A 95,826-nucleotide genomic window follows, 5' to 3' on the forward strand; every position below is an offset into this window, starting at 1 on the left:
GCGCGCGGTCTGCTCCGCAGACACGACGCGCCGCCGCTACGCGGCGGATTCCGGCTTCGCCGGAATAACGGCGGAACTCCGTTCCGCCTACCGGATCACTCCGTGATCCGGGGGCCCGGCCTCCGGCCGAACCCGTCCCGTACCGGCCTGCTCCGCAGTCCAGTACGGGACCTGACGCACCCTCCGGGCGCGTCAGGAAAGCGGCGGCGACATGCAGGGGTGGCCTGTCTTAGTGACGCTGCGTCAGGCGTGCCGGGCGGTCGCCTCCGATAACTTCTGGTCACTTCCTGGCAGAGACAGTGCGTCACTCTTCATCTCGGCTAGGCTTTGGGATAATGACAGGGTACCTATACCTTTAGGTGGCTTCGTCAGATAGAAGTCATCATTTTGGGTACCGGATCAGTTCTGGGATAGCAGTTGAGTCCCTCCAGAAGTTCGAGAATGCGAGGCTCCGTGAGTCAGATGGAATTGCGCCCACATCAGGTCGAGGCCGTCGAAAATGTGGTCCGCATTCTCGGCACTCCGCCCGGTGGCCGTATGCCTTCCGAGGGGCTGAGGACGCAGGTAATCGCGGCCACTGGCTCCGGTAAAACTCTCATCGCCGCAGAGTCGGCGCAGCGGCTTTCGGCTCGGCGTGTTCTCGTGTTGGTGCCGACGCTGGACTTGCTGACGCAGATGGCCGGCGCGTGGCGCCGTGCGGGGCGGTCGGGCGCGATGGTGGGGGTGTGCTCGTTGCGGGCGGAGGAGAGTGGGGGTCTGCCGTGTACCACGGATCCGGATGAGCTCGTGGAGTGGATGCGCGGGCTGGAGACGGTGACTGTCTTCGCCACCTACGCCTCGGTCGGCATGGGGGTTCTTCAGCGTGCGCACGCTGCTGGGCTGGGGGTGTGGAGCCTGATGATCATTGATGAGGCGCACAGGACCAGTGGGGATGGTGCGCGGCCGTGGGCGGCCGTGCACGACCAGGTCCAACTGCCCGCGGAGCGCCGGCTGTACATGACGGCGACGCCGCGGGTGTGGGAGGCCGAGGGCGAGCGGCCGCGGTTGGTGGCGTCGATGGAGGATGGCTCCCCCGTTTTCGGGCCGGTGGCTTTTCGGCTGTCGCTGTCGGAGGCGGTCGGACGGGGCATTGTGGCGCCGTATCAGGTGCTGTGCCTCGACATCCGCGATCCCGGCCTGTACGCGGCGCTAACGAGCGAGGACACCGGTTCGGACGCGGTGCGTGGGGCGCGGTTGGCGGCTGTGCAGACGGGGCTGATGCGTGCTGCCGTCACGGAGCGCTTCCGTCGCGTGCTCAGCTTCCACAGTCGGGTGGGTGAGGCGGAGGCGATGGCGGCCTCGGTGCCGGTGACCGCGGGCCGGCTCGCTGAGGCCGATCCCGACACCTACCCACCCGCGGAGCAGGTGTGGGCGGACTGGCTGTACGGCGAACACGCCCCCGGTCACCGTCGTCAGGTGCTGGATGAATTCGCCTCCGAATTCCTGGGCGGGCCTGAATTCGAGGGTCGTGATGTGCGGGCGGAATTGCGGGTGCTTTCCTCCGTGCGTGTTCTCGGAGAAGGCGTAGATACTGCCGAATGCGACGCTGTCCTTTTCGCGGACGCACGCGGGTCAATGGTCGACATCGTGCAGATGGTGGGGCGCGCCCTGCGACTCAATCCCGATCACGGGAAACTGGCCACCTTGATCGTTCCCGTTTTTCTCGGACCGGACGAAGATCCGAATGAGCTCCTCACCTCGGATGCCTACAACAGCCTGTCGAAGGTCCTCGGAGCTCTGCGGGCGCACGATGCGCAGACGATCGAGGCGCTCGCTGATCCCCGGCTGCGCAACAGCCGCCCCGCCGCCGAAGGCGACGGTGAGATCGGCGAGTTGAGCGAGGGTGAGACGGGCCAGGACGACGACGCCGGCGAGGACGGGGGCCAGGAGGTCCAGGAGCAGGACATCGTTCCGGCAGTGGGAGCTTCGGCAGCGGGCGTGCTGCGGTTCAGCGAACAACGCGACCCCGCCGCCCTTGCGCAGTTCGTGCGACTGCGGGTCATCAACCCCGAAGGCGCGTACTGGCGGCGCGGCATCGAGGCCGCCAGGCGGTGGCTGCGCGAGACCGGTGAGAGCGAGCTGCGCGTGTCATTCACGTACGTCACGCCTGAAGACTGGGGGGCGGGCATCGGCGGACATCCGCTGGGGGTGTGGCTGGCCGATCAGCGCCGGTACTACCGCGAGGGCACGCTGGAAGCCTCGCGCGTGACCGAGCTGGAGCAGCTCGGCATGGTCTGGTCGGTACACGCGTCCGCGTGGGACGCCGGCCTCGCCGTCGCCCGCGACTACGCAGCCGTCCACGGGCACTGCCTGCCCGGCGCCACCGTCGTCTGGGGCGGCTTTCCCCTGGGCACCTGGCTCAAGAATCAGCGTGCCGCGGCCAAAAGGACGCGTGAGAACGCCGTACGCCGCGCGAACGGGGAAACGGGCATCTCCTCTGCCGGGGAGCTCTCAGAGAGCCGTATGGAGGCCCTCGCGGAGATCGATCCCGGGTGGGCGCCAGAGGGGTGGGACGTCGCCTGGCAACGCTGCTACCGGCTCGCCCGCGCCCACGTGCAAGCCGGCGGCGTGCTGCCCGATGGGGCGGGCAAGGTGATCGTGCAAGGCGAAGACCTCGGAGCCTGGGTGGCTGGGCAGCGGGCTGGGTGGGACCGGTTGGCGCCGGCGCAGCAGTATCTGCTGGAGACCCTCGGTCTTGAGCCCGCGGGCGAGGACGAGGCAGTGGTGCCGGTGCGGCGCAGCCAGGATGACCGGTGGGCGATGAACTTTGCTGCGGCCCGCCAGTACCACGCACGCGAAGGCCACCTCCAGGTCCCGCGCAAGCACATCGAAACGATCACCGTGGGAACGGACGGAGACGCCAGTGGCAGCCAGGAGGTGGCAGTCCGGCTGGGGTCATTCCTGGATAACACCCGCCGCCGGGTCGGAAAGCTGTCCGCGGAGCGACGCGCGGCACTGGCCGCCCTCGGCCTGAAATGGTCGACGTAATGCACCCGTGGCTTGCTGAGGTGCGGCGGCAGCAAGCTGCGTGAGCGTCGGATGCGTGCAGATGACAGCGAGATTCCCCCGACAATGGGCACTGGGGTATTGCGTGCGCCATACTGTCGCAATGGGGGCACTTCCTGAGCCGCAGGGCCAGCAGCGTGAAGTGGTGTATCTGACGGCGCAAGGCCATCTGGTGGTCTTGGGAACCGCAGGCAGCGGCAAGACGACTATGGCGGTACACCGTGCCCGCTATCTGTCCGAGGCACCGGGGATCGGAGGCCGAACGCTGCTGGTCACCTTCAACCGGGCGCTGGTCACGTATCTGCGGGCCATCGGCGCCTCCGGCCCGCATCTGACCGTGGAGAACTACCATCTGTTCGCCCGGGGTTACCTCAAATACGCGACCGGGCAGCACGTCTCCATCTGCGCGAGCAAGCAGTCCCTGGTCGACAAGGCACTGGCCGAGGTCCGCAACAACAGCCGTCGGGCGGTGGCCAGCCGACCGCTGGGCTTCTTCATGGACGAACTGCACTGGATGGCCGGTCACGGCGTCACCGGCGAAGACGCCTACGTCAACGGTGCACGCCGGATCGGCAGGGGGACGGCCTTGGCCCCCGCGGACAGGGCAGTGGTCTACGACGTGTACCGCCGGTATATCGAGCTACGCACCCAGGCCGGCTACGGCCAGGACTGGGATGATCTGCCCTCCGTGGTACGAGCGGCGCTCGCAGCGGATGTTACTGCTCGCCGCTACAAGCACGTCGTGGTGGACGAAGGCCAGGATTTCACCCCCGAGATGATTCGCTCGTTGGCCGCAGCGATACCTGCCGACGGATCATTGTCGTTCTTCGGGGACTACGCCCAGCAGATTTACGGCAGCCGCATGTCGTGGCGCTCCCTGGGCCTGAGGGTTACCCGGCAGGTCGAGTTCGAGCAGAACTACCGCAACAGCCGCCAAATCGCCCAGCTTGCCCAGGCTATCTCCGACATGCCGCACTTCCGTGACGAGGTCGACCTGGTCCAGCCCAAGGCTCCGACCGCTGACGGCCCCCAGCCCACGATCGTCACAGCAGCCAGCAAGGTGGAACAGATCCGCCGCGCAGCGGAGTTCGCCAACGGCTTGGCAGCAGACCAGCAGGTCGCTGTTCTCATGCGCACCCGCGGGCAGGAGAGCGAGCTGCTGCGTCACCTGGACTCGCGGCACCGCATCAGCAGACTGCACCGAGACCTGACGGTGTGGCCGTCAGGTCCAGGCGTTTACTACGGCACCTATTCGGCGGCCAAGGGCCTGGAGTTCGACTCGGTGATCTTGCCGCTGTGTGACGCGGACGAACTACCCAAAGCCTCCGAGGTCGAGTCGCACGGGTTGGAGGAGGCCAAGGCCCGCGAGGCGCGCCAGCTGTATGTGGCGGTGACCCGTGCCCGTACCGGATTGATCATTCTGCGTTCGGGCGCGTTGACGCCGCTGCTGCCCGACGAAGCGTCAGATCTCTTCCTTAGGCTCCCGTCATGAACGAGATCTGGGCCGAAGCACAGCGCCGCGGGATAACGCGGCTGTGTCACTTCACCAAGTCCGCGAATCTGGCCCACATCCTGGCCACCGGTGAGATACGCGATGCGCTGACCCTGCGGGCTGGCACTGAGGGGTTCAGGCCTACAGACCGGGCCCGTTTGGACGGCTATCCGGACCACATAAACTGCAGCATCGAGTACCCCAATACGTGGTACCTGGACCGGGCCAGAGCCGAGGATCCGCACTTCCAGGATTGGGTCGTTCTGCTCTTGGATCCTGCGCTGCTTGCGCTGCCGGGAGCGAAATTCTGCCCCTACAACGCTGCTCGAGGCCTGGGAGGCGGCATCAGCAGCGGCTTCGCCGCCTTCACTGGCCTGTTCCAGGCCGCCGTTTCCGGGAACGCCAGGCGAGTCCGCACCAACCGGCATCCCGACTGGTGGCCCACCGACGACCAGGCCGAGGTCCTGCTCCCCGGCCCGATTCCGCTTAGCCACGTGCACGGGGTCGTCGTGAAAGATGCTGCGCAGGCCGAGCTCGAACGCTACCGGCTCACTCAGCACCTCGATATGGGCACGGTGTTACCGCCGCTGATCATCGCCCCTACCCTGTTCGACAAGTATCTGCTGAGCCAGACCGTGCGGGCTGGACACCGCCCCGCGGAGCTCCCCTTCATCCCCTGACCGACTCTGGCAGAGTGACCCCGTGAACCGTGAACCGCAGCCGCATCCCTGGCTTGATCGTGCCGTCGGCATGGTGCTGGCTGCCGCCGTCGGCGATGCCCTGGGCTGGCCGTACGAGCGTCGAGACCGAACCCGCCGCCTGTTGGCGGACAGCGGCCTCAATCAGTTCGTCACCTGGGAACGCATGGCGGGCAACCGGTTTCGACCGTTTACCGAGGTGGTCAAGGCCGGTGACTACAGCGACGACACTCAGATGATCATCGCGGTCGGACGGTCCCTGCTTACGGCCGGCGACGACTGGCTCACCTGGCTACAACGCGTCGAATGGCCTCTCCTACCGTCCTACGAACGCGGCGCGGGTGCCAGCGTCAAACGCTCCTGCAAAGCCTGGGCCCAGGGACGTTCCCCATGGACCGTCGCCAGCAGCGACGTGCACAAGTACTTCGACACCGGCGCCAACGGTGCCGCGATGCGGGTAGCACCGCACGTCATCCGCCATCACGCGGACACCCGGTTCGACGACCTCGCCGTCGACGTTGTCCGCGACGCCGCCACCACGCATGGCCATCCCCGAGCACTTCTCGGTGCCATCGTCCACGCCCATGCCTTGTGGCTGAGCATGCGCCAGCCCGCCCCCTTGTCCTACGGATGGCTGGTTGAAGCCCTCCTGGACAATGCCGCGCAGTGGCAAAAGCCGGTCTTCGAAGCGCTGGAGGACGAGTGGAAGAACCGCGCTTCACACACTCTTGAGCATCCCTTCGACCGGCTGTGGCTGACCACCGGCCGCGAAGTCGAGGAACTCCTCGCACTCGCGCACAAGGAACTCAGGGGCGGCGCCGTGAGCGCGCCGAGCGCCTTCCTGAAGTCTCAGGGCCTCACCGGTAAGTCTCGCGGTTCCGGGACTCTGTGCGCCGTCGCAGCCGCCTACCTCGCCGCCCGCTCGGCCGCCAGCCCGGAGCACGCCCTCACTTCCGCCGCCCGTCTGGAGGGTGCGGACACCGACACGCTCGCCTCCATGACGGGCAGCCTGCTGGGAGCAGCACTAGGACAAGAATGGCTGGGCTCCAATGGCCGCAACATTCAAGACCGACCCTTGCTGGTAGCTCTCGCACAGGACCTCCTGACCCCATCCTCACTGCCTCGCGTACAGCCACCCTCGCGAGAACAGGCCCGCGCAGCGCTGGCCGAGTTCAATGACCAACTGGCCGACGCTGTACCGGGAAGCGTCATCCCCATGCCCTACCTGCGCACCGCCCAGGTCCAAGACCACGAAGAAACACATGCAGGGCAATGGGCAGCACGCCAGGCCCTGCTGATCACCGACGACGGGCAACGGCTACACCTCCTGCATTCCGTGCACCGTGTCTCGCCCCCGCACGCCACGCCTCCGCGCCCGCCCAGCGCACAACTGCAGGGCGCCTATCTGGCCGTGACCGACGTGCAGCGCGTGCGACAGGTCCTGAACCTGGTCTTTGGCCTGCACCCAGATCGCTACGGGCAGACCTGGGTCGCCTATGGCAATCTCGTCATCGCCGAGGACGCCTCCGCTGTTCCTCCCGCAGCCTCAGCGCCACGCGCACAGCTACGCCTGTCTTCAGAGCATCCGCAGGAGATCTGGCAACGCGCCCAGGAGCACCATTTGCCGGGCTCGGTGGACGACGGGCACACCAACTTCCTGGTGCACGTGGACCCCTGGCTTACCGTCAGCCTCAACCGGCCAGGACACCGCCCGCCTTCCGAGCGGCCCGACTGACGTACGCATGCCGCCTGCGTGTCCCAGCCAGAGGCATCGTTGCTCGCGGTGAGATGCCGTCCCTGTTTCGGTCGGTGCATCGGCGAATTCGGTCAGAACGTGAATAGGGTATCGGGGTGAGGTGAGGTATTGACGGCTGGTGTGTCGCGAACCGTGCCGCTGGCCGTGGAGCTGAACGCGTCGTTGATCAACCAGGTGGCGGCCAGCTACGGTCTCCCGACCGCCGGTGTGCCGCGGCTGTGGACGTGCCGCAACTCCCCCGCCCGGCACGACGGCACGTCGTAAACGCCCGGGCGCAGGACGGATCCTCACTCATCGACACCCAGGACTGGTCCGGCGTACGGGCCATCATTGACGCTGTCATCAATGCATTCGAATAGGAATGGGGAGTCGATTCGGGGCGGCCCGCGCTGCCCACCGACACGAGCCGCCGGCTCCGTGCCATCACTGTCCACACCGGCCTTCAGTCCGGGCAGATCCGCAACTACCCGACCACGTCCGGTTGGACGACAGCGGCACCCGGGAAGTCGGCTCGGTCGCACCGCACTGAGGTGCTGGCGGCAAGACCCGTGGTCTATGGAGCACGCGCATATGTGTGGTCCTCCCGATCTTCTGACCAGGTATCTCAGCGAAGTCGATGCAGGAGGTCGTCGACAGCGCGCCAGGCTCGGAGAGGCCAGTGACGCACCGCACGGGCACGAGTAGTACGAGCTAGTTCAGCGGCCGGATGCCGTCCCGTGACGGTGACGGGAGCATCGTCGCCGAGCGCCCGTAGCATGCCGTCGTAGGGGCAGCTCGTCTCGCAGCCGTCTTCGCGGTGGTCGAGGGTGGCGGTGGTCAGGTGGTACAGGTGGGCGCCGGTGTCGGCGATCCCGCCCGGCGCGGTCGTCATGGTGAGGAACTGGTTGAGCTGTGCGGCCGCGGCACTGGCGGAGAAGACGAAGACGTTTTCCTTGCGGCGCAGCGGATGGTCGGCGGGCAGGCCGGTGATGTAGGCGGGGTCGTCGAGGGAGCCGTCGCGTTCGGCTTGGACGTGGGCGGGGTCGTACTGGCCCAGGCATTCCAGGCAGGCGCGTCCGGGGGCGGCGATGTGGGCGCGCCATTCGGCGCCGCGCAGGCGTCCGCCGCGGGCGTCGACGGCGATGCCGCCGTCGACGACGGGGATGAGGTGGGCGTAGGCGAGGAGGTTGAGGACGGCGCGGGGCCAGGGCCGGTCGACGCAGGAGAAGATCACGTCGCAGTCGGCCACGGCGGCGAACCCGGCCGGCTCGACCACGCTCAGCTCGTACGGCGTCGTCTGGAAGTTCGTGGCGGTGGCCGCGCGGCGGGCACTACGGACAGCGAGGCGGGCCTTGGCCCGGTGCAAGTGCACGTCGCGGATCGCGGCGTGCAGGAGCCGGTCGAGGTTGACCTCCTCGACGGTGTCGAAGTCGAACAGACTCAAGTTCTGGATTCCGGTACGGGCCAGGGCTTCGACGACGAGCATGCCGACCGAGCCGCATCCGACGACACCCACGTGCAGGCGCGCCAGGTCGTCCTGGGTTGTCTGTCCCCAGGCGGAAACGGTGCGCAGCTGCCGGTTCGTGGCCGGCGGTACGGGCACGAGGCGGTTGTTGAAGGTGACCGTCAGGCGGCCACCGACCACACGGACGCTCTCCGCCTCAGTGGGTGCGTAGCGGCGGGGAGCCTGCTGCTGCCAGATGCGGGCACCGAATCCTGCATCCGTGCCCGCGAAGGTCAGACCGACCAGCGGACGGCCGGTGATCACCTGGGTCTGCGCGGCGAAGGACGCCTCAGCCTCGTGATCGATGGCGTTCAGGCGCTGCCATCCCCTGCCTTTGGGGTGGGCGTGGATGAAGCCGAGCCCGCAGCTGTTCTCGGCTGCGAGGGCGGCGGCGCGCAGGAAGTAGGCGCTGGTGAAGTCCACCGTGCCGTGCACGATCCGCTCGCCGTCCTGCGGCGGCACCACCTCGGTGAGCAGCGCGGTGGTGCGGCTGGCACCGGTGCTCGGCCGCCACAGTACGAAGGCGCAGTCCTCCTGCCCGTCCGCACGGCGCAGGTGATCCGTCAGGTGCTGAGCGACCTCGCTGGTCATGGCGACCGAGAAGCGGGTGATCACGTCGTAGGCCCGTTCTCCATCTGCGCGAAGAGGGTGCGCAGGTGCCGCAGATAGCCGCGGACCGTGCGGTCCTGCGCCCAGTCGGCGGGCGGCCGACTCCAGTGCTCCCACTCCTGCCCGAGCGGAGAGTTGTGCACCGCACCGTGCGGGTGTCCCAGGCGCGGGCTGATGTGCGGGCCGTGCGGGGCCGACAGCGGCCAGTCCGGCACCAGCTCCAGCCCGATGCGCACCGTCATCCCAGCCTGCGGGCCGACCTCGACAAGGTAGTCGAAGACCGCGAAGTTGCCGCTCTGCTCCACCGTGAAGCCAGCCCGACGCAGGCCCGCGAGCATCCCCGCGGGCCCCGCCTCCGGCATCACCGCAGTCATGCGGTCGGAGTCGGGCCGGTGGAGACCGACACGAACGTCTCCCGCTCATACACCGTGATCTCCTCCTCCCCACGGCCGGCGAACGAGTGCTGATGCCTGCCGGTGATCCGGACCAGGTAGTGCGTGCCCGCGTCGATACCGGCCAGGCCCAGGACCGCGTTCGGCGTCGTGTGCTTCGGCACCTCCACCGGCTCGCCGTCCACCGTGACGGTCACTGTCTTGCCGCCGGTCTCCTCGTGCTGCATGTCTGCCGTAGTCATGACGACCACCTCTCCTTCCTCCGGCCCGCCGCAGCGGGCTGGTATATGCGAAAGGCGGGCTCGAAGCCCGCCTACTTGCTCTTCTTCGAGCCGCGCGACGCGCGCTCGTTCACCGTCGCCGACGGGTGCCTACGTACCGTCGACTGCTTCACGAACCGGCCCGTGACCGCGCTCCGACCACGCTTCCCACCGGCCCCACTCGCCTTACTCGCCTTGCCGGGCATGACGTACCTCCTGTTTCTTCAGGGCCACATCGGCCCCGCCACACCCAGGACAGCACGTACAGCACCCCGTCGACAACTTTTTTTGAGCGACAGTTTCACTGTCGTATGTTTATACAAGAAAGCCGCCCGGGGTGACGGGCGGCCTTCTAGCGACACAGGTAGAGCTTTACGTCGCGGGACCCGCAATGATGCCGAGATTGATCAGCCGGTAGCTCATGGCCATCTCGCTCATCTCGAAGCGCCCGGCCATGAGCTGCACCAACTGCTGGGCCGTACGGAACTCGGCCTCGCGTGCTGCGCGACGCATCAGGGGCTCAGGAGCCAGCAGAGCCGCCGCGAAACGGTTGGCTTCCATCTCCTCACGATCCGTGGCCATGCTCGAGACCGTGTCACGGAAGTTGACACGGGTATCGGTGTCCAGGATCAGCGGACGGCCGCGATGCAGCCGCAGGTGCCCGAGTTCGTGAGCCACCGTAAAACGCCGCCGATTCACGGGGTGCTTCTGGTTCACACCGATGACTTGCTCGTCTCCCCGGCGCAGCAGCATGCCAGAGACGTCATCCGGCATCTCCTGCGGGACGACAAGCACACCCAGCTTTTCCGCGATCAGCATGGGATCGATGGGTGCCTCGTCGATGCCGAACTGCGTCAGCAGCGCCTTGGCCGCCGCGTCAGACCTGGCCATCGCGCACTCTCCGTTCAAACGCCTCTGACGCCACAGACGCCACCGCGTTCGCAAGATGGTCCGGAAGCCCGTTCACCTGGCCGGGCTCCTGCAGATCCGGTAGGAGGTCAGCCGGCTCGACCTCGAGCGCTGACGCAAGGAGCACCAGCCGGTACGGCGGAGGAGCTTGCGCGCCGGACTCGATGTTCGTGATCGACCCGCGCGTCAGGCCCGCCTTCCGGGCCAGCAACTCCTGCGTCAGCTTCGCCCGCACTCTCGCCACGCGCACCCGGCGCCCAATCTCGGCATTGAAATCCCGCTCAACATCGTCCACGCCACTCCCCGCGATGACAGCCACACTGTCATTCCAACTTAGTCCACCCTCACCAAGACCACCACAGCGCCTCCCCGACAACTGCGTAGGGACGTCATCACCGCGCCACGCAGGCCAGAACCAGCCTCAAGATCGCGTCTCGCGACCGGGGCTCGTTGCGTTCGGCCCGCGCCTACCACTCATGCCTTGCCGGGAGTCCGTCGCGGACGTGTACCCGGCGAGGCGGACGGCGGGGTCGCCGTAGGTGTGGTGGTCGGCGGTGTGCGCGGGGTGAGGGTGGTCGGACGCGCCCGCGCGCCCGACGTGCTGACATATTCGTCATCGCGGCCCGCTGGTTCTCCGACTGACGGGCCTGATCCCGCTGCTCACGCCAGAACTGCAGTAGTACATCCGCAGCTTCCGCCACGTTCCCCCTCCCCGGGTGCCTCCCGTGCCGCGCGGAGCGCGTCGGCAGCAAGGGAGAGATCGCCGGGCGGGGTGGAAGCACGCGGGCCCGGGCAGTGGCAGGCCGGCCGCATGATGTTCAAAAGTTAGGTTCGGTGGCCCGGGGGCTGGGGGCAGCCCTGCATGTTCTCCTCGGCGGCCCAGCGCCGGGTGTGGTGCGCTCCGCTGACGGGCCAGATCGTGGCCGTCGGCTGTTGCCCCCTGCGGGGCCTCCTCGATGGAGGCGGGGGCTGTGGCGGGCGGAGTCTGAGGCATTCGGCGAAGTCCCTCAAGGAGGGCAGGCCACGGGCATGAAGGGGGTCGGCGAACAGGGGGCTGCTGCGCTCTGCGGTGGCGAGGAGGTGGGTGAACGCCGTGGCGCGCAGGAGGGGTTGGGCCCAGAGGGGCACGGGGTGGGTGGTGCAGCCTTGGCGGACGTTGTGGCGGTCGTGGAGGGCCAGGGTGGTGCCGTCGAGGGCGAGGTCCAGGACGCGGGCGGTGTCCAGCTGGCTCGTGGAGGCGGCGGTGACGACGGCTGCTGCGAGATGAGCGGCCAGGTGGGGGTGAGGGGTGCGGGACAGGCGCTGCGCGACCTGGGTGGCGATACGGGTGGGAAGCAGCGGTGGGCGGAAGCCACGCTCGGCCGCAGTGGGTGGGGTGCACACGCAGGCGGGGCTGGATTCGTAGGAGGTCAGGGTGGTCAGGGCCGGGAGGTCGATCCACTCTCCGCTGTGCGGGGCGGCTTGCCGTGGTCGCGGCGTGTTCGGTGGGTCCTGGTCGTCCTGGCGCAGGACGGCGTCCGCGTCGGCCATGTCGTAGCCGGTGCGTGCCAGGGCCCGCTCGAGGGCGGCGGACAGTTTGGGCTGGTGGCAGACCAGGTGGAGGCGCACACCGGTATGTGCGCGCAGGGCGAGCAGGTCGTCCAGGGCGCGGGTGGACAGGAGGTGGGCGCGCAGCACGGTCAGGTGGGTGACGGGCAGTGCCAGGGTCCAGGCCGCCGCGAGGGTCCAGAGGGGGGCGGGGTCGGTGGCGCGGTAGCCGGGGACGGGTGTGGTCTTGCCGAGGGCGTCGAGGAGGTTGTGGGCGAGGGTGAGGGTGGAATCGGTGCCAGGGGTGGGATGGACTGTGGCGCGGCCGGCTGCCGGATGGTGCATGAGCAGGGCGGCGCGGGTGTGTGCGGCGTCGTCGTCAGGGTCGAAAACCACCATCGGGGGCAGCGGTTCGGGGCAGGTGAGCATCGGTTAGGCGCTCCGTCGGGTGGTGGCGGAGGTCCCGGGTGGAGGGACGGGTACGGAAAAGGGGGGCGTGGCGGTCATGCGAGGCGGCTGAAGGCCCAGCGCAGCAGGTCCCGGTCCGCCCGGGGACGGCCGGTGCGGGCGAGTGCGGTTCGGGTGTGGGCGGTCAGCTGGGCCCAGGCGCGGAAGTTGCCGTGTGCTGCGTGCTGGTCGGCGAAGGTGATGTCGTCGGGGTCGGTGTCGGCCCAGATCGGATGGAACAGGGGGATGGCTTCGAGGACCTCGCTGGGGGTGAGGCGGGTGAAGTGCTGCCAGATGAAGACGCGGGAGGAGAGCATCGGTTCGCGGCGCAGCACGGTGTGGCAGCCCTCACCGCCGACGAAGATGATCGCGAGCTGGGTAGAGGGTTCGTCCCACAGGTAGCGGAAGTACTCGAACGCCTCCCCATTGAGCCACTGGGCCTCGTCCACCAGGAAGGTGCGGGGGCGTTCGGCCAGGGCGGTCTTCAGCAGGCGGTCGAACTCGCTGGGGTGGCGCGGTGGTTCACCGGCCAGGTCGAGCGCGGTGAACAGTTCGTAGCGGACCGCGCGGGCGGTGGGACGGGCCCGGAAGGTGATCTTGCGGACGTCCTCGTGCTCGAGTTCGCGCAGACAGATGTTGACCGCGAGGGTCTTGCCGAAGCCGGCGCCGCCGTGGATGCACATCATGGCGCGGGCATCCACGGTGTCGGTGATGTTGTCCCGGGCGGTGAGCAGGGCGCGGGTGGTGACCACGGACGCATCCGGCAGGTCGACGTACTGGTAGCTGGCCGCGGTCACGAGGCGTCTCCGGTTTCAGCAGGGTCTGCGGTGGGTCCGGGCAGCCGCCCAGGGGCTGGTTCGGACGGGTGGGAAGCAGGCCGGCCGAGTGCGGTGCGGGTGGCGAGGGACGGTGGGGTGCGCCAGTCGGCCGGGGGCGCGGCGGGCGGGATGAGGTCCGGCAGGGCCAGATCCGACAGGCTGGTGCCGGCGGCCTGGGCGAGTTCGGCCTCGGCCTGCGCACCGGTCAGCGCGCCCAGCAACTGGGGTGCGGCAGGCTGGTTCACCGCGGCGTAGCGCTCGCGCTGGACGGCCTGAAGGTCCTTCTTCAGGCGGCGGGAGCGGGCCGCCCGCGCCCGGCGTACGGCGCTGATCTGTTCGTCGGTGGCCTGGTCGGCCAGGTCCGCGGGCCCCAGGTAGCGGCCGGTGGCCGCGTGGTAGACCTCGATGCGGTGGTCGTGGTGGGGCATGAAACGGACGCGGACCTGGATGCCGGCCTGGCCGGTCATCCACGCACCCACGTAGTCGCGTTTTCGGAAGCGGATGCCGCGGGTGGTCAGCGTGCGGGTGCCGGCGTCCTCCAGGGTGAACGTCCACAGATCCGCGGCCGGCACGTCCCGCAGCGGGGTGGGATCGTCCTGCCACGCCTGAAGCGGGGTCCTGCCTCGCAACGGAGCGGGCTGATGTTCGGTGTTCCACCACGACGTCCAGGCCAGCAGCCGGGCGGTGAACTCCTCGAAGCCGAGCAGTGCCTCGTCCTTGGGGCGGGAAGGGCGTTTGCCGGGGCGCGGCTGGCGGGCGTAGCCGGGCAGCGCGGCCAGGAACATGCTCTCCACCGCCCGGTTCAGGCCCTCCACGGTGCCCTTGAGGTGCGGGGTGTAGGCGGGCAGATCCTCCACCGTCACATCCAGCAGATCGAACGCGGCCGTCACCGTCCGGGACAGAAAGTCCTTGCCACGGTCCACCCTCACCTTCTCGGGCAGACCCCCGAAGGGGCCGTAGGGCTCCTCGCGCAGGACCGCGGAGCGCAGCGCGGCCAGCACCGACTCCCGCGACGGATACACCGGCGTGACCGCGACCCCGGTGATCGCGTTCGTCGCGCAGTCGGTGAACCAGGTGATCCACGGCCGGCGGGCCCTGCCCTCGACGTCGACCAACACCAGGGCTTGCATGTGGTCGGTCTCCCATACCTGGTTACGCCAGCCCCGCGGCCGGGCCAGGAACACATCATGCTTGCGCGCCGCCCGCTCCCCACCCGCAAGCCCCGCCCGCTCCCCCGGCGTCAGATCACGCCGGATCGCCCGGTGCAGCGTGGTCAGCGACGGTGCACCACCAGGCGGAGACTGCCGGGCCGCGCGCAGGACCAGCTCCCGGTGGACGGCCCGCACGTTGCCCTTCCACAGCGCCAACAAGCCACGGACCTCGGGCGTGATCGTGAACCTCGTGCTGGTCTGGGCCCGGGACCCCGGTTCGTCGGCTGCGGCTTCGTCGCGGCCGGCTGCGGCCAGCCACCGCCACACCGTGCGCTCCGACACCCCCAGCGCGTCTGCAACCACGCGGACATGACCGGCCGTCAGTCCTTTCCCCGCCCGCAGGGCGAGCAGCCGCCGCACCGCAGGACCGCGCAGCGCCGTCCTCGACGCCGCAGGCAGACCGCCCTCTGGGCGGATGACGTCGCCGTCATTCATGTCAGCTCCCCTCACGCGGGTGGGACTTCGTGTGCTTGCCGGTGGCCGGGAGCATGCAACCGCCCTCCCGTCTCTTGCCGGAGCGCACCGTTCACAGGGGCGGCGCGACCCGCTTGAACAGCCGCCGCAGCAGGGCCCGGTCGACGGATGTGTCAGCGGTGGCGAGCAGCGCGTTCTGCAGGTGCGCAGTCAAAGCGGCCCACCTGCGGAACGTGCCGTGCGCGCACGACCGGTCGATCCACGCCAGCTCCGACGCCGGTACGGTGCGCCACAGCGGATGAAAGCCAGTCACCACGGTCGCCACTTCCGCTCCGGTCAAGCGTGGAACCTCCTGCCACGCGCCGACCCGTGATGCCAGCTGCGGCAGCCGGGACAGCGCCCGCTCGCTGCCCGCCCCGACCAGCACCAGCGTGATCCGGGTACCGGGGTGGTCCCACAGGCTCTGCAGGTACTCCAGGCACGGCACGGGCAGGCGCTGCGCCTCATCGACCACCAACACCCGCGCCTCACTCAAGGCCCCCGCGACCGCGGCGTCGGCCAGCGCCGACGTGTGCGGGAAGCGGCCCGCCAGCGCCAGCGCGTCGAATACCGCACGCCTCATACCGGCCACCGACGGGCGCACCGGTACCGGCACCCACGTCACCAGCCAACCCGGGAGCACTTGATGGAGCGCCATCCGCACGGCCGCGGTCTTGCCCCGGCCCGGGTCGCCGAACACACACACCGCGCCCTGAACCGCCATCGCCTGCCCGACCGCCTCGGCCACCGCCCCCACCGACGACGTCCGCACCAGCCGCGCACCCGCCGGCAACACCACACCCGCCCACGCGCCGCTCTCCCCCACCGGCAAGCCGCTGGTTGCCTCTGGTAGGAGGCGCGGTGGCGGTGGCGCAGACGTCGTTACCGCGCCGCCCTCGCCCACCCCGGCCAGGGCGAGGTCAGCCAGGGCCTGCCGCGTCTGCTGCTCATCCCGCTCCCGCCGCGCCACCGCGCGGTCCGGCAATACCCGGCCGGCCTGCACATCCCGCCGCACCACCCGGTGCAACGAGGCCAGCGAGGGCACCTCACCGTCGGTCTCCTTCAGATGCCGGTGCAGCGCCGCCACGTTCCCGCCCGCCTGGGCCAGCACCGCCCACGCCTGGTCGGACAATTCCAGCCGGGCCCGCGGCCTGGCCTCCAGGCGGCCCTCCGTCCGCGCCGCATCCAGCCAGCGCCACACCGTGCGCGCATTCACCCCACCGACCTGGGCGCCCGCCCGCACATGCGCCGTCGTCAACGCCCCCGCCGCATCCAGCTCCAGCAACCGCGCCACCAGCACCGGCCTGGACACCCTCAACCCCGCCGTGACCTCGCCCCACGCGCCCGGCTCCCCCACCCCGCACCCTTCCGACGCGCGAACCCGACACCGGCCACCGTGCCGCCGCGCAACGCTCGGAAGGATCAGAAGTGCCGTTCCCAAGACAGTGGAGCGGAGCGGGGTGTACCGGCCCATGGCAGCCACGGCTGCCGCACACACCGCCCCACGGCAGTGACTCCGCCCTCCTCAACACCCCACCAGCGAAAACACCCAGCTCTGACGTGCCGTCACTGACACCCACCCACCGACACCAAACCGGCACATCGCATGAACGAAAACGAGCCCCTGCTGTGTAGCAGGGGCTCGCCGTTGTCGATTCGTTGCCAGACTCAGCAATAGACCTGGACGCGGTACGCCCGATACGTAGGGATACTCCTCTCGCTCCATGCCGGTATATAAATTGAACTCGTTGAGCCGGGGGGAGAGTCGAACCAAATCGTGAACGGGTTACCGTGGGCCTTGGCGTAGTTGAACCTGTCGTTGAGGCCACTTACTCCGCACGATTCGATGTTCCAGACGTTCCCGTCGGTGTGGTGGACGCAGGCCCTCCCGTAGTCGCACTTGTAGGTCCAGTACTGGACCTGGGTCTCGGCTGCGGAAGCACTGGTGGGGGCAATGAGGAATGCGGAGGCTCCAAGAGCGACCGCCATTGCCGTGCGGCTCCCAAACCTTTTGATTGACTGCATTAGACCTCGCTCCTGTACAGGTTTTCGCAAAGGTCGGCGTGAATGGTGCGGAAAGGCGCAGCGGGCAGGTTCCTGGGACTGTCCCGCACGCCACCATCGATGGACGAACAGCTCACGCCTTGCCTTCGCTGGATTGCTTGCGATTCAACGTAGTTGGAGCCGAAGGACGGCCACCCAGGTTTCGATGACCTCCGAATCGTGTTTATGGATCGTGTCGGATGACCTGTCGGGCGGCATGCACCCCTGCCGACACAGCGTGCGGCGGTTCCGGCATCCGGGGCCGTTCTCGGACCGGGATGTGGTGTGTGGAATCTTGTACGGGTCCGCGCCTGTAGCGCCTCGCCCCTCCCTCCGTTGCCCCGGGCCGGGCAGCTTGCTCTGCCCGGCCTCGCGCGCGGCCCCGCCGTCGCGCGCGAGCAACACCCGCGGCGCCCGATCCCCTCGCCCGCCCGCTGGCCCTGTCCCACCCACCCACTTTTCTTCTTCCTTCCGGCTTGGGCGTGGACTTGGGGGCGTAGAGGGGATGTCGGCCTCCCGACCACGGCCGTACCAACGTGGTGACCTGCGGATTCGCGGGCGGCGCGGGAGAGAGTGCGGAGGGTTGTCGGCCGGGTTGTCGGCGGGGATGTGGGCGTGGTCGTCGGCAGTGTTGTGGCTTCGTGACCGTGGTCGGGCCTTCCTGGTCGCCCTTCTGGTCGGGCCCGGCGGCTGACCTTGCCGGTACACGCGGCGCTGAGGCTGCGCCGTGCCGGACGGGAAGCGAGCAAATCGCGATGATCAGTGTGGACGCGGGCGGCGGGGACCATCTGGCGTTGGCGGTGCTGGTGCAGTACCGGATGGCGACCACGGAGCAGATGCACTGGGTGGTCGCGCCCGGGGTGCGGATCGAGCAGACGCGGCGGCGCCTGGCCCGGCTGCGCCAGGAGGGGCTCATCGACCGGGTCACGCTGCCGCAGGCCGGACGCAGACGGGTGTGGTTCCCCACCCGCTACGGGGTGCGGGTCGCCGGGGAGTGGCCCGAGCTGCGCGGCCGTCGGCCCTCCAGGGCGGTGTCCGATCCGACCGCCGTGCGCCTCAAGGTCGGGCACGCGCTGACGGTGACCGAGACCGGGCTGGCCTTCCTCCAGGACGCGCGCCGCCGCGGCGATGTGTGCCGGCCGCTGGACTGGCTGACCGAGGTCCACCACCCGGTCGGCAAGGGCGAGGCCGTCATCCCCGATGCCCTCCTGTACTACCGGCGCGGCCCGGTCGGCGGCGAGGGCGGGCCGATGCTGCGGGCCTTCGTCGAGGTCGACCGCGCCACCATGGGCCCTGAGCGGCTCGCCGCCAAGCTCACCTCGTACGCCCGCCTTCACTCCTATGTGCCCACGGTCCCGGGGCGCCGGCCCACCATGCAGGAGCCGGGAGTGGAGGCCTGGAAGCGGCGCTACCCGGTGTTCCCGCGGCTGCTGTTCGTCCTGGACGGCACCGGCCCTGCCGGCGTCGAGAACCGGATCGGAGCCCTGCGCGCGGCCACCCGAGAACTGGCCCTGTACGCCTTCCTGCGCGAGGTTCCCGTCCTCGTGGCCCCGTTGACCGACCTGCTTCAGGACGGCCCTTCAGCGCCCGTGTGGCGCCCCGTCCAGGCCCCAGGCGGCAGAGTCCCCTGGGACCTGAGCCGGAGCATGTGACCCGCGCGGTGGCCCGGGCCCGCGCAAGTACGGGGGGATCGGCGTTCGCAGTGTCGTGATCACGGCTGTCACAGGCAGGTGATGTCGAAGACATCGCCATTGGTGCCTCTATCTGCTTCAGGGGAGGTGACCTCTACGGTCATCCCGCCTTGGATGCGTTCGCCCGACTGAGTACCGGTCAGATGGACGCTGAACTGGTCGTGTTGTTCGTTGGTGGCGGTGAAGGTCATGGTTCCGGGACGGTCCTGCACTCCGCGTGCGATGAGCTGGTCGTCTGGATGCCAGGTGTACTCGATCGTGCCCTGGCGCTGGGCAGCGGCGCTAAACGTGAAGACGATCGGCTGAGAACAGTCGGCGCTGTCGAGGCGGGGGGAGGCATTGATGCCCCGCCCGCCCAGCACCGGGCCCGTGTTCTCCTCAGTGAAGGGATCGGTGATCGTCGGAGTGGGTTCGGTGCTCTGTGAGCTGGTGGAGTCGTCGGACAGCGACGGATCTGGATTCGGATTGCTACCGCGCGTGTCACTGGCATTGGGTGTGGGAGTGGGACCTGGTTGCGGCGTGGTGCCGCCAGCACCGCCGCCACCGCCGTCCGTTCCACCCGTAGAGGTGGCAGACAGAGTTGGTGCGGGCGGGGACGAGCCCTCGGCCGGTTGTTCCTTGCCGAGAAGAGGAACGAGATAGACATAGGCCAGTACCAACACCACAACGACCAGCAGGACACTTAGGGCGGGGCCGTAGCTCCGCAGGTTCCCGCCTGTTTCCCGGAAACCGCCGTAGCTGGGCAAGGGGGGCGGAAACGCGGCCGGGGCGGCTCCGCGGGGAGTGTGGACGTCTGGCTCAGCCTCCGGGTCCTGGGCGAATGCGCGATGCAGTGCGCGGGCGACATGCTGGAGCACATCGTCGACCTCCAGCAACACACCGGACACGGTCAGGGGCGGTTCAGGCTCCGGCGCCATCATCCGGGCCGGCAGAGGCACCCCCGCCCGAATCGCGTCGTCGACATGCGCGACAGTGTCCGCGCGCAGCACCTGCACCGGCCGCGGGAGTACTTCACCCGCGCTGTCGCCACCGGTGGCAGGGAGATCGTGCCCGGCGGCAGGAGACACGTCGAGGTCGGTGTAGCGGTGCAGTTGAAGCGCCGCCTCCTCGCGTAGACGACGGTTGACCTCATCGAGGTAGCGCTTGGGGGCGGCGACGGCCAGCGCCTCGAGGCGTAACGCCATTAGCTGCTGCCGGGCCTGGCGGGGCACGGGCTGGCCTACCACCTCGCCCACCAGGTCCAAGATGGCCTCGAGAACCTCGGGCGGCGGGATCCGCTCACCGCTCGCGATCCGGCTCAGCGTTGTGACGCTGAAACCCATTCCCGTGCCATTCAGGCGGCCGCTGATCCGTGTCAGCGGCCACCCCACCGATCGCAGACGATCGAAGATCTGCTCGCGCACCACGTCCGCGAACTCCTGCTGCTGCGACGGCATCGTCTGCGGCAGCGCCTTGCGCGGCCGCCCTGGACTACCGCCAGCCAGCGGCCCAGCTCCCGGCTCGTCCCCCGCTTGGTCCGAGGTTTCCGACATGGCATTCCCCCCTGGCAGCCTCAGGCCATCACTCCGGAATTCTTTCCTTTATTTCCGGTCTGACCTGGGGTTTTTTCCTCTAGCGGCAAAATCTGCGGCCCTGCAAGGTGGGGCTTCGACCGCCGGAGACAAGCCTCCGAGCAGCCCACCACCCGCCCGAGCAGGAGAAGACACAGCATGGCCACACCGAAACGGCCGCCGCGCCGAAACACCGTCAAATCCCCCCGCCGTGCTACGACTTGCCCGGCTGTGTGAGCCGTGGCCGATATCGTCGTGCAGTTCCTCGCCAACTTCGCCGCCGGCCTGGCGCTGGCCATCACCACTCTCATCTGGCGTCGGCTACGCGCCCGTCCCGCCAGGCGGCGCCGCCAGAACGGCACCCCACCACCGTGATCACGACATGCACCCTGGTGAGTCACAGCCCGGCCCGCCCTCCTCCTCCAGAGCGGGCGGGCGGACCGTGTACTGCGTCAGCCGCGCCGCAGGGTCCTGATTTTCTGCTTGTGCGGTGAGGATGGCCCGGGTGGCTTTGTTCACGAGTTACGACAGCAGTTGTTTACGACTTCGGGAGGCATGAGGAATCGAACGGTGCAGGGATGGATCGGGACAGCCTTCGGTGCGGGGGCTCGAAGGCTGTTCGCCTTCATTCCGTCGGGCTGTCGCTGAGGTTGAGACTCCAGGTCTGGCCTGTGAGGTCGTAACCGAATCCCCGGTGGGGCTTCTCCTCGCTGAGGATGAACCCGAAGTGCTGGTAGATCCTGCGCGCGGACGCCAGATTGTCGGTGGTCCACAGTGTCACGCGCCGGTAGCCGGCCGCGCGGGCGAAGGCGAGGGCCTCCTCGACCAGGCGGCTGCCCATGCCGAGGCCGCGGGCACTCGGACTGACGAGAAGGACGCGCAACGTGGCTGTTCCCGGCTGGTCCCCAGCCGTGAGCATGACGCAGCCCGCCCGGTCGCCGTCTACCTCGGCGATCCAGGCAGCCTGCGCCGCTGGGGACTGCTCCGTTGCGTAGTCGGCGACGATCCGGGCCACCAGGGCTTCGAACTCCGTGTTCCAGCCGAACTGCTGGTCGTACAGCTCGCCGTGAGCCATCACTATCCAGCCCAGATCACCTGGACGGTCGGCGCGGCGAACCGCAATCTCCCGTCGGGCCTCGTCCTGCATGCGCACTCTCCGTAACGATTCGCTCCGCACCAGCTACTGACACGCCTGTGTCAGTAGCTCTACGCTAGGCCCATGCCTGCGAAAACCGCAAACCCGTCCGCACGCCAGACCGAGCTCCTGGAAGCCGCCTACCAGTACACCCTTCGTCACGGTCTGGCCGATCTGTCCCTACGCCCGCTCGCAGAGGCGATCGGCTCCAGCACGCGCGTGCTGATGTTCCTGTTCGGGAACAAGGACGGGCTCGTGCGGGCGTTGCTGGAGCGAGCCCGCGCGGAAGAGCTGGCGCTCACAGCCGGACTCCGCCGGGCTGAGGGGCCCGTCGGTCTCGACACCGCGGCGCAGGAGGTGTGGGCGTGGCTCGCCGCCGACGAACACCGTCCGCTGCTGCGCCTGTGGGCCGAGGCTTACGCCCGTTCTCTCGTCGACCCCGACGGCCCGTGGGCAGGGTTCGCGCGGAGCACCGTGGAGGACTGGCTCACCGTGCTCGCCGGCTGCCAGCCGCAGGCCGAACGGGACACCGAGGAGGGCGTGGTACGCCGCACGATGACGCTGGCCGTACTGCGCGGCGCGCTGCTCGACCTGCTGGCCACCGGCGACGAGAACAGGGTGACCGGCGCCGTCCACCAGCAACTGACTCTTCTGCGTGGCGCTAAGGGCACCGGTGACTGACCGCCGACTCCGGAAGTCACCTGGGAAACCGCTCTTTCTGGCTCCGGCCACTGCTGCTCGTTTCGCTGGAGAATCGAACAAGAGATGAGGCCGTGCCTCCCGAAGTCCTGAACAACTGCTGTCGCATCTCGTGAACAGAGCCACCCGGGCGAGCTCGACGCTGGCGGCTTCCTGCTTAGAGCAGGGTGCGGTGACCCTCCTGGAGGTCGGTTCGGGAAGCGCGGTGGCCAGGTAGACGTCGACGCGTTCGACGACCTTGGTGAGCTCGGGGCGGATGGCCTCGATGTGGTCGGCGACGCCTTTGAGCATGTTGCCGATCTCGCGGATGTCGTCCAGGTGTGTGAAACCGCCCGGCGCACACCTCTCGCACCAGCCAGCGCCCCACGCGCCCCCACCGGCTCCCGCCACGAGGTCAACCACTCACGCGGGGAAGCGGCGTCCGTACGCGGCCCGCAGCGCCGCGACCGCCTGCTCATACCCATCGGTGCTGGTGTCGATCGTCAACTGCACACCGCTGCCCGCCGCCTCCCCAGAGCCGGCCCCGTCATGCGGCAGCCGCAGGGGGCCCAGTCCCAGGTGGCTGCGGCGGAAGTCGTCCGCGACAGCCCGCACCTCCCGCGCGCCCTCCCACTCCTCTCGATACTCGGCATCCGGCAGACGGCGGAAGCGCACCAGTTCCTCCGCCACGTCGGCCACCCTCTCCGGGTCCGCGGCCGGTGCGCGCAGGGCTGTGACCACGGTGTAGAGCAGCACGTCGTAGGCGTTCAGCCCGGTCAAGGCGTAGTACCAGCCCTGGCGTTCCTCCCAGTCGAGCCGGATCCCGCCGCGGCCGCTGGTGCGGGAGACGTCCCACGCCAAGGTGATGTAGCAGGTGAGGCCGCGATCGAGGCCATGGTGGCCGGCCCGGACCGTGCCCGGTGGGATGCCACGTGCGGTGAGGGCGTCGTCGACGGCCTGGACGTAGGACCAGTGCGGCATGCCCTGGGGTGCGCCGCGCGGTCCTGGCGGGTCCAGCAGCACGGCTACCTCCAGCGGGAGCAGGTCGGGGGTGGGTTAGGAGGCGCGGCGGAAGACGGCGGCAGGGCCGATGACACCGGGGCCGAACTTGTCGCGGATGCGGTCGACGGCGGTCTCTGCGGCGAGGCGGTTCTCGCGGGCGTCGTCGAGGGAGAGCTGCCAGGCGACCTGGTCCGCGTCGATGAGGTCCTCGCCCTTCAGAACCAGGGCGGTCAGGCGGCCGCGCTGCAATCCGGCGGCGTCCATCAACTGATAGGCAAGCCGGCGCAGATCGTCCTCGTGCGCGGAAGGGGCCGTCAGGCGGCGGGTCCTGTCCCAGGTGCCGCCGCCGGCGAACTGCAGGGACAGGGTCAGGGCGCGGGCGGCCTGGTCGCAGCCTCGCAGCCGGGTACCGAGCCGCACGACCAGCTCGAGCAAAGCGGCGCGGACGACGGCGCCGTCCAGGGTGTGCTCATCGAAGCGGTAGCGCACGCTCGCCGTGGCCGGCAGCGCGCGGGGAACGACGGGCCGGGGGTCGATGCCGCGGGCCCGGTCGGCAGCCAGACGGCCGGCCTTTCCGCCCAGCAGGCGCTGCACGGTCGCGGGCGGTACCGCGGCCAGCAGGCCCACGCAGTGCACGCCGTACTCGCGAAGTGCAGCAGCCTGGCGGGGGCCGATCCCGTGGAGCGCGTCGACGGGCAGGGGCCCGAGCCAGCCGGCGACCTCCTCGGGGGTGATCGCGAGAACCCCGCCGGGTTGGGGGATCTGGCCGGAGGCGGTGGCGGCGACGGTGATGGAGGGGCCGATGCCGATACGGACGTCGACGCCAAGGCGGGAGATCGTCCTGATCCGCAGTACCTCCCCCAGCCGGCCGGCGTCGACGCCGTAATACGGCAGGGCACCGCGCAGGTCCACCAGGGCAGCGGTCGGCGGCAGTGCCTGCACCACCGGTGACAGACCGGCCAGCTCCTCCAGGACCTGCCGGTAGGTCTCCTCCGGCAGCCGGTCCGGGCAGCGCAAATGCATCACCACACCCCGCCTACCTGCCGTCACCTGCGTACTCATCATGCTCACCTCCCCCACCACGTTATCGAACACAAAATCGAACACGCGAGGGGACGAGACGTGATCATGGGCATAGAATCAAAAATGTGTTCGATGACCTGCCGCCCGACCTGGACCGACTGCGCACCCTGCGGGTGTGGCACGCCCTGTGGCTGCACCGCATCGACGCGAAAATCGCCCGCCTGGAACGCCGCAATGCCGAAGAGGAACACGGGCGGAAGAACCGGCCGAAGCCGGCGGAGTGGGTTGTCGAAATCGGCATCGGCACCCGCAAGCCGCCCGTCCAGGTGCACGCCGGGCACTGCCACATGATCGGCTCACGCCGCCGCCCCATCAGCCGCGACGAAGCCCGCCGCCTCCTGGCCGACGGACTGCGCGCCTGCACCCACTGCCAGCCCGACACCCAGCTCCACATCATCGACTTAGCCGCCACCCCACGGCACCCATGACCTGCGTCTAAGCACGGCCAGCGCCCCGTCGAACGCACCTAGGGCGGTGGGCGCGGCTCGAACCTTCGTGCCAAGGCGCTGCGTACTCTGACACCTGGACGGCTCGTAGACGCCGCCCGGAACAGGAACCACCATGCCCACTCCCCCACCGATCACCGAACCCGACCCCTCCGCCCTCATCTGCCCCGGCGACAAGATCGGCCCCTGCGCCGCCTGCCAGCGCAAGACCCACAAGTACGGCAGCGGCGGCATCCCGCTGTGCCAGTGGTGCATGGAATCGGCGAAGGCCGACTGGGGGGTAACCGTGCGCTTCGTCAGCACGCGCCCGTAGGTGCGGTGGTGGCGGAAAAGTTCCTGCTCGTCGCAGGTCAGAGGGTGCCTTGTTCGCAGATTCGTTGGGCGACCTCGCGGAGTTTGATGTTCTGCTCCTGCGAGTAGCGGCGCAGGACGTCGAAGGCCTGTTCTTCGGTGAGGTGGCGGCTTCCCATGAGGATGCCCATGGCCTCACCGATGGTGTGGCGGGTGGCGACGGCCTGTTCCATCTGTGCGTGGGTGCGGGCGCTGGAGAAGGCGACGGCCGCGTGGGAGGCCAGTAGCAGTGCGGCCGTCTCGCTGGTGGCGGTGAACGCGCCCGGTTCGTGGGAGTAGAAGTTCAGCGCTCCGAGGTCCTCGTCCTCGGTGAACAGCAGGATGCCCATCATGCTGCCCACCCCGAGCTTGTGGGCCTGGGGGGCGTAGGCGGGCCAGCGCTGCTGCTCCGCGGTGAGGTCGGCGATGCGGAAGATTCGCTCACCGTGCGCGCTGTGGGCGGCGTCGAAGCACGGGCCCTCCCCCAGCCGGCCCTGAAGCTGGTCGCTGTCGATGACCATCTGGTCGGTGGGAGCGAGCGTCTCGATGTTCTTGTCGTGCACCACCAGGATGCCGGCCGCATCGCAGCCCCCGACCAGCTCGGTCGCCGAAGCGGTGATCCGCTCCAAGGTGGCCGTCAGCGAATCCTGCGCCAGCAGATCCCGCGCCATCGACGCCATCTGCTGTCCGAACCCCTCCCAGTCCATCCTGCCTCCCTCCGTCATCGCACCCACGCCACGAACCTCCTTCCCAGCCTTTCACGCAGCACACCGTCACCGACGCTGTGGTCGGGATGCAATCAAGCACTACGTGACTGGCGGGGGGCCGTCTTCTTGGTGGTCTTCTTCGCCGCCGTCTTCTTGGCGGTCTTCTTGGCCGCCTGCTGCTTCTGACATCAACACCACCATGGGCTACAACGCGATCTACCCGGCCGAAGCCATCGAGGCGCACCGCGCCTTCATCGCCCGCCGACGGGCCTCCCGCCCCAGCGAGGAGTACCGCATGCCGACTGAGGAGGAGTGGGACGCCTTCCTCTCCCACTTCGAGAAGCGGAAGGTGTCCATCGGCACCTGCGCACGTGCCTTCGGATCTCCCTGCATCCACGAGCACGCTTGTGTCAGATGCTCGCTCCTCCGGCCTGATCCAGCCCAACGGTCACGGCTGACTGACATCCGTGACAACCTGATCGCCCGGATCGTCGAGGCGGAGCGGGAAGGATGGCTGGGCGAAGTCGAGGGCCTCCAGGTCAGCCTCGCCGGCGCGCAGGGCAAGCTGGACCAGCTTGATGCCGAAGCAGCCCGCCGACCCTCCGCAGTCGATCTCGGCATGCCAGCCTTCGCCGACATCGCCAACCGCACCACCGCTACATCGACGGACCAGCACCATCGCTGAAATCCATGGTCGCCACGAAGCTGAACTGCCTACGCTCCAACCCATGCGAACCATCTTCGTTTTTCCCGCAGGTGAGCGAGCTGAGACCGTCGCCTTGCTCGATCGGCATCTGCCCGAGCAGCGCAATCCGTGGACTTTGGACGGCAACCTCTACATCGACATCGACGATGAGCAGACAGGCCACCTGTTCTCAGACTGGGATCCCGAGGATGTGGCCATCCTCGAGGCGGCCATCGGACATCACCCCACTTGGGCGGTGCAGATCGACATCTCCGGGCGGATCGACGGCACCGCAGAGGCTCACCAGATGATCGCTCTGCTGCTTGAGCATGGAGGCGTGGCGTCGGACGACTACACCCCCCACCCATGGACCCTGCCGGAAATCCTGTCCGGAGCAGTGATCGACGGCCTGCGCTTCTTCGACTTCCGCGGCTACCACGAACTCAACCGCGAACGCGGGCGTTCCTGACTCGATCACCTCACCAGCGCTAGTGCAGAGAAGTCACGAGACCGAAGCTGATCGCGCCGGACCAGATCGTTCGGGGCATGGCAAGACCTCCGCAGTACGCCCCGAGCACCCCCAGCCTAAAAGCACCACCTGCCCCAGGCACCCGAGCAGCCACCCGCCACCACACCCTCGGGGTTCATCAGTGCGCTGACCTGTCATGGTCGGCCCCATGGTCGGGGTGCCCTCCGTCGTGGTCGGGGGCGACCACGACGACGTAATCGACAGGAACAGGAGGGCCACAGGCACCCAGCTCCGGCCTCCACAGTGCGGGTTCCACGGGCAGGGTCGCGGTGGAAGGGATGGCGCGTGACCTGGATGCCGCCGGAGCCCATGCTCGCCACGCCAACCCCGTCGCCGCAGCTCAGGGCGGGCTGGGCGGCTGAGCCCAAGTGGGATGGGTTCCGGGCTCTCGTGTCCGTCGACCAGGGCCAGGTCCTCCTGCGCTCGAGGCGCGGCACGCAGATGGCCGCCGCGTTCCCGGAGGTCGTCGCCGGAGCTGGGCAGCTTCCCGACGCGACCGCACTGGACGGTGAGCTGGTGGTGTGGGAGCACGGCCGCCTCGCCTTCGAGCGGCTCCAGGACCGGCTGCACCGCCGCGGCGCCGGCGCGGCCCGGGCGGCGGACCTGTGGCCGGCGCACTTCGTCGCCTTCGACCTGCTGCGGCTGTCCGGCACCGACACCACCGGATGGCCCTACCAGCGCCGCCGGGCGGCCCTCGAGAATCTCTTCGCCGCCAGCCGGCTGTCCGCGTCGTGGACGCTGTGCCCGTCGACCACCGACCCGAACGTCGTGGCCCGGTGGCTGACGTGGGGGTCCGTCGGAATGGAGGGTGTGATGTTCAAACAGCTCACGGACTCCTACCGGCCGTCGGCGAGGGGCTGGCTGAAGTACAAAAACGCGATGAATTGCAGTTGATGCAACATCCTGCGGCTCGCCGAAATCGCCGTTTCCGCTGATCATTCCCCCAACTCCCCTGCTACGGCGGCGTCACAGCGGAGCCGCGACCAGGCTGGTAGCGATAGACGCAACATTGATGCGTTTGATACAACAGCGACCATGGTCGCTGAGGCACCCGGTTCGGCGCGTCTCCTCCTCGCTCCGAACGTCGTACACCTGGCCCCGGAATCAGCGGTGTTCACGGCGATGAAGGAGGGCTGGGCCCGGCAGCAACACGCCCGGTTCCTGAAGGCTGCGACGATCGAACCGCGGCTGCGTCTGATCAACCGGTTCGAGGTGTTCACGGGGCTGTACCCGTGGCAATGGACTCCAGCGGACGGCGAAGCATTCATCGCGCACCTGCGTGGGGGCGCCAATCCGATTCGTATGTCGACGGCGCGGACGTACGAGGTGACGATCACCTTGTTCGTGGAGTACCTGCTGGACCGCCGGTACGGATGGGTGGGCACCTGCCTGGAGCGGTTTGGGCAGGCCCCTCAGGTCGTCTTTCACGAGGCCAACTCGGTGTTGCACACGCTGGAGTACGAAGGCGACCCGCGGCGTCGGCCGCTGACCTACGACGAAGTCCAGGCCCTTTTCGACGCGGCTGATGCACGGCCTGCCCAGATCCGCGGGCATGGGCGGAAGGGGACGCTGACGGCGCTGCGTGACGCCGCGGTGCTGAAGACGATCTACGCCTATGGAACCCGGCGCACCGAGTCCTCCATGGTCGACCTGGTGGACTTACGACGGCACCGGAAGAGCCCGCAGTTCGGGCAGTTCGGCTCGCTGGCGGTGCGGTACGGGAAGTCGTCCAAGGGGGCGCCGCCGAAGCGGCGGACCGTGCTGCTGGTACCGGAGATGGACTGGGTGGTCGACGTCCTGGGCAAGTGGGTGCATGAGGTGCGTCCCCGGCTGGCGCCGGGCCGGCATCCGGCATTGTGGGTGACCGAGCGGGCCGGGCGGATGTCGCCGCGCTCGATCAACGAAGCCTTCACCACCGCTCGGGACGCGGCCGGCCTGGATGGAGCCCTCGATCTGCACTGTCTGCGCCACAGCTACATCACGCACCTGACGGAGTTCGGCTACCCCGCGCGGTTCGTGCAGGAGCAGGTCGGCCACTCCCACGGCTCGACGACAGCCATCTACATGGGTGTCTCCGACGAGTACCGCAACCACCTGCTGGAGGCTTCGCTGAAGCGCCGGCTCGGCGACGACTGGGACCTGACGTGATCAAGACAATGGGCTACGAGTGGCGGCTGCGGCAGATCATGGCCGAGCAGGAGATGTTCCACACCTCGGACCTGGTGCCGCTTCTCGCGGAGCGCGGGGTGAGCCTGTCGCGTGAGCAGGTCTACCGGCTGGTGACGCAGCCCCCGCAGCGGATGAGCATGGACACCCTGGTCGCCCTCTGTGACATCTTCGGCTGTACCCCGAACGACCTCATCAAGCCGACGGTCGTCAACGCGCAGGTGAAGAAGACCGCGGGCGGCGAGGAGGCACCGCTGCCGCTGACGGAGCGCCGGACCACGATCCGGCGCCCGGGGGCGGCGTCGTGAGGAAGTACCTGACCCCGGACCAGGTACGCCTGCGCGAAGACCTGGCCGGGGCCCGTGACCGGATCGTCGTCCTGCTGAACCTGGCCGTCGGAGAGTCCCTCGGCATGGAGCAGGCTCAGGAATTCGTGGAGAAGGCGCGGGCATGGAGCGGTGCGAACGCCTTCCGCCTGCTGCGCTACCTCGCGTCCAGACCCGACGCGCTGAGTGCCCCCACGCCGGACTGCCCGCCCTGCGGGGTACGGCTGATCGCCCTGCTGATCGCAGGCGGCCACGGTGAGAACGTGGGCCTGGTTCCCTGCGCCGACTGCGGACGGACGAACCCGTTGCCGACGTACGCCGGACCCGAAGGGCGGCTGTGCCACGGCTGCTCCAGCCGGCGCCTGGCTGTCCCGTGCGCGCGGTGCGGCAAGCTCACGAGGGCAGCGGCACGACGTCCGGACGGACGGATCTGCCAAGTGTGCAAGGAGAAGGAGCCGGGCTCGCGCAAGGAGTGCGGCAGTTGCCGCCGGATGATGATTCCCACCCGGCACCTGCCCGACGGCACCTACCTGTGCCAGACCTGCGCCCCCAAGAAGCTCCAGACGTGCTGCCGCTGTGGCCGCCGGCGGCGGGCGAACGCGCTGACCGCCGACGGGCCCGTCTGCGGGACCTGCTACGCGAGCCCTGCGCGCCGGTGCGGCATCTGCGAGCAGGTGGCGGCCATCAGGGTGCGGGCAAAAGGCGAGGCTCCCGACATCTGCTACCGCTGCTACGTGCGGCCGGAGAAGCTCTGCACCGTATGCGGGCGGATCCGTCGCGGCCAGCACATCGACCACGGCAATGGGCCGTTCCACTGCGATGGGTGCGTCCCACGCGAGGTCCGCAAGCGGCAGCTGCACACGTGCGCACTGTGCGGCCAGGATAGGAAGGTGGGCGTGTTCTGGCCGGTAGGGCCCGTCTGCCCCTTGTGCTACCAGACTGCTCTGACGCAGCCGGAATCGTGCACGATGTGCGGCCGGCAGCGCATTCTCGTGGGCCGCGCCCCGGGTGGCGACCGGATCTGTAAGGCGTGCTCCTTTCCCGACGAGCGGCCCGATTACTGCTCGTCCTGCCAGCAACCGGCTGACCTCCTGCCGGGACGCCGCTGTCCACGCTGCACCCTGCTTGCCAAGGTGACCAGCCTGCTCGCAGGCGACGGAACCACCCTCGACGCCTCCCTGCGGCCGCTCGCCGATGTACTCAGCGACGCTCCCAACCCCTACCCCGTCCTGGCCTGGCTGCGCCGAAGCCCGTCCGCGCGCCTCCTGGGCCAGCTGGTAACCGCGCCCGACGAACTCGACCACGCGGCCCTGGACGCGCTGCCCCAAGGACACGCCACCACCTACGTCCGCAGCTTGCTCACCACCGCAGGCTTACTTCCGCCACGCGATGAGAACCTTGCCCTGCTTATCAACTGGACGGGCCGCACGCTGGCCAAGCTGCCAGGACATCAGGCGACCCTGATCCGCCCGTTCGCCGAGTGGCACATCATCCGCGACGCCCGCCGGCGCTCTGCGCGCGGCCGCTACACCTACACCGCCCACAAGGGCGACTGCGGCAATATCCGCGCCGCCATCGACTTCCTCACCTGGCTGGACACCCAGCAACACACCCTCCAGAGCCTCACGCAGGAAGTCCTGGACTTCTGGGCAATCTCGAGGCCCAGCCTGCGAGCGCGCTCCATCCCTTTCATCCGCTGGGCCGGTGCCCGCCACCTCACCCGGGCCGGCCTGACCATCGAGCACCCGCCCTTCCAGCTCCCCGGCCAGTTCCAGATCGAAGAAGACCACTATGAGGAACTACGCCGGTGCCTGAACGACCCCACGCTTCCGTCGGACGTTCGCATCGCCGCAGCTTTCATCCGCCTCTACGCCCTCCCTCTGACCCGCATTGTCGAGCTCACCACCGACCACCTCCACCACGACGCGGATCACACCTACCTGACGATCATCCGCCACCCCGTCGTCCTGCCACCGAAGCTCGCCCGCCTCATCAATGACCACCTGGAAGACGCATCCCGGCACGGCAACGAAGCCATCAGGTACCTGCTGCCGGGCCGAGCCCCCGGGTGCCCCCGCAACCCTGCGGGGCTGTCCGACAAGCTCAAGCGTTACGGCCTGCCCGCCCGCGCAGCCCGGAACACGGCCATGATGCAAGCGCTCGCCGACCTGCCACCCGTTGTGCTCTCCGACTTGATCGGCATCCAGCCGAGAACCGCGGAACGCTTCGCAGCCATGGCCGGCGAGAACTGGTCCGACTACCTGGCCGGTCGCCATCATGCCCGCGCCTGAGGACCACAGAAGGGCGAAGGCACACACGGCGGGGGTGGCTTTACGCTGGCGTGTCGGACAGTTCCCGTCTCAGACGATCAAGTTCGAAGGGACCATTGCAGCGGTCGTGGCCCCGACCTGGGGGTGGTGACGCTACTCGGCCCGCCACCAGCCCTGTCCGAGATGCCAGTCCCTCACCCAGTGCAGGAAATCGCCCTCCGGCAGAGCGGAGAGGGAGTCGGCATAGGGTGCGGCGCATCCGTCTCTGAGCCACCAGACCCGACCGCGTTGCGGCCCGGTTACCACCAGCGTCCAGTATTCACCGGACCTGTCGCTGCCCAGCAGCACCGAGCCGTGCTGGTAGGTCTGGTGCAACAGGAACGAGTGGCGGCTGTGGTCGTAGTAGTCGTACTCCCACTGCCATTCCTCCTCGAGTGGGAAAGGCTGACTTGGCACGCGTGCAGCGGTGCCATCGAACGGCTCCGGGCTCATCCAGCAGTCCGCTTCCCAGGCAGCCCAGCTGTCTGGCTTCTCTCCCACGGGCAGCAGACCCCCCTCGTCTGGCGGACCGTCGTCGGTGCCGTTCGCGATCTCGGCAACGAGGGTGCGGTACGGCTCAGGCAACACCACGCCGTGCCTGCGCTCCCACGCCCAAAGAGCCTCCCAGCCCAAAGGGCTGTGCCGGACCTCTGCCGGAAAGGCCTCACGCAGGAGGGCTACCGCACCCGAATTCACATCTTCCACGCACTGTCCACAAACATGCCCTCGACGCTCGCGCACCGTCCCCAGTACTTCTCCTCGCCCTCCTCGTCCTCACGGACCAGCAGGTACTTGACCGGGAAACCCCGATCCCAGGCAACGTGATCTGCAATCCGCACAAGTCCCCCGAACACTCAACCGATCTCCCGCCCAAGATACGGCGTCAGTCAGGAGACCACCGTCGCGGGCGACCGGGCGCACAGCAGCTCGGTTGCTGTCGTTCTTTTCCGAGGGTGGTGCGGCGAGCACCGAGGAATTGCGCAGCTTCGGAACACTGCCTCTTCACCAGTAGCCGATCGAAACGAGCGAGACGATTGTCGGCGCCGTCACCGGCCCGCCCACCGCGCCCCGTTCCCTGCTTCTAGGCCGGTACGACACTGATGGGCACCTGCACTACGTCGGCCGCACCACCACACTGGCCGCGGCCGTCGGCCGCACGCTCGCCCCCCTGCTCACCCCGGTCACCGACCACGCATGGACGGGCTGGTCATTCTCCGCCGGATGGGGCAGCCGGAAGACGCTGACCGTCACGCTGGTGGAACCCGAGCTGGTGGTGGAAGTCGGCGTCGACGTCGCCCGCGACGCCTCCGGCCGGTGGCGCCACCCCGCACGCTGGCACCGCATTCGAGCCGAGATGCATCCGATGGACGTGGCGAAGTTCGGAGAACCGGACTAATCACCAGATGAAAGCGGTGCTCCGTGGGGACCCTGGCTTCGCTGAGCTGGCTATTCAGAGGAGCGACACCCCGATGCCCCGATGTTGTATCGGATGCAACAGGCACCCGGCCTTGTCCGACCAAGCCGTGTGCAGCAGGGCGCGTTCTTCGACACTGATCGCGGGTAGCGGTCAAATGACGGCCGGGACGTCCATTTCATCGAGCAGGGTCCGCACGCGTGCCTCGATCGCGTCGCGGATGGGGCGCACGGCCTCCACGCCCTGGCCGGCCGGATCGTCGAGCTGCCAGTCGAGGTACCGCTTGCCGGGGAAGACGGGGCAGGTGTCGCCGCACCCCATGGTGATCACAACATCGGATGCTTGGACGGCCTCCACCGTGAGGATCTTGGGGCGTTGGGCGGAGATGTCGATGCCGACCTCATTCATCGCCTCCACGACGGCCAGGTTGACGGTGTCTGCGGGAGCCGAGCCGGCGGAGCGGACCTCGATGTGGTCGCCAGCGAGGTGGGTGAGGAAGGCAGCGGCCATCTGCGAGCGGCCAGCGTTGTGGACGCAGACGAACAACACCGACGGACGCGGCGCGGCGGAAGAACTCATGAGCGGAGACTTTCTTGAAAGGACGGATCGGTCAGGAGACGGCCGGCTCGGGCTCGCCGTGCGGGACGACGACCTCGTCGAGGACGGGAGCGGGGCGGCCGTAGACAAGGGCGACGGCCCCCAGCCCGAGCGCGGCCCCGAGGAGCTGGGCCGCGATGAACGGGGCGACGGAGGCAGGGGAGATCCCGGCGAAGGTGTCGGTGAAGGCCCGGCCGATGGTGACCGCGGGGTTCGCGAAGGACGTGGAGGAGGTGAACCAGTACGCGGCCCCGATGTAGGCAGCTACGGCGGCCGGGGCGAGCACGGCGCGGCCGATACATCCGCGCAGGCCTCGGCATCGGCTTCCTCAGCCGCTTCCTCGTCACCGACCACACCGGACTCGACGTCCTGGACGTCGCCGACCACGACCTCCGCTGGCGATTCAGCGTCGCCACCGCCTCACGCCGCCGCCCCAGCGCGCCCACCGAAGCCCTCCTCGACCTGCTCAGAGAACGCCACCCCGTCCCCCGGGAACTGCACCCATAGCCCAAAGCACACCAGGCATCGGCGCCCCTCGTGCCAAGCCTGTCCCCCCGTGATCGACATGGCCTGCGGTGATGGCTGGGCTACGACTGTTAGCCGCAAGAGGCGTAGGAACACCTGCTGACCGTCTCCCAGCACGCCAACAACAAACTGTCAGAAATCACCCAGGCCACCACGGACGACGCGACCGGAAAGCCGACGTCGGCGCCCCTTAAGGAGCACCTGCCGGCAGCCGTTGACACCTGACAGGTCGAACGTGAAAACGGATCAACCCGGTAGCGCACCGAGCTGTGATCAGAAAGGGCCGTGACGCTGGTGACTGGTCACGATCCGCCGGGGTCGTCGACGAGTGAGATGCGGGCCGTGATGCGGTTACCGACCGGCTCGCGCTGCACCGCAAAACCCTGGGCGACGGCCATCACGATGTGCAGGCCGTGCTGGCCCACCCTGCGGTACGCCCGCTCGATCGCCTCCAGGTTCTTCCGCGAGGGGGTGCGAGTGCTGGCCGTCCAGGCGCGCAGGGTGCGGTCGGTGACGGTCAGCCCGGCCTCGCGCGCCGTCGCCCGGGCGTAGTTGATGGGATCCGCCAGCCGTCATTTCGATACAGATCGAATCCTTTGACGCTCGTTCGCAAGACTGACAGATTGCGCAGCGGCTCGAACTATCGGGCCAGCGACCGAGTCCGGCCGCCAGACGGGCTCTCTTCCACGTGGGGAATTCACCGTATGCTCCGTACATTGCGTCGCGCAGGCTTCGTGGCCGCGCTCTGCCTGATCGCCAGCACGACTGCCGGCGCCGCCTCGGCGTCCCCTCAGGCAGATCCTGTCCAAACCTTCCGCAATCTGAGTACTGGCGGGTGTCTCGACTACAACACCGTCGACGGAGTGCGGGCCTACCCCTGCAACGGCGGTCCGTGGCAGCAGTGGAGAGTCCATGTGTGGAGCGACGCCACCCGGCAACTGCAGAATGTGGCAACCGGGCATTGCCTGACGTTTAACCCGCTTGGAGGCCCGACGGTCGATGCAGCATCAGTCTGCTCCGCCAGCAAGATTCAAAGCTGGTTCATCCAGCACCCGCGTGTTGGCGGCATCGCCTTCCAAAATCAGGACCAGGGCACGTGCCTGTCCGCGGGCGGCGGCATGCACCTTTCTACCTGTGACACAAACGACCCAGCACAGAGCTGGTCCTGAGGGATATCAGCGCGGGAGCTACCCCGGCCCCGTTCGGCCACGGCATCCGACCCGCGATCACCAAGCGTGGACAGACCTACGGCGCCGCCTCGCGCACCTTCCGCTGGGTCATCGAGCGGACGATCTCCCAGCTCCACGGCTTCCGTCGCTCAGAGATCCGTGGGAATGACGCGGCGACACCGATGAGGCCTTCCTAAGCTTCGCCGTCTACCCCGGAGATCAGTTCGGCTGGTGTCCTTCCGCTCGTATGCCCAGGCCCAGCCGATCTGGCGGTACTCCTCAACGAGGATCGCTCGACGCCAATCCTTATCCGGCCCAAGCAGGTCAGCCTTTCAACAATCTCTCAGACTGTCGCGCGGACCGGCCGGTCCGCGCGGAACGCCCGGGCCAGCTCCTCCCCGATGCCCTCAGGCCGTCTGGTCGGCCGACGATGATCCGCTGTCCGCTCCCGAACTGCTGCGCCTGCCCTTAAAACTGCGAGGAAGGTTTCGCTGATCCGGTACTGGACCTTGCCGAATCCTCGTCGGGTTCGGCCCGGTACGGCGATCGCTCAATGTGTGCCACGTCGCGCTTGCATCAGGACATGGCGGACAGGGTTGCCCCAACTCGATCATAGGGTTCGGGGAATGAACTCCTCCCCCTGCGTCGGCGCGTTGCCGCGTGTGGCAAACACGAAGAGAAACCCGCTGCTCGGCCCCAATTGGTTCGCTGCAGTGATGGGCACGGGCATCGTCGCTAACGCGGCGGTCACCCTGCCATGGAGCGTCCCTGGGCTGCGGACCGCCGCCGTCGTGGTCTGGCTGGGCGCCGCTTCGCTGTTGGTCCTGTTGGCCGTCGGCTACCTCCGCCAGCGGGCGCTGCGACTGCATGCCGGTGATCCGGTGGCAGCTCAGTTCTTCGGAGCGCCGCCCATGGCGCTGCTCACGGTGGGTTCCGGGACGCTCCTGCTCGGCCGTCGGCTGATCGGGCTGGAGGCCGCGCTGAACGTCGACCGGGTGCTGTGGTCTCTCGGTACGCTGCTCGCGCTGGTCACGGCTTTCGCGGTGCCCTATCTGATGATCACCCGGCACCGCTTCGCGCCGGACGCCGCGTTCGGGGGCTGGCTGATGCCGGTGGTGCCGCCGATGGTCTCGGCCGCGACAGGTGCGCTCCTCATCCCTCATACGCCGCCGGGGCAGATGCGGCTCAACCTGCTGCTGGGCTGCTACGGGATGCTCGGGCTCGGCCTGGTTGCGGCAGTGCTGGTGCTGGCGATGATCTACGGCCGCCTCGTGCACCACGAGGCCCCCAGCGGCACGGTGGTGCCCACGGTGTGGATCGGCGCGGGGGCGCTGGGCCAGGCGGTGACGGCCCTCGGCGCGCTGGCCGCAGTCGCGCCGAGCGCCCTGCCCGCGCCCTACGCGCACGGCGCCGCAGCGTTCGCCCTGTTGGGCGGGATCGTGGTCTGGGGCTTTGCCATGCTGTGGCTGGCGCTGGCCACAGGGCTGACTGTACGAACGATCCGGGCCGGACTGCCGTTCGCGCCCACCTGGTGGTCTTTCATCTTCCCGGTCGGCGCCTGCGTGACGGCCACCAGCGCCCTTGCAGGGCGGACAGGTTCGGACCTGTTCGTCTGGTTGGCTGTCATGTTCTACGGGCTGCTCGTCATCGCCTGGGTGGTGGTGGCGGGCCACTCCCTGCGCCATGCCGCCAGGCACATGTGGCGTCGGCTCGACGGCGAGCAGGAGCACCGGCGGGTCCTCGACCCGATGGGGTGACGCCACGACCTGGCCATGCTCAAAGGCGTCGATGCTGCCGGGCATCTGCCCATGCGCATCCTGGCGCCCAGCCCTGCCATGGAATCCGTGACACGCACAGATCCCGTCCCGACGATCCTTTCAACAATGCTCAGCGATGCCTTGGGCGGCACGGTAGCTCCAGGAAGGCGGTCAGCAGGGGTTCCTGCTGCTTGGGCGTAAAAGCGCCGAATTCGAGCATGCGGCCAGCCCGGGGATGCGGGCCGGACAAGTAGTCCTGCACTCTCCGCGAATTCCAGCACGGGGCTGATCACCAGCAGCGTAAGCATGCCGGCGAGCGCTCCAACACTCAGCAGCTCCCGGCATCGCAGTGTCCGCCCCCGGAAGTCGTATCGCGCCACGGCACCTCGTTCACGTCGGGTTCGAGTAACTGCCGCTCAACTGCGCCGTGTACGCTTCGCGTTGCTTGGCATCCATGTCGGCTGCACCCGGTCCCACCAGCCGCGTGTTCCGTCCACGGTGATCCCATACCTGTCGACCACGTCTTCCGTCTTGTGTCGTCCCCTCAGACCGTCCTCACCGCCTCCAACGCCCCCGCTAGAACGGCAGGGAACATCTACACAGGTTCTGACGGACGCCGGCGTATGAGGTGACTGCGCAAGACGGCCAGCAAGCAGTGATCAAGACAGCCGAGACCCAGGTCCCGCACCCCGTTGTGGCTGGGGCTGTGCGCACTGGTGGCACCGGAACGGTCGTGCGGTCCTCACCGGTGCTGCTTGGCCGGATGCGGGGGATTTTGTATCGGCGCTTCGGGACCGGTGAAGGACGATTTTGCCCTGGCTGATGCCTCCGCTGCCCGTGGCTCGGTCGCCTCAGGTCCGCGGACTCGGGGACGCGTGCCGGCAGGCCAGCACCGCTGCTTCTCCGCGGTGTTGGCCTGCCGATGGACATACTCAGCGGGTGGACCGCTGGAAGGAGCCGGTCACTGGAAGGCCGATGCCATGAGGGCCTTCTGCTCCAAGGCGTGCCGACGGGCGGAGCCGACCGCGGGAGCGGGTGCCTCGCGCCGGCTGACACATTCGACAGGGTGTCCTGTGAGCCGATGCAGACGTGGCGCGGCGAAGGACCACGCACCTTGGTTCTGGGGCTCTTCCTGTACCCACCGCACGTCCGCGGCTGCAGGGAAGCGGGCGAGTTCCGCCGCGAGTTCCTCCTCGGGGAACGGGTAGAGGCGCTCCACGCGGACGATCGCGGTGTCCGCCGCGCCCGCGTCGTGCCGGTAGGCGTCGAGGTCGTAGAAGATCTTGCCCGAGCACAGCAGCACGCGCTTGCCCCGGGCCGGGTCCACCGTGTCGTCCGGCAGGACCGGGCGGAAGCTGCCCTGGGTGAACTCGGCCAGGGCGGAGGTGGCCGCTTTCGACCGCAGCATCGACTTCGGGGTGAAGACGACCAGCGGCTGCCCATGGCCGTCGAGTCCCTGCTGCCTGAGCAGATGGAAATAGTTGCCGGGCAGGGTGGGCAGGGCCACGTTCATGTTGTTCTGCGCACACAGCTGCAGGAACCGCTCGATCCGGGCGGACGAGTGGTCCGGTCCCTGGCCCTCCAGGCCGTGGGGCAGCAGCAGCGTCACCGGGGAGCGTCGGCCCCATTTCTGCTCGGACGAGGCGATGTACTCGTCGATCACCGTCTGCGCGCCGTTGACGAAGTCCCCGAACTGGGCCTCCCACAGCACCAGAGCCTCGGGGCGGGCCAGCGCGTAGCCGTACTCGAAGGCCAATGCCGCCAGTTCGGACAGCATCGAGTCGTACGGTGCGAAAGTCGCGGACCGCCGCGTGAGGGAGTTCAGTGGTGTGTGCTCGGCGCCGCTGCGCCGGTCGGTCAGTACGGCGTGGCGCTGGCCGAAGGTGCCGCGCCGCGAGTCCTGCCCGGCCAGCCGCACCGGGACCCCCTCCAGCAGCAGCGAACCGATCGCCAGTGTCTCCGCGGTGGCCCAGTCGACCGTGCCGGAGTCGAGCATCGCCGTACGCCGACGGAGCTGCGGCACAACGCGCGGGTGCACGGTGAAGCCCTGGGGCAGATCGGCCTGCGATGCGATGACCTGCCGGGCGGTCGCCTCGTCGATCGCGGTCGCCGCATGAGGGGCGGCCGCCCGTCCGGTGCTGGTGTCAGGAAGGTTGTCCGTGAGGTCGGTAGCGGGTAGCGCCCGGGTCTCGGCGAAGGCTCGTTCCAGGTGATCCCGGTAGTTGCGGCGGGCGCCCTCGACCTGGGGTTCGCCGATGTCGCCGCGGCGCAACAGGGCCTCGGCGTACAAGGTGCGTACCGAGGCCTTGGCGTCGATGCGGTCGTACATCATCGGCTGGGTGATGGACGGGTCGTCGACCTCGCTGTGGCCGTGGCGGCGGTAGCAGACGAGATCGATCACGACGTCCTTGTGGAACGTCTGGCGATAGTCGAACGCCAGCCGTGCGACGCGGTCGACAGCCTCCGGGTCGTCGCCGTTGACGTGGAAGATCGGGGCTTCCACCATCCGGGCCACGTCGGTGGCGTAGGTGCTCGAACGGCCGTTGGCCGGTAGGGTGGTGAAGCCGACCTGGTTGTTGACGACCACGTGGACCGTCCCGCCCGTGCGGTAGCCGGGAAGCTGCGACATGTTCAGGGTCTCGGCGACGACGCCCTGCCCGGCGAAGGCCGCGTCGCCGTGGACGGCGACGGGCAGGACGGGGAAGGGCTTGTCGTGGTCCGCGGCCAGGTCCTGCTTTGCGCGCACCACTCCCTGAGCCACCGGCCCCACTATCTCCAGGTGCGAGGGGTTCGCCACGACCGAGACGGCGATCCGGCCGCCGTGCAGGGCACGGTAGGTGCCCTCCGCGCCGAGGTGGTACTTCACATCCCCTGAGCCCTGGGCCGACCGGATGTCCACCGCATCCTCGAACTCGTCGAAGATCTGGGCGTAGGACTTGCCGATGATGTTGGCCAGGACATTGAGTCGGCCGCGGTGCGCCATCCCGATGACGGCTTCTCCGACACGGTCTTCCATGGCGCGCAGCAACAGGGCGTCGAGCAGCACGATGGCCGACTCGCCGCCTTCGAGCGAGTACCGTTTCTGGCCCACGTACTTGGTTTGCAGAAACGTCTCGAAGGCTTCCGCGGCCCCCAGCCGGAAGAGGATCCGTAGTTGCTCCGCACGGTCCGGCCGCCGCTGCGGTCCCTCTACGCGCTGCTGGATCCAGCGGCGTTCGGCGGAGTTCTGGATGTGCATGTACTCGAAACCGACGGTGCGGCAGTAGAACTCCCGCAGAGCGCCGAGCACTTCGTCGAGTGTCATCGTGGTCCGGCCGGCGAACCCGTCCACAGCGAAGTTCTCTGCCCGGTCCGTGTCGTGGAGTCCGAAGGCGGCGACTTCGAGTTGCGGATGTGCGGCGGGCTCTGCTGTGATCGGGTCCGTATCGGCCATCAGGTGGCCACGCACTCGGTACGCGTGGATGAGCGCGGCGACCCGCACGGCCTCGAGCGCTGCCTCGTCACCGCGTTCCTGTCTTGGGGCGGAGGCTGCGCGCGCCGGCCGAGCCGGCGACGGGACCACCGGGGTTGCGAAGAAGTCCCTCCACGTCTGGTCCACGGAGCCGGGGTCGTGCAGGTAACGCTGTCGCTGCTCGTCCACGACCCATTCGTTGAGCCCGAAATCCAACCTGTGTGCCACCGATCGAGCGGCGGCTGATTGCGACGCCATGGCGAAGAACGCCTTCTTCCCTGTGTGAAAGGCCTCGGATGCCGAACGCGACCGAGGCGATCGTCCGTCTGCCCTCCTGTGCAGGGCGCTTCGCATCCGCTGCAGGGCTGCGGGGACCATGCCGTTCGACCGCGTCGCACCTTCGACGCTAGGACGCTCCCAGCGTCGATCGGGACGGCCGGTCGGGCCGCAACTGCGGCACTTCAGGACATCGGCCGGTCGCGCTCCTACCTCGGCGAGACGGCTTGGGACAACCGATCCGTGCTGCCCGCGTGGGTGGTGCGAAAACGGGTCCGGTAGGCACCCGGGGTCACGCCCAGGTGCCGGACGAATGCTCTGCGCATCGACTCGGGTGAGCCGAATCCTGTACGTCGCGCAACCGCAGCCGTGGAGTCGTCGCCTGTTTCCAGCAGCGCTCGGGCGGCTTCCAAGCGGACCTCCTCCACATAGCGGGCGGGGGTGGTTTTGGCCTCTTCGCAGAACAGCCGCGTCACGTGACGGACACTCAGGCCCGCCCTGCGGGCCATGGCCGACACCGTGTGGTTGGCCCCGGGGTCCTCAGCGATCTCGTCCAGTACCCGACGGAGCGTCTCGTGGCGGGAGTTCGGGATCTGCGAGCGGACACTGAACTGGGACTGGCCGCCCGGTCGTTGCATGAAGATGACCAGGTCCTTGGCGACCGCTCGGGCAACCGCCGCGCCGTAGTGGTCCTCGACGAGAGCCAAGGACAGGTCGATGCCGGCGCTGACCCCTGCTGACGTCATTACGCGCCCGTCCCGCACGAAGATGGCGTCCGGTTCGGCCCGCAGGGACGGGAAACGCCGGGCGAGTTGCTGCGAGTGCCGCCAGTGCGTCGTGGCACGTCGTCCATCCAGGAGTCCGGCCGCCGCCAGCAGGAATGCACCCGTGCACACCGATGCCGTACAGGACGCCTTCTCATGCAGACGCCGCACGACATCCAGGAGGGCGTCGTCCTTGATCAGCGTCTCCCATTCCGGACCGCCCGGGATCAGCACGACGTCGCGCGGCTCCTGTACGTCATCGATGCCCACATCGGCGCTCAGGCGGGTCCCAGCGGAGGTGAGTACGTCCGAGCCGTCGTCGGAGGCGATCTGCACCTGATAACGGCCACCGAACTCGTTCGCCGTGGCGAACACCTCGATGGGGCCGGTCACATCGAGCAGCCGTACTCCGGGGAAGACGAACACCGTCACGGTGATCGGCCCCCTCGCGGGGCGCTTGTCGTTCATCGGATGCCTCCGGACCGTGCGCGGGGCCAGGCCGCCGTGCGTAGGGTTTCCATGTGTTCATGCTGCGGTTCGGGCCGTTGTCGCGGCCACGACCGGTTTGCTCCCTGCTGGGAGGCCCAGACTTCCAGTCAGCTCAGATGTCATCGCGAACAGTCACGGACACCCCGTGCCCCCTTGCACGGCTCCTGCCTGGTGTCCACCATCCCGCACCGCGCGGCCGGTCGCGCCCGTGGAAGTCACTGGCCACGGGTGCGCCCGGGAGCGACCCGGGCACGATGCGCGAGCGTCGAGCGCGACACCGGCGGCCAGGGTGCGGGCCAGGGTGTCTCCCTGGCGCGATCGGCCACCGTCAGCCCCGACAGTGGTTGCATGAGACCAGACATCATCCCCGGTGGCGTCTTTCCCGACTACGCGCTGCCCGATCACACCAGCACCGTCCGCACCCTCAGCGAACTGCAGGGCGACGACCCCATGATCCTCACGCTCGCCCGCGGACACTACTGCCCCAAGGAACACCAGCAGCACCGGGACCTCGCGGCGCTCCAGCCCAAGCTGGCCGTCGCTTACACCCGGATCGTCACCATCGCCACCGACGAGCACCACACGCTGCAGGAGTTCCGCGCCTCCGTCGGCGCCCAGTGGCCCTTCCTGTCCGACCCCGGCCGGCTCGTCCAGCAGGACCTGGACATCCAGGAGTACACCGACCCCGAGAACAACCCGATGATCCCGCACACCCTCGTGCTCAAGCCGGGGCTGCTCGTGTACAGCATCTACAACGGCTACTGGTTCTGGGGCCGGCCCTCGCTCCACGACCTCTGGCGCGACCTGCGCGCCGCCACCGCCGAGATCCGCCCGGACTGGGATCTGAGCGGGCCAGGGCTACGCGAAGCCTGGAACGCCGGGGACTGGTCCCTCTTCCACGGCTGGGACCGCCGCGCAGCCACGGCGTCGTAGCTGGCACAGGCTGTGAGGCCCAGGCCAGGTGATGGGTGACATCGGACCGAAAGGACATCGCGATGGATTCCCATGCGCGGACACGAGCAGCAATCCAGGAGCACTGGCGTGCGTCCGAACGCGGGGACTCCGAGGCCGAGCACGCGATTTACGCCGAGGACGCGGTCCTTGACTACCCGCAGTCGGAAGAGCGGTTCCGCGGCCGCGCAACGATCGCGTCGCAGCGGGGCGCGCATCCTGCCAGGCGGCACTTCACCGTCCTGCGCATCACCGGCCGAGAAGACCTCTGGGTGAGCGAGTGCGTCATCATCTACGACGGCGCGCCGAGTTGGTCGGTGAGCATCATGGAGTTCGCCGACGAGCGCGTCGTACACGAGACGCAGTACTTCGGTGACCCCTTCGCCGCGCCCCCGTGGCGGGCAGCGCTCGCGGAGCAGATGCCTACTCGTCGGCGAGACCCTATGTGCTGTGCGCGCGAACGAGCTCGCCTTCCGGCGACATCACCGTCCGCAACTGCCTGCGCGAGCTGATGCCGAGTTTCACGAACACCTTGCGCAGGTGCCACTCGACGGTTCGCGCACTGAGGAAGAGCTGCGCTCCAATCTCCGGGTTCGACAGGCCTTCGCGCGCGAGTCGAGCGATCTGCTGCTCCTGCGGCGTCAGGTCGTCGCGCGTCTCGAGGGTTCGCTTGCGCGCCTTGTCGCCCGTCGCCGCCAGCTCCCTGCGCGCACGCTCGGCGAACCCCTCCATACCGATGTCGGCGAACATCTCATAGGCGGCTCGCAGCTCCTCGCGCGCGTCCAGGCGGCGCCGTTCGCGCCGCAGCCATTCGCCGTACAGGAGATGGGCCCGCGCGAGCTCGGTGCGAAGGGGCGTGCGGTCCAGCCGCTCGACGGCGAGGCGGTAGAGCTCGTCGGCGCTCTCGCCGACGCTCAGCAGGGCCCGACACCGGGCCTCCAGTCCCAGAGCCCAGTCGGTGCCGGCGGCTCGGGTCATTCGCTCGAACCGTTCGAGCGCCTCCTGTCCGACGTCCTGCTTGTGGGTCTTGACGCTCGCCTCGATCAGCTCGGGCAGGGTCCATCCCGGCAGGATCACATCGAACCCCGCCCTGGTCGCCCTCTGTGCAGACACCAGCGCCTCCTCATAGCGGGCGAGGCCGTTGAAGAGCAGGGCCGTGACCCAATGGGTCCACAGCACGCTGTTGCCCTGGCCTCTGGCTGTCCCGAACGCGGTCGTCGCCTCGACCAGCGCGCGAAGCTCGGTTTCTCGGCCCCGCAGAGCCGCGAGCTGCATCGCGTTGAGAGGCGCAAACTCCGCTCCCGTGGCCTCCGCCACCACGCCGGCCTCAGCCATGGCCGAGGCAGCGGCCGCAAACTCACCTCGCCACGCGAGCGTGAGCGCCAGGCCCGTCAGATCGATCGGGAGCCGGGCGAGCGCGCCCACCTCGCGTGTACGTCTGAGCTGACGCTCGGTGATCGCCTGCCACATCCTGTCTTCCCAGAGCACGATCGAAGGCACGACCGTGAGCCAGCCCCAACGGAAACTGATCTCAACCGTGCTCTCAGTCGAAATCGCCTTCTGTGCCTTCCGCAGCGTCGCGGCCGCGGCGTCGTGTCCGCCCGTGACCAGGGCGGCAAGGCCGGCCAGCAGCAGATCCGCCGACCGAGCGTCGCCTTTCGACTGCGGGACCTGCTGCGCGGCCTGCGACACGTCGACGAGGTTCCCGCCTGCGGCCAGGTCGCCCGCATACAAGGCTGCGCCCCACGCGTCGAGATAGGTCTCGCGAGCGAGCTCCGTGGCGAGCGGCTCAAGCCGCTTCGCGGCCGTGAGCAACAGCGGCGGGGCATCTCGGCCCTGGCTCGACGCGAACGCGACATGACCGCGCACAAGATCCACACGGGCGCGTTGAAGGTCGTTCACCGAGGCTGTCTCCGCGGTGGCCGCCAATCCGAGGGCGACATCGAACGCACCGGCCTGGAGGCTCGCCTGCGCCGCCGCGAGCGCACGGTCGACACGACGGGCCCGGTCCGGCGTCAAGGACACCGCGCGGTGCAGGAACGCAGCCGCGGCGGCGAGGCCTCCGCGCGCTTGTGCGCGCCCGGCGGAGCGCTCGAGCTCGGCGGCGACATCCTCGTCGGGAGCGGCCGTCGCGTGGGCGCGATGCCAGGCCCGCCGATCAGGATCCTGCTCCGGGTCGATGGCCTCGGCCAGCGCGAGGTGCACGCATTCGCGATCTGCGGAGCTCGCCGAGTGATAGGCAGCCGTCCGCACGAGTGGATGGGCGAACTCCACCCGCCGCCCGAACCTCATCAACCCGGCGTCGATCGCGGGAGCTGCAGCGCCCATCTCAAGGCCCAACGACCCCGCCGCACGGTGCAGGAGAACAGGATCGCCTCGGGGCTCGACGGCGGCGATGAGCACCAGCAACTGCGTGTCTGGGGGCAGCTCCAGCAGCCGACGTGAATAGCTCTGCTCGATCTTCCCCGCGACCGGTTGGTCGCCGGGAAGCCCGAAACCGCCGGCGAGCTCCGCCACCTTCCAGGTGCGGGGCAACTCCAGAAGGGCCAACGGATTGCCGTGGCTCTCAGAGACGATCTGGTCACGGATCGCCGCATCGAGAGGGCCCGCCATGCTCGCGAGCAGGAGGGCACGCGCATCGCTGTCGTCGAGCCCCGAAACCGTCAACTGAGGAAGAGCGGCGAGCGCCCTGTCGCCCATGCCGGTTCGCGCGGCGCATACGATCACGATCCGCTCGACGAGAAGGCGGCGGGCGACGAAGCCCAAGATCTGCATCGACGCCGCGTCGAGCCAGTGCGCGTCGTCGACAAGGCACAGCAGCGGCTGCTCCTCGGCCGCCTCTGCCAGCAGCGTCAGCGTGGACAAAGCGACGAGAAACCGGTCCGGCGAGGGTCCGGCCCTGAGACCGAACACGGTCTGCAGTGCGACCCGCTGCGGGTCCGGCAGCCGGTCGAGATACCCCAGGAACGGCGCACAGAGTTGATGAACACCGCTGAAATCGAGCTCCATCTCCGACTCGACGCCCGCCACGGTGGTGGTACGCCACGCTCCGTCGTGCCGGGACACGTAGTTGATCAACGCGGTCTTGCCGACCCCTGCGTCGCCGCGCAGCACGACGACCCCGCTCTCGCCGCTCAGCCCCGCTCGCAGCAGGCGGTCGAGCTCCGCGCACTCCTCGGCCCGGCCGAGGAGGCCCACAGGCTCCTCGCTGAGGACACCACTCACTTCGCCCTCCTAGTCTCGCCGGCACGGATCGCCGGGACAGTGGTGGCACGCGTGGACGTCAGTCGACTCAAGCGTCCCAAATCGGGCGAACTTGCACTACCCGCCGGCTCGACGAGTACATGCGAGAAAGCGTGGGGGTAGGTCGGTGGGTCACGGGGGAGTCTTTCCCTTCACGGTCTCATCTCGCGCGACCTGGTCATACAGGTCCTTGATCGCGGCGACGTAGATCTCCGAAAACGTGGGGAACGGCTGGATCGTGTCGCGCAGTACGTCCAGGGAGATCCGGGCGCGGACGGCCAGGGTGGCCTGCTGCAGCCACTCCCCGGCTTCCGGGCCGAGCGCGCACGCTCCCGTGACGCTCCGGCCGTCGCTGAAGAGCGTGAGAAACCCGTTCGCCTCGGCATACGCGCGGGTGTAAGCCGCGGTCTTGGCCACCTCGGAGATCGGGACGGTGGCGCTGTATCGTGCCTCGGTCGCGCCGACCGCCGCTGCCTGCGGATCGGTGAAGACTATGCGGGGTACGGCCGTGTAGTCAGCCTCGCGGGGCCGGCCGAGGATGTTGTCCGCGACGACCTCGCCCTGGTACTTGCCGACGTGAGTGAGCAGCCACAGGCCGGTGGCGTCGCCGACGACCCACAGCCGCTCGGCGGCCCGCAGCGTGCGGGCGACCGGGATGCCGTGACCGTCCGCGCGCAGGCCGACGGTTTCCAGGCCGATGTCGTCGACGCGCGGGCGGCGCCCGGTGGCCACGAGCAGCTTGTCACTGCGCAGCTCCCGCCCGTCGTCGAGCGTCAGGACGTATTCCGCGCCGTCGAAGCCGGCGGCTGCGGCGTGCGGACCGAGCACGAGCTCGACGCCGTCGCGGCGCAGAACCTCACCGAGCGCCTCACCCAGCGGCGCGGGCTCGCGCGGCAGGACGTGCCGGCCGGGGGCCGTCAGGATCACCTCGCCGCCGAGGCGTCGTACGGCCTGCGCCATCTCCACTCCGACGGGGCCGGCACCGAGCACGATCAGTTTGCGCGGGACGGCCTTCATACCGGTCACCTCACGGTTGGTCCAGATGCCCGGCAGTTCGCGCAGGCCGGGGACGGGCGGCACGACCGGCGCTGCCCCGGTGGCCACCACGACATGCTCGGCGGTGTAGCGGACACCGGCCACTTCCACGGCACCCGGCCCGGCCAGCCGGCCGGTGCCGCGCAGCAGGTCGATGCCGTTCGCGGCGAGCCAGCGCTCCTGGCCGGCATCGGAGTAGTCCGAGACCATGAAGTCCCGCCAGGCAAGCGCCTGTTGGACGTCGACCTCTGCGGTCGCCGCGGCTTCCCGCGCCCCGTGCACTGCCTCGCCCGGGCGCAACAGCGTCTTGGACGGAATGCACGCCCAGTACGAGCACTCCCCGCCCACAAGCTCGCGCTCCACCAGGCCAACGCGCAGACCGCCGTCGGCAAGGGCGCTGGCGCAGTGCTCGCCGGGTGCCCCGCCGCCGATCACGATGACGTCGTAGTCGCGTTTCACCCGTCCGTCCTCCGTCCCGTTTACCATGTCTGATCACCGGCACGAACCAGCATCTCGTTGACGGCCACCCGCCGTTCCCGTGTGACGATGTAGCCGACGGCGTCCGCGATGTCCTCGCCCCGCAGCGGCTCGATCCCGCTGACCTGCCGCAGTGCCGCGTCCCGAACGGCCTCGCCGAGATGGTTCGTCAGCCCCGTCCGCACGGTGCCCGGCTCTACGAGGCCAACGCGCACCCGTTCCGCCAGCAGCTCCTGGCGCAGCGCTTCCGTGAAGCCGTTCAGACCGAACTTGGTCAGGCTGTAGACGCTGCTGCCGGGCCGGGCGACGCGTCCGGCTGTCGAGCCGACGTTCACGATGTCGGCGACCTGCCGCCGAGATGTGACCGCCGCGTCAATCAGGTACGGAACGGCGGCGTGGGTGACGTGGAGCAGCGCCGACACGTTGAGCGATACCATCCGGTCCCACTCCGTGATCGTGGTGTGCAGGGCCGTGCCCAACAGCATGATCCCGGCGCTGTTAACCAAAATGTCGAGGCGCTCGAACCGCTCGAGGCTGTTCTGCACGGCCTGGTACGCCTGCTCGTGCTCGGTGATGTCGGCCATCACGGCATGCGCCTGACCGCCCTGATTCGTGATGTCGTCGGCGAGCAGGCCCAATCGGTCACCGCGGCGGGCGACGAGTGCAACCTGTGCCCCTTCCTGCACCAACCGGCGCGCGGTCGCGGCACCGATTCCACTGCTGGCGCCCGTCACCAGCGCCACGGCTCCCGCCAGCGGTTTGTCGGACATGCCTGGCTCACTTCCTCCCGTCGCCCCGTCCGATCGGACCCCGCGAAGATCATCCGCTCGTGGGCCTTGGGGGCCGCGCCCGACCTAAGCGCCTCACCGGACCTGGCCGGTACGCTCAGGACGGCAATCCTGTTCCGGCCTGCTCACGCACCATGTACCGCGCGTACCAATCCGGCCAGTTCGGGTCCTCGGCGCCGGTGCGTGCCTCGTGCTCGCCGTGCGCGGCCGCGGCTCGACGCAGAGCGGCCGCCAGATCCCCCGCCGAGGCGAACGTCGTCGTCGTCGGCTCCAGACGTCCCGGCAGGCGCGTGGTGATCTCCTGCAGGACCCAGCAATTCCCGTCCGGATCGCTGAACGACAGGAACGAGCCGTAGCTGCTGCGCCGCGGATCCGGGCCCGGTACCCGGGCGTCGCTGCCGGCGTGGTGGAAGACGCCGCTGGCGTCGTGGAACACCTCGCTCGGCTCGGCGCCGAGCCGTTTCAGCTCGTCGTGCGCGGCGTTGATGTCGTCCACGACCAGGTGCAGGCCCTGAGCCGAGCCCGGCGTCTGCGAGATGACCGAGGCGCCGAAGATGACCGACGCGGGCGAGCCCGGCGGCGTCACCTGCACCACCCGGAAGTGCTCGTCGGTGGCGATGTCCGCGTCGAGCCTCCAGTCCAGTGAAGTGTAGAAGTCCTTGGCTCGGTCCACGTCGGACACCGGCACCACCACGACTTCGAGTTTCATGTCCATGACTTGCGCCTCCTGTGCTCTCACGAGATGCCGACGCCCCAAGGCTCGTCGGCACGCACTCCCTCGCCCGCAGGGGTAAGGGCAGATACCAGGCCGCGGGCATGCCACGCGGCAGATCGCGCGACCGGTACGAATGCCCGCAGCCGACAGCTACCGTCCAATGCGGCTCTCCGCGGCGCGCGTGCTGCTAGCTCAGCTCCTTGAGCAGCCGCTCCGCCAGGACCGCCGCCGAGTGCGGGTTCTGCCCGGTGAACAGGTTGCGGTCCTCCACCGTGTACGGCTCCCAGATCGGGCCGCGGCTGAACTCGACACCGATCTTCTCCTTCAGTTCGTCCTCCAGCAGCCACTGCGTCTTATCGGCCAGCCCGACAGCCGCCTCCTCCTCATTGGTGAAGCAGGTGACCCGGTAGCCCTTGAACGGTGACTCGCCGTGGATCCGGGTGGCCAGCAGCGCAGAGGGGGCGTGGCACACGATGACGAGCGGCTTGCCGGAGGCGAGCGCAGCCGTCAACAGCCGGCCCACGTCGGCGTCCACCCACAGGTCCTGCATCGGACCGTGGCCGCCGGGCAGGTAGACCGCGTCGTAGTCCTCGAGACGGGCGTCGGACACTTGGATCGGCCGCCGCATCGTCTCCGCGGAACGGATGATGGCCTCCAGTTCGAGGGCCCCCTCCTCACCCCCGGCCATGGAGGGGCGCAGGCTCATCATGTCGACGTTCGGTGTCACCCCGCCCGGTGTCGCGACCACGACCTCGTGACCGGTGTCCGTGAGCGCCTTGAACGGGCGCGCAAACTCCTCGGCCCAGTAACCCGTCGCGTAGCGGGTCCCGTCCTTCAACGTCAGGTACGCGGCTCCTGAAACCACGAACAGTACCTTCGCCATCCTCGATCACTCCCGCCGTCCAGGGGGCGCGGCCTGCGTCTGCGTCGCAGAACCACCGTCCGGATCAGACTCCCGCCCGAAGCGGCGAGTCCGAACCGGTCAGACTCCCTGGCCTCACTGGCCGAGGCCCCTCGGCCAGTGAGGCCAGGGAAGCCAGGCACCCCCGGCGCATATAGGACGTGCCAGGAGAGGGCGCGCGGGCCGCGCGGCACGGTAGGCATGACCAGCCCTCGGCAAGGATGCCCGTGCGGGCACAGGCCGGCGTCCTGGGCGACCTCGGGACAGCCGGCCGGGCCGAAGAGTGACTGGGCACTTGACTGCGCGGTACGCGCCTGGTGCGTCAGCAGCACGGTGGCATCGCACGGCGTACCGTCGTCAAGTGCGGCACCCCGCAGGATCCGCAACGGCGTGGTCGTTCGCGGTCCCAGGACAGCCGTGAGTTGTGATCGGACCCGATCCGCAGCCGCCAGATCCAGATCGTGACCTCTGGGATGCGTCACGCGCGCCGGACCGAGCGCACCCATCCCACAAGAGCCACCACCGTGGCGCCGAGCGCGACCCATGTCTCGACCTGCCCGAAACGGATGATCCCGGGAATGCCGGCCACCCGCCCCACGGTGAAGCTGCACGCGGCGTACATCCCAAGGGGAAAAACCGTCGCCCAACGGCGTACGTCGTAGGCGAGCCGCGGCCGGACGACCTCACCCACGATCAGCGGGACGAGCCAGGCCATGGCGACGCACCAGAGCACGAGGGTGCCGACGACCAGGACCTGATGCAGGTGCCCGAATTGACCCAACGCGACGGCGGCCTCGGTGACCAGACCGACCGACAGGGCGGAGATGGCCAGCGCCCCGCCGGCGATCCAGTGGTCACCGGCCCCGCTGATCAATTGGCGCAGGTCGAACCGTACGAGCGTGAAGACGTAGAAGAGCAGCCCGAGCAGCACAAGAAGGGCAGCAGCGGTGAGGAGCCACTGCGCGCGGTAGGCGACAGCCAGAAGCGCACTGACCAGCGCCAACCCCTCCGTGGCGACGCCGAGCACGAACGAAACCCCGACTGTAGGCGTCTTCCAATGTCGCAGCACCGGCACCATGCACGCCGCCCAGCCGATAGCCGCGACGCCGAGAAGAAGCGCCCCGACCGCGCCTTGGTCCGACACAGCAAATCGGGCGCCGAGAACCGCACTGGCAGCCACGCCCGTCAACGTGACCGGCGAGCCGGCGTCCCGCCGGAACCGCCCGCGGCAGAAGACCAGCGGCGCACCCAGCACGACCACCAGGAGCAGCCAGACCCCGACGGCGAACCACAGAAGAACAGCCGAGAGCACAGTCTGATGGACGGCGAGCAGATCGATCGACACGACACCGAGGCTCATGACGATCGTCCAAGACGCCGGGGGCACGACGCCAGTACGGTGTCGCGCGACCCGGCGCATGCCGGTTGCCGACTCGCCCACGCCCGTGGTCAGGCCGGCGGTCATGCTCCCACGCTGCCCGGGTCACTGGGATGACGGGCCGGCGGCACCGTCTCGGCGGACGGCCAGTCGGTCAACGCCAGGGACGGCAGGATCTCCCGCATCCGGTCGGTCTGCGTGGCCTGCCACAGGCCGAGACTGCGCCAGCGCCCTCGCCCGGGGAACGTCCACATCTGGACCAGGGACGCGTCGGCGGCCGGGTCACGCGTGCGGTCGGCCTCGCGGCCGGGCAACTCGTCAACGGCCTTCGAGTTCGTGCCGTCGGGCACCGTCAGGATGAATCGCGCCGAGTACTCCCCGCTGTCGGAAACGGGGAGTCCGTTAGCGGGCCTGGGAACGTCGGCATGCGCGCCGAGCGGCGTGGGCTCGTCGCTGCGCCACACGCGCAACGGCATCGAGGCGAACGCGCGTTCAAGGTCGTCGGGGCCGTCGGCGCGGGACAGGCCCACAGTGCACCACTCGCCCGGCCCGAGCGCGGCGCGCCACAGCCCCAGCACCCGCCTCTCAGCGGCCGGCTCCCGGGTACGCGCCGCCTCGCGCGCTCGAACGTCCGCCACGCGGTCCTCCGGTGCACCTTCCGGCACCCGGGTTGTCATTGTGACCAGGTATTCCATGGCTGGCCTCCTGTTCCTCGGCCCCTCCCAACCTCGGGCTGACGAGTGCCGCTTCGCACCCGTCAGCCTCCCTGGTCACCATGGGCAGGGCACCTTCAACGATTCGGCCCGACCGATCTGCATGAGCGCCACCTTCGACGTCGGCGGCGAATCGGATCGAACCTTCGGACGTCGCACCACACGGCGCGTCCCAATTGCCAAGGGCTGGGAAAAGCAGGGCGCGGGGCCGCCGCCGAGGCTGAAGACCGGCTGGTCGGACGCAACCAGGACCGTGCCGACCCGCGACAACGATTGCGACGGGAAGGACGAGATGACCGAGAAGGGGAACATGCGACCACACGCCCGCTCCGGCAACAACAGTGGCAGCCCCCATCGACGCCGTCCCCACCCATGCGTCCGTTCGCGACAATCAACACATGACTGGTGGACTCGATGAACCATCGGGCGGGCCGTCGCAGTTCGCACCGGGCGAGGGCGCACCCGAAGGCACGGTGAGCTGGTACGTGCAGGGCCAGGCCGCAGTCGTTGTGGCCCGCGGCGCGTTCGACATGGACAACATGGAGCTGCTCGATCAGGCACTGGTGAGTGCCGCACAAGAGCACTCCCCCGTCGTGCTGGACGCGGAAGGCGTCACGTTCGCGGGCTCGATGTTCCTGACCCTGCTGCTGCGGGCGAGTGCCCGGATGTCCTTGTGTGTGGCCGCGCCCTCGCAGGAGCTGCTGCAGATACTGGAACTGACCGGGGCCATCACCCTGCTCGATGTCCGGGCGACGCTCACCGACGCCGTTTCCACAAGGGGCGGCACGCAAGAGGCCACTGACGGGACTCATGCGTCTGCCGGCCGGGGTGAGGGGCAGGAGTAAGCCATGCGGCCTCCCCCACGACACAACCCCTCTGAGCAGGTCGAAGAAGGCGACGACGCGTATCGCAAGCTGCTCGATCCGGCCGCCGAACTACTCAAGGAGCGCGAACAGCTCACGCAGGCGATGCAGAGCCGACCTGTGATCGACATGGCCCGCGGCGTGCTGATGACCGGCTACGGCTGCCAGCCTCAAGAGGCGTGGGAGATCCTGCTGACCGTCTCCCAGCACAGCAACACCAAACTGCGGGAGATCGCCCAGACCATCACGGACGCCGCGACCGGCAAGCCGATGCCGGCGCCCCTCAAGGAGCACCTCGCGGCAGCCGTGCACACCTGGCAGACCGAAGGACATGGGAACGGATCATCCGGGTAGCCGCACCGAGCTGCGATCAGGAAGGGCCGTGGCGCTAGCGACTGGTCACGTTCCGCCGGGGTCGTCAAAGGAGTGCGATGCGGGCGGTGATGCGTTTGCCGACCGGCTCGCACTGCACCGCGAAACCCTGGGCGACGGCCATCACGATCTCCAGGCCGTGCTGGCCTATCCGCCCTGCGTCGGCGGCGCGGGCCACCGGCAGTACGGGATCACCGTCCCACACCGCCACCTCCACCACGTCGCCGTCGACCCGCACATCCAGCAGCACCGGGCCCGGCGCGTACTGGGGGAGTTGGTGACCAGCTCACTGACCACCAGCCGGGTCACATCCACGGCACGCTGCGAAACCGGCAGCCCGTACACAGCCTGCACGTAGGCGAGCAAGTCGGCTGCATGCCGGCGGGCGTCGGCGATCGACGTCCCGCCTCCTTCCAAGGCCACCGTGGTCTGCAGGGCCTGATCCCCCGGCAGGGGGACGTTCTCACTCACGGAAACGCCCGTCCTGTCCTTCCACGGTCCCGGCGACTACCACCTGCGCGTTCACGCCCGCGGCCGGGATACCGCCGTCGACCTGGCCCCGGACCAGATCACCGAGTGGTACCTCATCCATGCCTGGCCGGCCCCTGCCCACGAGGTACGGGTACTGCGCCAGACCGACAGCTACGGCGCGTCCGTGCGCGCACGCTGAGCGCCCCACCACCGTGCCCGCCTCGCTCATTGGGGGCGGGCACGGTACCGGTAGGAGACCTTGCCGACACCGGGCGACCAGCAAGTCATGGACTGCTCGCCACACCCGCCGCGCATAAAGCAGCTACCGCCCACATGACCTGATCTGCTGTCAGCTCTGAGGGGGTGCGCGCACCGTAGCCACCAACGATCATTCAGACACCTCAGACAACGGCAGCACGTCCCACCCCCGTCAGACAGCCCGCACACCTCTCGCACCGGCCAGCGTCTCCGGCGCCTCCACCACGCTCCGTAATGCGGCTAACTCCTCATGCAAGGGAACGGCGCCCGTACGCGGCCCGGAGTGCTGCGGCCGCCTGCTCGTACGTGTCGGTGTCGATGGTCAGATGCACACCACTTCCTGCCGTCTTCCCGGAGCCGGCACCTTCCTGCCGCCGCAAGGGTCCGAACCCCAGGCGGCTGCGGCGGAAATCGTCCGCGGCGGTCCGCACCTCCCGCGCGCCCACCCACTCCTCCCGGTACTCCGCATCAGGCAGCCGGCGGAAGCGCACCAGTTCCTCCGCTACGTCGGCCACCCGTTCCGGGCCCGCGATCGGTGTGCGCAGGGCCGTGGCCACGGTGTAGAGCAGCATGTCGTAGGCGTTCAGCCCGGTCAGGGTGTAGTACCAGCCCTGGCGTTCCTCCCAGTCCAGCCGGATCCCGCCGCGGCCGCTGGTGCGGGAGACATCCCACGCGAAGGTGATGTAGCGGATGAGGCCGCGATCGAGGCCATGGTGGCCGACCCGGACCGTACCCGGTGGGATGCCGCGTGCGGTGAGGGCGTCGTCGACGGCCTGGACGTAGGGCCAGTGCGGCATGCCCCGGGGGTGCGCCGCGCGGTCCTGGCGGGTCCAGCAGCACGGCTACCTCCAGCGGGAGCAGGCCAAAGGATCGGGGGCAAGGGGGTTGGGGTTATGAGGCGTGACGGAAGACGGCAGCAGGCCCGATGACACCGGGCCCGAACTTGCCACGGATCCGGTCGACGGCGGTCTCCGCGGCAAGGCGGTTCTCGCGGGCGTCGTCGAGGGAGAGCTGCCAGGCGACCTGGTCGGCGTCGATGAGGTCCTCGCCCTTCAAGACCAGGGCGGTCAGGCGGCCGCGCTGCAATCCTGCGGCGTCCATCAACTGGTAGGCGAGCTGGCGCAGATCGTCCTCGTGAGCGGAAGGGGCCGTCATGCGGCGGGTCTTGTCCCAACTGCCGCCGCCGGCGAACTGCAACGACAGGGTCAGGGCGCGGGCGGCCTGGTCGCGGCCGCGCAGCCGGGTACCGAGCCGGACCACCAGTTCGAGCAGGGCTGCGCGGACGACGGCGCCGTCCAGGGTGTGCTCATCGAAGCGGTAGCGCACGCTCGCCGCGGCCGGCAGCGCGCGGGGCACGACAGGACGGGGGTCGATCCCGCGGGCCCGGTCTGCGGCCAGACGGCCGGCCTTTCCACCCAGCAGGCGCTGCACGGTGGCGGGTGGCACCGCGGCGAGCAGGCCCACGCAGTGCACGCCGTAGTCCCGTAGCGCGGCAGCCTGCCGCGGGCCGATCCCGTGCAAGGCCTCGACAGGCAGCGGACCAAGCCACCTCGCAACCTCCTCGGGAGCGATCGCCAGGACTCCGCCCGGCAGAGAGACCTGGCCGGAGGCGGTAGCTGCGACGGTGATGGAGGGGCCGATGCCGAGACGGACGTCGACGCCAAGGCGGGAGATCGTCCTGATCCGCAGCACCTCCCCCAGCCGGCCGGCGTCGACGCCGTAATACGGCAGGGCACCGCGCAGGTCCACCAGGGCAGCGGTCGGCGGCAGTGCCTGCACCACCGGTGACAGACCGGCCAGCTCCTCCAGGACCTGCCGGTAGGTCTCCTCCGGCAGCCGGTCCGGGCAGCGCACATGCATCACCACGCCCCGCCTACCTGCCGTCACCTGCGTACTCATCGTGCTCACCTCCCCCACCATGTTATCGAACATAAAATCGAACACGCGAGGGGACGAGACGTGATCATGGGCATAGAATCAAAAATGTGTTCGATGACCTGCCGCTCGACCTGGACCGACTGCACACCCTGCGGGTGTGGCACGCCTTGTGGCTGCACCGCATCGACGCGAAAATCGCCCGCCTGGAACGCCGCGCGGCCGAAGAGGAACACGGGCGGAAGAACCGGCCGAAGCCGGCGGAGTGGGTTGTCGAAATCGGCATCGGCACCCGCAAGCCGCCCGTCCAGGTGCACGCCGGGCACTGCCACATGATCGGCTCACGCCGACGCCCCATCAGCCGCGACGAAGCCCGCCGCCTCCTCGCCGACGGACTGCGCGCCTGCACCCACTGCCAGCCCGACACCCAGCTCCACATCATCGACTTAGCCGTCCGCGACCTGCAGGCCGGCGCCCAGTCGAGCGCATCCCAGGACGGCGGGCGCGGCTCGAACAGTCGTCACCTCGTCGTCCTCGGCGATCGCCCGGTCGCGGGCGTCCTTGAGGGCGATGCGAAACTTCTCCAGCAGGCTCTCCGTGGCCCCCGACGTCCAGGACTCCTGGTTTTCCGGCGGCTCGCACAGGCCGTACTTTTGAGGGTAGAAGCCTCGAAAGCTTCGGCCCCGCTCAGCCACTCACCACACCGAGTAGGACCCGGACCGTCTCCGCCATCGCCTCCCGGCCCTTGGCGACGTAAGGGCGGGGGTCGGTCAGGTCGGGGCGCTGCGCCAGTGTCTCGCGGACCGCGCCGGTGAACGCGACGTTGAGAGCGGTACCGATGTTGATCTTCACGATGCCCGCCTGAACGGCTTGTCGCAGATCGTTGTCGCCGACGCCCGACGAACCGTGCAGCACCAGAGGTACGGGCACGGCCTCCCGCAGTCGTTCGATGAGCGCATGGTCCAGAGTCGCGGAGCGCTCGGTCATCGCGTGGCTGCTGCCGACGGCGACGGCCAGGGCGTCCACGCCGGTGTCCGCGACATAGCGCGCCGCCTCCTGCGGGTCGGTGCGCACCCCGGCCGCGTGGGCGCTCGCGGGGGCGTCGGGCTTGCCGCCCACATGGCCGAGTTCGGCCTCCAGCCACAGACCCGCACCGTGGGCCCACTGGACCGCGGCGCGGGTGGCGGCGACGTTCTCGGCGTACGGCTGCGCCCCGGCGTCGAACATCACGGAGGAGAACCCCGCGTCGGCCGCCGTGCGCAGCAGCCGCATGTCCGTCACATGGTCCATGTGCAGTGCGACGTCGACAGCACAGGCTTTTCCGACCTCGGCCGCTGCCCGCGCGATCGGCTCGACCCGGCCGCCGTGGAACCGTACGGCGTTCTCGCTGATCTGCAGGATCGCCCCCGGGGCGCCCGCCGCGGCTGCGCCGGCGATGATCGCCTCGGCGTGCTCCAGCGTGATCACGTTGAACGCGGCGACGGCCCTGCCTGCGGCGGCGGCCTTCGAGACGAGTTCGCGCGTGGGAACCAGGGGCATACGGGTGTCCCCTCGCTTTCATGTCGGTTCGGTGGGTACGGGCCGGTGTCGGCCCGTACCGCTACGTGGTTCGGCCGGTAGAGATGCGTGGGCGATCAGGACTTCTGCGGAGCCGGACTCACGTCCACGTCCGCAGCCCCCGGGGCCACGGAACTCTCGCCGCTCTTCTCGTCGCTGTAGACCATGAGGGTCGAGCCGGCGAGGGCCAGCACGATGCCGAGGGTGCCCCATACGTTCGGGAGCCTCTGATAGACCGCCAGGGACAGCACGATGGTCAGCACCGGCGCAAGTGCGTTGGTGACCGGGGCGACCACCGTGGCCTTGCCCCGGCTGAACGCCATGACCAGGAACAGCGCACCGACCGCGTTGAGGACCTGCGTCACCGCGGTGAGCGCGGGCGCCTGCCACGGGGCATCGGACGGGAAATCGCCCATCATCACGAGCGCCACCGGCACCAGCAGCAGTCCGCTGATGGTCATCCAGCCAAAGGTCGTCGCGTCGTTGACCCCGACCACCGCGGCCTTACGCATGCAGAACGCCTGCACACCCCAGGCGACGCAGATCACGATGGCCATCAGCAGCCACGGGCCGTGTGAGTTCGAGTCGCCCTTGCTGCTGGGAATGCTGAGCAGCACGATCGCCGCCAGCGCCGCGACGACACCTACGAGGGCGAGCCGGTTGATCCGCTCACGCAGTAGCACCATCGCCATGAGGACGGTGACCACCGGGGAGAGCGAGACCAGGGGGAAGATCAGGTACGCCGGGCCGTTGGCGAGCGCCTGGAACAGCAGCAACTGTCCGCCGGCGCCGGTCAGTCCCGCGATCAGTCCGTACCCTGCGGCTATCGGCCGACGGTCAAATGTGTTGCCGCGCATCGCGAAGTACGCGGGGATGAGCATCGTGAAGGCCCAGATGATGTAGATCATCTCGTTGGGATAGCCGTACCTGCTGTTCGGCTCGCTCGAGAAGGCGCCCCACACACCCCAGAACAGGACCAGCAGCGACGCGTACACGATCCAGCTCTTCGTACCTCTGTTCATCGGTCGTCCTCTCCTGAGGCAGGGATCCCGGGGGCCATGCGCAGCGCGTCGAGCGCTCCCGGGTCGAGCGAGGTTCCAGCGAGTTTTGCCGCGTACAGAGCAGCACCCACGACAGGCTCGTAGAGAGGGTGTCGCAGCTCATAGTCGGTGGAACGATCTTTCAGTCCGGAGGCGAACGCCTCCAGGACCATGTGGGCGCCGAAGGTGCCGCCGGAGTAGGAGACCGGTACGGTCTCGTCCGGGCCGAACTCCAGCCGTTCGCGGGTGACGTCGACGAGCAGGGCGAGTTCCCGGCCCGCGTCGGTGAGGATCTCCGTGGCGACCGCGTCGCCCAGAGCGGCCGCCTCGGCCACCGGGCGGCTGAGCGCGGCGATCCGGCTCCGGTCGCCCTGCCACTGGTTGTGGACGACGTCGATCACGTCGAGGTCGGACGCGAGGTGCAGGTGGCGCCGGAACACCTCGGCCAGGGGGCCCTCCGGGAGCCGCCCGTCGCTCATCCGTGAGAAGGCGTTGAGGCCTCGGATCGCGATCCAGTGCGCCGATCCCTCGTCACCGAACATCTCGCTCCAGCCACCGATGCGCACGCCTCGGCTCAGCCGCTCCCCGTAGGTCATCGAACCGGTGCCGCTGATGACGTTGATGCCGTCGACGGCGCCCAGGGAACCCGCCCAGCCGCAGACCATGTCGTTGTCGCAGGCGTAACGGTCGTGCCCGAGCACCGCTCGCGGGGTTGCGTTCAGGACGGGCAGATCGCGGGCCGCCTCCCCGTAACCGGGCAGCCCGAAAAAGGCGTACTCGATGTCGGCGGGGGCCAGCCCGGCCGCCGTGCAGACAGCTTCGACGCCTTCCTTCAGCACACGTTCGACAAGCTCGATGCCGTGGGAGAAGTAGTAGGAACTTGCCGCCTGCGCTCGCGCCACGACGTGTCCGGACCGGTCGAGCATGCAGAATGCGGTTTTCGTACCGCCACCGTCGACACCTAGGAACATCGTTGTACCTCCGTCCGGCGCCCTCGGTCCGCGCCGTTGATGCTTTTGATCAGGGGTGCAAGGAGTGCAGGGTCACGCCCTGCACCACGCGGTTGATCTCACCCGAGGGGAACGGGTTGTCGGGCCGCAGACCTCGAGCCAGGGAGGCACGCAGGGCGATGAGCTGGGCGTACACCACGGCGGACAGTGCCAGGGCGACATCCTCGACGCCGTCGAGGCCCGGCAGCGGCCAGGCGTCGGTGCCTGGGCCCCCCGTTCCCGCGCCGGAGTCCGCGGAGACCGTGACGACGCTGCCGGCGGGCAGATTTCCGCACAGTTCCGCATAGATGTCCTGGTCGTACTTGCGGGTGTACGGGTCGTTCGACATGTACACCACCGCGACCGAACGGTCGTTGAGCACCGCCTTGGGACCGTGCCGGAATCCCAGCGCAGACTCCGCGACAGCCATGAGCGTCCCACCGGTGAGCTCCAGCACCTTCAGCGCCGACTCCTCAGCGAGGCCCTTGAGCGGACCGCTGCCGAGGAAGACGATCCGCTCCGGCGCGCTCTCCAGGAGGGCGCCGACAGTGCGGTCGACAGCACTGCTCTCGGTGATCGACTCGGCTGCCCGGGCCAGGCGTTCGGCGACGCCGTCGTAGGCGCTGCCGCCCAGGGCGAGCAGCGCCGCGAGCGTCATGCACGTGAAGCTCGACGTCATGGCGAAGCCGCGGTCGTTGGACCCGGGCGGCATCAGCAGCACGTGTGACTTCGGCAGCTTCGCGTGTTCGCACGCCAGGCGGCCCTCCTCGTTGCAGGTGATCACGAGGTGGTGCACCTCGGAGAGGACCTGATCGGCCAGCATGGTGGCGGCCACGGACTCGGGGCTGTCGCCCGACCGCGCGAAGGAGACCAGCAGCGTGGGCACGTCCTCTGCGAGACAGCCGCGGGGGTCGGCGACGAGGTCCGTGGTGGGGATCGCGTCGACGCGCCGTCCCAGCCGCCGGGCCAGGGCGGGCTGGAGGACCTGGCCGGCAAAAGCGGAGGTACCGGCGCCGGTGAGCACCACGCGCAGGTCGCCGCGGGCGACGAGCGGACGCAGGAAGGCGTCCAGTGAGTCCCGGGAGGCCGCGACGATCTTGTCGACCTCGCGCCACAGCGCGGGCTGCTGGGCGATCTCGCGGACGGTGTGGGCAGCGCCGTCGTCCGAGGACAGCGTGCCGGAGGGCGTGGTCACACGTGCTCCTTCTGGTTCGGGTGGCAGGCGCGGTCGTAGTCGCGCAGGACATCGCGGACGTGGTCCATGGCCAGATCGCGCGGTCGGGCGGCGAGCTCGCCGTGGCGGACACGGGCGTACTGGAGCGGAAGATGTGCGCTGAGCAGCGGCAGGGGGATGTCCACGGCCGTGAGGTTGTCCAGCAGCCGGGCCTGGGCCTTTTGGATCTCAGGGTCGGGCCAGTAGTAGCGCATCCGGTCGCTGTAGCTGTAGCGGCGCGCGAGGCGCTGCTCGGCGGCGCCGCCCCGGTAGTAGCCCTCCCATCCGGCCGGCTCGGCGAGCATCCGCTGCTCGACGACCTCGGCAAGCCCTGACCGCTCGGCGGCCGGGACCAGTTCATCCTCGATCGCGGCGAGAGCGAACAGCGCCTCGCGCAGGGCGAAGGTCAGTCCGGGGCCCACCTTGAGGACTGCCCAGTGGTCCCTGACCAGCGCGGTGAGTGCCTCGGCGGTCTGGTAATCGGTCGAGTGGGCCTCGTAGACCATGGTGGGCTCGTCGTCGAGGACCTTGCGCAGCTCCTCGGTCTGCTCCCGCCGGTAGTCGACGACCTGAAGGTGGTCGAACTCCACGGCCGGCTGGACGACGAGGGCCATGACACGCGGCCAGACCTCATCGATGCCGTGTCGGGCGAACGCCTTGCGGTGCTGCCCCAGAGTGGTGCGCGCTGCCTCGGGCGTGGTCGGGACGAGAGCGCCGAGCGTCTCGTGCGCGCCGCCGGGCGTGGGCACCTCGGTACCGATCACGTACCGGATCCGCTCGGCTCGCTCGGGGCCCGCCGCCTCCTCGGCCACCCGGATCAGCCGCGCGGCGCGTTCGGCGACCACGTCGTCGGTCAGCGGTGCGGGATCACCGGCACACGCGAAGCTGCAGTCCAGGTGGATCTTGGTGAAGTCCGCCGCCACGTAGGCGGCGACCAGGGCGTCGGCCCGCTCCATCGCCTCGTCGGGCGTCAGGGACTGCCACCGGTTCGGTCCCAGGTGGTCGCCGCCGAGAATCACGCGGTCCAGTGGCAGACCACTTTCGGCGGCGATGCCGTACACGAGGTCGCGGAAGTCCGCGGGCCGCATGCCCGTGTAACCGCCGTACTGGTCGACCTGGTTCGAAGTCGCCTCCACCAGCACATGACCGCCGGTCTCCCGCGCCTGCACCACGGCTGCCTCGATGACCAGCGGATGAGCGGAACACACCGAGGTGATGCCCAGCGGCTGTCCGGCCTTCTGACGCCGGACCACCTCGTTCAATGGGCTCTGCATGGCCAACCCCTCACTCAACGCGCATCTCAAGCCAATGTGCCGGCCTGGCCTGCGGCTGATTTCGGACACTACTGGTCTTATTCAGGGCCGTCAACAGTCTTATTCTGGTATGCATCTGGTATTGAACGGCCGAGGGGTGATTCCCAGCGATCGTTCAAAATTGGTTGGTGAACGTTTACGCCTGGTTGGTGATGGAGGCCCGGAACCGGTAGCGGTCGCCCCGGTAGACCTGGACGGTCAGTTCGATCGGGCGTGATTCCTGGTTCGAGGTCAGTTGGGTCGCGACCAGCATCGGCATGGTCTCCCCGATCTCGAACAGCTCGATCTCCCGTGGCGTCGGGTGGCGGGCCTCGACCGAGTAGTCGGCGACGCGGGGGAGCTGCGGCGGGTCGGCGGCGCGCAGCGTGGCGTAGAGCGAGGCCGTGGCGAAGTCGGTTTCGGTCAGAGCCGGGCAGGCCGCCAAGGGGAGCCGGTTGTGCTCGAGTACGACCAGCAAACCATCCAGGAAACGTAGTCGGTGGAGGTCGAAGAGGTCGGCTCCCGGAGCGATCCGGAGCTGCTCGGCCTCATGCACCGTGGCCGGGCGAACGGTGGCGGAGAGCACTTTGTTGGCCGTGGTCAAGCCGTTGGCCTGGGCGTAATCGGCGAACCCCTGGACCTGCGGGGCCGCCGAGGTGGACGTCATGGTCGCCTCGGGGAGCAGACCGAGCTCGGCGACGAACCACCCGCGCGACGACGACGGCCGCACGATGCCCCGCGACTGCAATTGCGCGAGGGCCGCTCGCAGTGTCACGCGCGACACGGAGTACCGGTCGACCAGAGCACGCTCGGAGGGCAGCCGGTCCCCGGGGCGGGCGGCAGCGGCGCGCAGGTCGTCGAGCAACTGCGCGGCTGTGCGCTCGTACAACGGGAGGGCGTCGTCCCCGAACAGACCTCTGGGCATCGGCGTTCTCGCATCCGTCATACCAGAAACATACCAATCCGATCGACGCCGCTCACCCTCGCCCAAGCGACCAACCCGTTGACATGCCACTCGAATACCACTTACGTTCTCGATGCAGACCACTCGGGGATGAGGAAGTCAGCCCTGAGAGACCCCTTCCGTCTCGCCGCGCTCGGCCACCCCCGGTCATCGAGGCAACGTTGTCTCAGCTCACCGAGGGTGACTGCGCACTGCCGGTGGAAGCGACCTCGCACGAGGGTTCCGTTCGCACGACACGCCGTCCCCGACCCCATCCGACCTACCGCGAAAACCGGTAGCAGACCAGGCACCGACCAGTCCTACGGTCGGTCGCTTCGTCGCGAGCACACTGCTCGACTTGGACGATCCACCACGACGGACCAAAGGCGGCTGCCCCAAGCGGGCACGCACGACCGAAGGAGAGTTCGACATGACGGACATGAACCGGCGAAGCGTACTGAAGGTGGCGCTGGGGGGTGCCGGCCTGGCCGCCTTCCCGGCCGTGGCCATGGGCACCTCGCCCGCGGCTGCCGCACCGAACTCGAATCCTGACCTCGTCGGAGTCGGCGACACCTCCATCACCCTGGAGTTCGACGACCAACTGCGCAGCCGAGTGGCACTGCAGGGCGTCGACCTCACTCGCTTCGACGCCGGCGAAGCCCTGCTGGTGGGCGACAAGACCATCGAGACGTTCGCCTACCGTGGACACCGGACCCGCACCACCCGGCACGCCCGCCACGGCGCGGGCATCCGGGTGACCATCGAGGGCACGTCCAAGGAAGGCGTACACAAGACACTCGAGCTGACCTCCTTCGAGCGTCTGGCCGGCATGATCGTGATGAAGGTGACCTACACCAACAGGTCCTCCACGGCACTGAAGGTCACCGGGTGGCGCAACGGAGCCCACGAACTCCTGGAGACCCCCGGCGGCTTCTACACCTTCTCCGGCACCACGCACACGGACCGTCGTGACTGGGTGATGCGGGTGAAGGACGGCTACGTCCAGGAGAACTCGCTGGGGATGGACTCCTCCGACTACGGCGGCGGCACCCCGCTGGCGACCATCTGGCGCCGGGGCGCGGGCCTTTCCGTCGGACACGTCGAGCCTGTGGCGACGATCCTGCGCATGCCGGTCCGTAAAACGGCCGCCGGAGCGAGCATCGCCATCCAGAACGACACCGCCCGCACCCTGAAGCCGGGTCGTCAACTCAGCACCAGCACCACGTTCTTGACCGCCCTGCCGAGCGACCACTTCGTGCCGCTCCAGCGGTACCGCGACTACATGAGCGACATCGGCCAGCGCGCCCCCGAGGTCCCCGCCTCGGCCTTCGAGCCCATCTGGTGTGCCTGGGGCTATGAGCGCGACTTCGCCACCGAGCAGATCACCGCAGCGCTGCCGAAGGTGCACGCGGTCGGTCTGCGCTGGGCCGGGCTTGATGACGGCTGGCAGACCAATGAAGGCGACTGGGACATCAATACGGCGAAGTTCCCGCGCGGCGAAGCGGACATGCGGGCCTTCACCAAGGAGATACGGGACGCCGGCCTGCGACCGCGCCTGTGGTGGGCCCCGCTCGCGGCGGACCCCGACAGCAACCTGATCCGGGACCGCTCCGACATGCTGCTGCTGGACCGCGACGGCAACAAACAGGACGTCACCTGGTGGGACGCCTACACACTCTGCCCGGCCTACCAGCCGACTGTGGACTACTTCGTCGAGCAGGCGAAGAGGTTCATCGGCGACTGGGGCTACGAGGGGCTCAAGATCGACGGCCAGCACCTCAACAGCGTCGCGCCCTGCTACAACCCCAAGCACCGGCACGCCCGCCCCGAGGAATCCACCGAGGGTCTGGCCCGGTTCTGGAAGGCGATCCACGAAGCCGCGCACGCGGCGAACCCCGACGCCCTCGTCGAACTCTGCCCCTGCGGCACCGCCTTCGCCTTCCACAACCTGCCCTACGTCGACCAGTACCCCAGCTCGGACCCGGAGTCCTCCTACCAGGTCCGGAGCAAGGGCAAGTCGATGAAGGCGCTGATGGGCGCGGGCAGCAGCTATGCCGGCGACCACGTCGAGCTGAGCGACAACGGCGACGACTTCGCGTCCTCCTACGGGGTCGGAGCCGTCCTGTCGACCAAGTTCACCCTCCCCGGAACCGGAGCCCCGGACGAGGCGACCGACCTCACCCCGGAGAAGGAGGTCCTCTGGCGCAAGTGGGTGTCGCTGTACGAGAAGAACATGCTGCCCACCGGCGAGTACCGCGGTGAGCTGTACGACATCGGCTTCGACAAGCCCGAGGCGCATGTCGTGGCCAAGAAGCGGACCCTGCACTACGCCTTCTACGCCGACCAGTGGGACGGGACAGTCGAGCTGCGCGGTCTGGGCCACACGAGGTACCGCCTGACCGACCCGTTCACCGGCAGGTCTCTCGGAACTGCCACTGCTCAGCACAACACCGTGAAGCTGTCCTTCAAGCGGTTCCAGATCATCGTGGCCGAGCCCATCGCCTGACCCGCCGGGCGGCCAGGCACCACTCTTTGTAAGGGCTCGCAGAGAATCAACTTGCTTCGCGTGATCCGGCTCGCTGGTTTGCTATGGGTGTTTCCGTGGAGGTTCGTGGTCAACTCGTCGTGAAGTTCGGGGAGTTGTTTCCTCATCTCGACGAGCGGCAGCGGCGGTTGATGATGGGGGCGGAGGCCCGCATCATGGGTCACGGCGATATCCGGGCGGTTGCGGGCGGCCCGGGTCACTAAGAGGGCGTTTCGATCCGTCGTTTCATCCCGTTCTGCACATTTAATGCGTTTCACGCTCCTCGCCAGGTTGGTGTGGATGACGGGCAAGGCGGCGGGTCGTGAGGGCGATCATCGCGATGTAGATCATGGCGGTGGAGCGGGTGGGGAGGGCTTCGTAGTCGCGGGCCAGGCGGCGGTGGTGCATGAGCCGACCCAGGGTGCTGTGCCTGGGCCATGCGGCTCGCCGCTTTGGGTATCTCAGCGATGAGGCCCGCGCCTTGGTGGAGTCGCTGGCGGTGCCGGCCGCGGCGGATCCCTCGGATGTGGACGGGCGGGCCCGCGACGGCTATGACGACGTCCGGAGCTTCCTTCACCTGCGGTGAGGTCGCCTGCTGCTGCCGCTGCATGTCAGACTGCGTCGGCGGGTTAGTGGTGCTTCGTTAGGTTCTGGCTCTGTGTCTGACTGCGGTGAGGGGGCGGCCGCAGGTGCTGCAGGTGCCGGTCCAGCACCTCACCAGGCCTTGGAGTGCGTCGAGGGGCTGGTAGAGGCTCGGGCCGGTGCCTCGACTTTTGGGTCGAGCCTGCGGAGGGTGAGGAATGCCTGCGCGGCGGTGACGAGGGTGACGTGGTGGTGCCAGCCGCGCCAGGTGCGGCCTTCGAAGTGGTCGAGGCCCAGGCCGTGTTTGAGTTCGCGGTAGTCATGTTCGACCCGCCAGCGCATCTTCGCCCACCGCACCAGGTCAGCGACGGGTGTGGTGGCGGGCAGGTTCGATATCCAGTAGTCCGTCGGGGCGTCCTGGCCGTCCGGCCATTCGACCAGGACAGTCTGGACGGGCAGGACGCCGTCCCACCGGCTGCGGCCCCCGCCCGATTGCTGAGAGGCGGCCAGGGACTGCTTGCCCGCGGGCCGCACTGCCAGGACCGCGAACCGTGAGGTCATCGCGCCCTTGCTGCCCTGCCGCCAGGTCACTTCGGAGAATCGCTCCGCGCCCGTTTCCGCGGCCAGGGTCGAGAGGGATCGCGGCGGGAGGCGGGAGCGAGGAAGGGTGGGCGGCCCGAGCCCGCCATAAGCGGGCAGGTGCGGCTCGGCTTCCTCCGGATGAGCGACCTCCTTGCCTTGCAGGGCAAGGACATAGGAAAGCCCTCGCTCCTGGAGACCGAGCCGGAACGGCGTGCTGACGCCGTAGCCGGCGTCGGCCACGATGACCGGTGCCTGCAACTGCCACTGGGCGAGTGTGTCCAGCAAAAGCTCCCACGTATCCTGCGGGCCCCGGGCACGCACCGTCCCCACTAGTTCAACGAGACCGTCACTGCCCACCACAGGCCCCCGCTGTCGTCTCGGTTGCTTCTCTCTGCTCGGCGAGGAAGCCGGGCACCAGCCGCTTGACCGCCTCGACGGCGTGGGCGCCGCTGACCAGACCGCGCGCGGACGCCTCCGTATCGAGCGCCTTCGGGCGGCAGCGCCGCACCAGGAGCAGGATCCGCCGGGCAAGGTCGTCCGACACGTCCTTGGCCCCGGCCCGCCCGCAGCGCCAGGCGGCGCGGGCGTCTGCGTAGCGGGCGATCGCGTCGCGATCCTCACGGGTCTCGCCGGAAAGCAGCAGCGCGAGGGTCGTCTCGTTGCCCAGGTCGGGCACCGGATGGAAGATCCGGTGCCCGAGCTGCGCCCCGCCGGTCGCCTGCAGGAGCCGTTCGGACAGCGGGAGGCCCTGGCCACGGGCTGGATGCCGGGAACGATGGGCGAGGACGTCAGCCCATCGCTCCCGGAAGTCCTCGTCGAACACCTGCTGGTAGACGACCCGGTCCCGGGCCGACAGCTCCATGCCGTCCACGGTGTGGCGGGCGAAGTGGTTGGACCAGCCCCGGAAATACCCGTTGTCCCACGTCACGGAGTCCAGTGCTGGTCCGGCCGGGAGCCGGCCTCCCAGGTCGGTGCGGATAGCGGCGAGGGCGTCGAGGCGCTTGAGGTCGCCGAAGTACCGGTCGCCCTCGCGTCGTTCGTCCAGCCACCCCGCGAACTCTGCCTCCCTTTCGCGCTGGCAGACGGCGGGCGGGAGCGGCATGGCGCACCCGTGGGCGGCGGCACGTGAAGATGCCGCCGCCCACGGGTGTTCGGTCCGCCTGTCAGGGAATGCGGACCGTCACGGACTTGCCCGGCTTGAGGCTGATCTGCTTGCGGAACCGGCCGGCCCGCAGTTCGGTCGTGGTGCCTCCGACACTGCGGACCGTCACCGAGGTCGCCTTGCCGTCGCGCCAGGAGAAATCCACGGTGAAGCCGCCGCGGGCGCCCACCCCGGCCACCGAGCCCTTCTCCGCCCAGGCGCTGGGGAGCGCGGGCAGCAGCTCGATCACTCCGGGCCGGGAGTACAGCAGCATCTCCAGTGCGGCGGTGGCGCCGCCGAGGTTGGCGTCGATCTGGAAGATGGTGTAGCTGCCCTGGCTGTACATGTCGAACCAGTTGGCCGAGGTGCCGTTACTGTTGGCGACGGAGGGCCGCAGCACGTTCAGATAGAGCTGGTAGGCATTGTCCGCGTCCTTCAGGCGCGACCAGCACAGCGACCGCCAGGCGCAGCCCCAGCCGAAGGTGTCCGTGCCACGTGCCGTCAGCAACGCGCGCACGCCCTCGACCAGTTCGGCCGGGCTGCGGTCGGCGGAGATCCGGTCACCGGGGAAGAATCCGATAAGCGGGGACAGGTGCCGGTGGGTCGTCTCGCCCAGGTTGTCCGGAGACATCCACTCCTCAAGCCAGCCGGTCTTGGAACTCACTCGGGGGAGATAGAGCTTCTTCTGCATGGCCGTGAGCGCGGCGGCCAGGTCGGCGTCCCGGCCCAGTTCGTGGGCGGCGGTGGTGAATTCGTGGAACAGCTCCCAGGCGAGTTCCTGCGCGTAGGTAATGCCCTTGCTGTCCGGTCCGTGCTCAGGGGACCATGCGGTGTCGTCGATCAGCACCTCGCGGGAGGTGCCGTCGGTGTCGGTAATGTTCTTGGTGATTAGGCGGGCCTGCCAGAACTCGGCGGCGCCCTTGAGGACCGGGTAGATCAGCTCCAGGTAGGCGCGGTCCTGGCTGTACTCGTAGTGCCGCCACAGGGAGTTGCACAGCCAGGCGTTGCCCGACGGGTGCCAGGCCCAGCCGCTGCCGCCGTGGATGTTGGTGGAGAACGCCACCGCCCAGCCGGCGATCTTGCCGCTGCTGTTGCGGAACCGGTTCTTCTCGTTGTTGAACAGACGCTTGGTGACATCTGTCCACACCGGCAATTGGGAGACGCAGTACCGGGCCAGGGCGTACGAGTTCTCCCCGAGGCCGGCCGGGTCGGCCAGCCAGTAGTTCATCTGGATGTTGATGTCGGTGTGGTAATCCGCGTACCAGTCCGGGGTGTTGTTGTGGACCCATATGCCCTGGAGATTCATCGGGAGCCAGTCGCGGGACCCGGTGATGGTCAGGTAGCGGCCGTACTGGACGTAGGCAGCCTCCAGTTCCGGGTCGGGCGTGGTGCGGTCGGTGTAGCGGACCGCGATGCGCGACCAGGAGTCGAGGGAGCGCTGGAGGGTGGTGGAGCGGCCCAGGTCGATGGAGAAGCGGTTGTAGAGCTTCTGGTAGTCAGCGACGTGGGTGTCGAGCAGCCGGTTCCCAGAAACGCGGGCGGCGGTGGCCACCTTGCTCCGGGCGAGGGCCAGCGGGTCGCTTTTGGGGTCGCGGAAGTCGCGGGCTGCGTCGGGTGAGTAGTCGGTGCCCGCGCATAGCACGATCAGCAACTCCTGGCAGTCGGTGAAGGCCAGGGTGTCGCCGTCTACCTTGATCTGGCCGGTGGAGCTGGTAGCGGTCACGGCCGCCGCGTACCGCAGGCCGTTGCCGAGCTTGCCGGTGAAGGTGAGTCGGCTGCTGCCGCCGGAGGTGGTCTCGTCGTGCGTGCCTGCCAGCGAGATCTTGCCGGTGTGCGGGCCGCCGGTGAGCCGGACCACGACCACGTCGTCCGGATGGCTGGCGTACACCTCACGACGGTAGCGAACCCCTCGCAGCTTGTATGACGCGGACACCACGCCGTTGCTCAGGTCGAGTTGGCGGCGGTAGTCGGTCAACTGGGGGCCGGTGTGCCCGGGCAGGGTGATGCGCAGCTTGGCGAGTAGGCCGAAGCTGCCGAAGTCGTCGCGCCCGTAGGGAAGTTGCCCGTCATCGGTGACCGTGTCGTTGCGTCCGCCAGTCCAGAAGGAGCCGTCGGTGATGTAGACGAAGTCGTTGGCGGGATCGCATCCGACCAGGGCGCCGAGGCGGCCGTTGCCGACCGGGAGGGCCTCCTGGATGATGTGCGCCTCATCGGCGGGCGTCCGGTACCAGATGGCGGTGGCTCTGTCTTCCGGGACGAGGTCCACATCGGTCGGCCGGTCGGGCGCGGCGTGCGCCGTGAAGGCGGGCAGGCCGCCGGCGAGGGCGAGGCCGCCCCCAGCGGCACCGCTGAGGCGGAGAAAATCGCGACGAGAGGAAGCGGGCACGGGCAGTTCCCTTCCAGGGAGGCAAGAGCGAGCGAGCCCGAAACCTAGGTGGCATGTTTCAGTCATGTCAACAGAACGGATGCTTTTCATCCGACCTTTACTCGTCGACAGAGTGAGTCTGTAACGATAAGTGTCCTTTTGGGATGGTCTATTTTCCATGCACCCACCTCTGATCCTCACTTAGATCCGATGTATCGACGCGATGCGATAGGTGTCATGGGCATGCAAGGTGTTCGATGAGCATCCGTCAACAGGCGACCAGAACTCCGCTCGGGCATCGGATGGCGTGACCGCGGAGTCGGGCTGCGCCAACCGGAAGAGGACCGGTCCCTCCGGCGCCCCGGCGAGCTGGGCCGCGAGGCTGTCCAGGTCGCCGACCGATGGCACCTCTGGCCCAACCTGGGCGAAGCCGCCGAGAAATGCGTCTACCGGCCCGCGCCCCATGCCGGCGCGGCCGGAGGAACCGAAGGAAGAGGCGGAGCCGAGTGCGTCGTCGCCCTGGCCGACAGAGCACCGGTTCGCCGAACGCACCCGCGCCAAGCACGCCACCATCCACGCGCTCCTTGACGCCGGACATCGCCCCGCATTGCCACCAGCCGCGTCCGCGCCGGCTCCCCCGGCATCCGCGGTTTCGTCCACGACCTCGCCGCCCCCCAGCGCGTCAACGATCGCGTCTACGCGTTGGCCCCCTGAGCTGCGTGCACACGACAACGCCGGCTCCCCGCGGTGCGGAGGCCGGCGTCTCGCGGGGCTTGCTACGCAGTGACGCAGCCGATCGAGCCGACTGGATGGTTGTTGCCGGTGGAGGTGGCGGTGAAGCCGAAGGTCACGCTGCCGTCCGGGGCGACGGTTCGGTTGTAGTCGGCGTTTCTGACCGTGACCGTGCCGTCGGTCTCGGTGCTGAGGGTGCCGCTCCAGACACTGCTGATCCGGGTGCCAGTGCCCGGCTGCCAGCGTACGGCCCAGCCGTTCATGGGGGCCGTGTTGTGGTTCATCACCTCGACGGAGCCCTGGAAGCCGCCGTTCCAGGCGTCGGTCACCGAATAGACGGCCATGCAGCCGGTGTGTGGGTCGGTCGGGGTGGGGGTTGGCGTGGGCGTGGGAGTCGGAGTGCCACCTGAGCCGCGGATGCCGGTCACCTCGCCGTTGCCGCCGTCGAAGACGATGTCGGAGCAGGAGAAGAAGTTCTCCTGGCTGTCCGAGCGCACCCACTGGATGAACAGCACCGCGTCGCCCGAGCGGCCCCCGGGCAGGTTCAGGTTCCAGTAGTAGTGACCGGAATCGGTGCCCGGCGAGCCCGACTGGGCGGGGTTGGTGACGGTCTGGATGAGCTCCAGGTCGCCCCAGCCCAGCGGGGAGCTGGGCGAGTAGCCGGGCTTGGACAGGTACACCCGGAAGTCACCCGGGTGCGCTGCCCAGTTGCTGTACCGGACCTGCATGCTCTTCCCGGAGGTCAGATGCGTGCGGGGCCAGTCGGAGCGGGCGGCGTTGTAGCCGGTGAAGTTGTACGGAGAGCGGTCACCGGCACTGCACAGCTTGCCGTCGGGTACGTAACCGGCGCCGCGGCCGCCCGCGTTGGAGTCGAGCACGGCGAACCAGTTGTACAGCGCCGTCGATCCGCTCTCGGCCAGCGCGGCCTTGCACGCCGGGTTCGTCGGGTCCAGGGCGCCGGTGCCCGTCTTGGCGTCCTGGTAGCACAGATACGTCCGCGAGCCGGGCATCATCGCCACCCCGTGGGCTTGCGCGCTGCCCTGGCCGAGCAAGGCCAGACCGAGACCGCTCAGCAGGGTGGCGAGCACCGCCGCCCAGGAGAGGAGCCGGTTTCTGCGTCGAAGCATGGTGCCTCCTGTCGTTGCTTTGCTGTCCGCTGTGGAGCCCCCGCCCGCCCGGGGAGTCGGTCGCACCGGGCGGGCGAGGGAGTGTGGGGAGGTGGGCGGATCAGGCAGGTGGTGCGCCCCAGGCCAGGGTGGTGCCGAGGTAGCCGGGGATCGCCGGGGCGTCGGTGTAGGAGGTGGCGGTGGTGCGGCTGTAGTCGCCGACCTCGTCGAACGCGGACCAGTCGGACTTGGCCATGCGCATCTGGAGGTCACCGGTGTCCCTGCCCGCGGCCAGCGAGCCGGCGGAGAAGCTGACCTCCAGGTAGGCGTCCGCGCCGGCGACCGGGGTGTTCAGCGGGACAACCCTGAGCTTGACGTTGGAGCAGCCGACCGCGGCGTAGTCGCAATAGGCGTTCACCGTCGGCGAGCCGCTGTCCCGGGTGAAGTAGTAGCGGGCGCTCACCCCGGTCAGGTCGAGGGCGGCGCTGCCGGTGTTGGTGATCCGCAGGCTGGGGCGGATGGCGTTGTCGATGGCCGAGGAGTCGTTGTTCTTGTAGGCGACCTTGAGACCGCCCGCCGGGTCGGGACCGCCGCCGCCCGTCTCGGTGGTGACGCTCAGCGCGGCGGAGGCGGCGGAGACGTTCCCGGCCGCGTCACGGGCCCGCACGGTGTAGCTGTAGGCCGTGGCGGCGCTCAGCCCGGTGTCCGTGTACGTGGTGCCGGCGGCCGGCGAGCCGACCCGGGTGCCGTTGCGGTACACGTCGTACCCGCTCACGCCCACGTCGTCGGTGGCCGCGGTCCACGCCAGGGAGACGCTGCTCGCGGTCTTCGCGGTGGCCTGCAGTCCGGTGGGGGCGGTCGGGGCGGTGGTGTCACCCGGGTCGGTGCCACCCGTCGGCACGGCGGGGTAGGCGTTGCGCACCAGCATCTGGAACTGGTTGTGGAACCAGTGGCCGGCCAGCGGTGCGTCGGGCAGCGCCCCGGTCTTGCTGTTGCCGGCGTTGGGCGCGGTGTAGTCCGGGTCGCACATCGGGTCCGCCTTCTTGCCCTCCTCGTTGGGGATGTCCTTACTGGCCCCGTCGGACTCCCCCGGCGGCTTCACCCACAGAAAGGCGTCGAGGTGCGAGTCCGGGTATCCGGAGGGTGCGGCCTGCGGCGGCTGTCCGAGTCCGGCTCCGCTCACGTTGCACCACAGTCCGCGGTGGGCGCGCCGGTCGACCTTGGACTCCGTGACATAGGTGTCGAGGGTGGTGCTGGTGCTCTCGGCGGTGGGCCGGGCCGAGCCGCCCCAGCCGTTGCGTGAGGTGTCGATCACCATGCCGGTGGAGGCGGGCCAGCCCGCCGAGACGAGCGCGCGGTGGACGTTCTTCGTGAAGTCCGACTCGTCGAAGTTCGGGTTCCACTCGTAGAACTTGCCCGACTTGACCGGGTTGCCGCCGACGCTCTTGTCCGGGTTGGTGAGGAACGGCTCATCCAGTGGCGTGGCGTTGGCGACGTTGGTCACCAGCCCGTCGACGCTGCTCAGCCCGGCCGCGGTGCCCCTGGCCACCTCGGTGTACTGCTGCACGGTCTGGGTGAGGTTGTTGTCCCAGCCGAGCCAGCCGGAGTGCGCGTAGTCCAGGTAGGTGTACACGTTCGGGATGGCGTGCAGCTTGTCCAGGGCGTACCGGATGCCCTCGACGTAGATGCCGCTGCTCTTGGCCTGGGCGCATTCAGGGTCGGATGTGTTGGTGACCAGGTTGGGCAGGCTGTCGGGCTCGACGACCGTGGTGATACGGATGTCCTGGTACTTGGGGTTCTTGAGGACGTTCGCGATGACGTCGATGTACTCGGACTTGTAGCGAGTCAACCCGGCCTGGGTGAGCGGGAGTTCGCCGCTGGAGGCGAGGGCGGCGCAGTCCCGTCCCGGCAGGTCGTACACCACGAAGGTGGCGGTGATCGGCTGGCCGGGCTTCTTCTGGGCGAGCGCCAGGTCGAGGTGGTCGGCCAGGCTCTTGCGCCCCGCGTTGGCCGCACCGCCGTGGACGGCAGCGATCCGATCCAGCCAGACGGCGGTCGGATAGCTCTTGACCTTCTCCATCTTCGTCCTGAGCGTAGCGTCGGAGGTCTGCGCGATGGACGTGCTCACGAGCTCGGCGTAGTCGGGGTTGACGTAGAAGGTCGCCCCCGCGAAGGGGTTGTCGACATGAGCTTCCGCCGCTGCCGCGGGCTGTCCCGCGATCTGGCCGGCCGCCCCGAGCATCAGGGTCGCCAGGGCGGTGGCCAGGGCTGCCGACCGTCGTCGGCGCGTGCTCGGCAGCGAGGCGCCGTCGGCTCTGGTCGGGTTGGTCATCGTGCCCTCCTCGGTGGTACGTGCGGGTGTGCCGGTCGTACGTCAGGAGCCGGTGCACTGCGGAGCGGGCGTGCCCGCGCCGCCGTTGGCCGTGAAACCGAACGAGGTGGTGGCGCCGGGCGAGAGGGCGCCGTTGTGGGCGGCGTTGCGGACGGTCGCGCGGCCTTGGGCCACGGTCAGGGAGCCGTTCCACAGGCTGTTCACGGTGGAGCCGTTCAGGTCCCAGGCGACGGTCCAGCCGGTGAGCGGGGCGCTGCCCGAGTTCTTGACGGTCATCTCCGCCTGGTAGCCGCCGGACCAGGCCGAGACGACCTTGAACTGGGCGGTGCAGGACTTGGGTTGGGGCTCAGGGTCAGGATCCGGGTCGGGGTCGGGACCGGTGCCGTAGGTCAGGCCGTGCCCGTACGCGAAGAGCGGGCTCTTGCCGTCGCCGTCGTTGATGGGCTGCTGGGAGGCGCTGCGCATCCACGTCATGGGGAGCTTGCCGGTCGGGGCGTGGTCGCCGAAGAGCACGTCGGATACTCCGGCGCCCTCGGTGCCGGGCAGCCAGGCCGCCAGCAGGGCGCGCCAGTCCGGCAGTTGGGCGGCGATGTCGAGCGGGCGTCCGGAGACGAGGACCACCACGACGGGCACCCCGCTGGCCTTGAGCCGGCTGAGGGTCTGCAGGTCCTCCTGGTCCAGCCCCATGCCGCCGGGCCGGTCGCCGTGCATCTCGGCATACGGCGTCTCCCCGACCACCGCGACGGCGGCGGTGTAGCCGGCGTCGATGCCGTTGCCGTAGCGGTCGTAGGTGATCCGGGACGAGTCGGTCGCGGCGGCGCGGATGCCCTGGAGGACGGTGGTGCCCTCGGTGACGGGGCCGCTGCGGCCCTGCCACCCCAGGGTCCAGCCGCCGCTCTGGTTGCCGATGTCGTCGGCGGACTTGCCGGCCACGAACAGCTTGGCGTTCTTCGCCAGCGGCAGGATCGCGCCGTCGTTCTTCAGCAGCACCTGCGACTGCCGCACCGCCTGCCGGGCCAGGGCCCGGTGCTCGGCGGAGCCCACGGTCGGGGTCAACGACCGGTCGGTGAGCGGCTTTTCGAACAGGCCGAGCTGGAACTTCTTGGTGAGGATGCGCCGGTTGGCGTCGTCGACGCGGGCCAGAGGGATCCGCCCGGCGTTCACCTCGCCGCGCAGCAGGGTGAGGAACTTCTTGTAGTCGTGCGGGACCATCACCATGTCGACGCCGGCGTTGACGGCCGTGGTGATCTCGGCGCCGGTGAAGCCGCTCTGGCCGTCCATCTGGTCGAGTGCGGCCCAGTCCGAGACGACGAAGCCGGTGAAGCCCAGCTCGCCCTTGAGCACGTCGGTGACCAGGTACTTGTGCCCGTGCGCGCGCACGCCGTTCCAACTGCTGTAGGACAGCATGACCGAGCCCACGCCGCGGCGTACCGCCTCCTGGAAGGGCGGCAGGTGGATCGCGCGCAGTTCGGCCTCGGACAGCTCGGTGTTGCCCTGGTCGACGCCTCCGGTGGTGCCGCCGTCGCCGATGTAGTGCTTGGCGGTGGCCAGTACCGACGCCGGGTCGCCGCCCAGGGCCGTGCCCTGCATGCCGGTGACGAACGTGGCCATGGAGGTGGGCAGTTCGGGCTTCTCCCCGAACGATTCGTAGGTGCGGCCCCACCGGTCGTTGCGGGCCACGCACAGACACGGCGCGAAGGACCAGTCGATGCCGGTACCGGCCACCTCCTCGGCCACCGCCCGTCCGACGCGCTGCACCAGCGCCGGGTCACGGGTGGCGCCAAGGCCGATGTTGTGCGGGAAGAGGGTGGCGCCGCGCACCGCGTTGTGGCCGTGCACCGCGTCGATGCCGTAGATCATCGGGATGCCGAGCGGGGTGGTGAGGGAGGTGCGCTGGAGGGAGTCGTAGGTGTCGGCCCAGGTCTGGGCGTTGTTGGGGCTGACCGTCGAGTCGCCGCCGGAGAGCACCGAGCCGATGCGGTAGGTGGCGAGGTCGGTCTGAGGGACGAGCGCGTCCTTCTCGATCTGGGTCATCTGCCCGAGCTTGTCGTCGAGCGTCATCCGGGAGAGCAGATCCGTGACCCGCTCGGGCGCCGGGAGGGAGGGGTCCTGGTACGGCAGGGCTGCGGTGGCCGTGGGGACCTGGGCGGGCGGGGCGGCGGCAAGAGCGGTCAGGGCGAGGGTCGCGGCGCACAGCGCGGCGACGAGGGCGGGGCGGCGGGTCCGGGAACGTAAGGGCACGCCGGCGGGTGAGGACGGCGTGCGGCGTGCGGACACGGTGCGGCTCGGGCTCATGGGGTGCGGCCTTTCCGGATGCGGGCCGGAGGGGCGGGTTGTGGGGCCCGCCCCCGTCGGTGCGGGAAGGCGGGGCGGGCCCCGGAGAAGGCCGGTGCGGCGCGACCGGCTTCGGTCAGGCGCTGGTGCAGGCCGTGCCGTTCAGGGTGAAGGTGCCGGGCTTGGCGAAGGTGCCGCTGTAGGTGCCCTGGAAGCCGAAGGTCTGGCTGGCGCCGGCGGCGATCTGCGCGTTGTGCGCCACGGGAGTCGCCGTTAGCGCGCCGGAGGAGCCGGACAGGGTGGCGTTCCAGGAGCTCGTGACGCGCTGTCCGGAGGGCAGGGTGAAGCCGAGCTGCCAGGTGTTCAGGGCGGTGGTACCGGTGTTCTTGACCGTGACATCGGCGGTGTAACCGCCCTGCCAGACGTTGGACGCGTAGGTCACCTGGCAGGCCGTGGCCGGCCCGCCGGGACCGCCCGGGTCGCCGCCGCCACCGAGGTTGACGGTGGAGGAGAAGGAGTTCACCGCGAGTCCGGCGCCGTTCTGCCACGGCTCGAACCCGGCCTGGACACTCGTCAGGTACCAGTTGTTCTGCGCCAGGCCCCGGGCCACGGCCTGGTCGACGAAGTCCATGACGTCGAAGCTCCAACTGCTCATCGCCGAGGGAGCGACGAAGGAGATCACGTCGTTGGAGCCGTTGCTGCCGGTCCACACCTCGAAGGTGCGGCCGCCGACGGCGGTGGTGCCCACCGGCGAGCCGATCGGCTGGATCGAGCCCACCCGGTTGAACCAGATCATGATCTCGGTCCGGTTGACGCCGTCGGTGCGGGGCGTCGGGTCCAGCCAGATGTCGTACGAGGCGTTGTACACGGCGCCCGAGACAAAACCGTAGGAGATGCTGCTGGGCGCGCTGGAGATGTTGCTGAGCTGCGCCGGAAGGTTGGTGCCCGGCGAACAGTTCGTGTAGTGGCAGCCGTTGAACACCGACGGGTAGGACTTCGGGGCGCCGTTGGTGGGCACCGAACCATCGGCCTGGGTGAGGCGGAAGCCGGTGTCGGTGGCGGTGACGCACTGGGTGGCGCTGGTGCCCCAGCGGTTGTTCTGCACGACGTAGCGGCCCTGGATGACGGTCGAGCCGAACTGCTCGCAGATCGTGGTGTCGGCCTGAGTCGGCGGTGCGGCGACGAGGAGCGCCGCGAGCGCGGCGAAAGCGGAGAGCAGTGCGGCGAACAGGCCGCGCACGGGGCGGGGACGGTGCGGTAACGGTCGCATGCGGGTGCCTCTCTCGAACGTGGCTCGGCTGTGTCGGAACCGATACGGGAGCGCTCCCAGCTCCCCACTGATGGGAGCGCTCCCACTCCACCGGTTCGGGTCGGACTGTAGGAGTCCGTCCATGTCCCTGACAACCCTGTGCGCGCACATGCGTCGAATGGATTTCGAAGGCGCAGGTCAGGCAGACACGTCGCAACCTTTCGCTGAGCGAGGGGGGTTGGGAGCGCTCCCGAAACTTTCGGCCGGCCCCTTCCCCGCGGCCCTCAGGCCGAGCCGCGCACCACCAGCCGGGTGCGCAAGATGACATGGCGCCAGGCGACTTCAGGCTGTTCCATCTCCTCCATCAGCAGCCGCACCATGGTCCGCCCGATCTCCTCCAGCGGCTGCTGGACCGTCGTCAGCGACGGCTCGGTGTGCTGGGCGAGCGGGAAGTCATCGAAGCCGATCACCGCGACGTCCTCGGGCACCCGGCGGCCGGCCGCCTGCAGCACCTCGAGCGCCGCGGCGGCCATGGTGTCCGAGGCGGCGAAAACGGCATCCACGTCCGGGTGCCGGGCGAGGAGTTCGGCCGTCGCCCGTCGCCCGCTGTCCTCGGTGAAGTCGCCCTCGACGACCAACGAGGGAACGGCTTCCACACCGGCTGCGGCCAGCGCCTCACGGTACCCGCGCAGCCGGCACTGGGTGACGTACATGTCGAGCGGTCCGGTGACGGCGGCGATCCTCCGGCGCCCCCCGCGCAGAAGGTGCTCGACTGCGCCGCGGGCGCCACCCACGTTGTCCGCGTCGACGTAGGTGACGTGCTCGTCGCCCGAGCGGCGACCGAGCAGCACCGTGGGAAGTCCGGCCTCGGCGAGCAAGTCCGGCAGCCGGTCCTCGGCTCGAACGGACATGAGCAGCACCCCGTCCACCCGCCCACCGCGCGCAAACTCGACGAAACGCTGCCGCTCGATGTCCGTGCGAACCAGGGTGAGCAGCAACTGCACCGAGGTGTCGGCGAGGGCGTCGCCGACCGAGCGGATGATCTCCGAGAAGAAGGGTTCCCCGAACTGCCGCCAGTCCTGTTCGGTCAGCGCCAACGCCACCGCGTCGGCGCGCCGCCCGGCCAGGGAACGTGCTGCCAGGTTGGGCACGTAGCCCAGTTCGTCGATGGCCCGCTCGACGGCCCGACGCGTGGACTCCTTCACGCCCGCCGCGTTGTTGACGACCCGCGAGACGGTGCCGCGCCCGACACCGGCGAGAGCCGCGACTTCCTCCAACGTCGGCGAGCCAGGGCGCTGCTTGCCCATAACCACCCCCAGGGCACCCGATCTTAGGGGCCGCGCCCCGATGTGATCGCACGCCCCGGAGGATCAGCCGGAGTGCTGGTCCCGCAGCTCGGTTTTGCGCATCTTTCCAGACACGGCCAACTCGGGCTCTCCCCCTGCACATTCACCCGCTGCTGAGGATACCGACGTGAGCATCTCCGCCGACCGCCCGTGCACGGCGCCGCTCTCGCAGATCTGTTCCGGGCGGCGGCCGCGATGATGTGGTGGCTCCCCCTGCGGGCTGTTCGGACGTCCAGGGCCAGGCTGCTGGCACCGAACCGGTTGCGGACCGGTTCCAGCCAAGTGCGTTGCGGCGGGGTTGGGCGGCGGCAGCATGCAGTCCGTGTCCTGGTAGACGGCGGGGGCCAGCCGGTTTCCGCCGGGTCGGCGGCGTAGGGGGTGACGAAGGTCTGCGGCGTGTAGATCCCAGACGGTTGCACCGTGACGGCTCCTCGCTGTCGGCCGCCCTCTCCGCCGGTGCACCGGCTGCCGCAGTAGAGGTATTTCGGAGTTGAGTCCCTACAGTCCCTACTGGGTGCGTGCAAAACCTGCTGACCTGCACAAAAACGGCACCCTCACGCTGGCCGCCACCGACCGCTACCGGTTCACCATGCGCACCATCGCCTGGAAGACTGTGACCTCACCGCCGCGCCAACGGACACCCCCCTCGATCCACGAAGGAGACCTCGACGACCCCGCTCGCGCCGGTCCTCCTCTGAAACCAACCCAGGCGGCCACCCCAGCACATCAATGTGAGCCTGCTCCCGCCCGACCATCTGCTCAGCAATCAGGCTGGCCGCCAGCTCCGGGCCGGTCGCCTTCGAGGTCGCTTGCTCCTGTTGTTTCACCCTGGAATCTGCTGTTTGCCTCTGCGGTTCCGGGTCGCGCCAGGAGATGGTGCTCTCGCTGGTGAGGCGGTGGGCCACGAGGTCGGCCATGGCGATGCGGATCATGGCTTCGGATCGGTGTGGGTGGGTTTCGTAGTCACGGGCCACGGCCGCCTGGCCTGGTTTCGCTCCGGCGCTCTCAACGCCCTGGAGACGGTCCTGCGCTGGCGCACCCTGCCATCCGACCGCGGCGGCCCCTTCGGCACCGCCCTGCCCAGCCTTGAGGAATACGCGCAGGCGGAGGGCGCCGTCCGCCGCCTCCAGGACGCCATCTCCCGGATCACCGGTGAGCCGACGGACCTCGGCAACGTGGACCCAAGTCAGCGGAGAGACAAAGGCTGAACTGCTGTTTCAGGATCGGAGTTGCGCGTGTCCACAGGACGGTGCGCTGACCTGCGCTTGCGGTGTCCAGTCGCCGGCGCGCACCCCGACGGGTCGCCCGTTTGAGGTCTGCCGCCCAGCCGCCCTCGACCTCCTCGGCCGCACCGGCCCCACCCCCGCCCAACCGAACGCATCCCAGCGCACGCTCGCCGACGGCACGGCCGGTACCCGCCTGCACCCCTGTGTCGACCTTGAGCCCGCCGGCACCCGCTCGGCCGACCTGCGCCGGCTCGGCCACCGCAGCCAGGGAAGCGCAGGGTGACCGCGATGAACGGCCGCCGTGTTCTGTGCCTCTCCTTCGAGATGCCATCCGACGCCGACACTGACCTCCAGGAACGGCTGCGCCGCTTGCTTGAGGACTTCACGCCACGCGTGCAGCTACACGAGGCCGACGCCCTCCTCGACCACACCGGAGCGATCCGATGGTGGAAGCGCGACGCCCGCGACAACACCGAACACGTCCAGCTCAGCGGCGGGGCGCGGCCATCGACGCGAGGTAGGCGAGGGCCTGCGCGCTGCGGCTGCCCGGTTCCGCCGACCCCACCAGCAGTTCCTGGCCGGGCGCGGCCCGCACGTCGAAGCTTTCGTAGGTCAGCTCGATGCGTCCGACCTCGGGATGCACGAACACCTTGAACGCCCGGGTGAGACCACCGGCCTTCTGGTCGTCCCACAGGGCGCGGAACTCCGCCGACGCCTCAAGCAGTTCGTGGACGAGTTCCTCGATCTCCGGGACGTCGCTGAAGCGGGCCGCGTTCAGGCGGAGCGCGTACACGGTCGCGCTGGTGACCAACCGCCGGTCCGGGAAGACGTCGCGGGCCCGCGGATGGGTGAAGAGGATCCGCGGCATGCTCGTCTCCCCGTCGAAGGGCTCAAGGAGGGCGTCGGCGATCACGTTGGTGGCCAGAATGTCGAAGGCAGGTCCCAGGACGTAGGACGCGGCGTCGGGGAAGGTGTCGAGCAGGCGCAGCAGGCTGGGATGCACCTGGTCGCGCAGGCTGCCGACCTCGGCCTGGGGGCTCAGCCCTGCGAGCCGGTGCAGGTGGATACGCGCATCGGGGTTCAGTCGCAATGCCCTGCCCAGCGCGCCGACGACCTGCGGCGAGGGGTTGGTCTCCCGGCCCTGTTCCAGTCGCACGTAGTAGTCGGCGCTCATCCCGGCCAGTACAGCGACCTCTTCCCTGCGCAGGCCCTTGACCCTGCGCGTGCCACTGCCGGCGGGGAGCCCGACGTCGGACGGCTCCAGGCGGGCGCGGCACGCGCGGAGGAAGTCTCCGAGGGACTGGGCCAACGCACGGTGCATGAACCCCACGGTACTGCGCGGTTGCCGCGGCAGCCTGGGTGCGCGGCACCCAGGCTGCCGCGGCCTTGTTGAGCACGTGCTCGGCGGGTGGACTGATGCCGGTGGCCATCACCACGGGCCACCTCGTGCACACGAAGGAGATCACTCTCATGCTTGCGTCCACCCCCATGGAGAAGAAGGTCGTCCTGGTCACCGGGGCCAGCAGCGGCATCGGCGAGGCCACGGCCCGTCGCCTGGCCGCCGCGGGCCATCAGGTAATGGCCGGAGCACGTCGTACCGACCGGCTGGCGGAGCTGGCCCGCCAGGTGGGCGCGGCCAACGGTGAACTGGACCACCACGCGCTCGATGTCACACGACGCGACAGCGTCGAGTCGTTCGTCGACGCGGCACTCCACCGGTACGGCCGGATCGACGTGCTGGTGAACAACGCCGGCGTGATGCCGCTGGCACCGATGGCAGATCTCCGCCTCGACGAGTGGGACCGAATGATCGACGTCAATGTGCGCGGCACGCTGTACGGCATCGCCGCCGTACTGCCGAAAATGCGTGAACAGGGCAGCGGGCACATCGTCAACATCGCCTCGGTGGCCGGCCACCGCGTGGATCCGACCGCGGCAGTGTACTGCGCCACCAAGTACGCGGTGCGCGCCCTCTCAGAAGGGCTGCGCCAGGAAAGCCGCGACATCCGCGTCACGGTCATCAGCCCCGGATTCACCGAGAGCGAGCTGCTGGACCGGGGCGGCGCCATCCAGGCGCAGGCGGCGGCGCGCACCGCCGCGCAGCAACTCGCCATCCCCGCGTCCGCCGTCGCCGAGGCGATCAGCTACGCCCTCGATCAGCCGGCCACCGTGGACGTCAACGAAATCGTGATCCGCCCCACCGCACAGGGCTGACCCCCAGTCGACCGATGCCCCCTCCACTACCAGCAAACGTGGCCGACGTCTAAACAGCCCCAGTCGGCCCGCCCGGTCGAACAGGCCAGGCGAGACCGACTCCAACGGCACGACCGCCGCCGCCCCCACAGACGAAACGGTGTGCCTGACCGGTCGCAGCACCACACCGGATACCGGACCCCGGTCAGTTCCGGCGAGAAGTCCCACAATTCGGGTTGTGTGTGGCCTCGTCGCGTGTCTCAGCTAAGGAACGCACCGTCGTCGGGCGACCTTTGCTCTGCAGAAAGCCGCTGGGACCGTGGTGCTGACCGCCGGCCACTGACACGTCGGTGCCAGCCCGCACCTGCCGAAGGACCCCGAGTTCGCCTTGGGCACGACGAGCCGGCGCCGACTGCGGGACTGGCACGAAGGCCCGCGTCTGGCAGCGGCTCCACGAGGTCGTGCTCGCCGAACTCTACGCAGCATCACGACTGAACTGGTTCTGCTGCGTGGTCGACTCCTCTCAGGGCCCTGCAAGGGGCAGCACACCGCCCCCCTCCGACACTTGCACACCGCATGCCTGGACACATCGATCCCCTGGCCCACCAGGCAAGCGTCACGGTCCCTTCGTAACCCGTCCATCACCCAAGTAGTGAGCTGCGGGCGGCTGCGACAAACTGCGCCCCGCAAGTCGAGAGCGTCACGGCCAAGGAGCCCCCCTGGGGACTCCACCGATGTCGAGTTCATCGCCACGACGGGCCTCCACCCGCGACGGAGGATACTGCCGGGTCGGCACCGGACTGACGGAGGACAGGCTTCTGGCGCTGGGGTGCGGCCTCGCTGCGCCGGGCAAGACCGCCGCACCCTGTGCTCAGCCCAGGTAGCCTTCCACCTCGTCTGCAGGGCGCACGTGCGCCTCGTCGGGATTCTGGCCGAACTCCGACTTGGCACGCCTCTGCCGCAGCAAGTCCCAGCACTGATCGAGCTGCACTTCCACCGACTTGAGGCGGCTACGCTCCTCCTGATCAAGACCGTGTTCCGTGAGGGACCGGGAGCGCAGCTCATGCTCCTCAGCCACGAGGTCGTCGATCGCCTTGAAGATGCTCGTATCACCCTGTGAGCTCGTCATGTGTTTCCCTTCAGGTCACGCCTGCGGCCAAGTGTGGCACGGGGGACTCAGTTGCTCCGAGGCACGCGGCCGCAGGAAATTGTTGACATTTACGCCAGGAGACGGCCGGCTACGGCACGTCGCTGAGGCCGCCGGCCCCTCTCTGCCTGCACTGAGGCAGTCCCCAATGGCGATTGCCCGCGTCTGGTGACGCGGTGGTAACGGGCAGGGAAGGAGTTGGGCGGCCGCCACTTCTGGTGCTCTGATGGACTGGTTGCCCCGGACCCCGGCATCGACAACATGACCCAGGTGCTCGTCGGCCTGCTCAACGCCGGTGACTTCCCGCAGCTTCTCCGGCCACTCGAGTACGCATGGACGTCGAGCAGGCCGTGGGTCCGCTCGTTGCAGAGCCGGTGGTCAAAGAACGTGGTGAGCAACCAGACGCCCTCGCCCGAGCGACCGGCGCTTCCCGACGGCACAAGCGTGCTTGGGCCGCCTCGTGCGGAGATCAGATGCCGAGGGGACACTGGGGGCTGCGTGCGCAGAGCCGCAGTCAGGTCCTATCGGGGACTTTGGGAACCGCTCAGCTCCCGGTACGCGGCCATGTCCGCCGTGCCGTCCGCCTCCTCTATGCGGAAGGCGGGCCGACAGGCGAGCGTGTTGCGGTCGCCGAGGAGAGCCAGGATGTTCTGCGGATCGTCCACGGCCCGCACGATGACGGAGCCGTCGAGGTTCACGGCGCTCACCCGAGATGAGCGTGCCGATGCGGCCGACGGGGGTGTCGAAGCGGTCGCCGGGCGCGTAGGCGGCGACCTCGCCGGCCGGACGTCGTGAGCGAGGGAGCCACACCGGCCAGGAGTGCCGGTGCATCCCCGTTCAATATACCCGCGCTTGCAAGTATTGGGCGTCTGCAAATATTGTTGCCCTCGGCAGGCGCAAGCCGCACTTCCCGCCCGAAGGGTTGTGGCCGCGCCTCTTGCACCGTCCGAGGATCCCGCCGGCCGCGACACGCAGCCGTCCATCCCCCACCGTAGGAAAGTGACCCATGAGCACCGCCGTGACCCCACTGACCACAACCGACGCCGAGACCCTCATCGCCGCGGCACGCCGCGCCGCCGACGAGGCGGGTGTGCCCGTCAGCATCACCGTTCTCGATGCCGGAGGGCACCTGCTGGCCTTCCGCCGTGACGAGCGCGCCGTACTCATCTCCGGCGAGACCAGCACCGCCAAGGCCTACACCGCCCTTCAGCTCAACGCCCCCACCGCCGAGGTCTCCGACCTGGTCAAGCCGGAGGGCCCCTTCCACTCGCTGCCCACCGCGTTGAACAAGCCCCTGCTGTTCATCGCGGGCGGAGTGCCCGTCCGCCGCGACGGTCAGCTCGTCGGCGCCCTCGGGCTCGGCGGCGGTGCCCCCGAACAGGACCACGCCTTCGCCCAGACCGCGCTCCAGTCCCTGTGATCCGTGCCGAAGAACACCGACGGCACAACGGAAAGGCTCCTCGTGACTGCCATCCCGAACGTGACGCTCAACAACGGCGTCGTCATGCCCCAGCTCGGCTTCGGCGTCTTCCAGGTTCCTGACGAGGAGACCACCAGCGCCGTCGCCGACGCCCTGGCCGCCGGATACCGCAGCATCGACACCGCCTCGGTCTACGGCAACGAGTGGGGTGTCGGCAAGGCCCTCGCCTCCTCCGGCCTCCCCCGCGAGGACCTCTTCATCACGACCAAGCTGTGGAACGACGACCAGGGCAAGGACAAGGCGCTGGCCGCGTTCGACGCCTCCCTGGAACGGCTCGGTCTCCACCAGGTCGACCTCTACCTGATCCACTGGCCCACCCCTGCCCGTGATCTGTACGTGGAGACCTACCAGGTGCTGGAGGAGATCCTGGCGAGCGGGCGCACCCGGGCCATCGGCGTCTCGAACTTCCGCGTCCCCGACCTGCGGCGGCTCCAGGAGAAGACCGGAGTCACCCCTGCCGTCAACCAGATCGAGCTGCACCCCGCCCTCCAGCAGGACGAGCTGCGCGCCTTCCACGCCGAGCACGGCATCGCCACCGAGGCCTGGAGTCCACTGGCCCAGGGCTCAGTCCTCACCAGCGAGCCGATCGTTCGGATCGCCGGATCGCACGGCGTGTCCCCGGCACAGGTGGTGCTGCGCTGGCACCTGCAGATCGGCAACGTCGTGATCCCGAAGTCCGTCACTCCCGAACGGATCCGGCAGAACCTCGACGTCTTCGGCTTCGAGCTGAGCGACGCCGACATGGACGCCATCGCAGGACTGGACCGCGGGCTGCGCACCGGCCCCGACCCCGCCACCCTGAACTGAACCACCGCCCCCTGCGCCCGCCCCGTCCCCCGTGGCACGGGAACAGGCGCTGGGGGTACCTGCCGTCTACCGGCAGCAACGTACAGCCCCCGCACCCGCGACAAGGAGGACCCTCGTGCACATCGACCTTTCCGGCCGCACCGCCCTGGTCACCGGCTCCACACAGGGCATCGGATACGCCATCGCCGTCGGCCTCGGCCGCGCCGGCGCCCGGGTCGCCGTCAACGGCCGCAGCGCGGAGCGCGTCACAGCCGCGGTGGACCGGGTACGGGTCGACTCCGGAAGCGACGACGTGATCGCTGCCGTAGGCGACCTGACGACGGAAGAGGGCGCTGCGGCCGTACTGGAGGCCGTTCCCTCGGTCGACATCCTGGTCAACAACCTCGGCGTCTTCGGCTCCGCCGCGCCGCTGGAGATCGATGACGCCGAGTGGCGCCGCTACTTCGAGGTGAACGTCCTCTCCGCCATCCGGCTCATCCGCGCCTATCTGCCCGCCATGACGGCACAGGGCTGGGGCCGCGTCCTCAACCTCGCCAGCGACTCGGCCGTGGTCATCCCCGCCGAGATGATCCATTACGGCATGACCAAGACCTCGCTGCTCGCCGTCAGTCGCGGTTTCGCCAAGGAGGCCGCCGGCACGGGCGTGACCGTCAACTCCGTCATCGCCGGCCCGACGCACACGGGCGGCGTCGAAGACTTCGTCCGTGAGTTGGTCGGTGACGAGTCACCCTGGGACGAGGCACAGCGGGAGTTCATGATCAAGCACCGCCCGCAGTCCCTGATCCAGCGCCTCATCGAGCCGGAGGAGATCGCCCACATGGTCGTCTACCTCGCCTCGTCCTACGCGTCAGCGACCACCGGCGGTGCCCTGCGCGTCGACGGCGGCTACGTCGACTCGATCCTGCCCTGAACAAACCGGCAACCGTCGGCACCCGGCTCCAGCGCACCGCTGCGGCCCAGCGTCCGGGCCTTCGATCCACCTCATCCAGCAGTCGCAATGCGTTGGACTCGGGCGGATTCGGTACGGGCTCGTCATGGGCGTGTGATGCCTGTCAGCAGCAGTCGCAGCACACAGCAGAGCAGTGGATGGTCTGCAGCCTGATGCCCTGTTGGCCGACACCCAGGAACCACAGAGCCAGCCTGTCCGGTCGGCGGTCGCGCGCATCGTCTTGCGACCGCGGCCGACCGGACCGCCTGGAGTTGAAGGGCGGACGAGCAGGCGTGCGGGGCAGATCAGTCCACGTCCCATGACCGCCGGCCCCCTACCTCCCGTGAAGGAGCGGAACCGAACGCGTGCGAGTCCCCTGCTTGTGCTGTTCTCGGTTTTGTCGTGGGCGGAGTGGTTCTTGTGCCTCAGTTGCTCTATCCGCCCTTGAGTGCGGCGGAGTTGCGCGCTGTCGGTAGTGCACAAGCCCGTATCGAGTTTGCAACAGGCTCAGGCCCAGCCGACCAATGACGCGCGCTCGGCGATGCTTCAGAGTTGTATCGGGCTGCTGGTGGTCATCGGTGCCGCCGCGACCTGGAGGCAGGTCCAGGTGAGCCGGGAGAGCCAGATCACCGAGCGCCTCACCAGAGCGGTGGATTAGATCGGCAACCAGGACGTCCATGTCCGGATCGGCGGCATCTACGCCCTGGAGCGCATCGCCAAGAACTCTCCCGCTGCACCAGCGCGTGCTCGCCTCCTGATGAGCCCTCGTGGCTGAACACAGCCCTGTTCAGCGATTCCCCAGCTCCGCCCTTCCCCTTCACTGGAGATGACATCGCCCTTCCTGTTTTCTCGTCGCACGCCTGCGAGGACCCCACCAGTGCCGTCTTCGGCATCTGACCGTCAATCGCCGCGCACCGGGATGGGGTCAGTTCTGATGGCCTCTCCGGCCGCTGCTGCTTCCGGGCCGGCCACCTTGTTGAGAATCAGGTCACGAACGGGTGGCGGCAGCGCCCCTGGGATCTGAAGGACGTGCCACTGGCAGCCGGGCACCAGACCGTCGGGCAACACGAACATCTGGCACTGGAACAGCAGCATCAGTGCCGAGAACGCGCCCTTCGACGGCGCCCAGCGGCGATCCCGCAAAGTCTCGATGACGGAGACCCCGGACAGCAGCAGCCTGCCGTGCAGCCACTCCTGTACGGCCTCGCCGAGCTGCCCGGCGTCCAGCTCGCGCTCCACCCGCCGGCACAGATCCAGAGCCCACTCCCGCTCCTGAGCCTCGAGACGAAACCACCGAGTGGCCGTCGATACACCATTCCAGCGGACGTGACCTGACGTGCGAGCGCTACTGCCGTTCGGGAGCGCCATCATGGCGCATGGCCCCACCGAAGCCAGGGCTCACCTCCGTGACCTCACCACCAACTTGCCTGGCACTAGGCGCCGTCACCAACGTCCTGACCCGCAACAGCCAGTCATGGGGAGCTCATCCAAGCACGGCCGCATCCCGAGCTCCGATCCCGATTTCGATCCTCGTCACAATGTGAACCCCAGTTCTGCGGCCCGGACTTCGCCAGCGGTCACGTCCCTGAGGCCATGACTGACCGAAGCTGGACCGGGCGGCCCAGTTCTGGCCGCGGCCCGTGCCGTGGTCGTCGGTCGGCAGGTCGCGCGCAGGCTCGCGCAGATCCGGTTGGGACCGCGGCCGCTGTCGGGGCCCTTCCCCGGCCCATGAGTTCGACGTGCTCCTCGCCCCGCTGCTCGCTTTCCGTACCGGGGGCATTAGCGGCTCGGCGAACTCGTACAACCGCGTTCCAGGACCCGGGACGCCGAGCCGACGGGTGGGGACCCTACGGATCGGCACCACCGACTCCTCGTCGTGGAGGACGGCCAGGCCGTGCTGAGCCGCGGTGGCGGCGATGGCGAGGTCCACCGGTGGCATGTCAGGCAGGCGCGGCACCGCGCCTGCCCCCCTGCGGCAGTGTGCGCCGTCTCACGCATCGCGGGACCTCCCAAGTTGCCCAGATCACAGCGCAAACGACCCTGTGGCATTCATGCTCAAAACAGACACTGATTAATGAACCTCTTCGTACTGTTGTGGACTTGGGTGAATCATTCCCAAGTGGACCATGACGCAGCACCCGTGGCATTTGATCTCACTCCCTGTAGAAAGGCGCCAATTCATGGTCGCTTACCTGTGCCCGCCAGCCGTTATTCACGGCAAGCACACCGTACGAACCCGCCAGATCGTGGACGAAGTGCGCGGTCGGCATCCGAACGCGCCGTGGGCACCGCGGATCGACGGCATCGCGGCCAGTACGGGCATAGAAACCCGTGGCTGGATGCTGCCGTTGGAGGCAGCCGTCACGCCTGGCAGCGGAAGCGGCCTGCCGGCCGCCGCCATCGGGCCGGCCCGAGAGGCGCTGGCCGGTGACGGGTTCACCGAACAGGACGTGGATCGCGTGATCGCCGCCCTTGAGGCGATACCCGCGCCGCAGACCGTCCAGGAGCGTACTGCGCCGGCCTGGTCGGCAGTGCAGTCCTACGGTGAGCGTGCGGCGCGCGGGGCCCTGCAGATCGCCGGGCTGGACGCCGCGGACGTCGACTGTCTGATCACCAGTCACTCCACCACGCCCGCGCTGCCGGGACTCGACGTCTCCCTCGCCAACCAACTCCCGCTCCGGAGCGACGTGCTGCTTCTGTCGGCCACACAGTGGGCCTGTATAGCCGGGACCCGCTCCCTGGCCCTGGCGGCGGATCTCGTGGCCGCGGACCCCGACCGGGTGGTCCTGGTCGTGATCGCGGAGGCACTGAGCACGACCTACCAGCCCGCGGACGACACTCTGGAGTCCTTGATCGTCCGGTTGCTGTTCGCGGACACCGCGGTCGCCGCGGTGGTCACGGGCCGATCGAGGCCCGAGTCGGTGCTGCGGCTGGACGCCGCCTGGCACCACACGCTGCCCGGCACCCAGGACCTGCACCGCCTGGAGACACGGGAGGACGGCACCCACTTCGTGATGGACCGGCGCGGGCCGCGCGCCGTGCAGGAGACGGTCACCGCGATGTGGGAGTGGTTGCGCCTCCGATACCAGGACGACCCCGGTTCCTGGCACCCCGACGTTCTGCTCGCCCACCCCGGCGGGACGCGCGTGCTGGAGTACATGGAGCAGACGATGCCCGACGGATGGCCGACGGGGCTCCTGCACTACAGCCGGGACAGTTACACCAGCGGCAACCGCGGAGGCGCCGCCGTGTTCGACATCATGCGGAGAGCGTACGACGCCGGGCAGAAGGCGGGCAGCCGTGCCGTCCTGTACGCGGCTGCTCCGGGCCTCACGGCAACCGCCCTGGAGGGGGAGTGGCTGTAGCGCGGACTCGCGCGCCTCGTAACGCCGGTGCCACCGCCCGACGAACAGCTCCCGCACCGTCCGGCCAACGCCTCGTCACCCCCCGGCCGCGGCCGCCTTGCCGCCACCCGGCCGAAGCCTCGCCGCCAGCCCGCTGACGCCCCAAAACCCGCCCGGCCGACTCCCCGTCACCGCTCGACCCAAGCCCACACCACCTTCCCGGTGTCCGTCCACCGCACCCCCCACCGGGTGGTGAGCCCATGCACCACGTGCAGGCCACGGCCTGCGTCGTCGAGGAGTCCGCTCGGGCCCAGCCGCGGTCTGCCGTTGCCGGTGTCGCCCACCTCGCACAGCAGCCCGTGACCGGTCCTGATCAGCCGTACGGTGATGGGTCCGCCGCCGAAGCGGACCGCGTTGGCGACCAGTTCATCGACCACCAGCAACACGCTGTCCCTGGGGTGCTCTCCGGTGCCCCACCGTCCCAGCAGCTCGGAGACCAGTGCGCGGGCCCGGGCGGCCGCGTCGCGGCGGGCGGGCAGACGCCACGTCGTGGTGTCCTCCTTGCGGTAACCGATCATGCGGGCGATCAGCAGAGTCACGTCGTCGCGCCGACGTGTCGGCGCCACCGCCGAGACCACGCGTCGAGCGGCCTGCTCCAAGGCGTCCCAGGGGTGCACCGAGGACACGGCGTCCGTCAGCCTGTCGATGCCCTCGTCGATCGACAGGGCCGGATCCTCCACCAGGCCGTCGGTGTAGAGGGCGAGCAACGAGCCCGGGGGCGCAGGGAACGTGTGTACGTCGTACGGCTCCCGCAGCGCGAACTCGGCGCCGAGCCCAGGGTGGGGGTGTATCGCTACCGGGCCGGCGTGGCCGTCCGGGAATACCAGGATCGGGGGAAGGTGGCCGGCACTGGCCACCGCCACGTGATGGCTGACCGGGTCGTACACGGCGATGCAGCAGGTCGACCCGAGGGCGCTGTAACCAGCCGCCAGCCCGGACTCCGCGTCGTCCAGCAGCGACACGGTCTCGTCCAGGTGCTCCAGCACCTCGTCGGGCGCCAGTCCCGCTGACAGCAGCGCGCGGGCCTCCATGCTGAGCTGTCCCATGGTCGCCGCGGCGCCCAGCCCGTGCCCGACGACGTCTCCGACCACCAGCGCGGTACGGCCGTCCGGCAGCGGAAAGCTGTTCACCCAGTCGCCACCGACGCCCGCGCTGTCGGGGGTGGCGGGCTGGTAGACGCTGGCCGTCTGGATGGTGTCGCCGCCGGACCGTGGCAGCAGTCGGCGCTGCAAGGCCAGGACCTGCGTGTGCTCGCGCTGGTGCTGACGGGCCAGGTCCACGTGGTGGGAGGTCCTGGCCACCAGTTCCTGCAGGTCGAACAGCTCGCTGTCCGCGAAGGGGCGGTCCGCCCGCCGCCAGACCTCCGCGACACCCAGGACTACGGGCGGCGGGCCGTCCAGGACCAGCGGTATGCACGCCACGGCCGACGCCTGGTCGCCGGGCACCAGGGCACGCACCAGCCGAGGACTGCCAAGCACCCGCTCGATCGCTTCCCGGTCGGGTATGACGATGGCCTGCGCGGCATCGTCACGCCGTATGGCCTGCGACAGCAGTCGACTCGCATCGCCGGGAAGATCGTCGCCCGGGGGCACGTAGCCGTCGGGCCACGCCCGGTCCGGCACCAGGGCCGCCCGTCGCAGCCGGAGGCGCCCCTGCGGCTGCTCGGTGACCGCCTCGCCCGTCCACACGGCGAAGTCGAGGTCGATGGCTGTCACGTCACCCCAGGCCAGCAGGGACTCCGCCAGCGACTGCGCGGTCTCGCCGATGTCCAACGAGGTGCCGATCGCGGTCTCGGCGGCGTACAGATGCAGCCTCCTGGCCATGGCGATCAGAGAGACGGTCAGGCCCTCCTGGGGCGCTGCGGCGGCCAGGATACTCATCGAGACCACCAGCTCCGACCCGTCGCCGCGTCGCAGGCGCTGGACCCGGGCGACGTGCGGCTCTCCGGTCTCGAGGGCCTGCCGCAGGCGCCGGGTGACCGTGGGTACGTCCGAGGGAGGCAGGAGATCGACGAAGGGGCTTCCGGCCACGGCCTCCACCCCCGCGAAGACCGGGGCGTCCAGATTGCAGCGGGTGATTCTCAGATCCCGGTCCAGATTCACCGCGCCGAGGATTTGCTCCTGACCGGCGGGGGTCGAGGTGTCGGATACGTCTCGGCGGGCGGCTTTGTCCCCCTGCGGGTCGGCGGAACCGGCGGCCGCCGCCGCTCCGTCGACTGGCATGTACTGCCCCAAAGCGCTGCTGACCATGTCGAACGGTGACACAGACGAGGGGCGTGGGGTGGAGTCCATGCGACTCTCTCAACTCGCTCGCCGACCCCGGCACCACGTCGGAGCCGTACCAGAACCCGGGCGACAGAGTCCCGGGATTCTTGACCGCAAACATCATTCAATAACACCCGGGGCCGCTTCGCCTACACCAGCGGGCCGCACGATGACATGGTGGCAGCCCGCGACCAGTCGCCGGCGGTGTTCCTTCGCAGTCGTCCCATGGTCGCCGCCGCTCTGTACCGGCACGCCGTTGAGGCCGATTCGCATGGAGTCGGCGCACCCTGGGTGCGGAGCAGTGGGGCGTAGAACGACAGCGCGGCCCCTCGGCAGTGCGGGAGAAGAGCGGATCGCCTCAGGAGGGCTCCTGCGGTTGACCGCCCCGTCCCGGGCGGGGTGTGCCCGGTGGCGAACCGCGTTGACACAGATGGTCACCGGACGTTGACTGGCAACACGGCGCAGGACCGTGAACGGCAGGGTCGACCGGGCATTTGGCGGCCCTGAGCAGCCGTCGTGAAGGCGAAGGCGACCTCGGACGGTGACCCCATCGCCACGAAAGACGGTGCAGACGACGATGTACGACCAGACACGCGCCCAGCAGCCCGACGACCGGTCCTCGGGCTTCGCGGCGCGCCGCACCCAGGGCCCCGAACCGCTGATCCCGTCCGACGAGCGGGTCAAGATCGTCCGGCACCTCGGGCACGCCGTCAACCACTTCGCCGACACCCCGCGCGAAGCACTGGAAGAGGCCGAGGTCGCCTTCGACGCAGCGGCCGACGCACTGGTGAAGGCCCTCGCAGAACGGCGCCGCGACCTGCGCGAGGGCTGGCAGGACCAGGATGCCGAGACGCGTTCCACCGAACTCCGCCTCGCGCTGCGGGAGTACCGGGAGATCACCGGGCGGCTGCTCCGCGCGTAGGCGACCACGGGCCCCGCCCTCGACGCCGACGGGCGACTGCCCGGCATCGCACCCGGCGTGCTGATGGACGGCGACATCGGCAAGCGGCTCCAACAGCAGAAGCGGCCGGCCATCTGGGCACGGCTCCTGCCCGAGCAGCAGAACCGGCTGACCGTGCTGAGCATCAAGCCGCTTGAGGAGATGTCTCCCGCCCTGGCGGCCAATCGTGCGCCGAAGGGGGCCCAGTCCCCGTGGATTCCTGCAACGCCTTGGGAGCCTGCTGTGCACTGACAGCGGGCTCTCCGCCGTGCTGAGTGCGGTGTGCCGGTGCACTGGAGTGGCGTCGGGTGGCACACCCAGACCAAGTACTCGCTTCCTCCACCTGCCCGTATTGGCTGGCGACCAGAGACGACATATCGCCATTGGGCATGGGGGTGGCTATAGACGGAGGCCAGAAAGAGCAGGAGGAGCTAACGAGAAGGTCGTCAGGGGCGCGATCCGCATCCTCAACGATGCCGGCACCGACCGGCCCGCCTGGTGCGCCTTGGTATCCGCGGCAGACCCCGCCGTCGACCCCGGACAAGCCCTCCTCGACCTCGGCGACACCAGCCGCGCCCACCAGCTCATCAGCTCATCAGCAAAGGCGAGAGCCTGCCCGGGCGGGCATGCAACCGGGGTCCTCGGCCCCCCACGGCCCCCTTGGTCATCGCTCCTGGTCATGCGTGCCCGCACCCCGCAGCGCAGATCGCCGAGCCTGTACCCCAGCCGGGTCAGCACAAGGGGCACCCGCCCGGAAGCTGCGGTACTCATGGATCACGACCCAATACGCGGCCCCGGCGCCGTACTGAAGCCGTACTGAACAGCCTTTGTGAGAGTCGGAACGGAACGTCCAAGCACAACGAGACACGTGGTCCGTCGTCTCGGTCTGGGGGAGCGTTCATGCTCAAGGTGAGCATCGTGGTGCCCGTGTACAACGCGGGCCGTTACATCGACATGTGTGCGCCGTCGCTGTTGCGTCAGACGCTGGGAGAGGACGCGTACGAGATCATCTACGTCGATGACGGCTCGACCGACGGCTCCGCGCAGCGGCTCGACGAGTTGGCCGCCGAGTACGCGCATGTGCGGGTGATCCATCAGGAGAACTCCGGCTGGCCGGGCAAGCCCCGTAACGTCGGGGTGCGGGAGGCGCGCGGGGAGTACGTCCAGTTCGTGGACCAGGACGACGAGCTGACTCCGCAGGCCCTTGAGGTCCTGCACCGCATGGCCGGCCGTAATCACTCGGACATCGTGCTGGGCAAGGTGATCGGCACCATGGCGGGTCCCAGCAACGTCTTCAAACGTACCGTGGAGCGCTGCACGGTCAAGGACGCACCGCTCATGGAGAGCCTGACCCCGCACAAGATGTTCCGCCGTGACTTCCTGCTCGACCACGACCTCAGGTTCCCCGAGGGGCCGGTGCGGCTGGAGGACCAGCTCTTCATGGCCCGCGCCTACGTGCGGGCAAAGACGGTCTCGATCGTCGCCGACCAGCCCTGCTACATCTGGAACCGCCGCGGGGACGGCGGCAACACCAGCAGTCGCGGCTGCACCCCGGAGGACTACTACGGCCATCTGCGCACGGTCGTGGAGGCCATCAAGCAGGACACCCCGCCCGGACCGCTCCAGGACCACCTGCTGCGCCGCTCCTACCGTGTGGAACTCCTGCGCCCGGTGGGCGAACCCCGGGCCCTGCAACGCACCGGCAAGGACCTGGAACGCTACTTCGACGTGGTGCGCCGCATGGCGCTCGAGGCGTATCCGCCCGGGGTCCGCAACGGCCTGCCCGCCCTGACCCGGCTGCGGGCGCACCTGCTGGAGGAGGGACACCTGGACTCCCTCGTCGAACTCGCCCGCCGCACCCGGCGCATCAGGCCCGAGCTCACCGTCGACGACATCCGCTGGCGTGAC

Annotated in this window: 81 protein-coding genes and 9 pseudogenes; 36 read left to right on the plus strand and 54 right to left on the minus strand. The window is 69.0% G+C overall.

Features of this window, described 5'->3' with window-relative positions; translation table 11 throughout:
• Positions 1–462: 462 nt before the first annotated feature.
• The 5 genes from ACZ66S_RS38970 to ACZ66S_RS38990 all read left to right on the plus strand — a co-directional run bounded on the left by ACZ66S_RS38970 (position 463) and on the right by ACZ66S_RS38990 (position 7,255).
• On the plus strand, positions 463–3,027 hold the full coding sequence (locus ACZ66S_RS38970) for a helicase associated domain-containing protein (RefSeq protein WP_469906393.1): 2,565 nt from the start codon (positions 463–465) through the stop codon (positions 3,025–3,027).
• 121 nt (positions 3,028–3,148) lie between these two features.
• Positions 3,149–4,537, plus strand: coding sequence for a 3'-5' exonuclease (locus ACZ66S_RS38975; RefSeq protein WP_469906323.1), 1,389 nt, complete (start codon positions 3,149–3,151; stop codon positions 4,535–4,537).
• Positions 4,534–5,217: a DarT ssDNA thymidine ADP-ribosyltransferase family protein gene (locus ACZ66S_RS38980; RefSeq protein ID WP_469906324.1), complete on the plus strand. Its 684-nt coding sequence runs from the start codon at positions 4,534–4,536 to the stop codon at positions 5,215–5,217. Before ACZ66S_RS38975 ends, ACZ66S_RS38980 begins: the two co-directional genes overlap by 4 nt.
• Positions 5,218–5,239: 22 nt before the next feature.
• A complete protein-coding gene (locus tag ACZ66S_RS38985) occupies positions 5,240–6,970 on the plus strand; it encodes an ADP-ribosylglycohydrolase family protein (RefSeq protein WP_469906325.1) in 1,731 nt (576 codons plus the stop codon).
• 141 nt (positions 6,971–7,111) lie between these two features.
• The gene (locus ACZ66S_RS38990; protein ID WP_469906326.1) at positions 7,112–7,255 is read left to right on the plus strand and encodes a hypothetical protein; all 144 of its coding nucleotides are present in this window, start codon (positions 7,112–7,114) and stop codon (positions 7,253–7,255) included.
• 340 nt (positions 7,256–7,595) lie between these two features.
• Here ACZ66S_RS38990 and ACZ66S_RS38995 read toward each other — a convergent pair whose 3' ends face one another.
• From ACZ66S_RS38995 to ACZ66S_RS39035, 9 genes are all read right to left on the minus strand, one after another.
• Positions 7,596–9,089, minus strand: a complete 1,494-nt coding sequence (locus ACZ66S_RS38995; protein ID WP_469906327.1) for a ThiF family adenylyltransferase — start codon at positions 9,087–9,089, stop codon at positions 7,596–7,598.
• Positions 9,086–9,457 (minus strand): hypothetical protein, encoded by a 372-nt coding sequence (locus ACZ66S_RS39000; protein ID WP_469906328.1) that lies wholly within the window; start codon positions 9,455–9,457, stop codon positions 9,086–9,088. The genes ACZ66S_RS38995 and ACZ66S_RS39000 overlap by 4 nt, the downstream gene beginning before the upstream one ends.
• The gene (locus ACZ66S_RS39005) at positions 9,454–9,717 is read right to left on the minus strand and encodes a hypothetical protein (RefSeq protein WP_469906329.1); all 264 of its coding nucleotides are present in this window, start codon (positions 9,715–9,717) and stop codon (positions 9,454–9,456) included. Before ACZ66S_RS39005 ends, ACZ66S_RS39000 begins: the two co-directional genes overlap by 4 nt.
• A gap of 390 nt (positions 9,718–10,107) precedes the next feature.
• Positions 10,108–10,626, minus strand: a complete 519-nt coding sequence (locus tag ACZ66S_RS39010; protein ID WP_053849671.1) for an ImmA/IrrE family metallo-endopeptidase — start codon at positions 10,624–10,626, stop codon at positions 10,108–10,110.
• A complete protein-coding gene (locus ACZ66S_RS39015; protein WP_159044333.1) occupies positions 10,613–10,939 on the minus strand; it encodes a helix-turn-helix domain-containing protein in 327 nt (108 codons plus the stop codon). Before ACZ66S_RS39015 ends, ACZ66S_RS39010 begins: the two co-directional genes overlap by 14 nt.
• A 530-nt stretch (positions 10,940–11,469) precedes the next feature.
• Positions 11,470–12,600: a hypothetical protein gene (locus ACZ66S_RS39020; RefSeq protein ID WP_469906330.1), complete on the minus strand. Its 1,131-nt coding sequence runs from the start codon at positions 12,598–12,600 to the stop codon at positions 11,470–11,472.
• A gap of 74 nt (positions 12,601–12,674) precedes the next feature.
• On the minus strand, positions 12,675–13,415 hold the full coding sequence (locus tag ACZ66S_RS39025; RefSeq protein WP_469906331.1) for an AAA family ATPase: 741 nt from the start codon (positions 13,413–13,415) through the stop codon (positions 12,675–12,677).
• Complete coding sequence (locus ACZ66S_RS39030; protein WP_469906394.1) at positions 13,412–15,007, minus strand: transposase; 1,596 nt, start codon at positions 15,005–15,007, stop codon at positions 13,412–13,414. The genes ACZ66S_RS39025 and ACZ66S_RS39030 overlap by 4 nt, the downstream gene beginning before the upstream one ends.
• A gap of 166 nt (positions 15,008–15,173) precedes the next feature.
• Positions 15,174–16,400: an AAA family ATPase gene (locus ACZ66S_RS39035; RefSeq protein ID WP_469906332.1), complete on the minus strand. Its 1,227-nt coding sequence runs from the start codon at positions 16,398–16,400 to the stop codon at positions 15,174–15,176.
• A gap of 1,498 nt (positions 16,401–17,898) precedes the next feature.
• Between ACZ66S_RS39035 and ACZ66S_RS39040 the strand changes: the two genes are divergently transcribed.
• Positions 17,899–18,795: a replication-relaxation family protein gene (locus ACZ66S_RS39040; RefSeq protein WP_469906333.1), complete on the plus strand. Its 897-nt coding sequence runs from the start codon at positions 17,899–17,901 to the stop codon at positions 18,793–18,795.
• 68 nt (positions 18,796–18,863) lie between these two features.
• Here the strand turns inward: ACZ66S_RS39040 and ACZ66S_RS39045 are convergent, their stop codons facing one another.
• Complete coding sequence (locus tag ACZ66S_RS39045; protein WP_469906334.1) at positions 18,864–20,270, minus strand: hypothetical protein; 1,407 nt, start codon at positions 20,268–20,270, stop codon at positions 18,864–18,866.
• 354 nt (positions 20,271–20,624) lie between these two features.
• On the opposite strand from ACZ66S_RS39045, the gene ACZ66S_RS39050 reads away from it, so the two are divergent.
• Positions 20,625–20,759 carry a hypothetical protein gene (locus ACZ66S_RS39050; protein WP_469906335.1) on the plus strand — a complete coding sequence of 45 codons (135 nt, stop codon included), beginning with the start codon at positions 20,625–20,627 and terminating at the stop codon, positions 20,757–20,759.
• A gap of 250 nt (positions 20,760–21,009) precedes the next feature.
• Here the strand turns inward: ACZ66S_RS39050 and ACZ66S_RS39055 are convergent, their stop codons facing one another.
• Positions 21,010–21,561 (minus strand): GNAT family N-acetyltransferase, encoded by a 552-nt coding sequence (locus tag ACZ66S_RS39055; RefSeq protein WP_469906336.1) that lies wholly within the window; start codon positions 21,559–21,561, stop codon positions 21,010–21,012.
• 42 nt (positions 21,562–21,603) lie between these two features.
• Between ACZ66S_RS39055 and ACZ66S_RS39060 the strand changes: the two genes are divergently transcribed.
• Positions 21,604–22,200, plus strand: coding sequence for a TetR/AcrR family transcriptional regulator (locus ACZ66S_RS39060; protein ID WP_469906337.1), 597 nt, complete (start codon positions 21,604–21,606; stop codon positions 22,198–22,200).
• Positions 22,201–22,620: 420 nt separating this feature from the next.
• Here ACZ66S_RS39060 and ACZ66S_RS39065 read toward each other — a convergent pair whose 3' ends face one another.
• Both ACZ66S_RS39065 and ACZ66S_RS39070 read right to left on the minus strand, forming a co-directional pair.
• Positions 22,621–23,220 carry a DUF6292 family protein gene (locus ACZ66S_RS39065; protein ID WP_469906338.1) on the minus strand — a complete coding sequence of 200 codons (600 nt, stop codon included), beginning with the start codon at positions 23,218–23,220 and terminating at the stop codon, positions 22,621–22,623.
• Positions 23,221–23,253: 33 nt separating this feature from the next.
• Positions 23,254–24,264, minus strand: coding sequence for a DNA polymerase Y family protein (locus tag ACZ66S_RS39070; protein ID WP_469906339.1), 1,011 nt, complete (start codon positions 24,262–24,264; stop codon positions 23,254–23,256).
• An 83-nt stretch (positions 24,265–24,347) separates the two neighbouring features.
• Between ACZ66S_RS39070 and ACZ66S_RS39075 the strand changes: the two genes are divergently transcribed.
• Both ACZ66S_RS39075 and ACZ66S_RS39080 read left to right on the plus strand, forming a co-directional pair.
• Complete coding sequence (locus tag ACZ66S_RS39075; RefSeq protein WP_469906340.1) at positions 24,348–24,710, plus strand: DUF6233 domain-containing protein; 363 nt, start codon at positions 24,348–24,350, stop codon at positions 24,708–24,710.
• 133 nt (positions 24,711–24,843) lie between these two features.
• On the plus strand, positions 24,844–25,041 hold the full coding sequence (locus tag ACZ66S_RS39080) for a hypothetical protein (RefSeq protein ID WP_469906341.1): 198 nt from the start codon (positions 24,844–24,846) through the stop codon (positions 25,039–25,041).
• Between the two features lie 37 nt (positions 25,042–25,078).
• Here the strand turns inward: ACZ66S_RS39080 and ACZ66S_RS39085 are convergent, their stop codons facing one another.
• Complete coding sequence (locus tag ACZ66S_RS39085) at positions 25,079–25,765, minus strand: GAF and ANTAR domain-containing protein (protein ID WP_469906395.1); 687 nt, start codon at positions 25,763–25,765, stop codon at positions 25,079–25,081.
• A 199-nt stretch (positions 25,766–25,964) separates the two neighbouring features.
• On the opposite strand from ACZ66S_RS39085, the gene ACZ66S_RS39090 reads away from it, so the two are divergent.
• The 6 genes from ACZ66S_RS39090 to ACZ66S_RS39115 all read left to right on the plus strand — a co-directional run bounded on the left by ACZ66S_RS39090 (position 25,965) and on the right by ACZ66S_RS39115 (position 31,762).
• Positions 25,965–26,450: an integrase gene (locus ACZ66S_RS39090; protein WP_469906342.1), complete on the plus strand. Its 486-nt coding sequence runs from the start codon at positions 25,965–25,967 to the stop codon at positions 26,448–26,450.
• Between the two features lie 43 nt (positions 26,451–26,493).
• The gene (locus ACZ66S_RS39095) at positions 26,494–26,919 is read left to right on the plus strand and encodes a hypothetical protein (protein WP_469906343.1); all 426 of its coding nucleotides are present in this window, start codon (positions 26,494–26,496) and stop codon (positions 26,917–26,919) included.
• A 354-nt stretch (positions 26,920–27,273) separates the two neighbouring features.
• Positions 27,274–27,873 (plus strand): ATP-dependent DNA ligase, encoded by a 600-nt coding sequence (locus ACZ66S_RS39100; protein ID WP_469906396.1) that lies wholly within the window; start codon positions 27,274–27,276, stop codon positions 27,871–27,873.
• A 141-nt stretch (positions 27,874–28,014) separates the two neighbouring features.
• Positions 28,015–29,127 carry a tyrosine-type recombinase/integrase gene (locus ACZ66S_RS39105; protein WP_469906344.1) on the plus strand — a complete coding sequence of 371 codons (1,113 nt, stop codon included), beginning with the start codon at positions 28,015–28,017 and terminating at the stop codon, positions 29,125–29,127.
• Entirely contained in the window at positions 29,124–29,453 is a 330-nt protein-coding gene (locus ACZ66S_RS39110; RefSeq protein ID WP_469906345.1) for a helix-turn-helix domain-containing protein, read from the plus strand. The genes ACZ66S_RS39105 and ACZ66S_RS39110 overlap by 4 nt, the downstream gene beginning before the upstream one ends.
• Positions 29,450–31,762, plus strand: a complete 2,313-nt coding sequence (locus ACZ66S_RS39115; protein WP_469906346.1) for an XRE family transcriptional regulator — start codon at positions 29,450–29,452, stop codon at positions 31,760–31,762. Before ACZ66S_RS39110 ends, ACZ66S_RS39115 begins: the two co-directional genes overlap by 4 nt.
• Before the next feature lie 132 nt (positions 31,763–31,894).
• Here the strand turns inward: ACZ66S_RS39115 and ACZ66S_RS39120 are convergent, their stop codons facing one another.
• A complete protein-coding gene (locus tag ACZ66S_RS39120; RefSeq protein ID WP_469906347.1) occupies positions 31,895–32,485 on the minus strand; it encodes an SMI1/KNR4 family protein in 591 nt (196 codons plus the stop codon).
• A 370-nt stretch (positions 32,486–32,855) separates the two neighbouring features.
• On the opposite strand from ACZ66S_RS39120, the gene ACZ66S_RS39125 reads away from it, so the two are divergent.
• On the plus strand, positions 32,856–33,176 hold the full coding sequence (locus tag ACZ66S_RS39125; RefSeq protein WP_469906397.1) for an ATP dependent DNA ligase: 321 nt from the start codon (positions 32,856–32,858) through the stop codon (positions 33,174–33,176).
• 171 nt (positions 33,177–33,347) lie between these two features.
• Here the strand turns inward: ACZ66S_RS39125 and ACZ66S_RS39130 are convergent, their stop codons facing one another.
• Both ACZ66S_RS39130 and ACZ66S_RS39135 read right to left on the minus strand, forming a co-directional pair.
• On the minus strand, positions 33,348–33,773 hold the full coding sequence (locus tag ACZ66S_RS39130; RefSeq protein WP_469906348.1) for an arsenate reductase ArsC: 426 nt from the start codon (positions 33,771–33,773) through the stop codon (positions 33,348–33,350).
• Positions 33,774–33,804: 31 nt separating this feature from the next.
• A pseudogene (locus tag ACZ66S_RS39135) lies at positions 33,805–34,089 on the minus strand (aquaporin); the annotation flags it as partial.
• A gap of 20 nt (positions 34,090–34,109) precedes the next feature.
• Between ACZ66S_RS39135 and ACZ66S_RS39140 the strand changes: the two are divergent.
• The gene (locus ACZ66S_RS39140) at positions 34,110–34,298 is read left to right on the plus strand and encodes a hypothetical protein (RefSeq protein WP_469906398.1); all 189 of its coding nucleotides are present in this window, start codon (positions 34,110–34,112) and stop codon (positions 34,296–34,298) included.
• 320 nt (positions 34,299–34,618) lie between these two features.
• On the opposite strand, the pseudogene ACZ66S_RS39145 reads toward ACZ66S_RS39140, so the two are convergent.
• A pseudogene (locus ACZ66S_RS39145) lies at positions 34,619–34,744 on the minus strand (ATP-binding protein); the annotation flags it as partial.
• A 276-nt stretch (positions 34,745–35,020) separates the two neighbouring features.
• Between ACZ66S_RS39145 and ACZ66S_RS39150 the strand changes: the two are divergent.
• The 3 genes and pseudogenes from ACZ66S_RS39150 (at position 35,021) to ACZ66S_RS39160 (ending at position 37,242) form a co-directional block, all read left to right on the plus strand.
• On the plus strand, positions 35,021–35,485 hold the full coding sequence (locus ACZ66S_RS39150) for an RICIN domain-containing protein (protein WP_469906349.1): 465 nt from the start codon (positions 35,021–35,023) through the stop codon (positions 35,483–35,485).
• Between the two features lie 41 nt (positions 35,486–35,526).
• Positions 35,527–35,646, plus strand: a pseudogene (locus ACZ66S_RS39155) (IS5/IS1182 family transposase); the annotation flags it as partial.
• A 465-nt stretch (positions 35,647–36,111) separates the two neighbouring features.
• A complete protein-coding gene (locus tag ACZ66S_RS39160) occupies positions 36,112–37,242 on the plus strand; it encodes a TDT family transporter (RefSeq protein WP_469906350.1) in 1,131 nt (376 codons plus the stop codon).
• A 961-nt stretch (positions 37,243–38,203) separates the two neighbouring features.
• Here the strand turns inward: ACZ66S_RS39160 and ACZ66S_RS39165 are convergent.
• Both ACZ66S_RS39165 and ACZ66S_RS39170 read right to left on the minus strand, forming a co-directional pair.
• Positions 38,204–41,071: a multifunctional oxoglutarate decarboxylase/oxoglutarate dehydrogenase thiamine pyrophosphate-binding subunit/dihydrolipoyllysine-residue succinyltransferase subunit gene (locus ACZ66S_RS39165; protein WP_469906351.1), complete on the minus strand. Its 2,868-nt coding sequence runs from the start codon at positions 41,069–41,071 to the stop codon at positions 38,204–38,206.
• A 107-nt stretch (positions 41,072–41,178) separates the two neighbouring features.
• Positions 41,179–42,201: a GlxA family transcriptional regulator gene (locus tag ACZ66S_RS39170; protein WP_469906352.1), complete on the minus strand. Its 1,023-nt coding sequence runs from the start codon at positions 42,199–42,201 to the stop codon at positions 41,179–41,181.
• Between the two features lie 369 nt (positions 42,202–42,570).
• On the opposite strand from ACZ66S_RS39170, the gene ACZ66S_RS39175 reads away from it, so the two are divergent.
• Both ACZ66S_RS39175 and ACZ66S_RS39180 read left to right on the plus strand, forming a co-directional pair.
• Entirely contained in the window at positions 42,571–43,155 is a 585-nt protein-coding gene (locus ACZ66S_RS39175) for a redoxin domain-containing protein (RefSeq protein WP_469906353.1), read from the plus strand.
• A gap of 62 nt (positions 43,156–43,217) precedes the next feature.
• Positions 43,218–43,685: a nuclear transport factor 2 family protein gene (locus ACZ66S_RS39180; protein WP_469906354.1), complete on the plus strand. Its 468-nt coding sequence runs from the start codon at positions 43,218–43,220 to the stop codon at positions 43,683–43,685.
• On the opposite strand, the gene ACZ66S_RS39185 is transcribed toward ACZ66S_RS39180, so the two are convergent.
• The 7 genes from ACZ66S_RS39185 to ACZ66S_RS39215 all read right to left on the minus strand — a co-directional run bounded on the left by ACZ66S_RS39185 (position 43,615) and on the right by ACZ66S_RS39215 (position 52,405).
• Positions 43,615–46,398 (minus strand): ATP-binding protein, encoded by a 2,784-nt coding sequence (locus tag ACZ66S_RS39185; RefSeq protein ID WP_469906355.1) that lies wholly within the window; start codon positions 46,396–46,398, stop codon positions 43,615–43,617. The genes ACZ66S_RS39180 and ACZ66S_RS39185 overlap by 71 nt on opposite strands.
• Before the next feature lie 150 nt (positions 46,399–46,548).
• Positions 46,549–47,910, minus strand: coding sequence for a dihydrolipoyl dehydrogenase family protein (locus ACZ66S_RS39190; RefSeq protein ID WP_469906356.1), 1,362 nt, complete (start codon positions 47,908–47,910; stop codon positions 46,549–46,551).
• Between the two features lie 20 nt (positions 47,911–47,930).
• Positions 47,931–48,698: an SDR family NAD(P)-dependent oxidoreductase gene (locus tag ACZ66S_RS39195; RefSeq protein WP_469906357.1), complete on the minus strand. Its 768-nt coding sequence runs from the start codon at positions 48,696–48,698 to the stop codon at positions 47,931–47,933.
• Positions 48,699–48,813: 115 nt separating this feature from the next.
• On the minus strand, positions 48,814–49,431 hold the full coding sequence (locus tag ACZ66S_RS39200) for a VOC family protein (protein WP_469906358.1): 618 nt from the start codon (positions 49,429–49,431) through the stop codon (positions 48,814–48,816).
• A 187-nt stretch (positions 49,432–49,618) separates the two neighbouring features.
• Positions 49,619–50,314 (minus strand): type 1 glutamine amidotransferase domain-containing protein, encoded by a 696-nt coding sequence (locus tag ACZ66S_RS39205; RefSeq protein WP_469906359.1) that lies wholly within the window; start codon positions 50,312–50,314, stop codon positions 49,619–49,621.
• Between the two features lie 496 nt (positions 50,315–50,810).
• Entirely contained in the window at positions 50,811–51,797 is a 987-nt protein-coding gene (locus ACZ66S_RS39210; RefSeq protein WP_469906360.1) for a tellurite resistance/C4-dicarboxylate transporter family protein, read from the minus strand.
• Positions 51,794–52,405 (minus strand): muconolactone Delta-isomerase family protein, encoded by a 612-nt coding sequence (locus ACZ66S_RS39215; protein ID WP_469906361.1) that lies wholly within the window; start codon positions 52,403–52,405, stop codon positions 51,794–51,796. The genes ACZ66S_RS39210 and ACZ66S_RS39215 overlap by 4 nt, the downstream gene beginning before the upstream one ends.
• A 416-nt stretch (positions 52,406–52,821) precedes the next feature.
• Here ACZ66S_RS39215 and ACZ66S_RS39220 point away from each other — a divergent pair, with 416 nt between their 5' ends.
• Together ACZ66S_RS39220 and ACZ66S_RS39225 are read left to right on the plus strand one after the other, a co-directional pair.
• Complete coding sequence (locus ACZ66S_RS39220; protein WP_469906362.1) at positions 52,822–53,268, plus strand: STAS domain-containing protein; 447 nt, start codon at positions 52,822–52,824, stop codon at positions 53,266–53,268.
• A 3-nt stretch (positions 53,269–53,271) separates the two neighbouring features.
• Complete coding sequence (locus tag ACZ66S_RS39225) at positions 53,272–53,640, plus strand: ANTAR domain-containing protein (protein WP_469906363.1); 369 nt, start codon at positions 53,272–53,274, stop codon at positions 53,638–53,640.
• Between the two features lie 45 nt (positions 53,641–53,685).
• On the opposite strand, the pseudogene ACZ66S_RS39230 reads toward ACZ66S_RS39225, so the two are convergent.
• From ACZ66S_RS39230 to ACZ66S_RS39250, 5 genes and pseudogenes are all read right to left on the minus strand, one after another.
• Positions 53,686–54,093: pseudogene (locus ACZ66S_RS39230) on the minus strand (ATP-binding protein).
• Between the two features lie 28 nt (positions 54,094–54,121).
• On the minus strand, positions 54,122–54,250 hold the full coding sequence (locus tag ACZ66S_RS39235) for a hypothetical protein (RefSeq protein ID WP_469906364.1): 129 nt from the start codon (positions 54,248–54,250) through the stop codon (positions 54,122–54,124).
• A 385-nt stretch (positions 54,251–54,635) separates the two neighbouring features.
• Complete coding sequence (locus tag ACZ66S_RS39240) at positions 54,636–55,184, minus strand: DUF6292 family protein (RefSeq protein WP_469906365.1); 549 nt, start codon at positions 55,182–55,184, stop codon at positions 54,636–54,638.
• Between the two features lie 94 nt (positions 55,185–55,278).
• Entirely contained in the window at positions 55,279–56,286 is a 1,008-nt protein-coding gene (locus ACZ66S_RS39245) for a DNA polymerase Y family protein (RefSeq protein WP_469906366.1), read from the minus strand.
• A gap of 5 nt (positions 56,287–56,291) precedes the next feature.
• Positions 56,292–56,588, minus strand: a complete 297-nt coding sequence (locus ACZ66S_RS39250) for a hypothetical protein (RefSeq protein ID WP_469906367.1) — start codon at positions 56,586–56,588, stop codon at positions 56,292–56,294.
• On the opposite strand from ACZ66S_RS39250, the pseudogene ACZ66S_RS39255 reads away from it, so the two are divergent.
• A pseudogene (locus tag ACZ66S_RS39255) lies at positions 56,574–56,639 on the plus strand (DUF6233 domain-containing protein); the annotation flags it as partial. The gene ACZ66S_RS39250 and the pseudogene ACZ66S_RS39255 overlap by 15 nt on opposite strands.
• A gap of 69 nt (positions 56,640–56,708) precedes the next feature.
• On the opposite strand, the gene ACZ66S_RS39260 reads toward ACZ66S_RS39255, so the two are convergent.
• From ACZ66S_RS39260 to ACZ66S_RS39290, 7 genes are all read right to left on the minus strand, one after another.
• Complete coding sequence (locus ACZ66S_RS39260) at positions 56,709–56,957, minus strand: hypothetical protein (RefSeq protein WP_469906401.1); 249 nt, start codon at positions 56,955–56,957, stop codon at positions 56,709–56,711.
• Positions 56,950–57,801 (minus strand): class II fructose-bisphosphate aldolase, encoded by an 852-nt coding sequence (locus tag ACZ66S_RS39265; protein ID WP_469906368.1) that lies wholly within the window; start codon positions 57,799–57,801, stop codon positions 56,950–56,952. Before ACZ66S_RS39265 ends, ACZ66S_RS39260 begins: the two co-directional genes overlap by 8 nt.
• Positions 57,802–57,896: 95 nt before the next feature.
• Complete coding sequence (locus ACZ66S_RS39270) at positions 57,897–58,841, minus strand: DMT family transporter (protein WP_469906369.1); 945 nt, start codon at positions 58,839–58,841, stop codon at positions 57,897–57,899.
• On the minus strand, positions 58,838–59,830 hold the full coding sequence (locus ACZ66S_RS39275; protein WP_469906370.1) for an N-acetylglucosamine kinase: 993 nt from the start codon (positions 59,828–59,830) through the stop codon (positions 58,838–58,840). Before ACZ66S_RS39275 ends, ACZ66S_RS39270 begins: the two co-directional genes overlap by 4 nt.
• A 49-nt stretch (positions 59,831–59,879) precedes the next feature.
• Entirely contained in the window at positions 59,880–61,043 is a 1,164-nt protein-coding gene (locus tag ACZ66S_RS39280; protein WP_469906371.1) for an SIS domain-containing protein, read from the minus strand.
• Positions 61,040–62,335, minus strand: coding sequence for a D-tagatose-bisphosphate aldolase, class II, non-catalytic subunit (locus tag ACZ66S_RS39285; protein WP_469906372.1), 1,296 nt, complete (start codon positions 62,333–62,335; stop codon positions 61,040–61,042). The genes ACZ66S_RS39280 and ACZ66S_RS39285 overlap by 4 nt, the downstream gene beginning before the upstream one ends.
• Before the next feature lie 175 nt (positions 62,336–62,510).
• Positions 62,511–63,299 (minus strand): GntR family transcriptional regulator, encoded by a 789-nt coding sequence (locus ACZ66S_RS39290; RefSeq protein WP_469906373.1) that lies wholly within the window; start codon positions 63,297–63,299, stop codon positions 62,511–62,513.
• Between the two features lie 427 nt (positions 63,300–63,726).
• Here ACZ66S_RS39290 and ACZ66S_RS39295 point away from each other — a divergent pair, with 427 nt between their 5' ends.
• Positions 63,727–65,802 carry a glycoside hydrolase family 36 protein gene (locus tag ACZ66S_RS39295; protein ID WP_469906374.1) on the plus strand — a complete coding sequence of 692 codons (2,076 nt, stop codon included), beginning with the start codon at positions 63,727–63,729 and terminating at the stop codon, positions 65,800–65,802.
• Between the two features lie 292 nt (positions 65,803–66,094).
• On the opposite strand, the pseudogene ACZ66S_RS39300 reads toward ACZ66S_RS39295, so the two are convergent.
• From ACZ66S_RS39300 to ACZ66S_RS39345, 10 genes and pseudogenes are all read right to left on the minus strand, one after another.
• A pseudogene (locus ACZ66S_RS39300) lies at positions 66,095–66,243 on the minus strand (IS5 family transposase); the annotation flags it as partial.
• Between the two features lie 291 nt (positions 66,244–66,534).
• Positions 66,535–67,293 (minus strand): annotated as a pseudogene (locus tag ACZ66S_RS39305) (IS701 family transposase); the annotation flags it as partial.
• 37 nt (positions 67,294–67,330) lie between these two features.
• The gene (locus ACZ66S_RS39310; protein ID WP_469906375.1) at positions 67,331–68,086 is read right to left on the minus strand and encodes a hypothetical protein; all 756 of its coding nucleotides are present in this window, start codon (positions 68,084–68,086) and stop codon (positions 67,331–67,333) included.
• A gap of 61 nt (positions 68,087–68,147) precedes the next feature.
• Positions 68,148–70,511, minus strand: a complete 2,364-nt coding sequence (locus ACZ66S_RS39315) for a glycosyl hydrolase family 95 catalytic domain-containing protein (protein WP_469906376.1) — start codon at positions 70,509–70,511, stop codon at positions 68,148–68,150.
• Positions 70,512–71,266: 755 nt separating this feature from the next.
• Positions 71,267–72,349, minus strand: a complete 1,083-nt coding sequence (locus ACZ66S_RS39320; protein ID WP_469906377.1) for a lytic polysaccharide monooxygenase — start codon at positions 72,347–72,349, stop codon at positions 71,267–71,269.
• A gap of 100 nt (positions 72,350–72,449) precedes the next feature.
• Entirely contained in the window at positions 72,450–74,660 is a 2,211-nt protein-coding gene (locus ACZ66S_RS39325; protein ID WP_469906378.1) for a glycoside hydrolase family 6 protein, read from the minus strand.
• Between the two features lie 42 nt (positions 74,661–74,702).
• Positions 74,703–76,955 (minus strand): glycoside hydrolase family 3 N-terminal domain-containing protein, encoded by a 2,253-nt coding sequence (locus ACZ66S_RS39330; RefSeq protein ID WP_469906379.1) that lies wholly within the window; start codon positions 76,953–76,955, stop codon positions 74,703–74,705.
• A gap of 115 nt (positions 76,956–77,070) precedes the next feature.
• Positions 77,071–78,204, minus strand: coding sequence for a glycoside hydrolase family 12 protein (locus tag ACZ66S_RS39335; protein WP_469906380.1), 1,134 nt, complete (start codon positions 78,202–78,204; stop codon positions 77,071–77,073).
• Positions 78,205–78,467: 263 nt separating this feature from the next.
• Entirely contained in the window at positions 78,468–79,490 is a 1,023-nt protein-coding gene (locus tag ACZ66S_RS39340; RefSeq protein ID WP_469906381.1) for a LacI family DNA-binding transcriptional regulator, read from the minus strand.
• A gap of 899 nt (positions 79,491–80,389) precedes the next feature.
• A pseudogene (locus ACZ66S_RS39345) lies at positions 80,390–80,503 on the minus strand (IS5 family transposase); the annotation flags it as partial.
• A gap of 352 nt (positions 80,504–80,855) precedes the next feature.
• Between ACZ66S_RS39345 and ACZ66S_RS39350 the strand changes: the two are divergent.
• A pseudogene (locus ACZ66S_RS39350) lies at positions 80,856–81,038 on the plus strand (OB-fold nucleic acid binding domain-containing protein); the annotation flags it as partial.
• Between the two features lie 204 nt (positions 81,039–81,242).
• Here ACZ66S_RS39350 and ACZ66S_RS39355 read toward each other — a convergent pair.
• On the minus strand, positions 81,243–82,076 hold the full coding sequence (locus ACZ66S_RS39355; protein ID WP_469906382.1) for a helix-turn-helix transcriptional regulator: 834 nt from the start codon (positions 82,074–82,076) through the stop codon (positions 81,243–81,245).
• Between the two features lie 149 nt (positions 82,077–82,225).
• Between ACZ66S_RS39355 and ACZ66S_RS39360 the strand changes: the two genes are divergently transcribed.
• Positions 82,226–82,969, plus strand: coding sequence for an SDR family oxidoreductase (locus ACZ66S_RS39360; protein WP_469906399.1), 744 nt, complete (start codon positions 82,226–82,228; stop codon positions 82,967–82,969).
• A gap of 850 nt (positions 82,970–83,819) precedes the next feature.
• On the opposite strand, the gene ACZ66S_RS39365 is transcribed toward ACZ66S_RS39360, so the two are convergent.
• Both ACZ66S_RS39365 and ACZ66S_RS39370 read right to left on the minus strand, forming a co-directional pair.
• Positions 83,820–84,077: a DUF2630 family protein gene (locus ACZ66S_RS39365; protein ID WP_469906383.1), complete on the minus strand. Its 258-nt coding sequence runs from the start codon at positions 84,075–84,077 to the stop codon at positions 83,820–83,822.
• 539 nt (positions 84,078–84,616) lie between these two features.
• Entirely contained in the window at positions 84,617–84,802 is a 186-nt protein-coding gene (locus ACZ66S_RS39370; protein ID WP_469906384.1) for a hypothetical protein, read from the minus strand.
• 299 nt (positions 84,803–85,101) lie between these two features.
• Between ACZ66S_RS39370 and ACZ66S_RS39375 the strand changes: the two genes are divergently transcribed.
• From ACZ66S_RS39375 to ACZ66S_RS39385, 3 genes are all read left to right on the plus strand, one after another.
• A complete protein-coding gene (locus ACZ66S_RS39375; protein WP_469906385.1) occupies positions 85,102–85,515 on the plus strand; it encodes a GlcG/HbpS family heme-binding protein in 414 nt (137 codons plus the stop codon).
• Between the two features lie 84 nt (positions 85,516–85,599).
• Positions 85,600–86,382 carry an aldo/keto reductase gene (locus ACZ66S_RS39380; protein ID WP_469906400.1) on the plus strand — a complete coding sequence of 261 codons (783 nt, stop codon included), beginning with the start codon at positions 85,600–85,602 and terminating at the stop codon, positions 86,380–86,382.
• Positions 86,383–86,497: 115 nt separating this feature from the next.
• Positions 86,498–87,292: an SDR family NAD(P)-dependent oxidoreductase gene (locus tag ACZ66S_RS39385; RefSeq protein WP_469906386.1), complete on the plus strand. Its 795-nt coding sequence runs from the start codon at positions 86,498–86,500 to the stop codon at positions 87,290–87,292.
• A 918-nt stretch (positions 87,293–88,210) separates the two neighbouring features.
• Here ACZ66S_RS39385 and ACZ66S_RS39390 read toward each other — a convergent pair.
• The gene (locus ACZ66S_RS39390; RefSeq protein WP_469906387.1) at positions 88,211–88,549 is read right to left on the minus strand and encodes a hypothetical protein; all 339 of its coding nucleotides are present in this window, start codon (positions 88,547–88,549) and stop codon (positions 88,211–88,213) included.
• Between the two features lie 941 nt (positions 88,550–89,490).
• On the opposite strand from ACZ66S_RS39390, the gene ACZ66S_RS39395 reads away from it, so the two are divergent.
• Positions 89,491–90,675, plus strand: coding sequence for a beta-ketoacyl-[acyl-carrier-protein] synthase family protein (locus ACZ66S_RS39395; protein WP_469906388.1), 1,185 nt, complete (start codon positions 89,491–89,493; stop codon positions 90,673–90,675).
• Between the two features lie 167 nt (positions 90,676–90,842).
• Here ACZ66S_RS39395 and ACZ66S_RS39400 read toward each other — a convergent pair whose 3' ends face one another.
• A complete protein-coding gene (locus tag ACZ66S_RS39400; RefSeq protein ID WP_469906389.1) occupies positions 90,843–93,005 on the minus strand; it encodes an ATP-binding SpoIIE family protein phosphatase in 2,163 nt (720 codons plus the stop codon).
• A 550-nt stretch (positions 93,006–93,555) separates the two neighbouring features.
• Between ACZ66S_RS39400 and ACZ66S_RS39405 the strand changes: the two genes are divergently transcribed.
• From ACZ66S_RS39405 to ACZ66S_RS39415, 3 genes are all read left to right on the plus strand, one after another.
• Positions 93,556–93,900, plus strand: coding sequence for a hypothetical protein (locus tag ACZ66S_RS39405; protein ID WP_469906390.1), 345 nt, complete (start codon positions 93,556–93,558; stop codon positions 93,898–93,900).
• 57 nt (positions 93,901–93,957) lie between these two features.
• Positions 93,958–94,170 carry a hypothetical protein gene (locus ACZ66S_RS39410; protein WP_469906391.1) on the plus strand — a complete coding sequence of 71 codons (213 nt, stop codon included), beginning with the start codon at positions 93,958–93,960 and terminating at the stop codon, positions 94,168–94,170.
• 648 nt (positions 94,171–94,818) lie between these two features.
• Positions 94,819–95,826 (plus strand): glycosyltransferase family 2 protein (locus ACZ66S_RS39415; RefSeq protein WP_469906392.1); only part of this gene is annotated, 1,008 nt, incomplete at its 3' end.

Source organism: Streptomyces sp. NPDC107471, assembly GCF_055582845.1.

Excerpts from the sequence above, each read along its gene's own strand:
- ACZ66S_RS39085 (WP_469906395.1), bottom strand. The coding sequence starts at position 25,765 with ATGGACTGGGAGGGGTTCGGACAGCAGATGGCGTCGATGGCGCGGGAT.
- ACZ66S_RS39235 (WP_469906364.1), bottom strand. The coding sequence starts at position 54,250 with ATGGATGAGGTACCACTCGGTGATCTGGTCCGGGGCCAGGTCGACGGC.
- ACZ66S_RS39045 (WP_469906334.1), bottom strand. The coding sequence starts at position 20,270 with ATGCCGTCGCAGCAGCAGGAGTTCGCGGACGTGGTGCGCGAGCAGATC.
- ACZ66S_RS39020 (WP_469906330.1), bottom strand. The coding sequence starts at position 12,600 with ATGCTCACCTGCCCCGAACCGCTGCCCCCGATGGTGGTTTTCGACCCT.
- ACZ66S_RS39195 (WP_469906357.1), bottom strand. The coding sequence starts at position 48,698 with ATGTCCGACAAACCGCTGGCGGGAGCCGTGGCGCTGGTGACGGGCGCC.
- ACZ66S_RS39220 (WP_469906362.1), top strand. The coding sequence starts at position 52,822 with ATGACTGGTGGACTCGATGAACCATCGGGCGGGCCGTCGCAGTTCGCA.
- ACZ66S_RS39340 (WP_469906381.1), bottom strand. The coding sequence starts at position 79,490 with ATGGGCAAGCAGCGCCCTGGCTCGCCGACGTTGGAGGAAGTCGCGGCT.
- ACZ66S_RS39325 (WP_469906378.1), bottom strand. The coding sequence starts at position 74,660 with ATGACCAACCCGACCAGAGCCGACGGCGCCTCGCTGCCGAGCACGCGC.
- ACZ66S_RS39270 (WP_469906369.1), bottom strand. The coding sequence starts at position 58,841 with ATGAACAGAGGTACGAAGAGCTGGATCGTGTACGCGTCGCTGCTGGTC.
- ACZ66S_RS39130 (WP_469906348.1), bottom strand. The coding sequence starts at position 33,773 with ATGAGTTCTTCCGCCGCGCCGCGTCCGTCGGTGTTGTTCGTCTGCGTC.
- ACZ66S_RS39165 (WP_469906351.1), bottom strand. The coding sequence starts at position 41,071 with ATGGTCCCCGCAGCCCTGCAGCGGATGCGAAGCGCCCTGCACAGGAGG.
- ACZ66S_RS39000 (WP_469906328.1), bottom strand. The coding sequence starts at position 9,457 with ATGACTGCGGTGATGCCGGAGGCGGGGCCCGCGGGGATGCTCGCGGGC.
- ACZ66S_RS38980 (WP_469906324.1), top strand. The coding sequence starts at position 4,534 with ATGAACGAGATCTGGGCCGAAGCACAGCGCCGCGGGATAACGCGGCTG.
- ACZ66S_RS39150 (WP_469906349.1), top strand. The coding sequence starts at position 35,021 with ATGCTCCGTACATTGCGTCGCGCAGGCTTCGTGGCCGCGCTCTGCCTG.
- ACZ66S_RS39175 (WP_469906353.1), top strand. The coding sequence starts at position 42,571 with ATGAGACCAGACATCATCCCCGGTGGCGTCTTTCCCGACTACGCGCTG.
- ACZ66S_RS39335 (WP_469906380.1), bottom strand. The coding sequence starts at position 78,204 with ATGCGACCGTTACCGCACCGTCCCCGCCCCGTGCGCGGCCTGTTCGCC.
- ACZ66S_RS39170 (WP_469906352.1), bottom strand. The coding sequence starts at position 42,201 with ATGAACGACAAGCGCCCCGCGAGGGGGCCGATCACCGTGACGGTGTTC.
- ACZ66S_RS39290 (WP_469906373.1), bottom strand. The coding sequence starts at position 63,299 with ATGACGGATGCGAGAACGCCGATGCCCAGAGGTCTGTTCGGGGACGAC.
- ACZ66S_RS39360 (WP_469906399.1), top strand. The coding sequence starts at position 82,226 with ATGCTTGCGTCCACCCCCATGGAGAAGAAGGTCGTCCTGGTCACCGGG.
- ACZ66S_RS39160 (WP_469906350.1), top strand. The coding sequence starts at position 36,112 with ATGAACTCCTCCCCCTGCGTCGGCGCGTTGCCGCGTGTGGCAAACACG.
- ACZ66S_RS39210 (WP_469906360.1), bottom strand. The coding sequence starts at position 51,797 with ATGACCGCCGGCCTGACCACGGGCGTGGGCGAGTCGGCAACCGGCATG.
- ACZ66S_RS39405 (WP_469906390.1), top strand. The coding sequence starts at position 93,556 with ATGTACGACCAGACACGCGCCCAGCAGCCCGACGACCGGTCCTCGGGC.
- ACZ66S_RS39365 (WP_469906383.1), bottom strand. The coding sequence starts at position 84,077 with ATGACGAGCTCACAGGGTGATACGAGCATCTTCAAGGCGATCGACGAC.
- ACZ66S_RS39285 (WP_469906372.1), bottom strand. The coding sequence starts at position 62,335 with ATGCAGAGCCCATTGAACGAGGTGGTCCGGCGTCAGAAGGCCGGACAG.
- ACZ66S_RS39375 (WP_469906385.1), top strand. The coding sequence starts at position 85,102 with ATGAGCACCGCCGTGACCCCACTGACCACAACCGACGCCGAGACCCTC.
- ACZ66S_RS39180 (WP_469906354.1), top strand. The coding sequence starts at position 43,218 with ATGGATTCCCATGCGCGGACACGAGCAGCAATCCAGGAGCACTGGCGT.
- ACZ66S_RS38975 (WP_469906323.1), top strand. The coding sequence starts at position 3,149 with ATGGGGGCACTTCCTGAGCCGCAGGGCCAGCAGCGTGAAGTGGTGTAT.
- ACZ66S_RS39275 (WP_469906370.1), bottom strand. The coding sequence starts at position 59,830 with ATGTTCCTAGGTGTCGACGGTGGCGGTACGAAAACCGCATTCTGCATG.
- ACZ66S_RS38970 (WP_469906393.1), top strand. The coding sequence starts at position 463 with ATGGAATTGCGCCCACATCAGGTCGAGGCCGTCGAAAATGTGGTCCGC.
- ACZ66S_RS39060 (WP_469906337.1), top strand. The coding sequence starts at position 21,604 with ATGCCTGCGAAAACCGCAAACCCGTCCGCACGCCAGACCGAGCTCCTG.
- ACZ66S_RS39205 (WP_469906359.1), bottom strand. The coding sequence starts at position 50,314 with ATGGCGAAGGTACTGTTCGTGGTTTCAGGAGCCGCGTACCTGACGTTG.
- ACZ66S_RS39355 (WP_469906382.1), bottom strand. The coding sequence starts at position 82,076 with ATGCACCGTGCGTTGGCCCAGTCCCTCGGAGACTTCCTCCGCGCGTGC.
- ACZ66S_RS39080 (WP_469906341.1), top strand. The coding sequence starts at position 24,844 with ATGCCCACTCCCCCACCGATCACCGAACCCGACCCCTCCGCCCTCATC.
- ACZ66S_RS39005 (WP_469906329.1), bottom strand. The coding sequence starts at position 9,717 with ATGACTACGGCAGACATGCAGCACGAGGAGACCGGCGGCAAGACAGTG.
- ACZ66S_RS39200 (WP_469906358.1), bottom strand. The coding sequence starts at position 49,431 with ATGGACATGAAACTCGAAGTCGTGGTGGTGCCGGTGTCCGACGTGGAC.
- ACZ66S_RS39215 (WP_469906361.1), bottom strand. The coding sequence starts at position 52,405 with ATGGAATACCTGGTCACAATGACAACCCGGGTGCCGGAAGGTGCACCG.
- ACZ66S_RS39225 (WP_469906363.1), top strand. The coding sequence starts at position 53,272 with ATGCGGCCTCCCCCACGACACAACCCCTCTGAGCAGGTCGAAGAAGGC.
- ACZ66S_RS39320 (WP_469906377.1), bottom strand. The coding sequence starts at position 72,349 with ATGCTTCGACGCAGAAACCGGCTCCTCTCCTGGGCGGCGGTGCTCGCC.
- ACZ66S_RS39265 (WP_469906368.1), bottom strand. The coding sequence starts at position 57,801 with ATGCCCCTGGTTCCCACGCGCGAACTCGTCTCGAAGGCCGCCGCCGCA.
- ACZ66S_RS39380 (WP_469906400.1), top strand. The coding sequence starts at position 85,600 with ATGCCCCAGCTCGGCTTCGGCGTCTTCCAGGTTCCTGACGAGGAGACC.
- ACZ66S_RS39070 (WP_469906339.1), bottom strand. The coding sequence starts at position 24,264 with ATGATGAGTACGCAGGTGACGGCAGGTAGGCGGGGTGTGGTGATGCAT.
- ACZ66S_RS39295 (WP_469906374.1), top strand. The coding sequence starts at position 63,727 with ATGACGGACATGAACCGGCGAAGCGTACTGAAGGTGGCGCTGGGGGGT.
- ACZ66S_RS39400 (WP_469906389.1), bottom strand. The coding sequence starts at position 93,005 with ATGGACTCCACCCCACGCCCCTCGTCTGTGTCACCGTTCGACATGGTC.
- ACZ66S_RS39395 (WP_469906388.1), top strand. The coding sequence starts at position 89,491 with ATGGTCGCTTACCTGTGCCCGCCAGCCGTTATTCACGGCAAGCACACC.
- ACZ66S_RS39100 (WP_469906396.1), top strand. The coding sequence starts at position 27,274 with ATGCCGCCGGAGCCCATGCTCGCCACGCCAACCCCGTCGCCGCAGCTC.
- ACZ66S_RS39240 (WP_469906365.1), bottom strand. The coding sequence starts at position 55,184 with ATGCCGCACTGGCCCTACGTCCAGGCCGTCGACGACGCCCTCACCGCA.
- ACZ66S_RS39040 (WP_469906333.1), top strand. The coding sequence starts at position 17,899 with ATGATCAGTGTGGACGCGGGCGGCGGGGACCATCTGGCGTTGGCGGTG.
- ACZ66S_RS39105 (WP_469906344.1), top strand. The coding sequence starts at position 28,015 with ATGGTCGCTGAGGCACCCGGTTCGGCGCGTCTCCTCCTCGCTCCGAAC.
- ACZ66S_RS39095 (WP_469906343.1), top strand. The coding sequence starts at position 26,494 with ATGCGAACCATCTTCGTTTTTCCCGCAGGTGAGCGAGCTGAGACCGTC.
- ACZ66S_RS39010 (WP_053849671.1), bottom strand. The coding sequence starts at position 10,626 with ATGGCCAGGTCTGACGCGGCGGCCAAGGCGCTGCTGACGCAGTTCGGC.
- ACZ66S_RS39090 (WP_469906342.1), top strand. The coding sequence starts at position 25,965 with ATGGGCTACAACGCGATCTACCCGGCCGAAGCCATCGAGGCGCACCGC.
- ACZ66S_RS39330 (WP_469906379.1), bottom strand. The coding sequence starts at position 76,955 with ATGAGCCCGAGCCGCACCGTGTCCGCACGCCGCACGCCGTCCTCACCC.
- ACZ66S_RS39245 (WP_469906366.1), bottom strand. The coding sequence starts at position 56,286 with ATGAGTACGCAGGTGACGGCAGGTAGGCGGGGCGTGGTGATGCATGTG.
- ACZ66S_RS39310 (WP_469906375.1), bottom strand. The coding sequence starts at position 68,086 with ATGCCGCTCCCGCCCGCCGTCTGCCAGCGCGAAAGGGAGGCAGAGTTC.